Annotated in this window: 82 protein-coding genes, 1 tRNA gene and 1 riboswitch (2 of these 84 running past the window's edge); of the genes, 37 read left to right on the plus strand and 46 right to left on the minus strand. The window is 48.6% G+C overall.

All coding sequences use genetic code 11. The features are described from left to right. The 6 genes from EHT25_RS03455 to EHT25_RS03480 all read left to right on the plus strand — a co-directional run. On the plus strand, positions 1-1,279 hold the 3' portion of the coding sequence (locus EHT25_RS03455) for an AIPR family protein (RefSeq protein ID WP_124870700.1). 1,124 nt of this gene lie to the left of the window's left edge; the window shows 1,279 of its 2,403 coding nt (coding positions 1,125-2,403); its start codon lies beyond the left edge, outside the window; it ends in the stop codon at positions 1,277-1,279. A gap of 214 nt (positions 1,280-1,493) precedes the next feature. Then, entirely contained in the window at positions 1,494-1,628 is a 135-nt protein-coding gene (locus tag EHT25_RS33100; protein WP_229311425.1) for a hypothetical protein, read from the plus strand. Between the two features lie 178 nt (positions 1,629-1,806). Further along, complete coding sequence (locus tag EHT25_RS03465; RefSeq protein ID WP_124870703.1) at positions 1,807-2,061, plus strand: IS3 family transposase; 255 nt, start codon at positions 1,807-1,809, stop codon at positions 2,059-2,061. A 223-nt stretch (positions 2,062-2,284) separates the two neighbouring features. Then, positions 2,285-2,497, plus strand: coding sequence for an integrase core domain-containing protein (locus tag EHT25_RS32570; protein ID WP_185731272.1), 213 nt, complete (start codon positions 2,285-2,287; stop codon positions 2,495-2,497). Between the two features lie 865 nt (positions 2,498-3,362). Next, positions 3,363-5,438 carry a TRM11 family methyltransferase gene (locus EHT25_RS03475; RefSeq protein ID WP_124870709.1) on the plus strand — a complete coding sequence of 692 codons (2,076 nt, stop codon included), beginning with the start codon at positions 3,363-3,365 and terminating at the stop codon, positions 5,436-5,438. Positions 5,439-5,691: 253 nt separating this feature from the next. Beyond that, on the plus strand, positions 5,692-6,564 hold the full coding sequence (locus EHT25_RS03480) for a hypothetical protein (protein ID WP_124870711.1): 873 nt from the start codon (positions 5,692-5,694) through the stop codon (positions 6,562-6,564). Positions 6,565-6,585: 21 nt separating this feature from the next. Here EHT25_RS03480 and EHT25_RS03485 read toward each other — a convergent pair whose 3' ends face one another. From EHT25_RS03485 to EHT25_RS03500, 4 genes are all read right to left on the minus strand, one after another. After that, on the minus strand, positions 6,586-7,830 hold the full coding sequence (locus EHT25_RS03485; RefSeq protein ID WP_124870714.1) for a site-specific integrase: 1,245 nt from the start codon (positions 7,828-7,830) through the stop codon (positions 6,586-6,588). A 258-nt stretch (positions 7,831-8,088) separates the two neighbouring features. Then, a complete protein-coding gene (locus EHT25_RS03490; protein WP_124870717.1) occupies positions 8,089-9,360 on the minus strand; it encodes an MFS transporter in 1,272 nt (423 codons plus the stop codon). 214 nt (positions 9,361-9,574) lie between these two features. Continuing rightward, positions 9,575-10,714: a hypothetical protein gene (locus tag EHT25_RS03495; RefSeq protein WP_124870719.1), complete on the minus strand. Its 1,140-nt coding sequence runs from the start codon at positions 10,712-10,714 to the stop codon at positions 9,575-9,577. Between the two features lie 501 nt (positions 10,715-11,215). After that, complete coding sequence (locus EHT25_RS03500) at positions 11,216-12,562, minus strand: NAD(P)/FAD-dependent oxidoreductase (protein WP_124870722.1); 1,347 nt, start codon at positions 12,560-12,562, stop codon at positions 11,216-11,218. Between the two features lie 517 nt (positions 12,563-13,079). On the opposite strand from EHT25_RS03500, the gene EHT25_RS03505 reads away from it, so the two are divergent. The 9 genes from EHT25_RS03505 to EHT25_RS03545 all read left to right on the plus strand — a co-directional run bounded on the left by EHT25_RS03505 (position 13,080) and on the right by EHT25_RS03545 (position 24,699). Beyond that, positions 13,080-14,495, plus strand: coding sequence for a DegT/DnrJ/EryC1/StrS family aminotransferase (locus tag EHT25_RS03505; protein WP_124870725.1), 1,416 nt, complete (start codon positions 13,080-13,082; stop codon positions 14,493-14,495). Then, positions 14,492-15,853: a neutral/alkaline non-lysosomal ceramidase N-terminal domain-containing protein gene (locus tag EHT25_RS03510; protein WP_124870728.1), complete on the plus strand. Its 1,362-nt coding sequence runs from the start codon at positions 14,492-14,494 to the stop codon at positions 15,851-15,853. Before EHT25_RS03505 ends, EHT25_RS03510 begins: the two co-directional genes overlap by 4 nt. A 468-nt stretch (positions 15,854-16,321) precedes the next feature. After that, positions 16,322-17,950, plus strand: coding sequence for an NADP-dependent glyceraldehyde-3-phosphate dehydrogenase (locus EHT25_RS03515; RefSeq protein WP_124870731.1), 1,629 nt, complete (start codon positions 16,322-16,324; stop codon positions 17,948-17,950). 227 nt (positions 17,951-18,177) lie between these two features. Beyond that, positions 18,178-19,068 carry a cupin-like domain-containing protein gene (locus EHT25_RS03520; RefSeq protein ID WP_124870734.1) on the plus strand — a complete coding sequence of 297 codons (891 nt, stop codon included), beginning with the start codon at positions 18,178-18,180 and terminating at the stop codon, positions 19,066-19,068. 153 nt (positions 19,069-19,221) lie between these two features. Further along, a complete protein-coding gene (locus EHT25_RS03525; RefSeq protein ID WP_124870737.1) occupies positions 19,222-20,589 on the plus strand; it encodes a sulfatase in 1,368 nt (455 codons plus the stop codon). Positions 20,590-20,613: 24 nt separating this feature from the next. Continuing rightward, the gene (locus tag EHT25_RS03530) at positions 20,614-21,141 is read left to right on the plus strand and encodes a GNAT family N-acetyltransferase (protein ID WP_124870740.1); all 528 of its coding nucleotides are present in this window, start codon (positions 20,614-20,616) and stop codon (positions 21,139-21,141) included. A gap of 185 nt (positions 21,142-21,326) precedes the next feature. Beyond that, a complete protein-coding gene (locus tag EHT25_RS03535) occupies positions 21,327-22,310 on the plus strand; it encodes an SPFH domain-containing protein (RefSeq protein ID WP_124870743.1) in 984 nt (327 codons plus the stop codon). A 90-nt stretch (positions 22,311-22,400) separates the two neighbouring features. Continuing rightward, positions 22,401-23,501: a TFIIB-type zinc ribbon-containing protein gene (locus EHT25_RS03540; protein WP_124870746.1), complete on the plus strand. Its 1,101-nt coding sequence runs from the start codon at positions 22,401-22,403 to the stop codon at positions 23,499-23,501. Between the two features lie 193 nt (positions 23,502-23,694). Continuing rightward, positions 23,695-24,699 carry an ABC transporter ATP-binding protein gene (locus EHT25_RS03545; protein ID WP_124870749.1) on the plus strand — a complete coding sequence of 335 codons (1,005 nt, stop codon included), beginning with the start codon at positions 23,695-23,697 and terminating at the stop codon, positions 24,697-24,699. On the opposite strand, the gene EHT25_RS03550 is transcribed toward EHT25_RS03545, so the two are convergent. After that, positions 24,696-25,388: a head GIN domain-containing protein gene (locus tag EHT25_RS03550; protein WP_124870752.1), complete on the minus strand. Its 693-nt coding sequence runs from the start codon at positions 25,386-25,388 to the stop codon at positions 24,696-24,698. The two genes, EHT25_RS03545 and EHT25_RS03550, sit on opposite strands and share 4 nt — an antisense overlap. A gap of 65 nt (positions 25,389-25,453) precedes the next feature. Continuing rightward, positions 25,454-26,836 carry a sulfatase-like hydrolase/transferase gene (locus EHT25_RS03555; RefSeq protein WP_124870755.1) on the minus strand — a complete coding sequence of 461 codons (1,383 nt, stop codon included), beginning with the start codon at positions 26,834-26,836 and terminating at the stop codon, positions 25,454-25,456. 63 nt (positions 26,837-26,899) lie between these two features. Between EHT25_RS03555 and EHT25_RS03560 the strand changes: the two genes are divergently transcribed. Together EHT25_RS03560 and EHT25_RS03565 are read left to right on the plus strand one after the other, a co-directional pair. Then, positions 26,900-27,532, plus strand: a complete 633-nt coding sequence (locus EHT25_RS03560) for a 7-carboxy-7-deazaguanine synthase QueE (RefSeq protein WP_229311426.1) — start codon at positions 26,900-26,902, stop codon at positions 27,530-27,532. Next, positions 27,487-29,466 carry an OmpA family protein gene (locus EHT25_RS03565; protein ID WP_124870757.1) on the plus strand — a complete coding sequence of 660 codons (1,980 nt, stop codon included), beginning with the start codon at positions 27,487-27,489 and terminating at the stop codon, positions 29,464-29,466. The genes EHT25_RS03560 and EHT25_RS03565 overlap by 46 nt, the downstream gene beginning before the upstream one ends. Before the next feature lie 231 nt (positions 29,467-29,697). Here the strand turns inward: EHT25_RS03565 and EHT25_RS03570 are convergent, their stop codons facing one another. Beyond that, a complete protein-coding gene (locus EHT25_RS03570; protein ID WP_124870759.1) occupies positions 29,698-33,243 on the minus strand; it encodes a putative Ig domain-containing protein in 3,546 nt (1,181 codons plus the stop codon). Positions 33,244-33,939: 696 nt separating this feature from the next. Between EHT25_RS03570 and EHT25_RS03575 the strand changes: the two genes are divergently transcribed. Continuing rightward, positions 33,940-34,287 carry a hypothetical protein gene (locus EHT25_RS03575; protein WP_124870762.1) on the plus strand — a complete coding sequence of 116 codons (348 nt, stop codon included), beginning with the start codon at positions 33,940-33,942 and terminating at the stop codon, positions 34,285-34,287. 202 nt (positions 34,288-34,489) lie between these two features. Here EHT25_RS03575 and EHT25_RS03580 read toward each other — a convergent pair whose 3' ends face one another. Continuing rightward, positions 34,490-34,819, minus strand: coding sequence for a hypothetical protein (locus EHT25_RS03580; RefSeq protein WP_124870765.1), 330 nt, complete (start codon positions 34,817-34,819; stop codon positions 34,490-34,492). A gap of 312 nt (positions 34,820-35,131) precedes the next feature. Here EHT25_RS03580 and EHT25_RS03585 point away from each other — a divergent pair, with 312 nt between their 5' ends. Next, positions 35,132-35,800, plus strand: coding sequence for a YdcF family protein (locus EHT25_RS03585; protein WP_124870768.1), 669 nt, complete (start codon positions 35,132-35,134; stop codon positions 35,798-35,800). A gap of 155 nt (positions 35,801-35,955) precedes the next feature. Here the strand turns inward: EHT25_RS03585 and EHT25_RS03590 are convergent. Further along, positions 35,956-36,028, minus strand: a tRNA-Thr gene (locus tag EHT25_RS03590). 150 nt (positions 36,029-36,178) lie between these two features. Beyond that, entirely contained in the window at positions 36,179-38,407 is a 2,229-nt protein-coding gene (locus EHT25_RS03595; RefSeq protein WP_124870772.1) for a DUF349 domain-containing protein, read from the minus strand. Positions 38,408-38,502: 95 nt separating this feature from the next. Here EHT25_RS03595 and pdxH point away from each other — a divergent pair, with 95 nt between their 5' ends. Continuing rightward, positions 38,503-39,144: a pyridoxamine 5'-phosphate oxidase gene (gene pdxH, locus EHT25_RS03600; protein ID WP_124870775.1), complete on the plus strand. Its 642-nt coding sequence runs from the start codon at positions 38,503-38,505 to the stop codon at positions 39,142-39,144. Positions 39,145-39,215: 71 nt separating this feature from the next. Here pdxH and EHT25_RS03605 read toward each other — a convergent pair whose 3' ends face one another. The 5 genes from EHT25_RS03605 to trxB form a co-directional block, all read right to left on the minus strand. After that, on the minus strand, positions 39,216-39,818 hold the full coding sequence (locus EHT25_RS03605) for a rhomboid family intramembrane serine protease (protein WP_185731273.1): 603 nt from the start codon (positions 39,816-39,818) through the stop codon (positions 39,216-39,218). Positions 39,819-39,838: 20 nt separating this feature from the next. Continuing rightward, on the minus strand, positions 39,839-40,783 hold the full coding sequence (locus EHT25_RS03610; RefSeq protein WP_124870781.1) for a DUF2167 domain-containing protein: 945 nt from the start codon (positions 40,781-40,783) through the stop codon (positions 39,839-39,841). Positions 40,784-41,039: 256 nt separating this feature from the next. After that, complete coding sequence (gene bshB1 / locus EHT25_RS03615) at positions 41,040-41,774, minus strand: bacillithiol biosynthesis deacetylase BshB1 (protein ID WP_124870784.1); 735 nt, start codon at positions 41,772-41,774, stop codon at positions 41,040-41,042. Positions 41,775-41,850: 76 nt separating this feature from the next. Beyond that, positions 41,851-42,924 (minus strand): peptidoglycan DD-metalloendopeptidase family protein, encoded by a 1,074-nt coding sequence (locus EHT25_RS03620; protein WP_124870786.1) that lies wholly within the window; start codon positions 42,922-42,924, stop codon positions 41,851-41,853. Positions 42,925-43,038: 114 nt separating this feature from the next. Then, positions 43,039-43,992 (minus strand): thioredoxin-disulfide reductase, encoded by a 954-nt coding sequence (trxB, locus tag EHT25_RS03625; protein ID WP_124870789.1) that lies wholly within the window; start codon positions 43,990-43,992, stop codon positions 43,039-43,041. A gap of 18 nt (positions 43,993-44,010) precedes the next feature. Here trxB and EHT25_RS32575 point away from each other — a divergent pair, with 18 nt between their 5' ends. Further along, positions 44,011-44,247 (plus strand): hypothetical protein, encoded by a 237-nt coding sequence (locus tag EHT25_RS32575; RefSeq protein ID WP_124870792.1) that lies wholly within the window; start codon positions 44,011-44,013, stop codon positions 44,245-44,247. A 71-nt stretch (positions 44,248-44,318) separates the two neighbouring features. Here the strand turns inward: EHT25_RS32575 and EHT25_RS03635 are convergent, their stop codons facing one another. After that, on the minus strand, positions 44,319-45,413 hold the full coding sequence (locus EHT25_RS03635) for a type I restriction endonuclease (protein WP_124870795.1): 1,095 nt from the start codon (positions 45,411-45,413) through the stop codon (positions 44,319-44,321). Between the two features lie 183 nt (positions 45,414-45,596). On the opposite strand from EHT25_RS03635, the gene EHT25_RS03640 reads away from it, so the two are divergent. Then, complete coding sequence (locus EHT25_RS03640) at positions 45,597-46,391, plus strand: NIPSNAP family protein (RefSeq protein ID WP_124870798.1); 795 nt, start codon at positions 45,597-45,599, stop codon at positions 46,389-46,391. A 4-nt stretch (positions 46,392-46,395) separates the two neighbouring features. On the opposite strand, the gene EHT25_RS03645 is transcribed toward EHT25_RS03640, so the two are convergent. Further along, on the minus strand, positions 46,396-46,581 hold the full coding sequence (locus EHT25_RS03645) for a hypothetical protein (RefSeq protein ID WP_124870802.1): 186 nt from the start codon (positions 46,579-46,581) through the stop codon (positions 46,396-46,398). A 217-nt stretch (positions 46,582-46,798) separates the two neighbouring features. On the opposite strand from EHT25_RS03645, the gene EHT25_RS03650 reads away from it, so the two are divergent. Then, a complete protein-coding gene (locus tag EHT25_RS03650) occupies positions 46,799-47,227 on the plus strand; it encodes a YopX family protein (RefSeq protein WP_124870805.1) in 429 nt (142 codons plus the stop codon). A gap of 214 nt (positions 47,228-47,441) precedes the next feature. Here the strand turns inward: EHT25_RS03650 and EHT25_RS03655 are convergent, their stop codons facing one another. Continuing rightward, positions 47,442-49,388 carry a C1 family peptidase gene (locus EHT25_RS03655; protein ID WP_124870808.1) on the minus strand — a complete coding sequence of 649 codons (1,947 nt, stop codon included), beginning with the start codon at positions 49,386-49,388 and terminating at the stop codon, positions 47,442-47,444. A 74-nt stretch (positions 49,389-49,462) separates the two neighbouring features. After that, on the minus strand, positions 49,463-52,123 hold the full coding sequence (locus EHT25_RS03660; protein WP_124870811.1) for a vWA domain-containing protein: 2,661 nt from the start codon (positions 52,121-52,123) through the stop codon (positions 49,463-49,465). A gap of 175 nt (positions 52,124-52,298) precedes the next feature. Between EHT25_RS03660 and EHT25_RS03665 the strand changes: the two genes are divergently transcribed. The 7 genes from EHT25_RS03665 to EHT25_RS03695 all read left to right on the plus strand — a co-directional run bounded on the left by EHT25_RS03665 (position 52,299) and on the right by EHT25_RS03695 (position 61,328). Next, on the plus strand, positions 52,299-54,197 hold the full coding sequence (locus tag EHT25_RS03665) for an AAA domain-containing protein (protein ID WP_124870813.1): 1,899 nt from the start codon (positions 52,299-52,301) through the stop codon (positions 54,195-54,197). Between the two features lie 116 nt (positions 54,198-54,313). Continuing rightward, on the plus strand, positions 54,314-55,696 hold the full coding sequence (locus EHT25_RS03670) for a glycoside hydrolase family 88 protein (protein ID WP_124870816.1): 1,383 nt from the start codon (positions 54,314-54,316) through the stop codon (positions 55,694-55,696). Then, positions 55,693-56,550: a sugar phosphate isomerase/epimerase family protein gene (locus EHT25_RS03675; RefSeq protein ID WP_124870819.1), complete on the plus strand. Its 858-nt coding sequence runs from the start codon at positions 55,693-55,695 to the stop codon at positions 56,548-56,550. Before EHT25_RS03670 ends, EHT25_RS03675 begins: the two co-directional genes overlap by 4 nt. A gap of 60 nt (positions 56,551-56,610) precedes the next feature. Continuing rightward, positions 56,611-57,756 (plus strand): Gfo/Idh/MocA family protein, encoded by a 1,146-nt coding sequence (locus tag EHT25_RS03680; protein ID WP_185731275.1) that lies wholly within the window; start codon positions 56,611-56,613, stop codon positions 57,754-57,756. Between the two features lie 3 nt (positions 57,757-57,759). Continuing rightward, positions 57,760-58,530 carry a 3-ketoacyl-ACP reductase gene (locus EHT25_RS03685; RefSeq protein WP_124870822.1) on the plus strand — a complete coding sequence of 257 codons (771 nt, stop codon included), beginning with the start codon at positions 57,760-57,762 and terminating at the stop codon, positions 58,528-58,530. A gap of 136 nt (positions 58,531-58,666) precedes the next feature. Beyond that, positions 58,667-59,965, plus strand: a complete 1,299-nt coding sequence (locus EHT25_RS03690) for a Gfo/Idh/MocA family oxidoreductase (protein ID WP_124870825.1) — start codon at positions 58,667-58,669, stop codon at positions 59,963-59,965. Between the two features lie 118 nt (positions 59,966-60,083). After that, complete coding sequence (locus EHT25_RS03695) at positions 60,084-61,328, plus strand: MFS transporter (protein WP_124870828.1); 1,245 nt, start codon at positions 60,084-60,086, stop codon at positions 61,326-61,328. Here the strand turns inward: EHT25_RS03695 and EHT25_RS03700 are convergent. From EHT25_RS03700 to EHT25_RS03730, 7 genes are all read right to left on the minus strand, one after another. Then, positions 61,325-62,392, minus strand: a complete 1,068-nt coding sequence (locus EHT25_RS03700; RefSeq protein ID WP_124870831.1) for a sensor histidine kinase — start codon at positions 62,390-62,392, stop codon at positions 61,325-61,327. The genes EHT25_RS03695 and EHT25_RS03700 overlap by 4 nt on opposite strands. Before the next feature lie 189 nt (positions 62,393-62,581). Continuing rightward, positions 62,582-64,873, minus strand: coding sequence for a GH92 family glycosyl hydrolase (locus tag EHT25_RS03705; RefSeq protein ID WP_124870834.1), 2,292 nt, complete (start codon positions 64,871-64,873; stop codon positions 62,582-62,584). A gap of 117 nt (positions 64,874-64,990) precedes the next feature. After that, a complete protein-coding gene (locus tag EHT25_RS03710; RefSeq protein ID WP_124870837.1) occupies positions 64,991-69,070 on the minus strand; it encodes a DUF2278 family protein in 4,080 nt (1,359 codons plus the stop codon). Between the two features lie 18 nt (positions 69,071-69,088). Beyond that, positions 69,089-70,150, minus strand: coding sequence for an AAA family ATPase (locus tag EHT25_RS03715; RefSeq protein WP_124870840.1), 1,062 nt, complete (start codon positions 70,148-70,150; stop codon positions 69,089-69,091). A gap of 12 nt (positions 70,151-70,162) precedes the next feature. Further along, a complete protein-coding gene (locus tag EHT25_RS03720; RefSeq protein ID WP_124870843.1) occupies positions 70,163-71,704 on the minus strand; it encodes a CHAT domain-containing protein in 1,542 nt (513 codons plus the stop codon). Positions 71,705-71,827: 123 nt separating this feature from the next. Then, entirely contained in the window at positions 71,828-74,212 is a 2,385-nt protein-coding gene (locus tag EHT25_RS03725) for an ATP-binding protein (protein WP_185731276.1), read from the minus strand. Between the two features lie 272 nt (positions 74,213-74,484). After that, positions 74,485-74,904, minus strand: coding sequence for a response regulator (locus EHT25_RS03730; RefSeq protein WP_124870849.1), 420 nt, complete (start codon positions 74,902-74,904; stop codon positions 74,485-74,487). A gap of 500 nt (positions 74,905-75,404) precedes the next feature. On the opposite strand from EHT25_RS03730, the gene gyrA reads away from it, so the two are divergent. Next, positions 75,405-77,954: a DNA gyrase subunit A gene (gene gyrA, locus EHT25_RS03735; RefSeq protein WP_124870851.1), complete on the plus strand. Its 2,550-nt coding sequence runs from the start codon at positions 75,405-75,407 to the stop codon at positions 77,952-77,954. A 71-nt stretch (positions 77,955-78,025) separates the two neighbouring features. Then, a complete protein-coding gene (locus EHT25_RS03740) occupies positions 78,026-79,462 on the plus strand; it encodes a tetratricopeptide repeat protein (RefSeq protein WP_124870855.1) in 1,437 nt (478 codons plus the stop codon). A gap of 138 nt (positions 79,463-79,600) precedes the next feature. Here EHT25_RS03740 and EHT25_RS03745 read toward each other — a convergent pair whose 3' ends face one another. Both EHT25_RS03745 and EHT25_RS03750 read right to left on the minus strand, forming a co-directional pair. Beyond that, complete coding sequence (locus EHT25_RS03745) at positions 79,601-80,647, minus strand: response regulator (protein WP_124870858.1); 1,047 nt, start codon at positions 80,645-80,647, stop codon at positions 79,601-79,603. Next, positions 80,625-82,247: a sensor histidine kinase gene (locus EHT25_RS03750; protein ID WP_124870861.1), complete on the minus strand. Its 1,623-nt coding sequence runs from the start codon at positions 82,245-82,247 to the stop codon at positions 80,625-80,627. Before EHT25_RS03750 ends, EHT25_RS03745 begins: the two co-directional genes overlap by 23 nt. Before the next feature lie 82 nt (positions 82,248-82,329). Between EHT25_RS03750 and EHT25_RS03755 the strand changes: the two genes are divergently transcribed. Then, complete coding sequence (locus EHT25_RS03755) at positions 82,330-82,761, plus strand: YbbN family protein (RefSeq protein ID WP_229311427.1); 432 nt, start codon at positions 82,330-82,332, stop codon at positions 82,759-82,761. A 127-nt stretch (positions 82,762-82,888) separates the two neighbouring features. Here EHT25_RS03755 and EHT25_RS03760 read toward each other — a convergent pair whose 3' ends face one another. The 6 genes from EHT25_RS03760 to EHT25_RS03785 form a co-directional block, all read right to left on the minus strand. Further along, positions 82,889-83,992 (minus strand): hybrid sensor histidine kinase/response regulator, encoded by a 1,104-nt coding sequence (locus EHT25_RS03760; RefSeq protein ID WP_124870864.1) that lies wholly within the window; start codon positions 83,990-83,992, stop codon positions 82,889-82,891. Positions 83,993-84,209: 217 nt separating this feature from the next. Then, positions 84,210-87,446, minus strand: a complete 3,237-nt coding sequence (locus EHT25_RS03765) for a sensor histidine kinase (RefSeq protein WP_124870866.1) — start codon at positions 87,444-87,446, stop codon at positions 84,210-84,212. A gap of 53 nt (positions 87,447-87,499) precedes the next feature. Beyond that, on the minus strand, positions 87,500-88,627 hold the full coding sequence (locus EHT25_RS03770) for a hybrid sensor histidine kinase/response regulator (protein WP_229311428.1): 1,128 nt from the start codon (positions 88,625-88,627) through the stop codon (positions 87,500-87,502). A 646-nt stretch (positions 88,628-89,273) separates the two neighbouring features. Continuing rightward, positions 89,274-89,969 (minus strand): Dph6-related ATP pyrophosphatase, encoded by a 696-nt coding sequence (locus tag EHT25_RS03775; RefSeq protein ID WP_124870869.1) that lies wholly within the window; start codon positions 89,967-89,969, stop codon positions 89,274-89,276. A gap of 49 nt (positions 89,970-90,018) precedes the next feature. Then, positions 90,019-91,128: a YncE family protein gene (locus EHT25_RS03780; RefSeq protein WP_124870872.1), complete on the minus strand. Its 1,110-nt coding sequence runs from the start codon at positions 91,126-91,128 to the stop codon at positions 90,019-90,021. Continuing rightward, positions 91,125-93,044, minus strand: a complete 1,920-nt coding sequence (locus tag EHT25_RS03785) for a TonB-dependent receptor plug domain-containing protein (protein WP_124870875.1) — start codon at positions 93,042-93,044, stop codon at positions 91,125-91,127. Before EHT25_RS03785 ends, EHT25_RS03780 begins: the two co-directional genes overlap by 4 nt. Positions 93,045-93,154: 110 nt before the next feature. Then, a riboswitch (cobalamin riboswitch) is annotated at positions 93,155-93,355 on the minus strand. Between the two features lie 160 nt (positions 93,356-93,515). Here EHT25_RS03785 and EHT25_RS03790 point away from each other — a divergent pair. Beyond that, positions 93,516-95,672 (plus strand): xanthine dehydrogenase family protein molybdopterin-binding subunit, encoded by a 2,157-nt coding sequence (locus tag EHT25_RS03790; protein WP_124870879.1) that lies wholly within the window; start codon positions 93,516-93,518, stop codon positions 95,670-95,672. A 13-nt stretch (positions 95,673-95,685) separates the two neighbouring features. Here EHT25_RS03790 and EHT25_RS03795 read toward each other — a convergent pair whose 3' ends face one another. Both EHT25_RS03795 and EHT25_RS03800 read right to left on the minus strand, forming a co-directional pair. Continuing rightward, positions 95,686-96,093 (minus strand): helix-turn-helix transcriptional regulator, encoded by a 408-nt coding sequence (locus tag EHT25_RS03795; protein ID WP_124870882.1) that lies wholly within the window; start codon positions 96,091-96,093, stop codon positions 95,686-95,688. 182 nt (positions 96,094-96,275) lie between these two features. Continuing rightward, positions 96,276-97,094 (minus strand): 2,3,4,5-tetrahydropyridine-2,6-dicarboxylate N-succinyltransferase, encoded by an 819-nt coding sequence (locus tag EHT25_RS03800; protein ID WP_124870885.1) that lies wholly within the window; start codon positions 97,092-97,094, stop codon positions 96,276-96,278. Positions 97,095-98,130: 1,036 nt separating this feature from the next. Between EHT25_RS03800 and gap the strand changes: the two genes are divergently transcribed. Next, positions 98,131-99,120, plus strand: coding sequence for a type I glyceraldehyde-3-phosphate dehydrogenase (gene gap / locus EHT25_RS03805; RefSeq protein WP_124870888.1), 990 nt, complete (start codon positions 98,131-98,133; stop codon positions 99,118-99,120). A gap of 31 nt (positions 99,121-99,151) precedes the next feature. On the opposite strand, the gene trmB is transcribed toward gap, so the two are convergent. The 6 genes from trmB to EHT25_RS03835 form a co-directional block, all read right to left on the minus strand. After that, positions 99,152-99,814: a tRNA (guanosine(46)-N7)-methyltransferase TrmB gene (gene trmB / locus EHT25_RS03810; RefSeq protein WP_124870891.1), complete on the minus strand. Its 663-nt coding sequence runs from the start codon at positions 99,812-99,814 to the stop codon at positions 99,152-99,154. After that, entirely contained in the window at positions 99,811-101,136 is a 1,326-nt protein-coding gene (locus EHT25_RS03815) for a bifunctional folylpolyglutamate synthase/dihydrofolate synthase (protein ID WP_124870894.1), read from the minus strand. The genes trmB and EHT25_RS03815 overlap by 4 nt, the downstream gene beginning before the upstream one ends. A gap of 6 nt (positions 101,137-101,142) precedes the next feature. Then, positions 101,143-102,078, minus strand: a complete 936-nt coding sequence (locus EHT25_RS03820; protein WP_124870897.1) for a hypothetical protein — start codon at positions 102,076-102,078, stop codon at positions 101,143-101,145. Between the two features lie 165 nt (positions 102,079-102,243). After that, positions 102,244-103,353 (minus strand): HU domain-containing protein, encoded by a 1,110-nt coding sequence (locus tag EHT25_RS03825; RefSeq protein WP_124870899.1) that lies wholly within the window; start codon positions 103,351-103,353, stop codon positions 102,244-102,246. Positions 103,354-103,373: 20 nt separating this feature from the next. Further along, positions 103,374-105,077, minus strand: a complete 1,704-nt coding sequence (locus EHT25_RS03830; protein ID WP_229311429.1) for a TonB-dependent receptor — start codon at positions 105,075-105,077, stop codon at positions 103,374-103,376. Positions 105,078-105,150: 73 nt separating this feature from the next. Continuing rightward, positions 105,151-108,186 (minus strand): tetratricopeptide repeat protein, encoded by a 3,036-nt coding sequence (locus EHT25_RS03835; protein ID WP_124870902.1) that lies wholly within the window; start codon positions 108,184-108,186, stop codon positions 105,151-105,153. Between the two features lie 106 nt (positions 108,187-108,292). Between EHT25_RS03835 and EHT25_RS03840 the strand changes: the two genes are divergently transcribed. Further along, the gene (locus EHT25_RS03840) at positions 108,293-110,146 is read left to right on the plus strand and encodes a M61 family metallopeptidase (RefSeq protein WP_124870905.1); all 1,854 of its coding nucleotides are present in this window, start codon (positions 108,293-108,295) and stop codon (positions 110,144-110,146) included. A 1-nt stretch (position 110,147) separates the two neighbouring features. Here EHT25_RS03840 and EHT25_RS03845 read toward each other — a convergent pair whose 3' ends face one another. Continuing rightward, positions 110,148-110,393 (minus strand): hypothetical protein, encoded by a 246-nt coding sequence (locus EHT25_RS03845; protein WP_124870908.1) that lies wholly within the window; start codon positions 110,391-110,393, stop codon positions 110,148-110,150. Between the two features lie 54 nt (positions 110,394-110,447). Between EHT25_RS03845 and EHT25_RS03850 the strand changes: the two genes are divergently transcribed. Next, the gene (locus EHT25_RS03850; RefSeq protein WP_124870911.1) at positions 110,448-111,494 is read left to right on the plus strand and encodes a tetratricopeptide repeat protein; all 1,047 of its coding nucleotides are present in this window, start codon (positions 110,448-110,450) and stop codon (positions 111,492-111,494) included. On the opposite strand, the gene menD is transcribed toward EHT25_RS03850, so the two are convergent. The 3 genes from menD to pnp form a co-directional block, all read right to left on the minus strand. Beyond that, positions 111,491-113,230 (minus strand): 2-succinyl-5-enolpyruvyl-6-hydroxy-3-cyclohexene-1-carboxylic-acid synthase, encoded by a 1,740-nt coding sequence (menD, locus tag EHT25_RS03855; protein ID WP_124870914.1) that lies wholly within the window; start codon positions 113,228-113,230, stop codon positions 111,491-111,493. The genes EHT25_RS03850 and menD overlap by 4 nt on opposite strands. 151 nt (positions 113,231-113,381) lie before the next feature. After that, the gene (locus tag EHT25_RS03860; RefSeq protein WP_038118528.1) at positions 113,382-114,245 is read right to left on the minus strand and encodes a sigma-70 family RNA polymerase sigma factor; all 864 of its coding nucleotides are present in this window, start codon (positions 114,243-114,245) and stop codon (positions 113,382-113,384) included. A gap of 117 nt (positions 114,246-114,362) precedes the next feature. Further along, positions 114,363-115,343: the 3' portion of a polyribonucleotide nucleotidyltransferase gene (gene pnp, locus EHT25_RS03865; RefSeq protein WP_124870917.1), read on the minus strand. It continues 1,161 nt past the right edge of the window; 981 of the gene's 2,142 nt are visible here — the last part of the coding sequence; the start codon falls outside the window, past its right edge; it ends in the stop codon at positions 114,363-114,365.

Genomic DNA, 115,343 nt, shown 5'->3' on the forward strand with positions numbered 1-115,343 from the left:
CAGTAAGTTTTCCAATGCTCAGTCAAAAGTCAGTAATGCAGATCTGCGCTCTCGTAACGAACAGCTGATACGCATCAAGGTCATGTCGGAAAGTACTCTGACTCCATCAGGAAAAAAATGGTTTTTTGAACGCTTCAAAGGAGAGTTTGATACGCTCCAGCGGAAAAATCCCCGCTCCAAGGCTAGGCTCAATAGTGAGTTTCCTAAGAAACGTCGGTTTAGTAAGGAGGGACTCGCTAAATATTATATGTCCTGGGGTGGCCAGCCCTACTTAGTAAAGAAAGGCGGAGACAAGGTTTTTCGAATCTTTATAGAGGAAATTTCCGGCACAGGGGGAGGTAAAGCGCCTGTAATTGATCGGGATTTTTTTGAAGCTATGATTGCCAGGGTAATTCTCTTCAGGGAATTAGAAGACATTTATGGAGATGGTCGTAATGCTATAGGGCAGCTTCGTTCAGCTGTAGTACCTTATACAATTTCAGTATTGCATAATTTTACATCTGAGTCCCGAACTGGCAATGGCTTTGATCTGCAGAAAATCTGGCAACGAGAAGGTCTTGAAAAAGACATCAGGTCAATGCTTACTGATTTGATGAAACTTATGAATGAGCTTATCAAAAAGTACGCAGCCAGCGATGATTATGGTGAATTCTCCAAGAGAAAGGAACTCTGGGACTTAATTATTCAGTCAACTGAGCTGAAAGAATTCATTCGGAGCAATACCTTTCAGGATGCAGTTAAAAAGTATCTGATGACCAAAGAAGATCTTCAGAAGCGACAGCATAGAAAAACAAAATTCAAGCCGGTTGACTTCAGTAATTTATCTGCCAATATTAGAATCTTTTCCCGTAGGGCAGAATTCTATCGGAAACTTCGTTTGTCGCTCATCGAAAGTCTTTCCGCATCTGAGAGTAAAAAGTTTGATCATATTATCTACAGCATTGGCAATTTGACAGACATTTCAGATTCTTACTGTTCTTTTGAGCAGGAGATGACAAATAAAATCCGCTCGGAAAACCCTGAGGTTTTTGACAGGATTGATGTAGATGAAAATAATGCTTGGCTAAAGGCGTTTGATCTTATTACTACCATTTACAATCAGTGCATAGAAAATGGGCAGGATCTTATCTCAGCCTTTCAGAGGCAGCGCGAGATCGCTCGGCAGAAAGGGTTGAAATACGACTCTGTCTATGATGAAATCGGTAAAAGTCTCAAAGAAGGAAAAGCACCTACTATTCGCCACATTCAGAGTGTAGGCAATATATCTTGGAAAAGCTGATTATAAACCCTTCGCGACTGTCTTAACCCCCTGAATGACTGGACAAAATTGCAAAAACAGTTTAGTCCTTTAACATTCAGATATCATGAGCAAAATAAGGAGGAGTTTTACTCCCGAAGACCGTTATTCTATCGTCTAGGAAGCAATCCGTGACGGCCATGCCGAGACTTGTCGCAAGGACAATCTATCCCCTTCGTTACTGCGCAAATGGAGATTGAAATATTTAAGCAAAGGCAAAGAAGACCTGAAAGATTCCTACACACGCGTCGATCCTCAACTACGTGCACTCGAAGAGGAAAATGAACGCCTGAAGCGAATTGTGGCAAAACAGGCTTTGGAATTGAGATAAAAAGTGAACTGTTAAAAAAACGCCTATTCAACCTCGGAGAAACTAGCGCTAATGAAACAGTTCGAATCTCGTGTTAACCGCACTCTATTATGCCATTGGCTGAGCCTACCTTGGAGTGTATAATATTATCAGCACCAGTCCGGTACAACTGGAGCACGACCCAGATAGGAACCATGAAATGGATGGATCGTGGGTAGACAATCAACTGGTAGTGTGCAGTATTCGGCAATTGCTGGATGTTGAGTTCAATGTCATTGGCTACGAATACATCACTTATGAATTGAAAAAAGAGTACTTGATCAACAAGAAAAAAGTGCATCGACTCGTAAAGGAACATAATTTACTCTTAGGTAAAGTAATCCGACCGACGGGCAAACGGGAGTTCGTTAATTTCCGACGAATTGAAGCAACCAAGCCCTTGGAATTTCTGTGATATCAAATACGTCTGGGTACAAGGAAAACGACGAAATTACTATCTGTTGAGTGTCATTGATGTTTAAAGCCGCAAAATTCTGGACTGGCTCTTTCAAAGCAGTATTCGTCAAATCGACTTGATCAACCTTTTTCGACTAATAAACCGAAGTCATGAACTGAAAGGCGTCATTTTGTGCAATAACAATGGTAGTCCATTCATTGCTCATTCAGTACGTAACTTTTTGAAAAGTCCAGAAATCAAGCAGGTATTCACCCACGAAGCCACCGCTGAAGAGAACTCTTACATTGGAGCTTTTCACAGCATTCTAGAGCAAGATGTTATTGAACGAAATGAGTTTGCCAACTACTATGACGCCAAAAAAATGTTAGGGCGTTATTTTTCACATTACAACCATCATCGGTTGCACCGTTCGATTGGTTTTGTAACATCTTAGCAATAATGGGAATAAGCACAGGTAGTTTACGACACAACCTTTTCAGGAAATCTGTCCAGTTAATAAGGAGCTAAGACAGTATAAAATTCTGAAAGATACTATTTGGTAATATTAATTTTTGAGTGTTTGTGCAATTTTGAAATAGCGTTAACTACAATAGTCTTACAGCAAATTTGATCAGTAAGAGTAATTCTATATAATTGGGTCGAAATTTAATTAGATATAGTACCATCGAGGGGATTTTGTAAGCTTTGCAAAAATTGTATACTTCTTGCTGTATAATGGAATAAATACAGAAGTAGGTGTGGATTCGTTTAATGCCGCAAACTTGCTTAAACTACTGGCTAATAGTGACTTTTTAGCCATTTATATTGCAAAGCTAATACATATTTTCTATGATTGTAACTAAATAGTATTGCGTATATGAACTATGGAAATTTACTCAATGCGCATAGTAACTTTTTGCTGATTGTGAGAAAGTCGATATTAAGCAGAATTTCCTATTATGATTTTTGGATGCGCCATCAGGCTGTTATAGCTTGTTTGTCGGGTTCGGTCAACGCGAAACATTTCTTGGACACACTACATTTGAACCGCAGACTCCTTTGAAATAAGAAACGCCCGGTCAAGGACAATTTAAAAGTGAATTTGTGAACTCGCCAACGAAAACTCAACCGAACCTTTGGAAAGAGATTATTCAAAAGTTGGTTAAGCCATTAAGCAGCTTTTCTATGTAATCAAAACATACGGCAACTCGGAATTGCAACAACTCAAAGATGCTTCAGTTCGATGTAATTTAAAATTTAGTTAAAATATTTAAAAGGTTTCTAAATTTCATATCAACAGCAGTTTTTAAAATTTTCAAATGAATACTTTAAAAGATAAACAGATACAGAATCTTCTTGATTGCATTATTAAGTCAATAGAAGGTTCAGATTTTAAATGGGAGATCTTTTTTAAATTATGGTTTAGAGATAGAGGTACACCACTATTTTTTTTATTTAAGAAAAATCTAAGTGTTACTAATTTGCAGTTTGTAGAACTATTCTCACTGATAACAAAATATTCTAATAAATCATTTATTATAGAGAATAGTTCTAAATTATTGTTTTATAATACAGAGCATATAAAAAATACTACTTCAGAGATTTTAAATAGTTTATTGGAGGACTATAAAACTGACGATACAAGTAAATTAAAAAGTTTTTGTGAAACATACGTAGACATTATAAGTTCCTCAGTTGCTGTTGACATGTTTTTTGGATCATGTGCAATTTTTTTGCCCCCTGGAATAAGTACTGATATTGAATCTATTGTTTCTGATTCAGGTTATATTCATTCGGCAGGTAAATCACTTTTAATAAGAAATATTAATAAAGCAAAAAAGAGGGATTTGTTTAATAGTTTGTATGAATATATTAAAAAAGACAAAAAAGTACTGGATATTCCTTTTGTTGTTTATTCTCATGAAGATTTTTCAGATTATGATAAAGAGTCATCTGACTTAATAAATAAAGGAATTGAGCAGTGTAAAATTTATGTTGAAAAAATGAGCATGGGTAGTTTTAAACTTTCCACAATAATTAGTGAGATTCAGAATGATAATAAATTAAAGGGCAGAATATTGATTCCAGGTGCTGGAAATTATCAAAAAGTGCATAATTTTAAACAAGAAAAAACATTATGGCTTATTGCCGATAGATCGCTATCTACCGGTCAGATTAGAAATCCAGGTCAAAGCCGTTATTATATTTGCTATGAACAAACCTATAAAAATGATTCTCCATTCTTCTTTTTTGATGAAAATAAACCAGCCTGGAAATCTCATACAACTATGCCTCATAGTTTGACCGCTTCATTAGTAAATACTGCTTTGCCTGCAAATTTTAATGGAGTGGTATGTGATCCATTTGGGGGTACAGGAACTACTTGGATTGAGATTAAGCGGCTTCAAATACCATGTACAGTTTATTCATCTGATTTGTCTCCATCAGCAAAAAGGTTACTTCTTGATAACATAGAATTTTTTACTATGGGTTATGATGAAATAAATAATATTTTAAAAGATTTAATGTTATTTCATCAACAAAAAGAATATGATGCACAATTCCAAATTAATTTTCTTGATATTAACCTTCCGATAGTTGATCCGCACAATGCGTACAGTGACGCCGTCGGTCTACTAAATCGCTTAAAAAAGTCTCAAAAACATGAAGAACAGGAATTTAATTTATCTAAATCTTTTATTGCTGATTTAGAAAAACAAAGTATAATTGTTAGAATATTGTTTTATGTAGCTCTCAGGGCGCAACTTAGATTTCAAGAAAGTTTTAAAAGAAAATCTTTGAATTTCGAAGAGGCCTTTAATAAGTCTTTAGAAAAACTTATAGATCAAACAAAAATGCTAGTTGAAATTAAACTAGATGTTTTGAAAGAATTTAAAAGTAGTATACCTGTAAATAAATCATATGTTTCTTTTAAAGGGACATACTCCCAAAAGTTAACACCATCTTTTATTTTTAAAGATAAAAATACTTTTATAAATCAGGCTGTAAAAGAGGTTTCATCCGCAAAGGATGCGCGTGATCTTAAGCCAAATTCTATTGATGTAATAATATGTGATCCACCATATAGTTTAAATAAAACTGAGGAAGGGTTGCTAAGTCTGTACTCAGAATTTATTGATAAAGCTATAGCAGCTCTGAAAACTCGTGGACAACTACTTATGTGTCTTCCTGCTGAATCATATACAGGCCATGTCCTTCCTTTCTGTACCCGACAAGATCTTATCTCTAGACAAATTATTACTAAAGCACATGATCAAGGAAGATATGTCTATCAAGCAGCTCAAAGTATCCCAAATCAAGCCTTTCAGCCACCCTATTATTGGGAAGCAGATCGCGCCTTGAGGAGAACGATAATACATTTTCGATTTTTGTAGTAGACATTTGGTAGCCTGTCAGTAATATGATACATGACTCATGTGAGGTTATTCAGCCTAACAAATGGGAAGTTTTAAAGTTCTTAGTTTTGCTTATCAACTAAATTTTTACTCCAATAATTTAATCTAGTAAGTTATTGAGAATTATAACTTTGCGAAGCTGCAATCCTTGCAAAGTTTGCAAAAAATAACAAATTTCCTTTAAGTATTTTTAAACAAGTTATATTTTATTAAGTCTTAACAGGAAATCCTTATGGGAAATACAAGTTTAAAAGATTTCTCTGAAAAGGTTTATATCACAAACGCAAATTACAAGCGAATGCTGAAGAAATTTGATCTAAAAAATCTACCCCAATTACAAGGAGATATTTATAAAAAGCCTATTTATTTCTTCTCGAAATTAGAAAAGAATATTCTACTTGCTATCCAAGATTTATTAAGAGATCCTGAAAATTTTATTGGCATGTATTATACTTCAGTCAAAAGGCCTGATACTTATACATATGTTTACGAAGGGGGAAGACCAGCATATCACAGAGATCTTGTATGTCCCAATCTGCATTCAAATTTCAAAAACTTTGAAATTCCAGTGGAGATAAAAGATAAAGGTATTCAGGAAATTACCCGCTTCCGAAAGTGGTTTCATATACATAAAGAAATTTTTGAGACTGATTTGAAAAGATTTACAGAGCTATTAGAAGCAAGTTTTTTCATTATAATCAATCCAGCAACGATAGAGCAAAAGAATTCCGGTATTGAAAAAATTAGAAATTATGACCTTGAAGAGTTAGAAATAGAAATTGACGATCTTCTTAAAAAAGCTGGTAGGTTCTATTATTTCACTGAGAAAATAACAATTATTCTAAAAAGATTTTCAACGTTAACTTTTCTAGCTTATAAAACTGATCCGATAATAAATAACGATACAGGATATTCAGATGATGAAGTAAGAGAAGTATTAAAACAGTATGATAGAGAATTTAAAAAGCCATTAAAAGAATTATTAATTGAATACTATAAAGTTTCCTTAAATCCTAACTTATCTTTCAGTGGTTTGTTATTAGATAGGTTAGATTTTAAAAGTTGCAGTATTTGTGAAAATGGTTTATCAAATGTTGATATATAAAAAATATTTCTCAAGAATTGGTCAGCCGAATATCGATTCCAACGCCTTATCCGTCGTCTCAGTGTCGAATTCAGAAAGGTACTTTTCGGTAATATTGATTTTCGAGTGTCTCAGAAGCTTTGAAATAGCATAAACATCCTTTATTTTCCTTCGACCCAAGTCAGCAAATGTGTGTCGGGCAGAGTGAAAGGAAACCTCTTTGTTGATTCCAGCTAATGAGCAGATCTTCTTAAGGTACTTATTGATGAGAGCATTCTTCCGACTGATTTCAATCAATAGTTCTGCTTCGGTGGTGTAGGTACGATTTTGATTTAGAATTGGAAGCACATAGGCTTCTGGGTCGATCTTTACTGGTTTGTATTGCTGCATGATTTCCTCTGCTTGAACAGGTATTTGAATCGAATGGCCTTTAGTAACGGTGTTTTTTGTTTTACGCATAACATAAGACAACCGATTACTATCGATATTTTTCCATTGCAAGCAAGCAATGTCACTGAATCGCATTCCGGCTAAATAAAAAGCACACAACCAATAATTTCGAGTATGCCATAGTAGAGAGTCGGAGGGAAGGTCAATTACACAGAACTGTTTGAGTTCCTCTTCAGTGAGCCTAACTCTTTCGGGTTTTCCTTCCTTGATCCTGATTTGAAGAAATGGGTTTTCTTGGATTGGGAGAATGCCCTCCTTTACGGCCTGGTTGAAAATAGTTCGTATTTTGGAAAGCCCTTTTGAAATGGTATTCGTGCTATTGCCCTTCTGTTTACGTAACCAACCTTCATAATCATTTAGTATTTTTACGGAAATATCGGCGAATAGAAGCTTCTCATCATTCATAAATTCCAAGAACTTATTGATTTCAGTTCGAACATTCCTCGCCGTATTGTAAGGCTTGTTATTTAAATAACCGTATGCGTACTGAAAAAAATAGGTCGAAGACTTACCCTTCAAGTTATCGGCAATTACAGCAGAGGAGACGTCTTTGACTTCGGCTTTAAGTTGGGTTGCATCCGCTTTTATAGAATCGATTTTTGCATTAATTACAGCGTGTAAACGGAAAGTACGCCGTACCTCCTTCTTCTTTGGGTTCCAATCTTTGATGGGGATGTCAAAGCCAATATAAACCCGACGGTGTTTTCGGTTCTCTGTTATCCGGAGGAATAAGGGATAGACATCTCCTTTCTTAGGCTTATTGCTGATCTCAACCGTGAAGGAAATAGTGTTTGTTCTCTTTCTGCCTCTGGTTGGCGTAGCTTCGGATTCAGACATATTTTTAAGCTTATTATTGCCTTGCTAAGGTAACCAATTTGGGGATTTTACTGTAACATTACTGAAACATTTCTTACTTTTGATTAATATTGCTTGCCTCCAATTGCTTCTAAATATGCCATTTAGGCCTGTTTAGAGGGTATTTTGCAAAAATCTAAAGCAGCTAAATGCATTTGTTCGAGTCCGGCTCCCGGTACAAAGTCAAACAGGTCACATTTTCATGTGACCTGTTCTTGTTTAAGTTCCATCCCTGTCTTATTAGCGTGATCCGTTATTTACACGGAGTCGTTTAAAATAATTGGCTACCACAAAAGTCAACAGGGCCGAAATCAAAACGGCCATGGCCATTAAAATATAGGATGCGTGGAAGGTGCCGGTAAGCCCATTGAGATAACCGACTAAGTAAGCACCGACAAACGAACCAAGAGCACCCATGCTGTTGATTAAGCCAATTGCCCCACCTGCCACATTTTTAGGGAGCAACTCCGTAATAAGCGCAAAAAACGGGCCGTACGGAGCGTACAAAGCTCCTCCGGCTAGCACTAACAGCCCGTATGAAAGCCAGAAATCTTTTCCTTCCATCAGGTAAGTGCCGAAAAAAGCGGAAGAAGCAATGAGCAGAAACGGCCAGATGAATAGAGTTCGCTTTTGTGATTTGTCGGCGAAATACGAAGCGCCTACCATGCCGCCAATCGCTAATAGATAGGGTACGGCTGACAGCCATCCTGTGGTAACGATGTCCATCTCGGGACTTGCCTTGATGATGGAAGGCAACCACATGACAAAACCGTAGACGCCAAGACTCCACAAAAAATAATGGATGCATAAGAGAATTACGGGGGCAGAACGAAATGCCTGGCTGTAATTTTTAACTGGTTTGATGGAACTCTGTTCCTCCTTTAATCGTCTCTCAAGTTCTGCCTTTTCCTCCACTGTGAGCCAATCAGCCTCTTGGGGTGTCTCGGCAATCATTCTCCACCAAACAAAAGCCCACAGAATTCCCGGAGCGCCCTGGATGATGAACATCCACCGCCAGCCTAGGGAGTTAATCAAATAGCCCGACACCACCGACATCCACAAAACCGTAACCGGATTGCCCAAAATCAGGAACGTATTCGCGCGGGAGCGCTCGTCTTTGGTAAACCATTGACTTAACAGAATGAGCATGGAGGGCATTACCGCACTTTCAACTACCCCGATCAGAAAACGGATTGCAATTAACGCCGTGAGATTACTAACCATCCCGGTGGCGGTGGCTAAACCGGCCCATAAAATCAGGGAGACGAAAATGAGCTTTTTTGCGCTCTTATGAGCGGCATAACGGGCTCCCGGAATTTGAAAAAAGAAATACCCCAGGAAAAATAAGGAACTCAGCAACGAAGAAACGGCCTGCGAAATGTGGAGGTCTTCGTTCATACCTCCGGCAGCGGCAAAGCCAAAATTGGCCCGGTCGAGGTAAGCAAGACTATAGGTTATAAAAACAAGTGGGATAAGGCGATACCAACGCGCCGGAGCGATTGTGTTAGGCATGTAAAACGGGGTTTCTTTTACAAACGAACTGGGTTTCTGGAAGTAGTTGCTCTCTGTAAGCAGGCAATTGGTCAAAGAGGAATGTTCACAGTAGCTACCCATTTCAAAATAGTAAAACGGTGGCTTTACTGAAACAAGCCGCTTAATCGGGTGGCCTGCTTTATTTTGTAAAATCAGATTTGACCGAATGTTTGAATTCCTTCAGCCGGTTTGCTCACTCAGAGCGAACCGTCAAAGGAATTTTCATGAAATGTTTCTCAAAGAACGAGTTGCGACGCATCAGGTATTGCCCGGCGGTCGCGGGATTGTAGTGCCGGACGGCCAGATCCGGAGTCGTCTCGTTCCCCGGCGTAGTAGGTTGGGTAATCAAGGTCGTGGTGGGATGGGGTGGAATAAATGCTGCTACAAATTTTAACGTAGACAACACCGTTACTGCCCAGAACGCCAGGTACCCCCAACGCACCCAATTTCTGGATCCGTTGTAATTGACAAGCCACTGCGCCGAAAAGACGATGATGATCGCATACGCCGGGACGTTGGTGCGCATCTGCCAGTCATTCATAATTCCTAAACGGTAGAGCGGCAATACACATAAGGCAATGAGGGCAACGGTAAACCACTGGTGCAATTGGTGATCATTCGGGGTTAACCACCGGAGCGGCACGTACCAGATTATGAAATTGGATATGATATACAGTAAAAAATACAGTGGCCAGGTTGGCACCCCGATTTGGGTAATGAACATATTGACGGCCGGATCCGAGGTAATCTGGGTGCTGGTAATGTAGGAAATCAACGGAACCAACCCCAGAACGACCAGAAACGATTGAAGCAGATAGACCGGTTTTTTAAAAAACCGCCACCGATCCAGCCAGAACAGGTAGAGTACAAAAGGCATGGCTCCAACCACGGAAAACGGCCCCCAAAACAAGGCTCCTCCCAACAGCAGGGCAGTGGTAGGGAGCCATTCCTGCTTACGTTGCTTATGGAATGATGTTAAGCTAAAGGCCGCCAGCAACGCGGGAAGTACGTGTTGGGGTGCCCAAACCAGGTGATCCGAGAACGGTGACATGATGATGAACGGGAACTTGCCAAAATTGATGTAATTCGGCGGTAAATAGGGGATGGTCGGGAATAGCACGCGTAATAACCAGATGAAAATCCAGGAATCACTAAACAGGACGATGACCAGTAAAACCCGCCACGGCCGCTTGGAAATTAAACTCAGGACCCACCAGCCCACCAGCATAACTCCAAGCCAGGTCCATAGCAAAGCCAGGTACCGGGCATACTCAATACCGATCAGCTTGCTTAAAAAGGCGACGGGCAGGTAATACGCGTTATAGTAGCACATATACGTGTTATACTTTGGATAAAACACGGGCCATGAATTCACTATTAAATCGTGGTATTTGGCATTGTGGAATTGATAATCAAATAGTTGCCAATTGAATTCGCCAAATCCGAACATGATCAGATAGCCGAATGACGAGACGGACAGGATCAGAAAATTCCGCCGATTCCAGGCGGGAGGATGATCGGTTACAGACGACAGCAGGCGAGTGAACGTATAGACGGCAACGCTGCAAAGAAGAATAAAACAAGGTATGCCCATAATCGGTCGCACCCACGTAAGCAAAAAAAGCAGAGCGGGCAGTATTAAATACGATACCGTTAAAATTTGTAAATAGGCAATCGAATTTTGTTTATTCGGGGAAGTCATGAATCAAGTGAAGAGAAGGTAAAAGGGCTGAAACGGTTCAAAAGATCGGCAGAACTTTCTACCGGGGAAAGGTATAAAAAAAGATTTTGAGCTAGTCGCTAAAGTGCCGATTCGGTAGAAATGCCATTGAAATTAACCGCCAATTTTGCCGGAAAGTGAATTGCCTGCCGGAATAAAGGACGTTTGCATGCCCATAACCCGGCAGGCTTCTGCCGACACCCGGATCGCATTATTCACACTTCGCTCGTCGGGATAAATATGGACCATGTTGGCAATCCACATATTTTGAATGGATGATTTAAAGGAATGGACATTCCGGGAAAAATTTAAATCACAGACAGTCGCGGCTGTTTTTGTTCGGAAAACATGAATATCATTTATATTTTCCGGATTAAATGTTTTATAAATTTTCTTTACATAAGGTACCATCGTTGCAATAATCTCCTCGTTACTCTGACTCGAAATCGACTCCTGGTGTGAATAATACCGGGATAAATACGCAATGTATTTGTTATTATAGTCCTGACTCGGAATGAAGTTTGTATGCTCAATAATTCCGCCGAATGGTGAGCCACTATCGGCAACATTTAACCAGTAAGTCTGACTTAGCGGTTTTTTTAAATCCAGAATCACACAGACGGCTCCGAAGTATTCGATTTTGTCAAGTTGCTGGTATAAATGAGAATCAATTCCCTTGACCAGCTCTTTTGCGTAGTTTGTCGGAATGGTAAATAAATAGTCTCCACCAGAGTAAGTAGCTTTTGATGTTTGAAGACCGACGAGCTTTCCTTCCGAAACCTGAAGGTTGGTTACAACGGAATGATTAATGAGTTCAACCGAAAGGCATTTCAATTTTTCCATCAGTGCATTCAGCAGCGTATCCAGGCTTCCCTGCAAGTAACCGAGTTTTTCTTCCCCGCGATTTCGCGAATTCATCCGCTGCCTCAAACGACCAATTAACCAAGCGAGCGGCACATCATTGGCGTAAGGTCCGAACTTTATATCCAGCAGCGGTTTCCACAACGAATTTGTGGTGTTGACTCCCGCATAGCGGTAAAGCCACTCCAAGCAGGAAATGCTTTCGTAATCTTCCCAGCGGGCTAATTTTCCCAAATACAGGCTTGTGGCCGCAAATCGGCCTTTGTCAAGCAAGGTCAAAGGAGAAAAATGGAGCAGATCAGACGGCGAATTGAACGGGTAAACCGTGCCGTCGCGGAAGACACCCATTGTCGTTTTTTTATAAACCAGCTTGTTATCAATTCCCAATTCTTTGATTAACCAGTTTAATTCGACATCATGCGTAAAAAAATGGTGGTAAAAATACTCCAGTCGATTGCCACCAATGGGAAATGTATTGAGTAACCCCCCAAAGTGTGGGCTGGCTTCCAATACGCGGACTTTGTAGCCATTCCTGGCTGCAATATACGCGCTGGCCAGGCCGGTAATGCCTCCACCAACTATCGTTAGTTGTTTGTTCATTCGTATAAAATGCAGTTTGCCCCGAAGCAGGAAATAAAAAAGAGTTGACGATGTCGGGTTGGTCGAGCGTGTGATTGGCAAGTTAAATACTTTCGCCGGGAATCGTTAATCGCGGTGGCGGTATGTCGACAAAATTGCCAAATTGAAGCACGAAAGGTAGTTTTTATCGACTAAAATACGGGCGTTATCGTTAAAAAATTGCGTGAATGGTAAGTCCGGATAAAGCGGTCTTTGCGGAAGGATTTTACCCGAAAAGCAAGCTGATCGCCAAAATTACAGGGATGACATCGAATCAATTCATTAAGGTAAAATAGTCAGGAATAATAAATTTACTAATTGGGTGAACAAGCAATTAAAAATGCATTTATTTCTCCAGTTATTACTACATGATAGCCCCAGGTAGGAGAGAGAACGGTTAACTTTTAGAATCATCTGCTCCAAAAATTCCCGGGATTTCCTACATTGCTTTTCAATTGTGGCATCCAATTGCCAGGCCTTTATCCTAAATCCAAACCACATGTCGAACCCGAATGTCTCCCGACGCGAGTTTCTACGGCGAAACTCATTGACCGGTCTTGGGGCGGTTTTGTCGCCTTCTTTACTTTCCGCCAGTTCGATCGAACAACCCACTATACCCGCTCCCAACCCAGAAATTCCAACTTCATCTTCCCGCACGGAAGCCCCGGCTTTGCTGGGTGGAAAACCGGTCCGGAGCAAAGAATGGCCGACCTGGCCGATGTGGCAACCCGAAACGGATGAAAAACAACTGCTCGAGGTCATTCGCAGTGGCATCTGGTCACGGGCAAACGTGGTGACCGAGTTTGAAGCGAAATGGGCGGCCACGCTCGGCGTCAAGCGTTCGCTGGCCGTGGTGAATGGTACGAATGCAATCATGGCTGCTTTGGCCCAGTTTGACATTCGGGGCGGAGACGAGGTGCTGGTGACTCCCTATACGTTCATCGGAACCGTTGCGCCCATCCTGATGGTGGGCGCGATGCCGGTTTTTGTGGATGTCGATCCCGAAACCTTCCAGATTGATCCGGCCCAAATTGAAGCCAGAATTACTCCCCGAACACGGGCGATTATTCCTGTACACATTCTCGGATTACCCGCCAACATGACCCTGATCATGCCGATTGCCAAAAAACACAACCTGGTGGTGATTGAAGATGCCTGTCAGGCGCATATGGCCGAAATCAACCACCGCAAAGTAGGTACGCTTGGGGATGCGGGCTGTTTCAGTTTCCAGAACTCCAAAAACCTGGCCATTGGCGAAGGGGGCGCCATCGTGAGCAATGACGACGCGTTTATGGATCGGTGTTTTTCGTACCAGAACTACGGAAATCCGTACGGCCAGGTTTCCGGAGTCATTGGCGCCGGAACCCTGAGGCAGGGTACCAAACTGCGCTTAACCGAGTACCAAGCCGCCATTGGGCTGGCTCAACTCACCCGTCTCGACGCGCAAACCACCGTTCGCAACGAAAATGCGGCTTACCTGAAATCGAAGATCAAGGACATTCCCGGAATCGTTCCGTATAAATTGTATGACGACGTGACGCGCGCAGCTTTTCACCTGTTTCCGTTTCGATTTAAAAAAGAGCAATTCAAAGGACTGTCGCGGGATGTGTTTGTAAAGGCGTTATCGGCGGAAGGTATTCCGTGCTCGAAAGGCTATGCCACACTGAATACCATGCCGTACCTGAACGATACCTTTCAAACCAAAAATTACCGGAAAATGTACCCCAAATCGATGCTGGATTTTAACAGTTATCTTGAACGAAACCACTGCCCACAAAACGACCGGCTTTGCCGGGAAGAAGCCGTATGGTTTACCCAGAACATGTTATTGGGCTCCCGTTCGGACATGGACGAAATTGCCAATGCCATCGAAAAGATCTACGAAAACGCTGATAAACTGCTGACCCAGAAATGAAAAAGTGGCTTTCCGTATTCGGATACGGTTTTTTGTGGATGTTCGCACTGTCGTCCGGTTTTGCCAAAGGCTGGAAAGCGGGCGTTGCCAGCGTTATAATTACGCCCAAAGAGCCCCAATGGATGGCCGGGTATGCGGCCCGTACGCACATATCCGATGGTAAACTCCACGATTTATGGGCGAAGGCGCTGGCGTTGGAAGACGAATCGGGCAAACAGGCTATTCTGGTAACCAGCGATTTACTCGGATTTCCAAAGTTGCTTTCGGACCGAATCCGGGATCGGCTGAAGACCCGGTTCGGGCTGTCGAAAGACCAGATCATTCTGAACAGCTCACACACGCATTCTGGTCCGGTTTTGGCCCACGCCCTGTTCGATATTTATCCGCTTGATGCCAATGAACTCACCAAAATCGATCGGTATACCCAGCAACTCGAAGACCAGATTGTGACGCTGGTTGGCCGGGCCCTGAAACAACTGGAACCCGCTGAACTGTTTGCGCAAAATGGCGTAACTCGGTTTCAGGTCAACCGACGCAATAACAAGGAAGGGGCCGTGCGGGAGCAATCCGAACTCCGGGGCCCGAACGATTATGCCGTACCCGTGATTAAAGTGGTCGATGCCCGCGGAAAATTGAAAGCCATTGCGTTCGGTTACGCTTGTCACCCGACGGTTTTAGACCAGTATCAGTGGTCGGGCGATTACGTCGGGTTTGCCCAACTGGAGCTGGAAAAAGAACATCCCGGCGTCACGGCGCTGTTTTTTCAGGGGGCCGCCGGCGATCAGAATCCGATTCCCCGCCGGACGATTCCGCTGGCCCGGCAATACGGTCGGGAACTGGCCGCAGCGGTCGACCGGGTGCTCGATGAACCAATGCGAAACCTGCCCGCGCAATTGCGGACGGCATATTCGGAAATTGATTTGCCGCTTGCCCCTTCGCCTTCGGAAGCCGAATTGACGAAAACCGCTCAGGAAAATGACGGGTATATCCAACGGTGGGCTAAACGAATGCTGGTCGAAAAGAAACAGGGAAAAACATTCCGGACGAGCTATCCGTATCCGATGCAAGTCTGGCAATTGGGCGGTCAGCCGCTGTTCAGTTTTGGCGGAGAACTGCTGATCGAATACGCCATTGAATGTAAAAAACGCTTTGGTCCCGACGTCTTTGTCCTGGGTTATTCCAACGATGTCATGGGCTACATTCCGTCGGCAACCGTTCTGAAAGAGGGGGGCTACGAGGGCGCATCGTCGCAAATGGTTTACGGTTTGCCCGGCCTTTGGGCACCATCTGCGCCCGACCTCATCATTCAGGAAATGACTCGCTTAGCCGAACAGCTTGGGATTTCAAGGGTAAAATAACCGAAAGCTTAATTCGATACGGCACCCGTTGAGGGAATTTGATTGAACACTTTTCCCCGAAAACCGCCGGAGCCGTAGAACGTCAGCAATTTAGACGCGGAAACGAAGTAACCGGATTATTCATTTTATGGGTAACCGACAGTCAGCAATCCGTACCATTGAAAGTAGTGAAACAGTAGGAGTTTTGCCGAAAGCCGTTCAAATGAAAACATTCGGACGGCTTTTTTGTGTTTTTCTGAAAAATCAATAAAAAATAGAGCGGTTTTAAGCCAGCCAGGCCGGTTTTGGCTACTTTTCGTCGCAAGTAGTTGCTTCCTTTAGACTCCGTTCAGTACTTTTGCAATTCTGAAACGATCTACCAATTCGATTTCAGCCTTCATCGACTTCTCTTTCTTCGACCTCCCAACCTGAATTGGGACGGTTTTTTTACGTCACTTGTCTGGCAATTACCATTTCTTATTTCATAGTATGACTAATTTATCGCAACAGCTGGAAATTCTGTTTCCGGCAGAAGATCAGATTCCGGAGGAATTTCGGATCGAAGCCTTGCACCAGCGGGAGTACCTTGTCGATGGCGAAATCCGGGTATGGGACGGCCCGACGCAGGAAGTTTTGTCACCGGTTTATGTCCAGACTCCCACTGGTCTGGTTCGGAAAGTGATCGGCAGTTACCCGCTTCCGATGGACGACAACGAAGCCCTGGACGCACTCAACGCAGCCGTTCGGGCGTTCGACAACGGACGGGGTGAGTGGCCAACCATGTCAGTTACCGACCGCATTCAGTGCATGGAGCGTTTTGTCGGCAAAATGATGGAACAGAAAAAGGCCGTCGTAAACCTGCTGATGTGGGAAATCGGCAAAACCCTGGCTGATTCAACGAAAGAGTTTGACCGTACCGTACAATACATTTACGATACCATCGATGCCTTCAAGGACATCGACCGCGCCGGTTCCCGGTTTCGCATTGAGGAAGGAATTATCGGGCAAATCCGGCGCTCGCCCCTGGGCGTTGTGTTGTGTATGGGGCCGTTCAATTACCCGCTCAACGAAACCTACACCACGCTGATTCCGGCGATTCTGATGGGAAATACGGTTTTGTTTAAACCCCCGAAACACGGAACCTTATTGCACCATCCGCTGCTGGATGCCTTCCGGACGTCGTTCCCGAAAGGCGTTGTCAATACGGTGTACGGCCGGGGCGCGACGGTGGTACCAACGTTGATGAAATCAGGTAAAATCAACGTTCTGGCGCTGATCGGATCGAGCCGGGTGGCGGATAGCCTAAAAAAAATGCACCCTAAAAGCAACCGGCTCCGGGCGGTTTTGAGCCTGGATGCGAAAAATGCGGCCATTATTTTGCCGGATGCGGACATCGAACTGACGGTGAAGGAGTGTATGCTGGGTTCAATGTCGTTCAATGGGCAACGGTGTACGGCCCTGAAAATTCTGTGGGTTCACCGGTCCATTGCCGACGCCTTTCTGAAACGGTTTGGCGAAGAGCTGAACAAGCTGAACCCCGGCATGCCCTGGAGCAAAGGAGCGCAGGTAACCCCACTGCCCGAACCCGGGAAACCGGCGTACCTCGATGAGTGTCTGCGGGATGCGGAAGCGCAGGGTGCCAAAATTCTGAACGAAGGCGGAGGAACCACCGTGGAATCATTCGTCTTTCCGGCACTGGTTTATCCGGTGAAAGAGGGTATGAAACTCTACCGCGAGGAGCAATTCGGGCCGGTCGTTCCGGTGGTTCCGTTCGACGACATCGAAGAGCCGATCGAATACGTCATCAATTCCGACCATGGCCAGCAGGTCAGCATTTTCGGGAGCGAAACCGGGCAGATTGCCCAGCTCATCGATCCGCTCGTGAATCAGGTAAGTCGGGTGAACATCAACGCCCAATGCCAGCGCGGACCGGATACATTTCCGTTTACGGGCCGGAAAGACTCGGCGGAAGGAACGCTGTCGGTTGAGGACGCGCTCCGGTCGTTTTCCATTCGTACGGTAGTGGCTACGAAAGATACCGAGCAGAACAAAAGCATTTTGAACGAGATTGTCGAACAGCATAAGTCCGAGTTTTTGTCGACAAAATTCATTTTCTGATCGTTTCGCAACAGCCAATTGGTGGTGCCCGGTATTTTGCGGTTCTGACTTAGTTCGGAAACCAGCGGATACCGGGTACTGTATTTTTGGTAAGGTATGTTTTAGGATAATATTAATCCGATTTTAATTCCTCGGCCGCTCAATTTCCCACCTGAAATGTAACTTCATGGGTGTAAATCGTGTTACAACCAGTAGATTTTTGGTTGTACTTTGACTTCATCACCCGTATGGCACTTGAACTATTACCGATCGACCGCATCAGCAAAGAAGATAAGGCACTTTTTCAGCAATCATACTTCAAAAAACACCAGCCAGCCATTATTCAGGATTTCTGCCACGACTGGCCGGCTTACAAAAATTGGTCGTTCGAAAAACTAAAAGAAAGAGCAGGACATCTAACCGTCGATTTGTACAATAACAAGCCAGCCGATCCGGACAAGAGCACGATGTTCGTTGATGAACGGATGAATTTTGGCGAGTATCTGGACAAAATTTCTTCCAACGAACAGATCGAACTGCGGATTTTTCTCTTCAATATTTTCAAGCATATTCCGGCGTTGAAGAAGGATATTCTGAAGCCGGATATCGTCGACGGTTTTGCCATGAGTCTGCCGTTTATGTTCTACGGCGGGGCCGGTTCAGTGGTTCACATGCATTACGACATTGACCTTTCGCACGTCTTTCTGACGCAGTTTGTGGGTCGAAAGCGGGTCGTTTTGTTCTCGCCTGAGAATACGCCCCTGCTGTACCGGCTGCCGTTTTCGGTCATTTCGTACATGAACGTCAACAATCCCGATTACGAAAAATACCCCGGTTTGCAGCACGTAAAAGGCTATGAATGTACACTGGATTATGGCGAAACCATCTATATACCAGCTGGTTACTGGCACTACATTGAATACATTGATGGCGGATATGCTCTGGCGCTTCGCGTGTTGAATGAATCGTGGCTGAAACGGATCGAAGGTGCCTGGAACTTGATTGGCGAAATGCGGATCGATAATTTCATGAAGAAATACTTCACGAAGCCGTGGTTTGAGTATAAAAACCGGAAAGCATTCGAGAATGCCAATGAAGCCATGAAAAACATCCGGAGTCCGGAGAAAATGGCAGCCTGATAAGGTTGCTTCGTTTTCGGTCCAGTCTTAGCGAATCGGAACTTCTCCGATTCCGATCAAAGAGAAAAACCAGCGCTTTTTTGCCGGGCGATCCCCAAAAAGCGCTGGTTTTTCTCTTTTGGATTTTTAAGGCAAATGCGTTAGGTTCGTCGCATGACAAAAACCATCTGGATTGCCGCCATAGCCGGTTTTTTGGGGTGCCTGAGTGCCGTATCGGGTTTTTCCCGGAAACCAAAACCGGTAGGCCCGCCCAACATCATTATAATATTGGCCGATGATCTGGGCTGGAGCGAACTCGGATGCTACGGCAATCGCTTCAACGAAACTCCCAACCTGGACCGCCTGGCGGCCGGAGGGATGCGGTTTACGCAGGCCTACGCCACTGCTCCGGTTTGCACGCCAACCCGCATTGCACTGATGACGGGCCAGCATCCGGCCCGTGTCGGAATAACGGATTATCTGGACGCGCGCGATGATAAGTTTTTGCCGCCAAGCTATTTGACAATTAACGAGCAACTGAAAACGAAGGGTTACCATACCGGTTTAATTGGCAAATGGCACCTGACCGGCGATTACGGCCGGAAGCGGGGAGAACCGGCCAAACACGGCTGGGATGAAGTGATTTGCTCGGAAACCGGTTACATCGCCAACGGCGATTATTTCCACCCGTATTTCTTTATGCCCGGAGTCTCGGCCAAAACCGAAGGCGAATACCTGACCGACCGCTTAAATCAGGAAGCAGTAGATTTCATCAAACGAAGTGCCGCCCAACCGTTTTTCCTGTATCTGTCGCATTACGCGGTGCATACGAAACTGGCCGGAAAACCGGAACTGGTTGCGAAATACCAGCAAAAAACCGGCGCCGGCACGAATCAGAATAACCCGCAACTGGCCGCCATGCTCGAAAGTATCGACGACGGCGTGGGCCGGATCGTACAGACACTGAACGAACTGGGGCTGCGGGAAAATACACTGATCCTTTTCACGTCGGACAACGGCGGTGAACTAAATGTTACCACGAATGCACCATTGCGGGGTGGTAAATCGCAGCTGTACGAGGGCGGCATTCGGGAAGCCTTTATTGCGAACTGGCCCGCCAAAATCAAGGAAGCAACGGTTTCAAATCAGGTGATCAATACCCTGGATGTGTACCCGACTTTACTGGACGTTGCTTTCCTGAAACCGCCTAAGCATCAGCTGCTCGATGGCGTCAGTTTTGCTTCGGTTTGGAAAGGAACCGCCCAACCGAAAGCCCGAACCCTTTACTGGCATTATCCGCTTCCCAAACCGCATTTTCTGGGTGGTCGCTCCGCCGGAGCCATTCGAAGCGGGAATTTTAAATTGATCGAATACTTCGATACCGGCCAGATTGAGCTTTTTAACCTTTCCGAAGATCTGAGTGAAAAAAAAGATTTATCGGAAACCGAACCGGCTAAACGCGGTGAACTGCTGGCTCAATTGCGGGCGTGGCGAAAAAAAACGGTAGCTGATTCGGCGCAGGTTCGGGAACGATTTAAATAACCGGGAAGTCAAAACCGCATTTTAATGCTATATAAAACGAGATTTGCGCAGGTAAGCGACGAAACGGCGATCTATTCACTCTATCGGGAAGTTGCCGGAACGCCGGGGGGAATTGCGCGGGAAGCCGATGAGATATCACCCAATTACATTGCCGCTAATCTGCAAAAATCCCTTAAAAACGGGGTTTCGCTGGTCATCGAAGATCCGAACGAGCCAGCGGTTTTGGTTGCAGAAGTGCATTGTTATCAGCTGGAACCCCGGGTTTTTAAACACATTTTGTCGGAATTGACGATTGTAGTTCACCCCGGTTTTCAGGGCCTGGGTTTGGGAAAGCTGTTATTTGTCAATCTGTTACAACACGTTGAGGAGCATAGGCACGATATTTTGCGGATTGAATTGATCGCCCGGGAAAGCAATAAAAAAGCCATCGAATTTTACCAGAAAATCGGTTTTACGATCGAAGGGCGATTTGAAAAGCGGATCGATACAAAAACCGGAACGTTTGAAGCGGACATTCCAATGGCCTGGTTTAATAGGCATTATGAATCCTGAAAATCTGAGAACGACTCGTTTTTAGAAAGGATGGCGACCGCCGTAACCGGAAAAAGTGCTTCTGCACTCATTTTTCAACCGTTTAAAAATACGAATCCGCACTGGTTCGTATTTTTTGTGTAGAATTGGGCGTGTAAATCTTCACTACACCGAAACCAGACGGCATAGGCTGTCGACAACAACATATGGGACTTTTTGACTTCATCCGAAATGAATTTATCGAGGTCATCGACTGGGTCGACAACTCGAACGATACGATTATCTGGAAATTTCCGGACAACGGCAACAACATCAAGTACGGAGCGCAACTGACCGTGCGCGAATCGCAGGTAGCGGTTTTTATCAACGAAGGCCGGATTGCCGACGTTTATCAGCCGGGCCGCTACGAACTGACGACGCAGAACATGCCGATCATGACCACATTGCGGTCGTGGAAAATGGGGTTCGAGTCGCCCTTCAAAGTTGATATTTATTTTGTTTCGACCAAGCAGTTTACCAACCTGAAATGGGGAACGCAAAACCCGTTCATCGTCCGCGACCCGGAACTGAAACAGGTGCGCGTTCGGGCGTTCGGGGTGTTTGCCCTGCGTGTGGCCGATGCTGGAAAATTCATCAAGGAATTTGCCGGAACCACGCCCATCGTCCGCATCAGCGATGTCGAAGATCAGCTTCGGTCGGCGATTGTCACCAATTTTACGGATACGATAGGCGAAGCTGGTATTTCGGTTTATGATTTATCCCGGAATTATAAGGAAATCGGTGACAAGTTACTGCCGCTGCTCCAATCTGATTTTACGGGTTATGGGTTGGAACTGACGAAGTTCTACGTCGAAAATACGAGTCTGCCCCCCGAAGTGGAAGCCTTTCTGGACAAAACGACACAGATGAACATGGTGGGTGATATGGCTCGTTTTCAGCAGTTTCAGGCCGGTGTGGCGCTGGAAGATGCTGCCGAAAATGGCGGGGCCGGGGGAGCTGCCGTGTTACTGGGCGGTTTGGGTAATTTCATGCAGAATACCAGTGCCGCCAATGCTCCGCAGCAGGCACCGAAAGAGGATAAAACCGAGGTGATGAATTTGCTCAAGCAACTGGGTGAATTGAAAGCCGCCGGCATTCTGACCGATGAGGAATTCAATGCTAAAAAAGCCGATTTATTAGCTCGTTTATAACCAGGAAGGGAGGGAGAATGCAGTCGCGGGGGAAAACCGCTTGCCTGTTCTTTCTCCTTCCATTTCCGATCATTCTTCCTTTTTCTCCCAATGCAGTCACCCTCCGAACTTTCCGATGTGGTCCGGGCGCCGTGTAAAACCTGTGGTGCGCAGTTAAAATTTTCGGCTGAGAAACAGAAACTGAGTTGTGATTATTGCGGTAATACCGAGGATATCGCGTTCACGAAGAGTAACTTACACGAAAATCCGCTTTCCTTTCGCGTAGAAGACCGCCAGTTGCCAAACGCGCCAACGGAAGAAAAACGACTGTTTACCTGCCAGAATTGCGGAGCCAAAACGACCGTTAATTACGACACGCCAACCATAACCTGCGCGTTTTGTAATTCCAAAAACGTCAATCCGGATGCGCAGAAAACGCGCTTGATCGAACCGGCCGGTTTGCTGCCGTTCCGGATTTCGAAGGAACAGGCGTTGCAGCGGTTTAAAAGCTGGGTGGGCGATAGCTGGCTGGCTCCGTCGGATTTATCGGCCGGGGCCATGCTGGACAATCTCCACGGGATTTACATTCCGTTCTGGACGTTCGACGCACAGGCTCATTCGGAGTATTCGGGCGAAGCGGGCTACTATTATTATGTGCCGGTTCAGGTGCGGGATTCGAGCGGGAAGATGGTCACGCAGCAGCAGCAACGGGTTCGGTGGGAATACCGCAGCGGTTCGCACCAGGCTTTCTACGACGATATGCTCGAAATGGCGTCCCGTAAATTGTCGCAGCAGGAAAGTCAGGTGCAGGAAGCCAGCCGGTTTAATTTGCAGGAAGTGGTCGATTACGATCCCCGGATTCTGCTGGGCTGGGAAGCCGAGGTTTATAGCATTGATTTACAGGAAAGCGCGCGAAAAGCCGAAGAACAGATTCGGAACCGTGAAGAAAACGCCTGTGCGTCACAAATGGGGGGCGATACGCAGCGCAACCTGAACGTCGATACCACGCTGACCAACCAGACGTTCAAGCATATTTTGTTACCGCTCTGGATTTGTATGTATCTCTACAACGGAAAGCAGTACCGGTTCCTGGTCAATGGACAAACGGGCCAGATTGCTGGAGAACGACCCAAATCGGCCTGGAAGATCGCGTTGGTGGTTTTTGCCTTCCTGCTCCTGGTTCTCTTCTTTTTCTGGCTTGGGAAGCGGTAGGATTAATCAACTGATGGCCGTTTTTTCATGTAAGTTTTGTTCCTATTTTTATTAACAAAAGGAATCACTTTATCGGTGGGTTGTTGCTGTAAATCGTTAATTTTACAGGTCGGAGGAGGAGCGTATTGGTTTAAAATGTACGTAACTGCTTGTCGATAAGTTAATTGCACGCACAGTAAAAGGTCAATTTCAATTGCTTGAATCTATCCAACTTGTAAAATCTTTCGGGGACGTTACGGCGGTTCGTGGCGTATCGCTGGTTATCAAACCGGGTGAGATTGTGGGGTTGGTTGGAGCGAGTGGCTCCGGAAAAAGTACGATGCTAAATCTGCTAGCGGGCTTGGTCGATGCCACGGAAGGCACCGTAAAATTGAATGGTGAACGGGTAAAAGGGCCATCGGAACAACTGGTGCCGGGGCATCCGCACATCAAACTCGTCCATCAGGAATACCAGTTGATGCCCAATGTCAGCATTCGCGAAAATATAGCCTATTCCCTGCGGTTTTACGAAAAACGCTATCAGGATTACCGAATCGATCAGCTAATCGGGCTGTGTCGGCTGGAAGCGGTGCAACATCGATTGCCGCGTCAGGTGTCGGGTGGGGAAAAGCAGCGGACGGCCATCGCCCGTGCCATCGCCGAAAAACCGGCCGTTTTGTTACTCGACGAACCATTCAGTCACCTCGATCTGCCAAACCGGGAATTGATTCGCGGGATGTTGCTGGATCTGGTGCGGCATGAAAAAACCGCCTGCCTGTTTGTTACCCACGATTCGACCGACGCCCTTTCGATTCCCAGCCGCATCGGTATTTTACAGGACGGCCACCTGGTTCAGCTGGGTGCGCCGATGGACGTTTACCGCCGTCCGTACAACGCATATGTGGCCCAGATGACCGGCCCCGCCAATTTGATCCGGGCTAAACACCTGCCGTTGATGGGGATCATTCACGCGTATCAACCGAACGCCCTGGCCTGTGTGCGCCCCGAGCAGATCCGTTTGTCCGACCGGGGCCGTTTTGGCGGTACTGTCCGAAACGTATTTTTCAAAGGGGCTTTTATTGAAGTGGAAGTTGAAATGAACCGGTTTGTTAACCTGACTTTTCTGGCGCCGTCCAGCGAAAAAATCAAAGTGGGTCAGCTGGTTGGGCTTGAAATGTCGCCCGAAGCCGTTCACTGGATGCGGGGTTCAGCTTCTTAGTCATCCTTTTTCTGATTGGAAATAACCGTCTGTGGGTTGCCCCGGTGCGTTACGTCCGCCCCTCCGCGCGTGTTTTTTTCCAGCCGTTTCGTCACAGTTACGGCCGCATCACTCGCCCCGGATGCCCGAATAACCGCTTCGGCCGCCGTGAGGTCATACGCTTTTAAATCCGATGCTCCCGAAATGTCTACATCGAGGAGTTTGGTTCGCCCGCTTAGCCGGGTGTCCGATGCCCCCGACGCTTTCAGCCGGATGCGGTTAGCGGTGATGTCTTTCATCGACAGGTCGGCGGCTCCCGACAAGGCAATTTCGAGTTCCTCCGTGTCGAATGAATCATTGACATCGCCGTCCGATGCACCGGAAAGCGTGATGCCCCGCAAAGCGGGCATGGTAACGATCAGCCGGGGTGACTTGCGGTTTTTGCCCGCAATCCAATTTCCCGCCGGTCGGTTAAAACGGGCAAGGAGTACACCGTTTTCGCTTTTGACCGACAGGTATTCGGTTTCGCCGGGAGCCAAGTCGGCGACAATATCGAAGCTGCCTTTCCGGATTTCGATGTCGATGGCATTGGCCACATCGATGCGATCGAATGATTTGATTCGGAATTGCTTCGTAACGGACTGTGCTTCGGATCTCCCGAAAACCGTACTGAAAACCAGAAAGGTTAAATAAATGGATTTGAGTTGCATGGTGGATGAAAGTTGCGGTTGCTGGTAACAAGATGCCAGGAAAAGCCGGAAAGTTGCACGGGTCTTTATTTTCCGCTCTGCCACGGCACCGACCCGCTTTGCTGGATGTGGTTCATCAATAATAGTGTCAGCTCGTTCGCTTTGGCTTTTTCCTGACCGGCCAGATTCGTCGCTTCTTTCGGATCATCTTTCAGGTTGTACAGTTCGTAAGGCGAAAACGGGTTAGCTTGCAGCAATTTCCAGTCGCCCAGCCGAACCGCCTGCGTCGTCAATCCTTTAAAAGTGTCGGTTCCTTCCCGTCGGATAAAAAAGAGAGGTCTTTGTCTGAAAACAGCAACCTCTTCGTTCCTCGAATTGTGAGTTAACAGTGTTAAGAAAGATTTTCCGTCGATGGGTGTAGTGATTTTTTGTCCGGTTATTTCCAAAAAGGTCGGCATCCAGTCGCTCAACTGCAGGGGTTCATCGGAAATTCGACCCGGCTGAATGTGCCCCGCCCAGGCCACCCCGGCCGGAATCAGAATTCCGCCTTCGTACATGGTTCCTTTGAACGCCCGGTGCGGACCGTTGTTGGCTTTGCCGGGTCCCCAGCCGCCGTTGTCGCTCGTGAAAACGATCAAGGTGTTTTCCAGTTGCCGATTGGCCTTCAATGTCGCCAGCAATCTTCCGATGTTAGCGTCCATGTGCTCGATCAGTGCCACGAGTTTGGCCCGTGTCGGATCGATGTTCGGTTCCCTTTTTTGAACCCATTCGAGCCACTCGGCGGGAGGTTGCAGCGGATTGTGGGGCGCGTTGTAGGCAAGATACAGGAAGAACGGTTTGGCGTTTCCTTTGCGCGAATTCAAATAGGTAACTGCTCCATCGGTAAACACATCGGTTGCGTGACCGGGTGGATCAATGGTTTGCCGGTTATGTCGCATGAAATGATGGTTGTTCCGAAGCTTGGTGTAATAATCATCCATCATATCGCCCAGAAAACCGTAAAATTCCTGAAAACCGCGTTCGTTCGGCGTATTTGGCGTTTCCAGCCCCAAATGCCATTTCCCCATCAAAGCCGTATGATAGCCGGCCTTTTGCAAATAGGTGGGCAGCAGTGGACCGGGTGCCAGATACCCCCAACTGTCGCTCGCAACATCCCGGATAACGCCTGGAACGCCCATGCGCTCCGGCCATTGACCCGATAGCAGGGCCGCCCGACTGGGTGAACAAACCGGACTATTGGCGTAGAAATGCGTAAACCGCAAACCGGCCCGCATCAAACTGTCAATATGGGGCGTTTTGAGATCCGTTGCCCCGTAGCTCGAAAGATCTCCCCACCCCAGGTCGTCGGCAATGATGAAGACAATGTTGGGCTTTGCTGGCGGGGCAGGGGGAGTATGACTGAAGAATAAAACACTGACGCCAGTCAGCATCAGGACCAAAACAACGGGCAGGAACAGGCGGTATTTCATAAAGGCTGACGAAAGCCGTGGGAATAAATAAACCATCGCCCGCAAATTCCGTAACTTTGGGCCATGAATCAAGTACGAACGCAACAAACCGACACAATTGAACGGCTTCCGGTCATGGAGTCGTTTTATACCTTGCAGGGGGAGGGTGCACACACCGGAAAAGCGGCCTATTTTATTCGGCTGGGGGGCTGCGATGTGGGGTGTCACTGGTGTGATGTCAAGGAATCCTGGGATGTGACTGCGCATCCGAGCTATTCGATTGACGATCTGGTAGAAGGCGCTTTGCAATATCCCGGACGAATGGCTGTCATTACGGGCGGAGAACCCCTGATGCACGACCTGAGCGGGCTGACGGCTGCACTAAAAAAAGCCGGTTTTAACACGAATATCGAAACTTCCGGCGTTTATCCCGTAAGTGGTAGCTGGGACTGGATCTGTTTTTCGCCGAAGAAATTCAAGGAGCCGCACCCGGACATTTTTCGGAAGGCCGATGAATTGAAAGCAATCATTTACCATAAAAGCGATTTTGCCTTTGCCGAATCGTTTGTGGCGTCGCTCCGTTCGGATTGCAAACTGTTTTTGCAACCGGAATGGAGTCGTTCCAATGAAATGTTACCTCTTATCGTTGAGTATGTAAAACAGCATCCGCAATGGCAGGTTTCGTTGCAAACGCACAAGTTTATGGACATTCCCTGAGGGAAAAAGGGTTGGCGGGACTCAAAACCGCCATCCTGCTTTTGCTTCTTTTCATTTTTCCTCCGTTTCATTTTTCGGCTTCGGCTCAAAATAAAAAAGCCGTCGAGCTCTACAAAAAAGCCGTCGAAGCCCTTGCGCAGCGCCAGATGCCCCTTTCGCTGGAGTTGTTTCATCAGGCGGTGGAACGCGATACCGGATACACGGAAGCGTATCTGAAACTGGGGCAGGTTTATGAATTCATGCGTCAGCCCGATCAGGCGTTTCAGGTATACCAGCGGGCCATCCGACAGCAGCCTGCAAACCCGTCGACGGGTTTAGCCTATCAGTTTGTCAGCTCCTATCTGCTTAAAAAAGGCAATTACCTTGGCGCGATTCCGAACATCGAGCGGTTGCAGAAACTTTTCACACCTCAGTCGATTCAGTGGAAGAAAATTGACCGGATGCTGCAAACCGCTCGTTTTGGCGAGCAGGCCATTCAGAATCCGTTGCCGGTAAAACCGCAACCCTTGTCGGCAACGGTTCAGGCATTCCCGTCGCAGTATTTTCCGGTTCTGACCGCCGATGAACAAACGCTGGTGTACACGGTTTTGAAGCCGGAAGGAGATGAAGATCTGATGGTTGCGACCCAAAAAGGCGAAACCTGGAGCCCCCCCGAATCCATTTCGCCCCACATCAATACGCCCAACAACGAAGGAACGCCGTCGCTTTCGGCCGATGGTCGGACGCTGGTGTTTACGGCCTGTCAGGGACGCACGGGATACGGAAGTTGCGATCTCTATATTTCCCGCAAAACCGGTAACACCTGGTCGGAGCCGCAGAACCTCGGCCCCATGATCAACACCCGTTCGTGGGAATCGCAGCCCGCATTGTCGGCCGACGGTCGGCGGTTGTATTTTGTATCGGATCGAAACGGCGGGCTTGGCCGACGCGACATCTGGTGCAGTGACCTGGGCGAAGACGGCGAGTGGAAGACGCCCTATAACCTGAAAAGCATCAACACCCCATTCGACGAAGCTTCGCCGTTTATTCACGCCAACGGCCTGAGCCTGTTTTTTGCGTCGGAAGGACATATGGGAATGGGCGGTTACGACCTTTTTGTGGCCGACAGCACGGCCACCGGCTGGTCGAACCCGCAGAATCTGGGTTACCCCATCAATACCTCCGATGATCAGGCGGCTTTGTTTGTATCGGCTAACGGGGCACACGCGTATTACTCGCAGGAACAAGCCACGACGGACGGAAAGCAACGCTCCAAACTTTATAAGTTCGATTTGCCGGATGCGTTGCGGCAGAAGGTGCGCCCGGTTAGTTACCTGAAAGGGCTGGTAGCCGACGCCCGCACCAAAAAACCGCTGAATGCCACCATCGAACTGATCGATCTGGCAACCAATCAACTCGTTACCCGCGTGCAGTCTGACCCACAAACCGGTCAGTATACCGCCATTTTGCCGACGGGCGGAGAATACGCGCTCTATGTTCTTGGGGCCGGGTATTTGTTCAAGAGTTTGTCGTTTGATTTTACGGGAAAACGGGAAGGAGAGGGGCTGACGATGCGTGTGCCGCTGGAACCGATCAGGCCAGCTGACGGGGGCGCACCGGCCAAAGAGACGCTGAACAATATTTTCTTTGAAACGAGCCGCTACGATCTGGCCGAAAAATCGCGCACGGAACTCGACCGGCTGGTGAAGTTTCTGGAAGTAAATCCCTCGGTTCAGATTGAGGTTTCCGGTCATACCGATAATCAGGGCGGAACGGCTAATAACCTGGAATTGTCGAAAAAACGGGCGCAGTCCGTGGTGAACTACCTGACCAAAGCCGGTATTGCCACCACCCGTATCCGATCGGCCGGATACGGCGAAACCCGGCCTGTGGCTCCCAATACCACCGACGAAAACCGCAAACTCAACCGGCGGATCGAGTGGCGGATTTTGTAAATTTCAGGGAAATAATGACCAGAAATTGTCCGAAATCGAAACTGGCAATGGTCAAATTTCCTGGAAGTCGACCACAGCGGGAGAGGTTTTTTCGCCCTAAATAATTAAGCGGGAAAACCTAATTGGTCGCATTAACCTACCAATGCCGATTTAAAAAATCGGGCATTGGTAGGATTTTCAATCCAGTGATAAACTATACAATAACCCGTGTTCAGAGCTTTGTTTGTTGAGTTACGGTTTTATGATCTTCACTATCACGCTGGTCAAACCCCTTTGAACCCGTACCAGTAGCAGTCCTGCCGGTGCTTTACCTACTGGTAGCGTTTGCTTTTCAATTTGACCGGCTTTTTCTACCACGCGCTCATGGACTAATCGCCCGTTCACGTCCGTCACCATCAACCGCATCGACTGACCGTTTGCTCCGGTGATTTCCAGATCGATAGCGTCATGGGTGATCGGGTTGCCCAACACATTTACGACAAGATTTTGATCGGGTTCAGCCGATAACCGACTTCCTGGCTGGCAGACTAAAGTTTTCCCCGACTCCTTCAGGATGTAGCTGCTATTTTTAACACGCGCATTAATTACCCGCGAAATTCCGTCTTTCAAAATCGTTGGCACATCAAAACTATACGCGTGAACGCCGTTTCCTTTCCCAGCGGTTTTCAAGTCTACCCGATATATATTAGCTTCCGCGCTACCCCAAATGGTATTTCCAGTATAGAATTCCAAGGTTACCACTGAGTTAGGTTGATTGCGGTCCCAGACCCAACCCCGGATCGTCCCGCACTCTACTTTATCGAGATAGCCTTCGAAATTCCCTGTCACGGTAACGGTTTCTGGTAAACTTATCGTCAAACTGAAACTCACACTAGTCGTAGCTCCGGCTGGATCAGTTCCTGAGCATACCAATGCAAATTTACCTGCTGTGGTAGGCGTTCCCGAAATTGTACGATTGTTTGGAGTATAATTCAATCCGGTCGGTAATCCGGAAACCGCCACGACGACTGTATTTCCTTCGGGATCGGCAAAGAGATTGGACGGTAGCTGATAACTGAATGGTTGCCCAACCTGCGCCGTCTGATTTGTCGGCGCCGTCACCACCACCGGTGGCCGGTTGGCCGGAGCCGCCGTCACCACCACCGTCACCAGCGTGGGCGTGTACCCGCCAATGCCGTCCGACACAATCAGGCTCATCGTGTAGGTCCCGATCGTGCTCGGTGTCCCGTTGAAGGTCCGCGTCGCCTGGTTGTAATTCAACCCCAGCACCCCGCCCGTCAGCGCATACACCAGCGTCTGCCCTTCTTCGTGCGGAAAGTCCGGAATCGTGTACGTGTAGGGCACATTTACATACGCATATTGAATCGGGATCGGTACCGCCACCGGTGGCTGGTTGGCCGGGTCGTTGACCTGCGCCGTGCTCGAGGGACAGGTGATCGTCGTCGGCGATCCCTTGAGGTAATAATCCGAATTCTCGATCCGCATCGAGATCACGTGCGGTCTGTCGTCCTTGATGCTTCCCGGAATGATAAACTGGTAGCCGTGCGCTCCGTTGCCTTTCTTGGCCGCCACCAGGTCCGGCCGGTTAACATCGGCCACAAACGTGCCGATTAGTTTGTTCCCGTCGAATACCTCGATCGGCATCGGCGTATTGGGCAGATTGCGATCCCACACCCAGCCAAAAATATCCCCCTCGCAGTTGAATTTATCCAGATAGCCCTCAAAGTTACCCGTCCGTTTGACCGGCGGGGTGGCTTCCCGGATCGTCACCTGAAACAGCGTCGAGGAAATCGCTTCGGCCGGGTCGGTTGCCGTGTAGGTCAGCGAATACACCCCCGCATTCGTCGGCGTGCCGCTGAGTACGTAAGTCGCCGGCACGAACGTCAAACCTGGTACTTCGCCCACCAGACGGTGGCGCAGCGGTTGACCTTCGGGGTCACTAAACTGCGGCAGTGTGTAGGTCAATGCCACACCCACCTGCCCCATGGGGTTGGTTAAAATCGGGGCGATCGGCGGGCGATTGGTGGAGGTGGGGTCAGTAACGGTAATGCGAAAACTACCACTCGCCGTGGCTCCCACGTTGTCGCGGGCCAGCAGCGTTACCAGGGACGATTCCTGCCGGGTGGGCGTGCCACTCACTTTCCCCGTGGTGCTGTTCCACTGCAAGCCCAGGGGCAGCCCACTGACTTCCACGCTGGCAATTGAGCCATCGGAGTCAGTGAAAGCCGATCCGATCGAATAACTGAAAGGCTTCCCCACCGTCGCCGATTGATCCACGAGCGTCTGGCTCAGCACCGGCAGGGCATTGATGATCGGCGGCTCGTTCCGCAACAGGTCTTCATCGAGTTCAATCCGCACCGGTTTGTTGCCATTCTGGTTGTAAAAGGAACTCCAGCGTTCCTGGGCGATCGTGTAGTTGCGCAGGATTTCCGAAAGTTTGTAGCCTACATTCTTGCCGTTGACCATGGCAGTTTGTACCGTAGGCACGGGTTGATTCAACAAGCCATTGTTGACCACCATCGCGATGAGTTCGGCCAGTTTGGGCCGGGCATCCTTGCCCCCGAAGTTGGCCAGGGTGATCATCTTGGCCCCGTGTTCGAAACACTGGGCCACCTGCTGGTAATATTTATCGAGGGAAACCGAGTTATGGAACATGCCATCGATGGCGTTAATCAGGAACGCCCCCGGCCGCAGGTTGCTGCGGACAATGTCCATTGAAAAGCGGTGGTTGTAGTCGGGGCCATCGTTGAACTTGAGCCCGTCGACGGCCTGCCCCAGGTTCTTGAAGGCAAAGGTGGCCCGCAGCCCCGAGATGCGGTCCCAGACACAGCCGTGCTGGTTGACAACGATGATGTTGGGATCGACGCCCTTGACGGTGGTGTTGATTCGGTCGATGAAGGCCTTCAGTTGGCGGTGTCGAAACACGTACCAGTCCTCGCCCCGGGTACCGACGGTGGAGGCATAGGGGTTGGCCGGTTCATTGGCGGGGGGCATCACGCGGCTCCATTGGCTGAAGTCGGTTCCCCAGCGCTGGTTGAGCTGGGACAAGCTGAAACGGGCTTGCAGGTACTGGCGGAAGGCATCGAGTTCGTAGCGGCTGTAGTCGAAAGGCACCACGTATTTGCTGCCAGTGTAGGGGTCGTAGACGGGCGAATATTCCGACTCCAGCGCGGGGGAGGAAACCACCGATAAAAACAGGAGCTGTCCCTGCTGCTGGAGGTAGTGATAGCGGGTGGTGGTTTCGAGCACGAAGGCATTGACGCGATCGATGACGGGTTTACTGGAGAAAGTAAACTGAATGTTGCCCTGGTCGGTAACGCGCCGGGCGCTGTCGGCGGCCTGCATGGTTTCGTGGAGGTTCCAGAAACCGCCGAGTCGGGAGGCTTCGCGGCCCACGAAGACGCGCAGGGCGATCTTGAGTCCGAGTCGCTGAGCGGTCTGGACGTGGGAGTCGACGACGCTCCAGTTGGGCGCGCTGTTGATGGAAGGATAGACCTGGTCCCAGTTGATGGTGATTTCGACGGCATTACAGCCGCTGTCGGCCGAATGCTCGATGCGTTCGTCGTCGACGCGCGGGTCGGTTTCGAAGTTGAAGATGGTAACGCCGATGTAGCGCTGGGCATCAATGGTGGGGGGGGCGGAGAGTCGGCTGTAGGGGGCGTTATTCGCCAATTGGCCATCGCCCCGCCCCGCCTGGGCATGCTGAAAACCGGAAACCAGCAGCAGGGCGGAGACCAGCACCGACTGCAAAACGGATAAAGGTAAATTAGTAAACATGTAATAGTGACTATTTTTAGTTTGCCTCAACAATTGTTTTTCGAAATCCCAATCCTGCACATTGTCTTGTCTCCTATTTTTCGCGAATCGTAAGAACAACTGGCGTTTTTTGCGACCTTTTTGTTACCGTAGATCGCGTTTTAGATATTGTATGTGTCCAATAATTGATATTGGATAAATACAATATGGAGATATGTGACGGTAAACGTGTAGAATGAAACATTGCGGTTTTAACTAAGCTAAAACCGACTATCGAAACACGTTGGGATTGCGTAAGGTGAGACGTGAAAAGGTTAACTAAGTCACTGAAATAGAGGTGAAAATTTGATTTTCTTTTTACATTAATTCAAGCACTATACATATGAATCATGCAAGTTGTTGCTCGATTGATACCTCATTAAAATCAGAATAGAAAGTGGAAAAGTAGAGGCTGATTAGTTTGGTAAATGGAAAAAATCCTAAAATTGAAAAAATGAAGCTGACTGATTATTGTATCTGTCTGTATATCAGGGTTTGGCAGAATCAAGACATTCATTTCTTCCGGCAAAACAGGAGTATTTGGCGCTTTTAAAAGTTGTTAAAAGGCAATTTTAGATTAAATAGAGGTGACTTTTCCCGGCATCAACGTCCAAGTAAACAGTAAAAGAGCGGTCCGATTTGCGCCGTTTTTTGCCTCTTACTAACCGTAAAATACGTATGGACAGCCCGACCTGGCGAAATCTTCAGATCAATAAAGTACGGGGATCGTATATTCCCCGAATGAATAAATTTACCTGGTTCCCGGTTTTTGAGCAGGATTTGATTACCCGGAAGCTCTGCCAGCGAGCCGGTTTATGGACTGAAAAAAACCAGTTGAAAATTTCAAAACGACAATGTGTTCTAGCCCGAAATGTGATGTATTACCGGCTCAATTCCTGCCAGTTAGAAATAACGGAAAACACATTTCCAGTGCTGCAGGTAACGATGAAGAAGGTAGGAGTCTGGAAAGCGACTGACCTTCCCGAAACGTATGCGTTTGATTGTGCTCTATTTTTGGCTAACTAATTGGCTATCAGTTAGAAATAGTATAGATTAGATAGTGACAATCAGTTGATTTACGGTAAGTGGATTACACCCGGTTTTTAAATCATGTGACTTTCTTCCCCGTGCTCCGTCTAATTAGCTCTGGCAATCAGAGAGGCTGCTGCAAGCCAGAACCCGGACAGGTCGTCTGGGTTTTTTTTTGGGTCTGGCTCCAGGCAGCATTTTAAGTCTGCATTTTTCGCTGTTTTAGCTTGAGTACGGCTTTCTCAAGCCGGTTTTTTTGTTTCATAAGCCATTCCATTTCCCGTCGAAGCTCGGTAATAGTCGTGAATAGTTGCGACTGATTGGTGCTTTCTTCCCATATATAATCAAATGGATCAATGACTTGACCGCATTGTTCGCATTCAAGCATGCGGTTTTTTTCATCGACCAGAATGGAAGAGTGCTTGCAGAAACCGGTGTGGTGATGTTTAGGGATAATGGTTGGTTTAATGCGTCCGAGTGGAATGATCTTCGTACTATCTGCCGATTCTTCAACGTTGAAGCTATCCATCTTTACAGTTATTAAGAGAGTTGCCTGATTCGATCATTGCCTGAAATCGACCCGGTTTTTATTAGAATAGGACCCTCTTTCAAATCATATGCCAGTGTATCAAGAAAGGTACCTGAAACAGAGTAATAAAAATTGGAGAGGAGTTTTGTCTTACCTGGGAAAGTTGTATCAGGCACTTTTCAGTGGCCGTTTTGTAATCTGTCGGATTAGCATTCACTAACAGCCGAACCCGATTTTCTTGGTAATCCGGGAAAAAGTCGCAACATTCGAAAAATCTTTAAAAATCATAGTCGCAGATTCGTTGCAGTATATATGCACAAAATTCCCCCATCCATTCACAATCTGGCTAAAAAACTCTGGAACTACCACCAGCTTCATCAACCACTTGAACCCGCCGACGCCATTTTCGTCCTTTGCAGTTACGATAAACGGGTGGCCGAGCGCGGGGCGCAGCTCTGGCTCGACGGATGGGCGCCCTGGCTCATTTTTTCCGGCGGTCTGGGCGTGATTACCCGTACGATGTGGAGCGAACCCGAAGCCGATCAGTTTGCCCAAATTGCGATGGATATGGGCGTTCCGGCCCCGAACATCATCATCGAAAACCGATCGACCAATACCGGCGAAAATGTGCTTTTTACCCGGCAACTGCTGGCTGAGCGGCAGCTGGATCCCGGGAGTTTTCTGCTGGTGCAAAAACCGTATATGGAACGCCGGAGTTATGCAACGTTCCGGAAAGTCTGGCCCCAGAAAATGGCGCGGGTTACCTCACCTCAAACTACGTATGAGGAATATCTGGATCACTATTCAAATCCGGAATTATCTGCGGACCAGGTGATTCATATAATGGTGGGTGACCTGCAACGGATAAAAGAGTATCCCAAAAAAGGTTTTCAGATCCCGCAGGAAATCCCGCCGGATGTTTGGGAGGCTTATGAAGAATTGGTTGACGCGGGATATAATCACCACTTGATTAAGGATTAGGAAAAAGAAAGGCGTTTTGTGCGAAGGAAAACCGGATTGCCCCTCAATCTCCCGACTGATCCCAACTTTTGCCGGTATGATAATCCTGGTGGGATTTGAATAGGGTAGACACAAAAAAAGCACTTACGATTTCTCATAAGTGCTTGATTTTGAAGAGCCCCCAGTCGGGATCGAACCAACGACCTACTGATTACAAGTCAGTTGCTCTACCAGCTGAGCTATGGAGGCAAGCAGATTTGTTCTTTGCCAAACCGGGCTTTGAACCGAAAACCGTACCTGCTGGCGGGCTTTCGTTAAATCTGGTGCAAAAATAGCAATTTTGCCTTTACGGTCAAATAGTTCTTTCGTTATTTTCCGGATAAAACCGCTTATTTCATTTTATTGCGCTTCCCGAATGACTTTCAGCTGATGCTTCAGATCCTCCAGTTGCTTTTGTGCTACCTGGATTTTCTTGTCGATATCAGCCCGCAGTTTTTCGGCGCCTTTTGAGCGGCCAAAGAATTCGATGTTGTTGTTATACACCGCAATGTCGTTCTCCAGCGTCGTCATTTTCCGGCGAATATCACCTTCTTTCTTGTATAAATCGCGCGACGAACCGGATTCACGGACCATTTCGGCTTCATTCTGTAATGTTAACAGTTCTTTTTCCTTGGGAGAAATTTTACCATTAGCGCCAACGAACGAATTAACCGCATTGATGTACCGCTTCTGAATCGATTGCATGTCTTTCTTCGGCACGTAGCCGATTTGGGACCATTCCTTTTTGAACGCGTTCAACTGCGACAGGTCGGCGTTTCCGCTGACGGCCACGGTTTCGATGCGTTCACAAAGAGCGATTTTCTTCGCCAGATTTTCTTCAAATTCTTTTTCAACTTCCTGATTCCGCGACCGTTTCTTGTTGAAAAAACCGTCACAGGCCGCCTTGAACCGTTCGAAAATCGTGTCTTTGAATTTCTCCGGAACCTGACCGATGGTTTTCCACTGGCGTTGCAACTCAATGACTTTCTGCGTGGTCTCGGCGGATTCTTCGCCCGATTCCAGAATGGCTTCCACGGCTTCGCAGAGCTGGGTTTTCGCCTTCAGGTTTTGCTCACGCTTTCCTTCCAGTTGCTTGAAAAATTCACCCTTGTGGTGGAAAAACTGCTTGAGGGCAGCCCAGAATTTTTTACTCAGTTCCTTGCCTTCATCACGCGGCATGGGTCCCCGAATAGCATTCCAGCGATCCTGCAGCACCATCACCTCACGGGTCTTTTCGTTCCAGTCATTGATGCTGTTCGACGTAAAGGAGGTAAACGGAACCAGTTCTTCGTATAATTTCGATTTCTCGTCGTACAACTGCGCCCCTTCTTTCCGAATTTCCTCATTCTGGCCCCGGCGACGGTCGTAAAGCGTGTCCAGCGCCTTTTTGAAACGCTGCCACAACACTTCCTGTTCGGCTTTGGGGGCCGGACCAATGTGTTTATATTCCTCGAAAAGACCGTTGGCTTCATCAATAATGGCTTTCGTTATGGGATTGCCTTCGTTTGACTGCACCAGCGCTTCCACCTTCTCACAGAGTTCGGTTTTCTGGGTCTGGTTTTTCTTCCGATCGAGTTCTTTTAATTCAAAATAAATATTGCGGTTGCTATAATACCGGTCGACCAGGGCGTGATAGGTCGCCCAAAGCGTGGCATTATGGGGCGACGAAACGTTACCGGCCGCTTTCCACTCATCCTGCACGTGTTTGAAGCCGTTCCAGCTGGCTTTCGGATCACCGGCGTTATTTTCATCGGCTTCAACCAGTTCGCGCAACCGCCGGAGCAGTTCCGTCTTGAGGTTGAAGTTGTTATCTTTTGCTTTTTCGAGTTGCTGGAAGTAGTGATTTTTCTGGTCTTTGATCTGTTTATACAGGCTATCGAACCGCCCAATCACTTCGTCCTGCTTGAATTCGAACCCTTCGTCTGCACCGGTTTCCTGAATATAGCGCTGGAGCGCTTCGGCCCGATCGGCAGCTTTGGATTGATCAAACAACGGACGTAATTCCTTCAGAACCTCGTCAGACCGGCGATAATCAGACGCAGAAACCGTATCGGTCTTCAGCGAAGCCAGTGTTTTTTCCAGTAAACCGACCATTTCAGACTTGGAAAGCTGGCTGTAATCCGCTGCCGGGGCCACCTCTTCAAGCTCCAGATCGGCCGCATCCGTCGGATCGGCATGCAGTTCTGTTGACGCAGAAGGCTCTAATACGGTTTCTTCAACCGCCGTCGGAGACTCGGGTTCCGGCTCTGTTCCGGCAGCTGGCGTTGGTTCAGACTCAGGGATTTCGGCCAGGGCTGCGGTCGATTCGACTTCCGTTTTGTCAGACACCTCCGACGCTGACTCGACCTCGCTTACCGGTTCTGAAGGCAACCCGGCGGCCTCTTCCTCTTCCGGTGCTGCCGTCGCCGACGGTTCCAGTTCGGGTTCAGCTACGCCAGCTGGCTCTTCCTGCGATTCCAGTTCCACGTTGTCCGTGGGGCCTTCGGTTGATTCTACCGCATCAGTCGGATCAGTCTCCGGTTTTTTCTCCTGAGATAATTCCGGGTTCAGTTCCTTGCGTTCAGTTATTTCTTGCTCTTCGCTCGCCATACGATTTTGAGAATCGTTACTTTTGCAAAAGTACGAAAAAAAGCGGATTATTAATTTTTGCTAAACTGCATCAACGGTTCGAATCGCGTATACCTATGTTATCTCATCTGGCCGACCTCCGAAAAGAGTACACCCTTAACGGTTTGGACCCTTCGGATGTTTCAATAAATCCGTTCGATCAATTCCGTCGCTGGTTCACCGAAGCGTTGACGGCCGGGGTTCCGGAACCCAATGCGATGCACCTGGCTACAGTTGGCCCGGAAAACCGCCCCTCCGGCCGAATTGTCCTTCTGAAAGGATTTGATGAAAGCGGTTTTTCATTTTTTACCAATTACCAAAGCCGAAAAGGAACAGAACTGGCCGCCGACCCATTTGCCGCGCTGACTTTTTTCTATCCGGAACTGGAACGTCAGATTCGGATTGAAGGCGTCATTCAAAAAGTGTCCTCCGAAGAATCCGACGCCTATTTTCAAGTTCGTCCGCGCGGCAGCCAGATTGGTGCCTGGGTATCGCATCAGAGTCAGGCCATCGAAAACCGGGCGGTTCTGGAAAGCCGCCAGCGGGACCTGGAAAATGAATACGAAAACCGACCGATTCCCCGGCCACCCAACTGGGGCGGTTATTTACTCATTCCCGACCGCATTGAGTTCTGGCAGGGGCGACCTAGCCGCTTGCACGACCGGGTACTTTACCGAAAAACAGGGGAGAACTGGGTCGTTGAGCGGCTGGCACCGTAATTAGGTGAATGAACAATTAACAATGAATAATCAGATTCATCAGCTTCATAATTCTTACAGGCTGACGTTTATTAAAAGAACGGGGCGTCTGTCACTCTATTAATAAAGGTTCGCAAACTGGCTGGGTGTAAAAGAAACATATAGGCAATTCCAAACAACATGCCCCACAAATGAACATCATGTGCAACATTGTCTTCTCCATAGTTGCTTTGGTACGATGAATAGATCAGGTAGCCAGTTGCAAACAGGATAAAGTAGACGGGAATAATAAACTTTAAATAGATTACTGACCAAGGTGCGTACAGAACTAAAACAAACATGACGGCAGAAACGGCTCCACTGGCTCCTACGGCTTTATAATCTGGATTATTTTTTTGTTTCTGATAGGCGGGCAAACAGGAAAATACAATCGCCAGCAGGTAAAATAGAATAAATTCGAATGACGGCAGAATACCGCCTTCAACTTCTCTGCCAAAAAAATAAAGGGTGATCATGTTAAATAGCAAATGACCTGCATCGGCATGGATAAATCCGTGGGTAATGAAGCGATAGTTCTGTGAATGATCTCCCTTTATTTTATTCGGCACAAAAAACAGTTTCTCAAACCCCTCGATATTTGAAAAACAGTATAACGATAAAATAATGTTTGTAGCAATAAGCCCTAACGTTATCAACTTAATGGGATTAAGGCGGTTTAACTAACTGCGTTTTCCGATGCTGTATCGGTTTCAGCTTGTGGTTCATCGGTTTTATCCCTCGAGAAAAATCCAATTATTTTTCTTCCGAATTTGCCGAATACTGCAATTAAACCAAGCGCAATTAATTTGATGTTTTTTAACAGTAGCGCCAGTATTCCGGCTTTTGCCAATAATTTGCCAGCCACCAGTCCGCCGATGGAATAAGCAGCCACTTGATCGATATCTGGGTTAAAATCAGTGTATTTACTACCATCTTTGAATTTGGCAATATGTATAATATCAGACACGTGTTCGGTTATATCTTTCAATTGGTCAATTGTACCAACCGCATTTAAACTTAACACGCCTTTTCGTCCCAAAATTCTTACATCGTAGTTGAGCGTCGTATCGGCTGATCCGCCGAATGCCAGCGATTTAGCCCAGTGAAGGATATTATTTTTTTTATCATAGTAAGGTTTGGCGGCCCATCCTATAACATGAACGGTAGAATACCCCTGCTTGGCTCGGGCTTCGTTTTCATCAGCCTCACTTGAATGCATTTCTTTCATCATTTCGTCGTAATCGATCTCGTCTGCGTCTTCGTCCTTGACATATCCCGATTTTTCATACGTAATGATAAAAGCCCAGGCTGCCGGATTTACGATCGAGTAGTCATCTTTTACTAACATACCCATTAACCCTTCCTGGCGAGGATTCCCCCATAAATCATAGACGACATATTCGGCGTCTTTCTGGGGCATTAACTTGTACCCTTTGGGAATTGAGAGTTTTATTTCAGAATTTAAATCGACACTCCCAGTTTGATATGGAATTTGTTTATCCTTTTCCAGTACCTCCTTAAGCTTATTAAATTGCTCTGAAGATGTAGTATCGATTTTTTGAGAAAAAGAGGAGACCGCGAAAAATAGCAACAGAAAAATACTAAGGATAGGTTTCTTCATAATTGAAATTTAATTAATTGGTAAGATATCTACTAAAAGCAGTTAATTCGGTAAAACGCGTATAAAAATGATTTGCGAAATTAATCAGAATGTTTTTTATAATAGGTTGAATTATTGAAATATTTTTTGAAAAAATTTAAGTATTCGAACCGCTAAAGACAGTAACATTATTAAGTGTCAAAAAGGTAACATAGGAACGAAAAACCCCGGCAACGAGCCAGGGTTAACGAGTATTTTAAAATGGATGTTGGAGAGCTTATTTCAAAGCAAATAAATCCGTCACGCCAATCGTCCGGTCCACGGTGAATCCTTCGCCGTATTTGACGCCGATGACGTGGCCGAACTCTTCGGCGCGGGCGCGCAGAAACTCCATAAATTCCTGGCTGGCAATGTAACTCATGGGTTCATTGCTTTTTGGATCATAAAATTGACTCTTGTATGCCAGCAATGATTCCTGTTTTTTATCGTAAAAATCGGTGATGTCGACGATAAAATCCGGTTTGATATAGCGATCCTGAATCAAGTGGTAAACGATTTTGGGCCGCCAGGCTGCCTGGTCGTTTCGGGTAGCGTCGACGCCCAGGTTGTCGACGGTTTTGATTTGCCGTAATCCAGAGTAAAAACACGCGTCAACGACCAGCTCCGACGCCCGTCCGTGATCGGGATGGCGGTCGTAAATTGCGTTGGTAATTACAATTTCGGGCTGGTATTTTCGGATGGCCACAATCAGGGCCTTTTGATGTTCTTCGTCGTTGCGGAAAAAACCGTCCCGGAAATTCATGTTTTCGCGGGCCGACAAACCCAGAATCCGGGCCGCGTCTTCGGCTTCCTGCAAGCGGATTTCGGGGGTTCCCCGGGTGCCTAACTCGCCACGCGTCAGGTCGACAATACCGACTTTTTTACCCTGCGCAACCAGTGAAAGAATCGTTCCGGCACAGCCTAGTTCGGCATCGTCGGGATGGACGGCAATTACGAGCAGATCAAGTTTCATTTCGAAGAAATCAGTAAACCTAAAGTGAACGTTTGCTAAACGCCGATTCACTTCAACCCTTAATTTTTAAACGGCATTAATGGACTCTCAACTTCTGTCCCGGTCGAATCCGCGAGCGGGTTGACAGGTGGTTTTTCCGGGCGAGCGTCGAGGCCGATAAACCGTAGCGCCGGGCAATGCTCGTCAGGGTTTCGCCCGAACGAACGCGGTGCAGAACGGTTCGTTTGAAACGGGGTTTAAAACCGGACAGATTGACATTTTTTCCCCGCAAATAATCCCAGACGGATGCCGTCAGAATAAAATGGTCGGAGATCAGCGAATTGGTCGGGAAATCGTAGACGAATGTTGGGCTAAACGGATTGCCTTCATACCGGGTTTCGAAGTGGAGGTGTGAGCCTGAACTGCGGCCGGTGCTGCCACCCAACCCAATCTGGTCACCGGCTTTGATGAGCTGACCGGATTCGACCAGCGCTTTGGATAAGTGGCCGTATACGGTTTCCAGACCGTTGTAATGACGAAGAAGAATGTAGCGTCCAAAACCGCCACCGTCCCAGCCCGAAACCCGCACAATGCCGTCGAAGGCGGCATAAACCGGGTCGCCGGTTTCGAGGTCAAGGTCCATTCCCTTGTGCCACCGTCCCCAGCGGGGGCCGAACATGGAGGTTATTTTACCATCGACCGTAGGAGCTGACCAGAACCGGTTTTGGGTTGGATCGTATAATTTGAGGTCAATGACTTCGTCGAATTGGAGCGGGTCGATGCCGTAGGGATCGACGTTGTGAGGGTCCCAGATGGCAAAATAGTCCGCAATTTTTACCCAGTCGTCCCCAACCTGAACGGAGTCAATGTATTCGACAACGGCGGGTTCACCTTCATCGATGGTGGAAGTATCCTCCGCGACGACGGGATTTACTTCTTTTTTGGGTTCAAACTGATTGTTAAAACGCAGATTGGAAGGCTCCTGCTCAAATTCCTCATCCGGTTCCTGGGTCGGGGTCTGCGTTGGGAAGTTTGGATTCTCTTTCTCTGATTTCTTTGGCTTGATGCTCAGGTTTTTCTTGAATTTACCTCGTTCCTGCGCTTCTACGGTCGATACGCTTGCCAAACAGCAAACGCTGGCGAACAGCCACCAGACTGCCAGTTTTCTCATCCTTGGGGATAAAGTTTGACAAAGGGAGTTGTGACGATTGACGATTGACCATTGTCGATGGTCAATCGTCAATCGTCACAACTCCCTTTGTGGTGGTTACAAATTGTATATCATTTACGCTTCCGCGTGCATTTCAACTTCTTTCATGGCTAGATACCGCTCGGCATCCAGTGCAGCCATACAACCCGTACCGGCCGCCGTAATGGCCTGGCGGTAAATGTTATCCTGGGCATCTCCGCAGGCAAAAACACCCGGAACATTGGTCCGGCTGCTGCCTTTTTCGGTAATGATATACCCGGTTTCATCCATTTCAACGTACGGTTTGAAAATAGCCGTATTGGGCTCGTGACCAATGGCAACAAAAAAGCCGGAAACATCAATAACGCGTTTTTCGCCCGTTACCGTATTTTTGATCAGCGCTCCGGTTACTTCGTCTTCACCCAGCACCTCTTCCGTTTCGCTGTTCCACAGGATTTCAATGTTTGGCAGCGATTTTACGCGGTTCTGCATAAATTTCGACGCCCGCATTTCGCCCCGGCGAACAATCATGTACACTTTCCGGCACAGGTTGGCGAGGTAACTGGCTTCTTCAGCCGCGGTATCACCTGCTCCAACGATAGCAACATCCTTGCCACGAAAGAAAAAACCGTCACAAACCGCGCAGGCCGAAACGCCCAGACCGTTAAGACGCATTTCCGACGGCAGCCCCAGCCATTTGGCCGATGCCCCGGTTGAGATGATGACGACATTCGCACTGATCTCCTGCTGTTCGTCAACGGTTGCTTTGTGAATGGAACCGGAAAAATCGACGGCGGTTACCACACCGTAGCGAATATCGGTACCAAACCGGCGGGCCTGTTGTTCCAAATCCACCATCAGTTGTTGACCGTGGACGCCTTCCGGATAGCCGGGGAAATTATCTACTTCGTTGGTAATCGTGAGTTGACCGCCCGGTTGCATTCCCTGGTAAAGAACGGGCTTCATCCCCGCCCGGGAAGCATAAATAGCGGCTGTATATCCGGCCGGACCGGAACCAATAATAAGGCAATTAACGTGTTCAGTGGTCATTAGCTGACAAAAAATAGAGTGTTTAATCGGGGTGGCTCTGAAGGAAAAACCGGGCCAGACACTGAAAAAACAAGCGCAAAGGTGCAAAAAATTCCCGGCGAAACCAAGTTGGGAGATAATGAACAATTTACATTGAATAATGAAAATTCGACACAGAAATTAGCAGTAAATTGGTCTGGAATTGCCTTTTCTTCGTTCGTTTTACCGGAAACCCATCAGCCAGATTGGGCGGTTTTTAATGGAAAATTAAGTTGATGGTGAAAAAATCAATAAGCCCACGGTTTTAGTCGTGGGCTAGTATTTTCTTCGAGAAAATCAGTGGTTCTTTAATCCTTTCCCGGTTTTCCGCCTTCAATTAAAGTTAAAGACTTGAGGAGATGATCACTGTAATCGTAAATGTTATTCAGAGACTGAATTTCATATTTTACCTCCTTCCGGGATTCATCCAGAAAGGCTATGTATTTCTTCTGGCTATTCATGTACATTCGACACAGCGGTTTTCTATTATTATCGTCCAGCAGAATCGCAAAATACGATTGAGCATCACGATGGAAAATTCGCTCACCATCGATCGTTGATCGTAATATGGCCCGAACAATATAGTAGGATTCCATTTCCTCTGCCGTGGTTACTATGTTTGGTTCCTTCTTCGTTTCGATTGCCGGCTCAGGAGCACTGGTTGGCGCAGTGGATGGCAAATCCTGCTGCTCTTCAATAGTAAGTGCAGATTTTAGACGGTCGGTTATCTGATCGGAAATGATTTGTTGAAAGCCCTTCTTAATCAATGCTTTAAAGTAATCGAACATTTTAGCGTGGAGCAATCCCGGGTAAACCTGCTTTGCAATGTAACGAACCAATGCGTCGGATGGGTCGGCCATTTCCTGCGCAATTAGCGGTTTTAGTTCACCCATGTATTTTAGCTCACTTGCGGTCGAGAGAATGGACTCTACATCAAAATATGATTTATGAAATTTCTTCAGTTCCTCAATTTGAGCATCTTTCGGATCGGTCAAATTGATTTCCAGAAATGGCTTTTGGTCCATTTTATTCGTTTCTATCAAATCAGTATAGAACCGATAGATTACTCCATTGGTCAGAATGCCAAACCGGGCTTTTGTGACGTGGAAATATCGAAGGAGTTGATTGTCGTGTAAGGTTAGGCTCTGGTTATGGTGCTTGCATTCAATCAGAATTATCGGTTGCCCGTCCTTCATTATAGCGTAGTCAACTTTTTCCCCTTTTTTAGTACCAATGTCACTAATAAACTCGGGAGAAACTTCATGTGGGTCGAATACATCGTAGCCCAATGCATTGAGAAAGGGAAGAATCAAAGCGGTTTTGGTGGCTTCCTCAGTTTGAATCGAATCCTTTAACCGACTGATGCGTTCACCAATTTTTTTGATGGTGTCTTTAAAATCCATAGAGTTTAAAAGATAGGTTTATTGGACGAGTCTAATTATAAATTTAATAAGTACAATATTAATATGTTTTTTGGTAATCGGTAATAAATAATGAAAGGGGAGACCTTAAGAGGATTGGGGTAGAATGGAATAGAACCTTCCTTTGGTCAAATTGAAAACCTAATTGGATCGAAATCAACTCTTATGAAAAGACGCAAATTTGTTCAGGCTTCCCTGCTTGCTGGTACAGCTACCGGTTTTCTGCCTTCCGTAAACCCGTCGGAAAGTGGACAGCAAAGCGGGCCATCCGAATTTTATGAATTGCGGATTTATACGTTAAAGAATGGCAAACAGCAGAAACTGGTTGAGAACTATTTTCAAAACGCCCTGATTCCGGCACTCAATCGGTTGGGTAGCAAAACGATTGGTGTTTTTACCGAGTATCTTGCGCAAGGCTTCACCAAACTGGTTGCCGTTATTCCGTTTCAATCGCTCGACGATTATTTTAAACTGCCGGACACTTTAGCCCGGGATTCGGCTTACCAGCAAGCGGCCGCGGATTATTTGAATGCTCCGGCGACGGAACCGGCCTATGAGCGCATTGAAAGCTCGCTGTTGAAGTCATTTGCGTATATGCCAAAGCTGGAAGCGCCGGAGAAAAAACCGCGTATTTTTGAACTGCGTCGCTACGAAAGCCACAACGAAACCGCCGGAAAAAAGAAAATCGAGATGTTTAACGAGGGGGGGGAAATCGCCATTTTCAAGCGGGTCGGCCTCACCCCGGTTTTTTTCGGCGAAACGCTGATCGGTCCCCAGCGCCCGAATCTGACGTACATGCTGACATTCGACAACATGGAGGAGCACGACCTGAACTGGAAAGCATTTGGCAGTGATCCCGAATGGAAAAAAATCAGTGCCATTCCCGAATACACCAACGCCCGGATCGTCTCCAACATCGTCCGTACGTTCCTGATTCCCACCGCTTTTTCCCAAATTTAACCCGCTATAGCTGGGTGCTCAAATACATCAGTAAAGCCGAGAAAAGTAAAGCGGCCGTGAAAAACATAGCTGATTGAATGTAGGTGTATACCCGATAGGCGGTTTTGCCTTTTTCCTGACGGGCTTTATAAAAAAGAATGCTCCCGATAACGACATACGATACGGTCAGGAAGGTAAGTAAGTAAATCATCGGCCGGATTCGATTCGTGAATTGCACCTAACTAAGTCACTTCTGTCTTTTAGCGCATTTTTGTGGTATATTTTCAGTATAATCTTACTGATCTGCAAAAACCGTTAACTAAAAGTCTTAAAAGTGATACAAGTAAGTCATTTTTGGTTTCATAATTTCGTTTTTATGACATATATTTGCTAGTAAATATAGCATAACTAAATTATAACGACGGACGATGCAACCCATCCAATCTCGCATTTGGGACGGCCAGAAAATGCTTTACATGGCCGGGCTGCCCATGGCCCCAGAACCCTATTTGACCATCTGGCTTCAAGAGGCCATTGCGCTTGTTAGTCAGGTACCGCCTTGTTACGAGGAGATGCAGCAAACCAGCTTTGCCTGGCGGCTGATGCGCACCATCGGGCAGTCAGATCGGCAGGGCATTTTACTATACGAAAACGATCTGGTGGAGTGGGATGGGCGAATTTTCGAAATTGGCTGGTCGAATCACCGCTGCGGATACGCATTGTTTCAACCGCTGGGAACCGGTGAGTTTCCGGCTTTTTCCCTCAGTGCGCTGCACGCCCGTCAGTTGCGGGTGTTGGGAAACCGGTTTGAACACCCCCAATTGCTCGAGCAGCGGTTTTTGTCGCAGGCAGCCTGACTACAATAGAATTTTTTAAGGGCGTTTTGTTATCCACACCATTTTTTGTCCTTTTCCGGCATGTTGATTATGCCAACAGGATACCATTTATACTTCCGACGCCTTTCTGGCGCGGGAGTATAAATGGTATCTCGTGTGAAAACCGTCCGGTTTTTAGTCCGTAGAGGTATCGTTACGCTCTTTTCTACATCAAAACCGGCACAGCTAAGCGGTTTTACTTCATCAATTGCTGCCGTTTTTCAAGGTTCGATGACGCAGAGCGGGTGAAGATCAGTTCCGCATTGACGTCCGGTTTGGTGGTGTCGAGGATGCGGGCCAGCGTAGATTCGACGGTCGATCGGTCATCGTCAAAATCCCCGTGGTGACGTGAAGTCGACTTGCTTTTCGGATCTTTTGATTCGTTGTTGGGCGACTGAACCCAATCCGCATTTTTCGACTTGAAGAGTTTGACTAATTCGGGGTCTTTGGCAATGAATTTGGCCATGCCCAGGATTGGCTCTCCATCGCGGAACAACGGGATCCGGGGTTTATTTTCAAACGCATTCGATACCAGATACAGTAGGGATTTGTTGTAAACTTTCGAGCAATTGTCGTCCTGCTCCGCTTCATCGGTGAGGGTATACAAGGCAAACCGGTTGATCTTCTTGCTGTTAATGGCCGGTAAGTAGGCTTCCTTGAAGAGCTTGACGGTGCAGGCCGGGGCCCACAATGTGCAGGATTCGATCTTCAATTTCAGCTCGGAGGTGATGGCCTGGATGAGTGGCGCGTGAAAAATGCTACCGGCGCTATGTCCGACCACGTGGATTTCGACCTTCGGATCATTGGCCAGTTCGGCAATGTATTTCAACGCAATCCGTGCCCCACCGTTCGCTTTATGGGTCGCCATGAGTCCATTTTCCTTCATTTCGTCCCACTGCATTTTTCCCATCAGCAGTCGGGCGACCGGTTCCAGGGCGTCATCGAGCCGGTCCAGCATGAAATCCTTGCTGGCGTCCAGAATGCCCTCCGGCCGTCGGCGTTTCAGTGCATCCTGTAGAATATTGGTCGTGGTTGTCCAGAAATCGGTATGCCAGATGAACGAAACCGGATAAACCTGCGCATCCAGCAAAGCCGGACGGTAATCGGCCAGGCGCTGAACGGCGGCATCTTCACCCACTAAACCACCGTGCGCGTACAGCAACAGCCGTTTTCGGGACCAGTTAGCGGTTTTCTCGCGAAAATCTTCCATGAAAATGGTTTCAACCTCTTCGGCCGACGTGCCAAAGCTGCCGCCACCGTTTAGTTTCCCATCGTTACCGATGCTGATGAGGTGCGGACGAAGCTCGGAAAACGCGTACGCATTCGACTTTCCGGAAGTTGCCGAATTGCTAATGGCAATGGATTGCGGTTTCGACAGCATAACCGGGGCTCCCAGCCGGGCTACCCAAACGTCCGTTCCGTTCACCAGCCAGTCGTCGTACGAAATCAACCCAAAACCGTCTTTGCCCCAGGTTTCGCTCCAGGAATTCTGAATCCAGAAACCGTTCTCATCATACGCGACAATTGCGAATGCGTGGCCCCCCAATACTTCTTCGTTAAATTCGATAACGCCGTCTTCTTTCACAGTCTGCCAGCCAGCGTGAACGGTCGCCGTTGCGTACAAGATTCCTACTTCTGCCATGGCCGTGTGCATGGCAACCAGGTCCTTGTGATTCACGCGGTAATACGCTCCCAAAGGCCGTTTTCGTGCATCGCTGGTTCGTTTTTCGGTCAGACGTTCATTTTTTGCCGACGGTTCATAAGGCCAGCAATCGTCTCCGCATATGCCGTGTTTGTGCCAGCCTTTCATCGCGCCCCGCGCGCTCGAACCGCTGTACTCTTCGCCCGGCCATTCGTCGTACCGCCGGGCCATTTCGTAGAGCATTCGCGGACTTACTTTATTCGGATCGGACACCACTTTCCGACGACGGAGGAGGTAATTAGCCACCGTAGCCAGCCCAAAACCGGTACAGGCTCCTTCCTGACCCTGATCCAGAATTGGAACTTTCCAATATTTGTATTCCTCCAGATCGATCCGGGTGGGGACCTCATAGAGGTTGGGTACGTATATCTTATCGCGGAAATCAAGCGAATCGGGTCGTGCGTTGAATTCACGCGGAGTTGTGGTTGGGGAGGTAGCCATCGGTCGTTACGAGTTAGGAATATGGTTTGAAAATAGGGTGACTCGGGTGATTAAATGGGCCGGGAAATGCGGTTTTACGGTTTCTTTTTCGCCTGCGCTTCCAGAATCATTTGTAACTGAGCTTTTGATTCAGTAACATGCTCGTAACTCCCTTCCCCTAAGGTGGCTAGCCTTCGTAAATTCGCCGAATTAATCTCATTACGGCTGAAGGTTAACACTGTAAGATTGATCTCTTTACGGGCGGCTTGTCCGACAAGTTCATAGACCGAATCACTGATTGGAAATTCACCGTCGGTGGCCAGAATGATGCGGTTATTTCCCGACGGAATGAAGTGTTTGTCGGCCAGTTTGTAAGCCGTTCGTATCCCGTCATTCCCGTCGGTTTCGCCCGTTGAGCGAAGTTGATCGATGGCCTGGGTAATCTCGGCGGTCTTTGAACCGGAAGTCGGCGGCAATACCACTTTGGCTTTTCCCGAATACACGACAATCGAAACCTGATCTTCGGTCCGCAGCAAGGGGAGTAACGATTTGATGGATTTTTTCAATAACGGCATCTTGTAGGGCGAATCCATCGAAGCGGATACATCCAGCAATAAAACCAGGTGGTTGGTGGCAAAACCGTCCAGCGTCGGAGCGGCTTCTTTGGGTGCTGGATTGGCCGGTATGGAGCGAATCGGTTCGGTTTTCTCCGGAACCGAAACCACCGATTCCGGAGCGTGTGGTTCCGGTTTTTCAACCACCAGACGTCCCGGTTTGGGCCTGTTGAGTCGCTGAAAAGCGAACAGGTTGGGTTCCATGATCGTTTTCAGAACCCCGGCTTTGGCCAGCTCACTGAATTTATTGTACTGATAAACCAATTCGTTGTTGTAGAAAAAATAGAACGATTCGTACGGATGCGACCCGTAGGGCGTGGCCGGTTTTAGATTCTGCGCTTTTACGGCAAACCGCCCGGTATTTTCGGCCAGATCTTCGTAGGGTGAATACGGACAAAGGCCGTTGCTGCGACCGTAGCGCGTCAATCCTTTCAGGTTTTTGTATTCATCCGTAATGAGCGATCGCCGGTTCGCTTCGAGTTTTTCGGTTTCTGGTAATTGCGTGGTTTCTTCTTTGTAAAACGACCGAACGGCGAACAAAACCGCTTTGCTATTGTCGATGGCTTTGATCAGTTCCTGCCCGGAAACAATCCAGGAACTCGTGGGATTGACCGGTTTGTAACTTTCGTGAATCCGACGGATATCTGCGTACAGATTCTCCTTTTTCTGGTCGAATAGGTCAAACAAGCGCGCGTAACGGTCCAGGATTTCGTCGGATCGTTGCAAACCATCCTGTTCGTAGTGTTTTTCCTGCGTGTAATTAATCAACTCAATACTCAGCCCGTCCATTTCCCTGAGGATGTTCATTAATACCTCCGCCTGGGAATTAATGGCTGTCCGATAAATATCCGGGATCGACTTACTTCCACTGAGCAAAAGCGGGTAGTCGGCCGCCGGGATTTTGTAGTCAGAATGGAAATACGTCAATGGACCGCGCCGACGGTTAGGGTCTGGATTTCGGTAATATTCCGCCGACGATTGGTAGTTGCGAACCTGAATCTGGAGGTGATTCATCTGCCGCAGCGATTCGTTGATGAAGTCGATATAAGCATTCAGGGCGTGGAAGGTAGCGTCAGAAGCCGGTGTCGCCGACGGTTTTATTTGAAATTCAATTCGAGGAATGTCCTTAAACGGTTGGGTACGAGCGGTTTTCGGCGGGCTGACTGCCGTTGATTCCAAAACAAAAACCGGGCAAAACCGGGGGAAATCCAGTAACTGTTTCGCCGACTTGCTGTAGTTGACAAATTCATGGTAAAACGCCAGTAAGTCATTGTTATAATGATTGATCAGGTTCAGATAAACCGCATTGCCGTGTTTCGCCGATTGCCGGGCCGCAAATGTGTCGTCATTGACGGCGTTCTGTTTCAAATCCATAATGGATTGCAGGGCATTTTTGAACGAACCCACCATACTCGAAGCGGGATAGTCGATTCCGGTAGCCGCAGCATTAAATCCGGCCAGCAGTTCGGCATCTTTCAACATGCTTTCCCGAATGCTGTCCACCGGCCAGTCCGACCGGTTTTCTTCGTTGAGCGTATACGGCCAGGACGCCAGCGTCTGTTTTTCCCGGTTCAGAATCTGCACCATGTCGCGCTCCATGCGCAGGTACGGATTAGTGGCGTCATAAGGCTGGTGCTGTCGGTAAATCCGTTGAATCTGGCGGTAAAAAGCATCCCGTTTTCGGCTGATCTGACCCAGCTGCTTCTGCATCTCGGCCAGCAGTGCGTCTGATTTTTTCAATCCGTCGCGCTGGTAATCGTTCAGCCGAACGTAAGTTTCCAGTGATTTTCCCGATTGGTCGAAGGTTTCCAGCAATTGCCAGAGCGCCTGGGTTTCTTCGTTCAATTGCTGGATTTCCTTCGAACTCAGACCCGAGTGGGCAGTTGCCAGGGCTTTTTTGTAATAATATTCCTCCAGCGGTCCCGATGAGGGAAGCCGTAGCAAAACCGTTGCGTTACTGCGAAACTGCCTGGTGGAGGCATAATACGACTGCAACACCTGAAACCGGTCAAAAACCACATCGACCGACTGGTTCAGAAAGGCAACGTATTGATTGAGTGATTGTTGGGGCGGTTCCTGCTGGGAATACGCCGAACTGTAAGCTGCGACAAAAAGGATGGCTAAAAGGAAAGTAGTGTTCATAGGGGTTTGTTGTACGAACGGATCATGTTCCGTCAAAATCTGCAATCAGTTCCTGAAAGTGTGGATAAGGACTTCTATACGAATGAATTAAGCTGCAAGTTCGAACCTTTCGTGGAAGGTAACGATACCGTTTACGAAAAACCGCCCATCCCGTTTCAATCCATTACCTTTGTCCATGGATTATTTCAAAAACCTGCTCGATTTACTCAAAATTGAACGTGAAGAAGACCGGAATCAGTACCGCAGACTCACCGAAACCACTTCCATTGCCGAACGCCGGGCCAACGGTCTGACCTGGTACCCGATCGCCATTCGAGGTTCGGAAATGAGCCGGGGCGATTACCTGACCGTCGAGGTGGAGCGCACGACGCATCACGATCTGTCTCACCAACTCCGGGCGGGTATGCCTGCTTTGTTTTTCAGTAACCACGATCCGCAAAAAGATCGGGTGGAAGGCACGATCACGCACCAGAGCGGAAACCGCCTGAAAATCACGCTGCTGACCGACGAACTGCCCGACTGGTCGCGGGATGGCAAGCTGGGCGTGGAAATGCTTTTTGATGACAAAAGTTATGACGAGATGCAGGATGCGGTGAAACAGGCTAACGCGCTTGCCGAAAATCCGCAAAACCGTCTGGTCGGCATTTTAACGGGGCAGAGATCACCGACTTTTCACCCCAACCTGCCCCCAATCCATAATCCGCGACTGAACGACAGCCAAAACCGGGCGGTGGAAAAAATCCGGGCTGCCAATGAACTTGCCATTGTGCATGGTCCGCCCGGAACCGGTAAAACCACGACGCTGGTCCAGGCCATCAAAACGCTGATCAAGCAGGAGCATCAGAAGATACTGGTGGTTGCGCCCAGCAATACTGCCGTCGATCTGTTGAGCGAAAAACTGCACGAGGAGGGACTAAATGTGCTGCGGGTGGGCAATCCGGCCCGCGTTTCAGAGCGGCTGACGGCATTGACGCTGGATCAGAAAATGGCCGATCACCACCTGATGAAAGAAGCCAAAAAGCTGAAAAAACAGGCCAACGAATTCCGAAACATGGCGCACAAGTACAAACGGAACTTTGGCAAAGCCGAACGCGACCAGCGAAAAGCCCTGTTTGACGAAGCGCACCGGATTCTGAAAGACGTAGGCAATACCGAACAATACATCATCGACGACCTGGTGGCGAAAGCGCAGGTAATCACGGCCACGCTGGTAGGGTCCAACCAGTACATGATTCGGAACCTGACGTTTCACACGGTGGTGATCGACGAAGCCGGGCAGGCGCTGGAACCGGCCTGCTGGATTCCGATCCTGAAAGCGCAGAAATTGGTTCTGGCGGGTGATCATTGCCAGCTTGCGCCCACCATCAAGTCGGCCGAAGCCGCCCGGAAAGGTCTGAGTACGACCTTGCTGGAAAAATGTGTTTTGCTTCATCCGGAAGCCGTAAGTCTGCTGGACGAACAATACCGCATGCACGAGCGGATCATGGGCTATTCGTCGAAGGTCTTTTACGGAAGCCAGCTCAAAGCCCATGCATCGGTGGCCACGCATGAGTTGTTTCCGGGCGATCGTGCGTTGCATTTCATCGACACGGCGGGCTGCGGTTTTGAGGAAAAGCTGGAAGGCACCAGTTCCACCAATCCGGAAGAAGCCAGCCTGTTAATCAAACACTTAACCCAGGTTGTGACCGAACTCAGGCCGTATTATTCACCTTCGGATTTTCCGACCATTGCGGTTATTTCGCCTTACAAACAGCAACTGGCGGTTTTGAATGAACAACTGCTCCATGCGCCGGACTTGCAGCCATATCTTCCCAAAATCTCGGTCAACACCATCGATAGTTTTCAGGGGCAGGAGCGCGACATCGTCTATATTTCCATGACGCGGAGCAATGATCAACAGGAGATCGGTTTTCTGGCCGACATTCGCCGGATGAACGTGGCCATGACCCGCGCCCGCAAGAAACTCGTCGTGGTCGGGGATAGCGCGACGCTGGCCAGTCTGCCATTCTACGCCGATTTTATTACGTATGCCGAGCAACACAACGCCTATCAAAGTGCCTGGGAATGGCTTTGATGCACCTTATCAACCAACCGTCAGCAACTTATTTTTTGGCAAAAACCGGTATGTAAACACCGGTTTTGTCTTTTACCGGTAATTCAACCGACTTCCTTCGTTTTTGTATCCGAACAATGATTCAAATTAACAACGCCCTTCAACCGGCTGACTTTTCCACCCGACTTAACCAGTTCTGGGATTTATCCGCCCAAAAAATCAACCAGATCGACGCCCAATACGATGCCGCCAAAGGCTCACCGGTTTTTACGGCGCAGGGCCAGTACACCACCCGCGGCTGGACCGAATGGACTCAGGGCTTTCAATATGGCTCAGCCATCCTGCAATTCGACGCCACCGGCGATTCGACGTTTCTCGAAATGGGCCGGGAAAAAACGCTGCACGCGATGGCTCCTCACATCAGCCACATTGGCGTTCACGACCACGGTTTCAACAACGTCAGTACCTACGGTAATTTGCTGCGACTCATGCGCGAAGGCAAAGTGGCGTTTGATGAGTGGGAGAAGAATTTCTACGAACTCGCTCTCAAAATTTCGGGAGCCGTGCAGGCCAGCCGCTGGACGTCCGTTAAGACCGGCGGCTTTATTCATTCGTTCAATGGGCCGCATTCGCTCTTTGTGGATACGATCCGTTCGTGCCGGGCGGTGGTACTGAGCCACAGCCTCGGTCACGTTTTTCAGGGCGAAGGTGATCTGAAAATCAACCTGCTGGATCGAGCGTTGCAGCATATGAAAGCCACCGCCGACTACTCGGTTTTTTACGGCGAAGGGCGCGACATCTACGACATCTGGGGCCGGACGGCGCACGAAAGCGTTTTCAATACCAAAGACGGCAATTTCCGTTGTCCCAACTCGCAGCAGGGCTACACCGGTTTCACGACCTGGACGCGCGGACTGGCCTGGGCGATGTGCGGTTTTGCCGAACAACTGGAGTACCTGACCGTTCTGGATGACGTGGATTTGCAACCGTATGGCGGGCGCGAAGCGGTGGAAGCGTTTATGCTGAAAGCCGGAAAAGCCACCTGCGATTTCTACATTGAACACACACCGATCGACGGCATTCCGTATTGGGACACCGGCGCTCCGGGTCTGGCGCACATGGGCAATTACCTCGACCGACCTGCCGATCCGTACAATGATTTCGAGCCGGTTGACAGTTCGGCGGCCGCCATTGGCGCGCAGGGACTGCTTCGACTGGGTAACTATCTGAACGAAAAAGGCGAAACCGAAACCGGTCAGAAATACTGGCAAGCGGGATTAACGGTGTTAGATTCCCTGTTTAAAGAACCGTATCTGAGCACCGACCCCAACCACCAGGGATTGATTCTGCATTCGATCTATCACCGGCCGAACGGCTGGGATTATGTGCCGGAAGGCAGCAAAATTCCCTACGGTGAATCGAGCATGTGGGGCGATTACCACGCCCGCGAAGTGGCGCTGTATCTCCAGCGGACGCTGAACAACGAAACGTATTACACCTTCTTCGGAGCGCTGTCATGATCGAAAACCCGCAATCCGAAGCGCCGGAACCGTCGTTCCGGGACTTTTCCAAATTGTGCGTTCATACGATTACGACCAAACCCTGGTCGGTGGAGGAAGCCGCTGAGCATTTTGCCCGGAGCGGTATTGGCGGCATTACGGTCTGGCGCGATGCGCTCACCAATCGCAACATCCACCAAACCGGTCAGTTGCTGCGCGATCATAACCTGAGTATTGTGTCCCTGTGTCGGGGTGGTTTTTTTCCGCATCTGGAAGCTGCCGGACGACAGGCCGCGATTGACGATAACCGACGGGCCATCGATGAAGCTGCCGAGCTCGGAGCGCCCCACGTGGTGCTGGTTTGCGGAGCCGCCCCGGGGCAACCGCTGGTCGAATCGCGCAAACAAATCCGCGATGGCATTGCCGAATTACTGCCGCACGCCGAAGCCAGTGGCGTCCGGCTAGCCATTGAACCTTTACATCCGATGTACGCCGATAACCGCTCGGCTGTCAATACGTTAGGTCAGGCGAATGACATGGCGGAGGAACTGAATTCGCCGTTTGTGGGCATTGCTGTCGATGTCTACCATTTGTGGTGGGATCCCGATCTGGAAAAGGAAATCGCGCGCTGCGGTAAAAATGGTCATTTGTATGCTTTTCACATTTGTGACTGGAAAACGCCAACGCTCGATCTGCTCAACGACCGCGGACTGATGGGCGAAGGCTGCATCAACGTCCGCCAGATTCGGAGCTGGGTTGAAGCCGCCGGTTTTAGCGGTTTTAACGAAGTCGAAATTTTTTCGAATCGCTATTGGGCTGAAGATCAGGCGGAGTTTCTGGAAAAAATCAAACACGGTTATTTATACCATTCGTAAAACAACCCTTTAATCATCCGGCCATTTTTAACCATCAAAACCATCTAACCATTCAGTATAGTGAAAGAACACAAAATCGGTATCATCATGAACGGCGTAACCGGCCGGATGGGTACCAATCAACACCTGCTGCGTTCCATTGCTGCCATTATCAAACAGGGGGGCGTGCGGGTCGGAGCCGACGAAGTGATCATGCCGGATCCGATTCTGGTGGGCCGCGATGTCAATAAACTGGAAAAACTGTGTCAGCTTTCGGGCGTTCAGAAAATGACGACCAACGTCGACGAAGCCCTCGCTGATCCCCATAACATCATTTATTTCGACGCCCAGACGACGGGTCGCCGGGCCGAAGGTGTCCGGAAAGCCGTTGCCGCCGGCAAACACGTGTACTGCGAAAAACCGACGGCTGTGAGTACGGAAGTCGCACTGGAACTGTACGAACTTTGCAAAGCGGCCGGTTTGAAAAACGGCGTTGTACAGGATAAACTCTGGCTACCCGGTTTGCTGAAACTGAAACGCCTGATTCAGAACGATTTCTTTGGTAAAATTCTGTCGGTCCGGGGTGAATTTGGCTATTGGGTGTTTGAAGGGCATTCCATTCCGGCACAGCGGCCCTCGTGGAATTACCGCAAGGAAGACGACGGCGGAATTATCGTGGACATGCTATGCCACTGGCGGTATGTGCTTGACAATGTGTTTGGTAAAGTAAAATCCGTATCTTGTCTGGGCGCGACGCACATTCCCGAACGCATCGACGAGCAGGGAAAACCGTACGTTGCAACCGCCGATGATGCGGCCTACGCGACCTTCGAATTGGAAGGTGGAGTCGTGGCTCAGTTCAACTCGTCGTGGACCACGCGCGTTCGGCGGGACGACCTGCTGACGTTGCACGTGGACGGCACGAAAGGCTCGGCAGTGGCGGGTTTGCGGGAGTGTTACATTCAGCACTACGGCAACACGCCCAAACCGGTCTGGAACCCCGACATCGAGCAGCCGATCAAGTTTTTTGAAGGCTGGGCAAAAGTGCCGGAGCAGGAATTGGCCGAGAACGCGTTCAAGGTTCAGTGGGAATTGTTTTTGAAGCATGTCGTGAAGGATGAGCCGTTTCCGTGGGATTTGCGGGAAGGTGCCAAAGGTGTTCAACTGGCCGAATTAGGAATTGAAAGCTGGGAAAAACGCTGCTGGGTCGATGTTCCTGAATTGTAAAAAATGAGAAAAGTAGCGTTTATAACCGGCGGTAGTCGGGGAATTGGATACGGAATTGCGGAACACCTGGCCAAGGCCGGTTTTGATCTGGCCATCAACGGCGTGCGTCCGAAGGAAGCCGTCGAAGATGCATTGGCCGGTTTGCGGGAAGGGGGCGCTGACGTGATCTATTGCCAGGGCGATATTGCCTCGCGCGACGATCGTGCCCGAATGATGGAGCAAATCAAGGCCCATTTTGGTCGGTTGAACGTATTAGTAAATAACGCGGGGGTCGCGCCGAAAGAAAGACGTGATATTCTGGAAGCCACGGAGGAAAGTTTTGAACACGTAGTGGGCACCAACTTGCAGGGCGCTTACTTTCTGACACAGGCAGCCGCGAACTGGATGGTTCAGCAAAAGACGGATTCGCCCGAGTTTACGGGCTCGATTATCAATGTGTCGTCCATTTCGGCCACGGTTATTTCGGTCAATCGGGGTGAATATTGCGTGGCAAAAGCCGGTTTGAGCATGGCAACGCAGTTGTTTGCCGCCCGGCTGGGTGAATTCGACATACCGGTGTTTGAAGTTCGTCCGGGTATCATCCGCACCGATATGACGTCGGGGGTGATCGGAAAATACGATAAACTGATCGAGGAAGGGCTGACCGTCCAGAAACGCTGGGGTTTTCCCGACGATGTGGGCCGGGCGGTTGCCGCGCTCGCGCGGGGCGATTTTCCATATTCAACCGGACAAGTCATCATGGTCGACGGCGGCTTGACATTGCCTAGATTGTAAAAAAGAGTTGTTTCGCAGAGTTAAGCGGGGAAAAAAGGAGTTAAGCAGAGGTTTTTTCTCTCTTACTCTGCTTAACTCCCTTATTCTCCGCTCAACTCCGCGAAATAACTCTTTAATCTTCCTAAACCCCCTAAAAATGCAAAACGATTCCCGAAGGACCTTCCTCAAAACCGCAGCCACCGGTTCGCTCGCCGTGCTGGGCTTGCCCACCATCATTCCCGCCCACGCTTTTGGTGCCAACGACCGCATCCGGGTCGCCGTCATCGGGGTCAACGGTCGCGGAAAAGACCACATTTCCGGCTTCTCCAAACTACCGAACGTGGAAGTGGTGACTTTATGCGATGTCGACAACGTCGTTTCCGCCCAGCGGGCCGCCGATTTCGAGAAAACCTATTCCCGCAAAGTGAAAACCGAGCAGGATTTGCGGAAAGTGTACGAAGACAAAAACGTCGATGCCGTCAGCATAGCAACGCCGAACCACTGGCACGCACTCGCGGCCATCTGGGCGTGTCAGGCCGGGAAAGATGTGTACGTCGAAAAGCCGGGCACGCACAACCTGCGCGAAGGCCGGAAGCTGATCGAAGCGGCTTCGAAATACAATCGGATTGTGCAGCACGGCGTCCAGTTACGCAGCTCAACCGCCATTCAGGAAGCCATCAAACACCTGCGCGACGGTGTGATTGGGAAAGTGTATATGGCGCGGGGGCTGGTCTATAAATGGCGCCCCGACATTGGCAATCAGGGCAATAGTGCGGTTCCGGCCGGTTTAAACTGGGATCTGTGGCAGGGCCCCGCCAAAGCGCGTGAATTCAGCAAAAATTATGTCCACTACAACTGGCACTGGTTCTGGGATTACGGCAACGGTGATATTGGCAATCAGGGCATCCACGAAACGGACCTGGCCATGTGGGGGCTGGACGTCGGTTTACCGGAAGAAATTACTTCGACGGGTGGCAAATACCTCTGGAAAGACTGCAAGGAAACGCCGGAAGTGCTGACCTCGACCTACAATTACCCGAAAGAAGGCAAGGTAATTCAGTTCGAGGTGCGTCCGTGGATGACCAACAAAGAAGATGGCGTGGAAGTGGGCAACCTCTTTTACGGTGACAAAGGCTACATGGTTATCAATGGTTACAACGACTACAAAACGTTCCTGGGCAAAGAACGCACGCCGGGACCAGCGGGCCACGCCGGGGGCGATCACTACCTGAACTTCATCGAGGGCGTTCGTTCGCGGGACAAATCAAAGCTGAACGGGCCGGTCGAAACCGCTCATCTGGCAGCGGGTCTGGCCCACGTCGGCAACATCGCCTACCGCCTGGGACGTACGCTGAAATTTGATCCGAAAAAAGAAGAATTCATCGGCGACGCAGAAGCTAATGCGCACCTGAGCCGCCAATACCGAGCGCCCTACGCGCTGCCGAAGCAAGTATAGTTACGGTTTTCAGTTTACGGTTTTCGGTTTTCGGTGGCTGACGCAGGAAGTACAATGCGTCAGCCACCGAAAACCGAAAACCGTAAACTGAAAACCGTAAACCTTAAACTGTAAAATAATGTTCGAGCAACCGAAAACCGAGAAAAGCCTGAGTAGCCAGTTACTTCAATTGCCGGTCGTTGTAGCCGCATTGGGGTATTTAGTGGACATGTACGATTTGTTTTTATTCAGTGTCGTTCGCGTGCCAAGCCTGAAAGCCCTGGGCGTCGATGGTGACCAGCTCTTGCCCGAAGGAATTGCCCTGCTAAACTGGCAAATGGCCGGAATGCTCATCGGCGGTATTTTCTGGGGCGTTCTGGGCGACAAACGGGGGCGACTTTCCGTCCTTTTCGGTTCTATTTTGATTTATTCTTTAGCCAACATCGGCAACGGGTTTGTAACCAGTTTGGACCAGTATGCCGCCCTGCGGTTTGTGGCCGGATTGGGTCTGGCGGGCGAATTGGGGGCTGGAGTAACGCTGGTGACCGAAGTGCTCCCGAAGCAAATCCGGGGTTACGGCACCACGATTGTCGCCACAATGGGCGTGTTGGGGGCTATCATGGCCTATTTTGTGGCCGATATCTTTGCCTGGCGCATCTCGTATTTTGTCGGGGGCGGTTTGGGCTTGGTGCTGCTGGTCATGCGCGTCAATATTTTCGAATCGAAGATTTTTGAAACGGTAAAAGAGCGGCAGGTGAAACGGGGCGATCTGATGATGTTGTTTAGTAACCGGGAACGGCTGGTCAAATACCTCCAGTGTATCCTGGTCGGTTTGCCGATCTGGTTTGTCGTCGGTATTCTGATTACGTTTTCGCCCGAATTTGCGCAGGCAATTGGCGTTTCGGAGCCGGTTGTGGCCGGAAAAGCCGTGATGCTGACCTTTGCCGGTCAGGTTTTTGGGGATATTGGCAGCGGTTTACTGAGTCAGTATTTCCAGAGTCGGAAAAAAGTAATCGGCGGTTTTATTGTCGTTTCGCTGGGCATCGTATTGGTTTATCTGCTGGTTCCGATCAAAGATCTCAATGTTTTTTACGTGATCTGTATGCTGCTCGGAGCTTTCAACGGCTACTGGGCCTTGTTCGTGACAATTGCTGCGGAACTATTCGGGACTAACCTGCGGGCGACAGTGGCCACCACCGTTCCGAATTTTGTCCGGGGAGCGGTTATTCCGCTGACATCTCTCTTTGTTTACGGAAAAGGGCACGTAGGAACCTTGAACAGCGCCCTCATCGTTGGCGTACTGACGATCACCGTATCCCTGATCTCCCTGTATTTCCTGGAAGAGACGTTCAAAAAAGACCTGAATTACCTGGAAACGGATTAAGCACTTACCGGATTCAGCAGGGGTAAGGTTACGGTGAAAAAACCGCCCTGATCGGAAACGATGGGTTCCGGTTCGCCCAGCAGGCGGTATTTGGCGTTGATGTTTGACAGGCCAACTTTGTTTGACAACACCCGTATGTTTTTGGCCTGCAGGTTGTTACGAACCTGTAGCCAACCGTCGGGCGTCATACCGATCTGGATATGGAGCGGTTTATTCGCCTGAACGCGGTTGTGCTTAACGGCGTTTTCAACCAGCAATTGCAAGGTTAACGGCGGTAATTGCCGCGGGTAATCATGCTCCGAAACCGCAATGTCGAGCGAAACGCCAGCCTGGTAGCGCATCTTCAGCAAGTGATAATACGATTTGATAAAATCAACTTCCTTTTCAAGGGTCGTCAGGTTGTTTTCGTTGGTTTGCAGCAAATACCGGTACACCCGCGCCATTTCGTCTACGTATTTTTCGGCCAGGCGGGGTTCCTCGCTGATCAATGAAGAAAGCGCGTTCAGGCTGTTGAACAGAAAATGCGGATTGATCTGATTCTTCAGCACATCCAGTTGATTCAGAAGAACTTCGCGTTTGTAAACTTCGGCCTGTATGCTGTTTTCATTCCATTTGGTGATGGTATAGTAGCACTCGTAAAATCCAATAAAGAGCAGAATGGAACAGGCCGCCAGCCAGAAGTTCGTGGAGGGCATGTAATAAATTGCGCTGAATTCAAAAAACGGAATCGTTCGAAACGCGAGAAAGAGGCTGCTGGTGGTGAGCCCGATCGTTCCCGTAAACAGCAGTAATTCCAGTAAAATGCGGGTGAGCGTTTGCCGGATTTCGGGAAATCGCTTCATGATTATTCCGAGTAGATTCTGCTGAACCAGCAGTAATAGCGCGCACACCGCATAAGCCAGGGTGGTTGAGACTACTGCGATGCGCCAATCGGAAAAAAGCCGGGGGCCAAACCAATTGTAAACGCCGAGGGGAACTGTCCACGAAATGACGGTGAAATAAATCCAGATGCTTTGCGTCGAATACCCGGAAAAGGGTAGTTTGAAGAACTGCAGAAACCGCATTAGTTTAAAATGAGAAATCCTTCGTTCAGCCGATTCATGAACGGGAAGAATTGATCCGACTGTCTAATATCTGAAAAAATGTTGATGCTGTCAACTTCGTAACGGATTTATCGACCATACTGATCTGCCATTTCCTGTTCGTGTTTTTGGGTTCTGAAAATGGGAAGGTTTGAAGGAGGCCAGGATTGATTACCGCTTTTCATTCGAAAACGAATACGGAAAGTCGGCCGGTTTCGTGCCGCGTTGCTGGTTGGGCGTGGCTTTCATCGTAAAATCAATTACGGCACCCTTGCTCAGGGTCTGATGACTCAGCCAATTGGTGGCATGCGGTTTTCCGTTTAGTTTCACGGCATCGACATAGCGGTTTTTCTCGCTGTTGGTGGATGCATGGATCACCAGTTGTTTGCCGTTTTCCAGTTGCAGCGTTGCTTTTTTGAACAGCGGAGCACCCAGAACGTATTGATCGGTTCCGGGGCAAACCGGGTAAAAACCGAGGGCCGAGAAAACGTACCAGGCCGAAGTCTGGCCGTTGTCTTCATCGCCACAATAACCGTCGGGCGTGGGCAGGTAAAGTCGATTCATGGCTTCCCGGACCCAATACTGCGTTTTCCAGGGAGCTCCGGCGTAATTATACAGGTAAATCATGTGCTGGATCGGCTGGTTGCCATGGGCGTACTGACCCATGTCGGCGATCTGCATTTCCCGGATTTCGTGGATCACGCTGCCGTAATAACTTTCGTCGTAAACCGGTGGTAGCGTAAACACCGAATCCAGTTTGGCGACAAAGTTTTTCGGTCCGCCCATCAGGCCAATTAGTCCCTGGACGTCGTGGAAAACCGACCAGGTATAGTGCCAGCTGTTGCCTTCCGTAAACGCATCGCCCCATTTGAACGGATTGAACGGTTTTTGAAACGAGCCGTCCTTGTTTTTGCCCCGCATCAAACCGGTTGCCGGATCGAACAGATTGCGGTAATTCTGGCTGCGTTTGGCAAACCGGTCGATCTCGGCCTGCGGCCGTTTCAGGGCTTTTGCGAGTTGATAAATCGTGAAATCGGCGTAAGCGTATTCCAGCGTTCGGGCCGCATTTTCGTTGATGTTGACATCAGATGGAACATACCCTAACTCGTTGTAATACTGAACGCCCCGGCGACCAACGGCATCCATCGGCCCTTCGTTTTCGGAGTTTTTCAAAACCGCATCATACAACGCATTGATGTCATAGCCGCGCAATCCCTTCAGGTAGGCATCGGTGACAATCGACGCCGAATTGGAGCCAATCATCGTGTTTCGCAAACCCGGACTGGCCCATTCCGGCAACCAGCCACCTTCTTTGTAAGCGTTTGCCAACCCTTCCTGCATTTGAGCATTGAGCGACGGATACATCAGGTTCAGGAACGGGAACATCGACCGGAAGGTGTCCCAAAAACCGGTATCGGTAAACAGGTAACCCGGCAACGTTTTGCCGTTGTACGGGCTGTAATGAACCACTTTTTTACTGGCGTCGATTTCGTAGAATTTCCGGGGGAAAAGCAGTGAACGGTACAGGCAGGAATAAAACGTCCGGGTCTGATCGACGGAACCGCCTTCAATGTTGATTCGGCCCAGTTCCCGGTTCCAGGCGGTTTTGGCTTTCTGTTTGACGGTTTCAAATGCATCGGAACCGATTTCCCGGAGATTCAATTCGGCCTGTTCGGGACTGATGAACGACGAAGCCACGCGCATGTTGACCGATTCGCCCTTCGCGGTTTTGAAACCGATGACCGCACCTACGTGATCGGCCTGTAATTCAAGTAACTGATTATTCGATTGTTTTCCGTTGAAAACCGTGCGGTAAGTAAACGGTTTATCGAAAATCAGCACGAAATAATTTTTGAAATTAGCTGGCACCCCCCCGCTGTTTTTGGTCGTGTAGCCGATGATTTTGTTTTCGCCGGGAACGATTTTGATGAACGAACCTTTGTCCAGCGCATCGATGACCACCGAAGCACTGTCGGTTTTGGGAAAGGTAAACCGGAAGCGGGCCGCCCGTTCGGTCGGGGCGATTTCGGTTGTGACGTTATGATCGGCCAGATAAACCTTGTAGTAATATGGTTTGGCGATTTCGGATTTATGTGAAAACCAGCTTGCGCGTTCGTTCTCGTCGAAGCGGATTTTTCCGGTTACCGGCATGATCGCAAACTGGCCGTAGTCGTTCATCCAGGGCGAAGGCTGGTGGGTCTGCTTGAAGCCCCGGATTCGGTCGGCCGCGTACGTATAGGCCCAACCGTCGCCCATGCGTCCGGTTTGCGGCATCCAGAAATTCATACCCCAGGGCAGCGCAATGGCCGGGTAGGTATTGCCGTTGGAAAGGCTTGGTTTCGAGTCGGTTCCCATCAGCACATTGACAAATTCAACAGGATCGGTAACCTGATTGACGGTTTGGGCCGGAGCGGTTTTGAGGCCAACGAGTCCGAAAAAAAGCACAAGTAGAGAGGTGCGCATGAGGTACGGTTTTGCGGATAAATCGGGGATGGGTTGCAAAGGTAAAACAGGAAGAAACGCAACGAACATCGGCAGCCGGTTTTTCGAAAAATAGATCAAAAGGATTCAACAACCACCTTATTTTGCGGACGGTTTAGTAGGATCACCGTTGCTGTCAACAGTTCGCGACTGGGATGAAAAACGAATGGCAATGGCTCGCAAATCACTCGATTCCAGCATCAAACCGCCATCCTGCCAGGGAGCATTTACGTTATCATTGGGTGAGAAATAACCCTGGTTCATGTGCACATACCGAATTTCATTGAACCCGGTTTTTAACTTAAAATTGCTCTCGTTCGAAACGGGCTGCCAACGACTGCCCCAGACGTAGATCCGCGTTTGAGATTTGATCAGACTTTGCAGATCGGCGGTTGCCGTTTCCCGGTTCGTGTTGAAATTGGTATAGCCTATTTCCTTGAAAACGAATGCCTTAATGAGCTTATAAATCTCCCAATCGAAAAAGTTCAGTTGCCGGAAAACCATCATGAATTTGGTCAGAGCGGGGAGGGAAAGCCCTTCACTTACCTTGAAATCCGTATAGGAGCCGCCCGTACGGAGGTAATCCAGCGCACCGGAACGGCTGTTTTTCTCCAGTTTGTAAAAACCGGGTTTCTGGGAATAAAACTTTTGATACGCCGGAATTTTGCGAACCTCCTCATTGGTCGCCATCGCAATAACCGGTGCATCGGCCGATGGGGCGTATGCGGTGGTGTTTTCATTGCCGATCCGAACCTGATAATCTTCGTTATTGGCCGTAACGAGCAGGAAAAGCGTATTATTAACCATTCGGGTCTGTTTGACCACCCCGATCAACACCCCGTATTCGCCCGGAATGCTTCGGGTTAGTTGCTGGATTGAGTATTGCGTTGGTTGCTGAATCGGGCGATTCGCAGCAGTATCCGTCTGGGTGACGTTCAGAGTAGGTTGCTTGTCGGGCGTTGCAGTTGCCGGCGTATTCTCCGATGCCGATTTTGCGGGTGCCGGGTACGAATCGGTTTTGGTCGGCGTCGGGCGCTGAACGGGAGTACGGTTTTTCTTTCGGGCCGGGCTTTTTGACGTTGTTCTCCCGGAGGTTACCGGTTTGATCGTTGTCGTTGCTCTCCCGGGAGCGTTCGAAACCGAATTTGCCGGTACGGATTCCGGAATTACGGCTGCCCGGTCATAGGCACTGAAATACAGTTTAATCCGGGCTGCTTCAATCCGGGCGAGCGAATCGAGTTTCGATTTTGGCAGATAAAGACCGGGGAATCGAAGGCGGGTTGTATTGCTGGAAATGGGCGCATCGGGAAGAAATAAATGAATATGATCGAATCGAGCGGCTTGTCTTGCTTTAGCAATGGCACCCGGATCGGGTTGCGGAAGGTTGCCATACTTTCTCATGTTAGCACCGTAACTATCCAGTCGACCGATCTGCCGGATGGTCGAGTCGACCGAAAGATTTTGATTCAGCAGGTTCAGGTAGGCGATTAAAGCAGAATCTTTCGGAATAAAACCGGGGGCTGAAAACCAGGAAGTTGGTGCAACGATCCGGGGAACTTCGATCATTGGGCTGACCGCCTGAACCACCGCAACGAAATTCCGCCCCGGAATGGAATCCTGATAACGACCGTATGAATACCGCAACGCGTGGAGGTTGTAGAGGGCTTCAAACGTTAGCCGGTGGCGAAGGGAAGCCGTCAGGAAAGCCAGTTTTAATGTATACATTTCCTTCTCCGAAGACGGTGCAAAAGAAGCGGTACCATATGGTTCTGAAATGGGAAACGGATGGCCAATTAATTTGCTATTTTTCTGTATTTCATTGACATACACTGTATCCTGCAACCGTTGACTTGTGATCGAAACGGCCAGATTATTATAAATCGTTGCGCTATCGGTTTTCAGGGAATCGGTTTTGGAATAGAGCGATTGAATCAATCCGGCGTCTGGCAAGGGGTCGTTGGTTTGTAATGGCAGAATTCTGTAGATCCAAGAAAAGATAAAAACCGCAATGAACGTCATCCCCAATAGGTAGGCTACCCGTGTGCGACGGCTTTGAGCGACCACTTCCCGAACGACCCGTTTGTCGGTAATGAGTCCGGCTTGCTGGAACGGCGCCAGTTTCCATAAGCCTTCCCGACGACGGTTTTCGTCCGTCAGCATCACCTCGTACGTGTGCAATTCGCGCTCTTCCTCGGCCAGACTTCCGGGCGCCGTTTGAACCGATTCGAGCAATTCCAGCACGTCCCGGTGAATGGCAGCTTTTAGATCCGATGGAAAACCGGCAAACCCATTCAGCAACTCCTGCCGCAATTGGGACGGAATCCGGTTTTGCCGGAGCCAGGGCAAAGTGGTTATTTTCAGGAGGTTGGTTGTCGTTACCAGGCTGTCGGTCTGGTAATGCTGTTCAATTGCTTTTCCGATCGCCAGCGTCATTTCCCAGGTGGGCGTGGGGTACACCGCTGTGGCATGGGCCCATTGTTTCAGAATGGTTTTTTCCTGCTCCGTCGGATTTTCGTTCGCAAACGGCTGATCCAGAAACCGGTCGATGTCGGCCACCGATAATTGGTCCGCCGACTTGTTGAAGAATCCCCGGTTCCCGGCTTCATCGTTATCAACCTGAAACCGTCGGCGTAATTCCGTAAACGTCGGCGGTTCGTCGGCCTGAAAAAACTCCCGCAGCAACAGCTGGCCGTCGGGCGTGGCCGGAAGCACGATAAAAAACCGGGCCAGAATGGCTTCGATATACGTCCAGTTTTCGGGATAAACCGGCGTCAGAATCGCCCGCTTTTCCCAGTCGCACAACAAATTGGAAACCCAGGCAGTCACGGTTCCTTTGTCGTAATCGATTAGCCGGATTCCTTCCGAAAGCACCACCAGATACGCGTTGCGGTATTGACGGTACAGGTCAGTGATGGCAATTCCTTTCGGGTATTTCTCGCTCCAGCAGGTTCGTGGATCGGCGTTGAAAAACAGGGTTTCAAGCTCTACTTCGCTATCCATCAAGACATTACCCAAATAGGCGTATAGCCGGGCCTGCTGATGAAACGTCGAGCGATTGTCGATAAGCACCAGATAGCGGGGGCGGAGCTTGATTTGCTGGTAAAAGATGGACGGATAACCGCCCAGCCGGGCCGTCGCCCGAATGGTTCGCGAGATGTCCATCACCCGTCGTTGTCCTTCGTCGCGCTGGTTGAGTTGACGCGCCCAGACGTTCATCGATTCCGAGACCTTAATGGTTTTATCCTGATCCGGAAAAGTCAGAAAGTAGGGCGGTTTTTCGCTTGATTCGAGTATTCGTTTGGGGAATAAAAACCGGTAGGCCAGCAGGGCAATAATCCCGGTGCCCGTCAGCAAAATCAGCAGCAGGAGACCCCAGTTCAAGGTGTAAGTGCTTTGTAAATAGGGAGGTGCATTGATCAGCGGAAAAGCCGGTAGCGCCGGTCGATTGTCCCGGTAGATATTCGTGATTTGAATGGTTTGGTTACACCCGGCATTCGTTACCGAAATCGTTGCAAGGGTAGCCGCGTTTAATTCCACGAATCGATGAACCACCTCATTGGCATTGGTCTGGGTTAATCGTGTTCCATCGTTAAAACTCCAGTCGTATGTGTAGCCGAGTTGTACTCCCGGACTTTGATTCGAAAATGTAACTGTATTTCCCTCAATGGATTTGACACGTACCTTAAGGACGCAATTGGGATTAATGGCAGTGGTAACTGAACCCGGTGAAGCTGGCGGAATAACCTTTTCAGTTTCTTTTTTTTTCTTTTGATGATTGTAATAATACAGGCTGAAAATCAATACAATAAAGGCAAATAGCGATCCGGCAAACCACGTTAAAAGGTGATCCGGTTTCTCCGGAACTGTCGGCTGGCGATCAATCCGTTGATGATTAATTGATAAAGAAGATCGGGCAACCAGTTGCTCAAAAAACACTCCGAATTTTTCCTGCTCGCTGTCCGATCGGGCCACCACCGGTCCGAGCAGTTCTTTCAATTCCTGCAGCTGGCGCGCTTGCCGAATTTCATCCCCCGAGGTGACAAATCCGCTGGGGAAACACGCATCGGCGACGCGAAAACAGCGGTCGTAGACATCCGGCGTAACGGCAAAACCTTCCAGACGAAGTTGCTCGAGCAATTCGCCGAGGGGCAGCGGTCGGGAAAGCGTTTCGGGAGTCATGACTGCCTGAAGGGTCGGTTACAACGTTTTCAACAACGCAAGATCTTCGGCATGTTTGGCCAGAATGCTGTAACTGGCCCACTTTTTCGGTTCATCCACTTCGGCCGGACTCCGGTTGTTGAGAATGTCTTCCCGCAGGTAATAAATCCAGCTGATCAGTTCGGCCGTGGCCGGTTTTTTCTTCAGGTTCAGGTTTTTCACGTCCACAAAAAACGTGATGTATTTCATAATCGTTTCTTCAACAGCTTTCCGTTTTGCCTCATTCGCTTTTAACTCCTCGAGCTTGTTAAAGATTTGACTCAGCACGATTTTCTGCAGTTGATCTTCCTGCGGAAAGTCGATGTGGTAAAAAATGCAGCGCCGTAAAAAGGCATCCGGGAGGTTTTTCTCCGAATTACTGGTCAAAATCACAAAGATGTTTTTCGGGCCAACCTGGTATTCCGCGTTGCCATCCTCCCGAACCTGAAACGTAAACCGGTCGAGTTCATTGAGTAAGTCGTTCGTGAAATCGCGCGGAGCTTTGTCGACTTCGTCGATCAGCACCACTGAACTGCGGGGTTTCGAGCCGTCGACGCCCAGCATGGGCAGATACGGGCACTTGTCGAGCATCGCCTGGCTGCTCAGCACAATGGCCTGCCCCAGCGCCTGAAGGCGGATGTGCCGGGCCACCCCGGGCACCTGCGGTTTTTCAGAAACGGACAAAACCGCACCGGTTGCTGGCGAACCGGTTTCGCCTTCCGGTTTGATCGAGTCGAAATGGGTCGCGTGAAAATGCCCGAGGGCATCGTAGAGGTAAAATAGATCCGTCGACGTCGAAATGGTTTTGGTGTTGAAAACCAGCGGTTTATCCAGGTATTCGTCGGGGTACTCCGCACAAAGATCGGCGGCTAATTTTTCGGCCAGCCGGGTTTTTCCGGTTCCGGGTTCGCCGGTGAGCAACAGCGGTTGTTTGAGCAGAATTGCTACCCGAACGGCGTTATAAAGCCCGGAGTCGAGGATATAATCGGACGGATTTTTTTCCATCCGCGGGACATTCAGCTCGGTCTCCCGGTTGAATTGAAATTTATCGACAAGTGACATGCGGGCGGGCGTTTAGGGCGTATTAAGTCGTTCGATGAGCGTCAGCAGTTTATCTTCCAGATCCGGAACGTCGATCTTTTTCGGATTATCCGTTTGAAAAATGCCGTTAATCAGTTTTTCCTTATCCGTTTCCGGCGCATTCCGAAGGTATTTTCGAAACCATTCGTCGAGGTATTTTTTATGATCCGGTATGGCCAGTAATTCGTCATTCTGGTTCAAAATAATCAGCGGGCTATTGGCCGGATCGTCAGGCTTAAACAAACCGGAATTCTTGAACGGACGCAGAATTTTTCGGACGGAATTTCCCGGAATCATAAACGAATACCAGGCCTCTTTGGGCGTATAAATGATGTTCCAGAAAAACAGCAGATACGGTTTTCCACCTGCGTTCGACGCCGGATCCGACGGTTTAAACTCGTTCATAAACTGCTGAATGGAACGCACCACATTTTCCAGCAGATCGTCAGCGTTGATTTCAATGGCGACGAGCGTATACTGACTGTTTTTTACCTCCGAAATACTAATAAAATCCTCGTAGGAAAGATTGGTCGAATTGTCCTGTCCTTTGACAACGCGGTAGAGTTCCCGGCGGATTTTCGTGGCATTATCATACGCCCGGTTGAGTTTAACCAACATGTCATCGGCATCCCGACGGCGGTCGTTCGGGTCAAAGGGATAATTATAAATCCGGTCGGGATTCTTCGTGATTTTTTCATAAACCAGCTTGCGCGCCAATCCGAGCGGTGACTGGTAATCTTCCCCAACCATGAGGTAATGCTGCACCGGGCGGTACAGCACATCCAGACCGAGATTTAAATTAAAACTTGGATCGAACACATTTCGGTACTGATCGCGGTCACACAGAAAAGCCTTCTGACGATCAATCAGGGGGCGTTTTTCGGTATAATTTCGCTTTTCTACCAGGACCCATTTCAGTATCTCAGGATGGCTATAATACAGGCCCCAGGAACAGGGCGCATCGGGAACTTCCGTTGGAAAACCGCCCCGCAAAAAGACCGACGGTTTGCCTGACAAAACCGCTGAGGTAGAAACCGCTTCGTCGAACGATTCTTTCAGGGTTTTGAGGGGGCGGGTGAACGAAAAATAGAATTGTTTGGCAAATTCGCTGGCCTGTCCATCGGGAATCGAAGTCGAGGTTGCAATCACGGCTTCAACACCAACGGTGAGCAGGGCATCGACGTAGCCATACGTTGAACAACCGTTTAAAAAAACCAGTTTGGGCTTCTTTCCACTCAGCAGTTTCAATAAGCGATCCTGATTATAACTGCCATCGGTCAGCGTAAAATTTGTTTGACTCGCGTGACCGCAATAATGAAAAATCGTCAGGTTCTGGCTGATTTTAACGAAGGCATTATGGAGGATATTCGCGTCGGTTTCGGTCGAGGGAGTGGGATAGATGATTTCCTCTTTTAATTCCAGTTCCGTCAGCAATTCGTCGATGTACTTAATTTCATCCTTTATCTCCCTGAGATAAGGTCCATCGTCCAGGTTCGCTGGATTGGCACTCGCAAGAAAGACAACGGGTTTGCCCATATAACCTTCCGGATCGAACTGATTTTGAAAAGGTAAGGTAAATAAATAGTCAGAAGCAACGGAGAGGTTATTATTTAACGGCAGTATTGCAATTGATTTCTGAACGATAACCGTGGAATGGAATTAATCCTGATCCTGAAGCTTCAGATGGCGCACAATGACCTGCATCAGACTTCCCGGATTATACGGTTTTACCAGTATTTCGTTGAGCCCGGCCTGTTTCGCGTCTTCATCAACTTCCTGGGCCAGACTGGCTGTGAGGGCGATAATCGGCAGGGTTTCTTTCCGTTGACGGATCAACCGCGTCGCTTCGTAGCCGTCCATTACCGGCATTTGCAGGTCCATCAGAATCAGCCGATGCCGGGACGAATCGAGCATATCGACCGCTTCCCGGCCGTTGTTGGCCACCTCGACCGAAGCGCCCAACCGGTCGAGAACGCTTTTCGCCAGCAAAACATTCATGGCATTGTCTTCGACGAGCAGGATGCAGATGTCCTGGAGGGGTTTGTCTTTGGACAGCGGTTTTCGCACCGGTTTAATTTCCGGCTTGTCCGGTGGGGGAGCCATCACCGGAAATACCTGCGTAAAATAAAACCGGGAGCCTTTTCCCGGTTCACTTTGCAGGTACAGATCGACGTGCTGGAGTTCTAAAATCCGCCGGGAAATGGTCAGGCCAAGCCCGGTTCCACCATACATCCGGGACATCGACGAGTCGACCTGCGTAAACCGGTTGAAGATCATTTCCTGTTTTTCAAGGGGTATTCCAATTCCGGTATCTTCAACGGCAATGTGGAGGGAACAGTCCTGGGTGGTTTGGGATTCGACGTGCAGGCTCATCTTCACCTGTCCCCGTTCCGTAAATTTGATGGCGTTGTGCACCAGATTGGATACGACCTGAGCGAATCGGGCTGGATCTCCACCAACGGTGGATCGGAATGCGGGATCGATTGACAAACTCAGCTGAAGGGATTTCTCACGCGCAGCGGGTTCAAAATCAGAAACGATCTGCTGCAAAATTCGGGCCGGGTCCATCGGAACGACCTGTAAAATGAACTGGTTCGACTCAATCCGATTAAAATCGAGAATATCATTGACGATGTGAAGCAGGTTTCGGGCCGAAGAAAGCATCACGTCGAGGGGTTGTTTCTGATCGTCGCGCGGTTTATCCTGTATCAGTAAATGCGTCATCCCGATCACTGCATTCAGGGGTGTCCGGATTTCGTGGCTCATCGTGTTCAGAAACTCATTCTTGGCCCGCAGCCCCTCTTCGGCCTGTTCCTTGGCCTGTTTGAGGGTATTGGCAAAGCGGAAGGAAAGGACGAGTGACTGGAAAAAAAAGAAGCCGAGGTAACCCAGAAACAACACTAGATTTTCGGGAAAGGCAACCTGAAAATATTGCAGTAAAATGATCACGAATATGATCAGCAGCACACCCGTGCTCATCAATGCATAGCTTGCGCCGGGGCGTTTGCGTCGGGTTGCCAGCCAGTAAACGTAAAAAGCGTAGCCGATGTAAACCGGCATCAGGCCCAGAAATGGCGTAATCAGCCGGGTGAAAACAGAGGGAGGAAACAGAACGGTTGCGATGGCAAAAGCAAAACAGATTCCCGCTAATCCCCGAATAATGGATTTGTTGGTATCTTCGGGATAGAGCGAACCGGTGTATAATGCAAAAACGGCTATGCTCAGAAACAGCGATAGGTATTCGAGATGAAGCGTTATCGACCAACCGGTGTAAAATAACGAGTGCAGGGCATACGCATTGGAGCCGACAATCCGGTAACTATACAGCAGACAGAATAGGGAAAAATAAAGGATGGATTTCTCATGGCGTCCAAACCAGAATAACCCGAGAAAAAACAGGCCGCCCATAAAGAGGCAGCCCGTGAGTATAAAATTCAGGGCATATTCGCGGTTTAGTTTCCCCAGCAGGAGGTCGGCCCGACCCAGCCGAATCGATTTATAAATACCGCCTTTCGAATGGTGAAAATTGGCAACCTGGATCACCAGGTGAAGCGTATCCAGGTTTTGCGGCAGGGTTTTTACCTGCGATGCCCAGAATGGCGTCGTGGTTTCTTTCGAAACACCGGGCGAGCCGTTGTGGGCGAGTTCGATTCCATTAACGAATAACCGGTAGGAAGTATACGTGTCGGGTAAGCGCAACCCCAGCGGGAGCGGTGTGGGTGGTACTAAAACGGTTAGGGTATACGTTGCATAGCCGAAGGAGGAAAGCGGTTGTCCTTTCCAGGTTTTTTTGTTCCAGATTTCCGGAAATGATGTGTATTCAAACCCGGTTTCGGGATCACCTGGATTTAGTAAGGCCTGCCAGTGCCATTTCCAGTTCCCGTCTAAATCGACAAACTGATGATCAAACGGGTACGAACGGAGGTCAAGAAGGCCCTGCCGGGCAAGCGGGGCCGGAACGTTTTTCGTTGACGACCCCGACATCGAGCAGCCTGCCAACAGAATGACGAGCAAACCGATGAGCCCCCGGAGAATGGGCGTCATTCTGTTTGGAAAAAAATACCCTTTCATGCGACTGAACTGCCTTCCACGTTGAGTGAATTTACCTGTTTATTAACAGACAAAAATTTCTGCGGTAATCAGGTATAAAAACCCCCTCAATTTTAAGTCCAAAAATGATCGTTTCTTGTATATGAACGGAAAGTTGTCAGGATTTTTACCGTATGAAAGAAATCCGCTGGTTATCCGGTTTCGCACGGGGAACCAACAAATGTTACCGTATTTAAAATAAGATAAAAGTTTGTAGGGAGACAATTTTAGGTATTGGCCGGGATGCGGGCGGTATTAAACCAGAAGGTTCTGATTTGGTCAATAAGATTAGTAAGCTGTTGATAGCCAGGTGGTTTTATGAGGTACGAATTTGCCCCCAGTTCGTAGCAACGGGAGATGTGTTCCGGCAGAGACGAGGTGGTAAAAATGATAACCGGGATGGATCGGTAGGCCGGATTGGCCCGCAGTTCATCGAGCGTCGTAAACCCGTCCATTCGCGGCATATTCAGGTCCAGAAAAATCAAGGCGGGTAATCGGCGGGTATCGGTCAGCTGATCGAGCAATTCAACCCCATCACCCGCAAACGCAACCTCGCAATCTGACCATTTTGTATCCAACACAGATTTGAACAATAGCCGATCGTCGTCGTCGTCGTCTGTAATGATAATGCGGTATTTGCTGGCCATTGAAACGGGTTGTAAACAGCTTCCTTCAGCTTGTCTTTTCAAATATAGCTAATATATATCAAATACAATTTTATCCCCTGACAAACTTTTTGAATCCACAAACGCGCTTTCTTTTGTTATATTAACTCACTTTTTGGTAAGATATGTGTGAAATGGGAATTGCCGCCGTATTTTTTGATGTAAAGCGCGTGTGTGTTTCGGGCGCTACCCATAACGCTCCGGAAAGTAACCGGCACCATTTCATTTCGGATCCCGAATAAAAGGGCGGTTGGATGGGACAGGAGGAACGATCCGGAAAACCGGAAAACCGGATGGCGGTTCCCGGGGAACGAAATTGCACTTCACGCGGCAAATGCTTTTATTTGTGGCGATTTTTTTGCATATTTGTATGATTAGGCGACCGTTGAACAAGCCTGAACCCGTCTGATAGCTACCAACCGGGCGGTTCCACTTTTTAACCATCGATTCGTCCGGATTGTCGGACAGAGAATTGACTTCTTATGGCAGAAGAGACAGAAGAACAGAACAACTCCAGTAACATTATTCCAATTAACATTGAAGACGAAATGCGCGGGGCCTACATCGATTATTCGATGTCGGTTATTATTTCCCGGGCTTTACCCGATGTCCGTGACGGTTTGAAACCGGTTCACCGCCGGGTGCTTTTCGGGATGGCTGAATTGGGCGTGAATTATAACAAACCATTTAAAAAATCAGCCCGGATCGTCGGGGAGGTTTTGGGGAAGTACCACCCGCACGGCGACTCGTCCGTTTACGGAACGATGGTGCGGATGGCCCAGGACTGGTCACTGCGGTACCCGCTGGTGGATGGCCAGGGGAATTTCGGGTCGATCGACGGTGACTTTCCGGCCGCCATGCGGTATACGGAAGCTCGTCTGAAGCGAATTGCCGAAGAATTGCTGGTCGATATTTACAAAGAAACGGTCGATTTCCAGTCGAACTTTGATGACTCGCTGGAAGAGCCGACCGTTATGCCGGCAAAACTGCCGAACCTGTTGCTGAACGGTTCGTCGGGAATTGCCGTTGGGATGGCCACGAACATGGCACCCCACAACCTGACGGAGGTGGTAAACGGGATTGTCGCTTACATCGATAACCATGAGATTACCATCGATGAACTGATGGAGCACATCACCGCACCGGATTTTCCGACGGGAGCTACTATATATGGTATGGAAGGGGTGCGCAATGCGTTTCGTACCGGACAGGGCCGGGTGGTGCTGCGGGCTCACGCAACCATCGAAGAAAATAAGGGTAAAACCCAGATCATCGTGACTGACGTTCCCTACATGGTTAACAAAGCCATGATGCTGGAGAAGACGGCGGATTTGATCAACGATAAAAAGATTGAAGGAATTTCTGCCTTTCGGGATGAGTCGGACCGCGACGGTCTGCGCGTTGTGTATGATTTGAAGCGTGACGCCGTTCCGAATGTCGTATTGAATAACCTCTATAAGTTTACGCAGTTACAGTCCGCTTTCAACATCAACAACGTCGCGCTGGTGAAAGGCCGACCGGTTTTGCTGAACCTGAAGGACATGATCCGGTACTACGTGGAACACCGCCAGGAGGTGATTACCCGCCGGACTCAGTATGAACTGCGCGAAGCCGAAAAACGGGCGCATATTTTGGAAGGGTTGCTCATCGCGTTGGATAACCTGGATGCAGTGATTGAACTGATCCGGAGTTCGCGCGATCCGGAAGTGGCTAAAAATGGTTTGATCGAACGGTTTCAGCTGTCAGAAATTCAGGCCAAAGCCATTCTGGAACTTCGTTTGCAGCGGTTGACCGGACTTGAACGCGATAAGATTATCGCCGAATACGAAGAACTGGCCCGTCTGATTGCCGATTTGCGCGACATTCTGGCGAGTGAAGAACGGAAATTGCAAATTATCCGGGATGAACTCCTGGAGCTGAAAGCCCGCTACGGTGATCCGCGCCGGACGGAAATCAACATGCTCGGCGATGGTAATATCAGCGATTTGTCATTGATTGCCGACGAAGAAATGCTGATTACCATTTCGCACGAAGGCTATATCAAACGGACGCCGTTGACCGAATACCGGACCCAAAGCAGGGGAGGAGTCGGCTCGCGGGCGGCCAAAACCAAGGAAGACGATTTTACGGAGCATCTGTTCATGGCAACGATGCACAACACCCTGCTCATTTTCACCCAGAAAGGGCGGTTGTACTGGTTGCCGGTGTATGAATTGCCCGAAGGGGCGCGCGATTCGAAAGGTCGTCCGCTGGCCAATTTCATCAACATCGAATCCGACGACAAGGTACGGGCGGTGATCAATGTAAAGGATCTGAAAAACACGGACTACATCAACAACAATTATATTGTGATGTGTACGGAGCAGGGAACGATCAAGAAAACCCTGCTGGAAGCGTATTCGCGGCCACGGCAGAATGGCATCATCGCCATTACGATTAACGAAGAGGAGGGAGACCGACTGTTGAATGTCTGTATGACCAACGGTCAGAACGACATTGTCATCGCGTCGAGCGAAGGCAAAGCGGTGCGGTTTAACGAAATCCGGGTTCGCCCGATGGGCCGTACAGCCGCCGGTGTTCGGGGAATCGACCTGGATGCGGGTGTTAAAGCCGTCGGCATGGTTTGCATCGGTCGCGAAGATGCCCAGTTGCTGGTCGTTTCGGAAAAAGGGTTCGGCAAGCGTTCACCGCTGGATGAATACCGGGTGACCAACCGGGGTGCGAAAGGGGTTGGTACCCTGAAGGTAACGGACAAAGTCGGTAATCTGGTTGGCATTCTGGAGGTAACCGATTCGGACGATATGATGATCATAACGAAATCGGGAACGGCCATTCGGATGCACGTGGATGAGGTTCGGGTCATTGGCCGGAACACCCAGGGCGTGAGGCTGATCAACCTGCGTGATGGGGACGAAATTGCGTCCGTAACCCGGATTGCCCGTGAGGAAGATGTTGAAATTGAGGGAAATGAGGCATTGCCGGAAGCGCCGGTTGACAGTTCGGATGAATCAGCGTCCGATCAAATGGCTTGATAATCCCATAAATTATTCAGTACTTTCCAAAATTAATTCAGAAATAAATTTTAACCACAAATTTTAGTCATATGAAACGTCTCTCGTTCTTTCTACTGGCGGGATTATTATCAGTAGGAGCATCGTATGCACAGATTGATGCTCTGACGGAAAAAGCTTTCCAAAGTGAGAAGGAAAAAAGCGACAAGGCAATCACCGACGAGAAAGCCAATGTCAAGCCCAAAACCTGGATGGATCGCGCTAAAACGTATGAGAATATTGCGACACAGGCCATAAAACTGGATTCGAATGCTGCAACGGTTGCTTACGACGCTTACAAGAAAGTCGTTGAATTAGATAAGGATAAGAAATCCGGTGGCCCGGGTAAACTGGCTAAAGAAGCCGAGGAAGCCATGAAAGGACAGACCATGTTCCAGGCCTTCATGAACTCGGGTATCTACAAATACCAGGCGAAAAATTTCAAAGACGCAGCCCGGCTGATGTCCATGGCCGGTGAAATCAATCCGAAGGATACGACGGCGGCTCTGTATGCCGGGATCTTCACCCAGAATACCGACAAACCGAGCGATGCAAAAGCCCAGTTTGAACGGTATATCGCCAATGGGGGGAAAGACGTATCGGTTTATACAACGCTGGTCAGTTTGTATTATCAGGATAAGGAAATCGAGAAAGCCCTGGCTACAATCGATAAAGGAATCGCTACTTTACCAAACACCAAAGACCTGAGCACCCAGAAAACGAGCATTCTGGTTACGTCGGGAAAAGTAGACGAAGCGATTGCCGATTTGAAAACCGCTTTGGGTAAAGAACCGAACAACCTGAATAACTTGTTGACGATCGCCAGCCTGTATGACAACCGGAAGGACAAAATGGCGGATGAATTAGCAAAGCTCAGCGGAAGTGCCCGGAAAGGTCCGAGTGCGGCCAAACAGCTGGAAGAAGAGAAGGTCGTGCTGAAGGAGTCGCAGACTGAGTTGACCCGTCTGTCGGCCCGCGCCAAAAAAGAACCGAAGAATGCCGATGTGAAGAATCAGATTGCGCGGGTTACCCAAATGATCAATGATTCCAAAACGAAGGTTGCGAACCTGGAGAAGGATGTGCAGACTCAGGCTGCAGAAGCACAGGCTGCCGGAAATCAGGCCGGTAAAATTGCCGAACTGACCAAAAGCGTGGCCGATGATCGGGCGGCTGCCCGCGAATACTACACCAAGGCGCTGGCTGTTGATCCCAACAATTTCGATGCAAACTTCAACCTGGGCGCGGCTTATTTTAACGAAGCCATTCTGATCCGGAAACAGCTCGAAGCCATGGATATGAAAGAATACCAGGCAAAGGGCAAAGAAATCGAAGGTCAGGTTTGTGGTAAATTCAAACAGGCTTTACCGTATTTCGAGAAAGCTAAATCGGTAAAAGATACCGATACGGACCTGAACGAAAACCTGACGAACCTGCAGAACATTCTGAAGCAGTTTGAAGAAAAGAAAGTTCCCTGTATCGAAAGCAAGTAAACGATTCTGAATTTTACGATTGAAGCCCCGGTCTGCCAACCGGGGCTTTTTCGTTCTCCAGTGGTTGAGAAGAGGATTGGCTGGAAGCCTGGAATAATCAGGTTAACAGGAGGTGACTTTACAGCAGTGTTCCCTGGATTACCAGGTGTTTTTTCGAAGTTTTTCCGGTAAAATTACACGAATACCACCCGAAGGTAAAATTTCAATGTAGCCTTCCTGCCGAAACTCGGTAAGCGAACGAATCATTGTTTCGGTGGCAGTGCCAATAACAGCGGCCAGATTGTCTCGCGAGAGTTGAATAATCCCATCGGGCTCTTGCACGGCAAGACGTAACAACGTATCAGCTACCCGTCGCCGGATGGAATTGTAAGCCATGCTCAGCAGTTGTTGTTCCCGCTCACCCACATAACTCGCCAGCATTTTAATGAATTGACTGCTAATCTCCGGGTTGACCGATACCAGCGCCTGAAAATCACCTTTAGGAATATAAACGAGTTGGGAGTCTTCCAGTGTAACGGCAGAATCCGTATAGTCAACTCCTTCGAGAAGGGCCAGATAACCGAAAAAGTCGCCCGAATTATAAATTCCGGTGATAAACTCTTTCCCTTCGGTATTGATCCGAATGGTTTTAACCTTGCCGGATTTCAGGAAAAACAGCCGCGTGGGTTCATCACCTTCAGAATAGACAAACTGTTTTTTACGTACGGTGTTTACCTTTCTGTCAATCGAAAGACTATGTAAATTATCAATTTTCCCGGCCTCGTTCAGGAACTGATTAAAACCGTCCTGCTGGAGGGGATCGACGGGCATTAGGTTCACAAACCGGTTGAGCCGTCCTTCAATTGCACTGAGCAGTTCCGACTCTTCAAACGGTTTGGTCAGGTAGTCGTCGGCCCCCAGTTCCATGCCTTTTCGAAATTCACTTCGTTCGGTTTTCGCCGTCAGAAAAATAAACGGAATACCGGCCAGTTCGGGGTTTTTATTGAAAATGAGGAGTACGCCGTAGCCATCCAGGACTGGCATCATAATATCACAAATAACCAGGTCCGGTTTGTGGGCAAGGGCTTTTTCAACACCTATTTTACCATTTTCGGCGGTAAAGACCCGGTAACCGGTTAACTCCAGAATTTCGGCGGTATTCTCCCGAATCCCTTCATTGTCTTCAATTAGGAGAATGGTTTTCATAGGGGAGGGTTAAGGTAACGGTGGTACCCTGATTCAATTCGCTTTGTAACGTCAATTCACCGCCCATCAATTCGACGTATCGGCCTACGATGTGCAGGCCCAGACCCGTACCGGATATATCGGTCACATTGGCTGCGCGGAAAAACCGCTCGAACAGATGTTCCTGATCTTCTTTGGAAATCCCCATGCCCTGATCCTTAATCGATAACCGCAGTTGCCTTTCGTTTTCCTCACAATGGACCCTTACAAAAACCGTTGAACCGGGTCCGGAATACTTCACTGCGTTTGAAAGCAAATTGACCAGGATTTTACGCAACAGCGACGAATCGATCCTGATCAGATCCGGACATGACAGGCTGCTTTCGATTACCTGACCCGGTTTCAATGTGGCCTGCAGATCGGCCACAATTTCGTTCATTAACTGCCTGAAATCGACCTCGACGGCATGGGCGGTTACCTTTCCTTCTTCGAGCTTGCCCAACGATAAAAATTCTTCAAGTATATCATTCAGATGGTTGACGGATACCTTTATACGATCCAGGTGTTTCTGTCGATGTGCATTTTGTTCACTTGTCGTATAGCGCTCAATTAAAGTGGCCGAACTCATAACAACCGTTAAAGGTGTGCGAAACTCGTGGGAAGCCATCGAGACGAAGCGGGATTTTAAATCTCCCAGTTCCCGCTCGATGGCCAGCGCCTTGGCCAATTCATCTTTCGAATTCTCCAGCTGCTCCAGCGTACTCAAAAGTGCCTGCGTACGATCGGTCACTTTTTGTTCCAAATCGGCGTTTAGCTGCTCGATATGATTCTGATGGGTGAGCAGTTGCCGTTCCGTTTCTTTTTTAATCGTGATATCAATGATGTAAGCGACGGCATACAATTCTTCATCCAACCGGAAATAACTCAGACTAACTTCCACCGGAAAAACGGAACCATCTTTTCGACGGGCATTGAGGTCGCGGTTGTGACCCATTGCCCTCACTTGGGGATCGAGATTGAAGGAATGCCGTAGCTTTTCGTGATATTGCCCGATCTGGCGCGGAACCAACTGCTCGATGGTGAGAGCGGACCACTCAGTGGTCGTGTAACCAAAAATCGTCTCGGCCATTTGGTTGGCCGAGACGATCCGGCCTTGTTGGTCGCAAACGATAATACCGATAGTGGCATTGGAGAAAATGGCCTTATTCCGTTGAATGCTGTGCTCGAGTTCGTGCTCCGCCTGGTGCAACCGCTCCTGATCAATCACCCGGATGAGCGAAAAGGGGCGGTTCCGGTTTGTAAAGGTGGTGGTCTTTAACCGTCCCCAAAACAGGCTGCCGTCCTGACGTTTAATTTGAATGGTCTCTTCATAACTGCCTTCCTCAACGAGTTGGTCAATCAGAGAGCTCCGGTATTCTTTGTCCAGCTCATTATTTCGAAGGGATCGGGACCGGATTGGATCATCCAGCAAGGCCTGTTCTGAAGCAAATCCCAGCATACGAACACCAGCCTGATTTACCCGAATATATTTTGATTCACTCAGATCGAAAATGGCAATGAAATCGTCACTTTTCTCGAAAAGCAAATCAACTAATGATTCAGCAAATAAGCTTTTTAACATACCCGTAGGTCGTTAGTTTATCTCGCGTTGACTCCTGGTAAAATCAGTCTTTTACCAAAAATACTTATAATCTATTTACAAATTGAAATATATCATAATTATAATTGATAAAAGTCAGTTTATTGCACCGGCTAAATCCAGATTTTTACGTCTATTTTGGAAAAAAATCGATTATGGATTAAACGGCTTGATTATGAAATACAGCGATTCACGCCCACATCCAGCTCCGATTGCTAAAGCGGTCTTGCTGATCTTTATGCCGCCGGAACGAACTGCCCGCTCACAACGGGCGTCTGTGCGCTCACTGGCAAATTCATTGCAACAGCATTTGGGCAATCAGGCGCGGGTTCTGAAGATTGATGAAGCCACTCAACCAGACGTTTTCCGAAGTTTTGAAATAACTCAAACTCCTTCTTTCGTGCTCGTCAGGCAGGGTGTTGAACTGTGGCGGCAGGTCGGAATGACCGACGAAGAATTGCTAACGCTCCTGTCTAAACGCTTGCAAACCAGTTGATTAAATTGAATAAAACAGATGGTGAAGGAAGCTGTAGTGTTGAAGATTTTTATGGGCAGATTTTCACTATAAAACCACTGAAATCTGATTTATTTAATCGGTTGAATCAGGATATGCGGGTTCTGCTTCAGCTAAAATCCCCCGCGAGGGGCAAACAGACTTTCACCCGGGTCCAGTTATCGGCATAACTTCCAATCGATATAGAACCCTTATTTAATTCAACCAGTTTTTTTACGATAGATAGCCCAAGACCAAACCCCTGTTGTTCATAGTTTTTTCGATTGAACTGGGTGTAAGGTGCAATCTGTGCAATATTTTCGGGTTTAAATTCCTGACCCTGATTTGAAATGATAAGCTGATAGCCGTGCGGTGCGCAGTACCCGCACACGGTCAGTCCCAGGTTGGCCGAAAACTTGACGGCATTGTCAAGTAACTCGTCCAGAATCGTGGACAGGTTTTCCTGTGAAATCAACAGGGATGCCGTTGCTACCTCGATCTTCGAATCGATTTTCAGTTCCTGACGCTTTTGCACCCATTCAAACTGTTTTTTTACAATTTCTGGATCAATGGTTGTCTGGCCACTGGTAAAAAAAAGGTATGCCGTATGGGAAGGATGCAAATGGTAGAGGGTATCCATGTGATGAACGTTATCCAGCGATCGCTTTAGCCGTAAACCACAAATCCGAATCGACTCCAGCATCGATTCGGTTTCTTTCCCGTCGAACTCGCTCAGGTTGTTAACCAAAAGTGTTGAAAAGCCGATTATACCATTGAGGGGCGTATTGTATTCATGAGTGGCCATTATGGAAATCTGAAGGTGTTGTTCGGCCAATTGAGCCTGAAGGTTTTCTTTCCGCTGGGCTTCACGTTCCAATCGGCTGTTGATGGCCTGCAACAGACTTTCACCCGTAAATGGCTTGGTTAGGTAGTCATCCGCACCCAAAGCCATGCCCTGGCGCAAATCTTTCATATCGGTTTTGGCTGTCAGGAACAGGAAAGGTATACTGGCCAGCGAGCGATTGGCGCGAAGGGTTTGCAAAACCTGATAACCGTCCATGTTTGGCATCATGATATCGCAGACAATCAGGTCCGGCCGGGCCAGGACGGCCTGTGTTATTCCCTGCTTTCCGTCAGAAGCTGTTTCAACGGTAAAGCCATTCAGGCACAGCCATTCGGCAATATTTTCACGAATTTGTGCTTCATCTTCAATAACTAAAATCTGAGTCGACATGCCAGGCAAGTAGTTTGGAAAATAGAGATATTTCTTAAATGTTCACCATCGAACGTTAAACGCTGAAGCAGCTAAGGAAAACTGAATCGGTATTATTGCGTTATAAATGATTATTTATCAGGCAAATTTTGACTGGTGAATGGATAAAAATTAACCTTTGGGCTGGCAAAAAACAAGGAATTTGAATTGACCGGCTATACCCGAAAGGCGGTATTTTTCAAGTGGAAAGCTCATTCGGTAGGATAACCCGTGCGGTAGTGCCCTGGCCTTCCTGACTTTCGATCGTCAGACTTCCTCTATGCAATTCTACAAACTGACGGGCAATGACGAGTCCCAGACCCGTGCCATGGATGCCGGTTGTGTTTCGAGCCCGGAAAAATGCCTGAAACAAAGACGGAAGATCGGCCTCCGGTATTCCGATTCCATCGTCAATGACTTGAATCGTGACCTGGCTTTTCTGGAAAGTCAGAAAAAGTTTTACGCCATCGATCGAGAATTTAACGGCGTTCGAAAGGAGGTTGACGAGGACATGGCCGATTAATTTAGCATCGGCAAATACCTTGCCGGGTGTTCCGAAAACCCGTATCTGGATCGTTCGGCCCTGCTGGCTGAAGTGGGTGGCAATTACCTGACGGCATACTTCCAGCATATCCATCCAGTAGGGTTGGAAAACCGTTTTTCCGGCATCGATCTTGCCAATTGTCAGCATGTCGGACAACAGATCGCCAAAATTTTGAATTTCTTTCTGAATAATATTCAGATGGGACAGAATGGACGAATGAGTGGTTGCTGCGGGATGGTTTATGTACCAGCGGATCAAGTCGACGCTGGATTGGATGGTCATCAGCGGTGTTCGAAATTCGTGGGAAGCGGTCGAAACAAACTGGGATTTCAGTTTATTCAGCTCCAGTTCCCGATCCAAAGTCTGTTGTAAAACGATTTCTTTCTCTTTTTGACTGGTAATATCGTTGGCAATTCCGATGTACCGCAAGGGTTTTCCGTTGTCATCCCATTTAATAAAACTCCGGACCGATACCCAGCGGTGGCCGGGCTGGGAACCGGTTATTCGGTACTGCACTTCCACTTCCTGACCGGATTGCATCCGCTGCAGAAAGGCTACCGCCAGCGGGCGGTCTTCTGCCAGAACCGCATCGAGGAAGCTGGCCGGATTCTCATACAATGCCTGACTTGAGCAGCCCCAGATGCGTTCATAAGCCGGATTGACATACAAAAGCTGGTAGGGATCCGCCGAATAAATCCAGAACACTTCGTCGACGTTTTCCGCGATCTGGCGGAATCGCTGTTCGCTTTCCCGCAACGCGATCTCGGCTTCAATTCGTTCGGTAACATCCCAGGCTACGCCCAGACCCTGAACCGGATTCCCCCGGGCATCCCGAATCAGCAATCCTTTGCTTTCCACGTAACGGATGACGCCATCCGGCCGGAAGATCCGGGCCACGTTCGAAATCACATTGCCTTCCACCCGCAGGTGGGAGTTATTTAGGAAAGAAGGCAGGTCATCCGGGTGAATGATTTCCATGTATTTCGTCAGGCTCCAGTCGGGCTGCTCATGCTCAAACCCGTGAATCGCCCAAAGGCGTTGATCCCAAAACAGGCGATTGTTAGCCAGATCATCCTCCCAGATTCCTTGCCCAACAGCCTGGGTAGCCAGTTGCAGCCGCTGATTCAGTTTCTGAAGCTGCGTCATCGCTTCCTGCCGTTCGGTGATGTCACGGGCGGAGGCATAAATGATTTTATTGACTCCGACAGCGTTCCATTCCACCACCCGGTAAGTACCGTCTTTTTTTCGGAACTGATTGATTTGGCAGCGAATCGGATGGTGGGGGATAATATCGCGGAGATTGCGGGCGACGGATGCCTGCTCGGCAGGATGCACTAAATCAATCAATGAAACCGAAACCAGTTCTTCCGCCGAATAACCCAGTGTCATTTCCCAGGCCTGATTGACTTTTTGAATTGAGCCATCGGAACGGATGATGCAGTGCATATCCAGTGCCCCTTCAAAAAACGTCTTCAGCTCTTGGTCCTTTTCGGCCAGATTGGTCCGGGCCGCTTTTAATGCGGAAATGTCCGTTGCGATCCCTACATACCCGATCAGATTATGCTCGTTGTCTTGTAATATACTGGTTGCCAGAAGGATGGGAATGGCGTTGCCGGTTTTGTCGATCGCCAGGCATTCACTGTAGAAATAGCCCTGTGAAGCCAAAGCAAGCTGAAAAAAATCCGATGCGGGGCCGGACGACTCGGTTTGCCGGTAGGAAATGAGCGGAATCGGATCGTCTGCTGAGGTAAATTCAATGTGAGAAACGCGGCCAATCAGTTCTTCGGCTGTGTAGCCCAATAATTTTTCGCAGGCCTGGTTCGCCGTCTGGATGACCCCATGAATATCCGTCGACAGAATAGCCTGACCGGCGTGTTCCAGGATCGCCTGTTGCATTGCCGACAACTGAGTGATTTCCCGGGTGCGTTCGGCCACTCGCAGTTCCAATTGTTCAGTGTAGTGGTTAATCTGCTCATCCAGGTGCTGCTGGGACAAAACAATGGCTAGCTGACTGGCTACTTCCTGCGCAATCTCCAAGTGTTCGTTTGCAAAGAAATTAGGAACTACGGATAGGAGGGTAAACGCACCGATGCACTTTTGCCTGAGGAAGAGTGGCAGGACGACCAGTGACCGGAAGCCCCTGCCATACAGGCCCAGTTCGGGAGGAATTCCGGCCGTGTCGGGTCGCATGACCGGAAAATACGTTGCCTGGCCCATGGGTTGGGCCAGGTCCAGCAGGTAGTGGGTCGAAAAACTGACGCCGGGATTCGCTTCCAAGACCCCTTCCGCCAATCGACATTCGGCGGTTGCAATCCCCTTGGATTCGTCAATCCAGAAAACCGTCAGGCGTTCGCAGGGCACCATGGCGTTGATATGTCGCATGGCCATCAAGAGGGGAGATTGATCCGTTGATCGAGGGCTTAACAGGGCTTGGTCGATCGCCCGAAGTCCTTCCAATCGTTGGTTGATTCGCCGGAGCATGCCTTTCTGTTCCAGAATGTGCTGGCGGTGCTTCGAGTCGGTGATGTCCAAGGCCGTAATCAACAGCCCATCGTATTTTTTACTGACCGAAACTTCGACCCAGCGAAGCTGTGTCCCAATCGGGTATTCCCGCTCAAAGCGCTGGGATTCGCCGGTTTGGTAGACCTGAACATACCGGTCGAAAATGCCATTCGTTACTAAAGCGGGATAAAGCCGTAACATGGTCATTTCCTGAACTTGGGCCGGATTTAACGTCAACAACTCATGGGCCATGTTATTGCCCCAGATGTATCGAAAATCCGTAACCTTCTCGTGGTCTAAAAAGGGTTCACAATACAGAACCGCAACCGGAACACTGTCCAGAATACTTTCCAACTGCTGGATGTGGCCTTTATTATCGGATTGCCGCATGAACGTAGGATAAAATGGCTATTGGATGCCATTGAAGCTGATTAATTCCGTTACTACCTGGAGGGTAGCCAAACCATTGCTTTGGTGGAACCATCCGGATACCCTGCGATAGAGATGGATCCCTGGTTCAGTTCAACCAGCTTTTTTACAATGATCAGACCCAGACCGCAACCCGCGCGATCATATCCAAGTTGGCGGCTCGTCTTTAGTACAGTATCTTCAACCAGCCGGAACATCGGTCCTTTATTGGAAATAATCAACCGGTAGCCTTCTCCCTCCGGATAGCCGTCAATGGTGATCCCTGAAGGGTCCGAATACTTGGCCGCATTGTCAAGCAGTTCCTGCAAAATAGTGATCAGATTCTCCTCAGAAATGCCCAGTTTTGTTTCCTTCACATTGACCCGGCAGCTTATTTTCAGGTCTTGACGGTTTTCTACTAACCGGAATTGCTCTTTAATCAGGTTCGCGGAAATGAATGTCGAGCCATTCGTATAAAACCGGTAGTCTGGGTGAGATGGATTCAAAAGCTGAAGAGTCTCCACGAGTGTTAGATTTTGTACGGATCGTTTCAGCCGCAATCCGCAGACCCGGATCATCTCCAGCATCGAAACCATATCTTCACTTTCAAATTCGTCGAGATGGTTTATCAGAAAAGTTGACATCCCAATAACCCCATCCAGCGAAGTATTATATTCGTTTCCGGAAATTTGGGCAATCTTCAGATGTTGTTCCGTTAGTTGAGCCTGTAAGCTTGCTTTTCTTAATTCTTCCCGCGTAATGCGGCTTTCGACGGCTTGTAACAGACTTTCGCCAGTAAACGGTTTGGTCAGGTAGTCATCTGCCCCCATAGCCATGCCAAACCGCAGATCCTTCAAGTCGCTCTTGGCCGTCAGAAACATAAAGGGCGTATTGGCCAGAGATCGATTGGTACGAATGGTTTCCAGAACCTGAAGTCCATCCATATTGGGCATCATGATGTCACAGAGAATTAAATCCGGTCGCGCCAGAATAGCCTGGGTAATTCCCTGTTTGCCATCGGGTGCTGTTTCAACCGAAAATCCATTCAGGCGTAACCATTCGGCCACATTTTCACGTACTTGTTCTTCGTCTTCAATAATAAGAATCTGGGATGACATACTGAATAAAACAATTAAGATGAATAGAGATATATTATAGGCCATTAACCATTGACTACCAGACAATTAAAAACAAGTTCCTGGAAGGTTCAATCTGAAAAGGATGCGTACTTATCGGACAAAATTATGTAAAAAGGGGAGGGGTCTTTCTGATCTAAAAGAGAAATTATATTGATAAAAATCAATAATTTGGATGGCCCAGATCAGGAACTATTATATAACTAATTGACAGGTCAAAATGTAATGGATTAGTTAAGAAGTAATAAACTTAGTCGGCAATCGTGTAAAATAAGCTTCAACTGAAAACATTTTTCTAGCTCGCTGAAGGAGTACTTACACCAAAAAAGCGACGTAGCTGAACGAAAGGAATTGCATTGGTCTGACGAAACCTTACTAATTATTTGGAAAAACCTGATTTAGCAAAACGGACCTTACAGGGAGACACTCTTGGATACCAAAAAATCTGAAACCGCAATTTTGAAGTTGGATTTCTTAGTAATGCAAGGGAGGATATAATAAAGCTAGTTAACATAATATAAATTATACAACAATTAAATATGGCTATAGTAAAGCTTTAAATAACCTTGTAATATTCTGATAGATAGGTAATTATGTAATATAGTGTTAATGAACGATTTATGGATTCACGTGGAACAGTTAGTGTTGTTTCGCAGAGTCAAGCAAAGGAATTTTAGCGTTTAGCAGAGATTAAATCCTGAAAGATAAAATCCGTATCCCATTGGCCGGTTTTCGGATACGAGCGCCGAACGGTTTCACCCAGCTGAAATGCCACCGGTTTTGTAAATAAAGGACCGTCGTAAACAAACGAATGATACTCGCCATTTTCGCCACACGGATCGACGCTCGCGGGCAGATCATTTAAAATCGTGTCATCGAGTTCGCGACCCACCCAGGTTTTTGGTAAGTAATTTTCGTTGACACAAACCAGCACAGCTTTAAACCCCGATTGAACAAATTTCGCCAGCAATACCACCGTATTTTGATTCCACAACGGAAAAACCGCCTGCAAGCCAATCGCGTTCAGCTGTTGTTCGCGATAGTGACGCAAGTCTTCCAGAAAAATGTCGCCGTAAATCACGTGCGTGATTCCCTGATTTTTGAATTCCGTCAATCGCTGAGCTACCAGTGAATGATAAATTTCTATCGAGACATCGCCCGGAAATTCCAGCGTGTACAACGGCAATCCAAGGGCTTCGGCCTGCATTTCGATCAGTTCCGTGCGAACACCGTGCATACTCACCCGGCCAAACTCTTTATTGACATTGGTGAGGAGTCCGACGATTTCGTATTGGGCAGACTGACGGCAAAAAAAGAGAGCGAGGGCCGAATCCTTGCCCCCGCTCCAACTAAGAATGGCTTTCTTCATACAGGTAAATTCGGTGTAGAGACGCGATTAATCGCGTCTCTACAGTGTTTTATTTAAAATAAAATGCGGAAGGTGCAATCTCAGCTTTGACTGAATCGATCAAGGTTCCGCTGGATTGGTAGCGCAACACGTAACCGGCCTGTTTGTATGACGGGGTCACCCCACCGTAAATAATGCCGGTTTTGGTATCAATGTCCAAACCGCTGAATAATCGCTTAATAAAAGGTGTCGTGGTCGGCACACTCGTATCGTTTACAGAAAACCGGTACAAATCGCCAAATTCCTTGTAATTCGCATCGTAATAACTACCGACGAAATAAAAATACTGCTTGTCGGCACTCAGCCGGAATTTCGATGGCGATTTCGATTTGTCCGTTCCAATTTTCAGGCGGTTTTCGACAACCTTGTTTTGGGTATTGACACGGACCAGTTCCCCCGCCGAATAGACCCACAACTTGCCGTTCGCATCGACAGCCACCGGATTGGGATTGGCCCCAATTTCAATACCGGATTTGAGTTGATCGGTGGTTATGTCGATCACCGACAATTGGGTGACACCGCCCGTTGAACCGGCAAATACCTCGCTGCCCGCCAGGATGAGGGTCTCCACTCCTTTCACCGCCGGAATTTTCTTCGTTACCGTATTGGTCGTTAAATCCACCACGGCTATATAACCTGGATCTTTGTAAAATGTGCCGTTGGAATAATCGCCGGAAACATCCCAGCAACTGACGTATACCTTGTTGGCACTCACCCGAACCGCCGAACGCGGGTTTTCAATTTCCGGCGATTTCAGCGTTGCCAGCGATTTAAAGGTATTCGCATCCACAATTTCAACTTTATCCTGACGCGCCGTCGTGTTATCCACCAAAATCAGCCCCTTGCCATCCGCTTCGGTATAGCCTTGTACTCCGCCGGTTAACGATCGCTGGTTCACCTGGTTAAAAATATCGTAGGAAGCGGTTGCACCTGAAGGCGGCAAATACGTGATCGTACCGTTGTTGTCAGTGAAATTACCGGAATTGACAACCAGCACACCGGAACCGTACGGCACAGCAGCTGGATCATCGGAATTGTTGGTACAGGACCCGTTCAGAATTACCAGCAGACCCAGCGCTAGTTTCAATTGGACCGATGATGCGGTTTTTGTTTTCTTCATTGTTTTGTGGTATTCAGATTACAGATTAATTGAATGGAAAAATGGCGCCCCGGCATCGCGTTGCGCTTGACGTTGAGGTAGACGGTATCAAACAGATTATTGATTTGTCCCTGAATGCGCGTCTCGACCGGTCCGAGTTTTACCTCCGTTTCCAGCAAGACGTTTGTAAGCAGGTAACCGCGCAAAAACTGAATGTTGTCGAAGGTGATGTATTGCCGGGAATTAACCTGATTCTGGATAGTCAGGCGGTTTTTACCGTGGGCAACATAGGCCGAAAACCGTCCGGTGTGTTTGGGAACATAGACAAGTTGTTTCCCAATGATATCCTGCGCGTAGACGTTGTAAACCCGTTCCTGGCTCGAGCGGTTCAGGGCGTACCCAAGCGTCAGGCCCGATTGCCAGCGGGGTGTCATGTAATTCAGCGAACCATTCCACTCCAGGCCACGGGAGACCACCAGTTGAAGGTTTTCAACGCGATACCCATAGTCCGGATTCCAGTACGACCAATCGTCGATGCGGTTTCGGAAAACTGTTGTTTCGGTTGAAAGCGAAAACCGCTCGTTCGGCCGCCATTGTTCCGCGATACCGGCTTCCAGATTGAATCCATTTTCCGGCCGAATGTCCGGATTGCCCAATACTTTCCAATACCGTTCGTTCAGGGTCGGAACGCGGTAACTTCGGGCGATGGATCCTTTCGCAGTCAGGCTACTTTGAGCGGTTTTTATAATCAGGTATTCGGCTCCGACGGATGGCGTAATCGGTGGATCGTAGCGCGTGACAAAGGCCTGCCGGAGGTTGGCAGAAAACAACCAGCGACTCAGTTCCAGTCGCGCCAGGGCAAACAGATCGGCGCGATTTTCCTGAATCGGCTGGTCGCCATACCCATCCACCCGGGTTCGGTAGTGCGACCATTCTCCCCCTACCCGTAGCGAAATCCGTCCGGTTTTTACCGGTATCGTAAATTCCCGTTCTATTCGACTGATTAGTCGATCGGTTTCGGAATGACTGGGATTGGTAAAGTTTCCGCGCGCATAATCAATGATGTCCCGAATCCAGCCGAGCCGTAGCGTGAGTTTGTTCGTCTCATAGGTTGTTAAAAACCGGTAGGATTGCGAGCGGGTTCGCTCCCGGACAGTCGTGTCGAAGGGGGTTACCGTCAGGTCATTGTCGGTGAGCCAGATATTGACCGACAATTGCTGATTTTTCCGATTGCGAATATACAGGTCCTGGATAAAGCCCTTCTGTTTCGTGATCGACTGCTCGACAAAGTAGTTCCCGCGTTCGCGATAGGGATAATCATTGTGGGCATCGGTCGTATAAAAGAAGGTTTTCCCGGCGATCTGACTGTTTTTTCCGGCCGGACTGACAAACTTGGCACCCACCTGAGTCGTATAATTTCGGAAGCTGGCGACTTTTTGTCCCGCCGAAATCAGAAAACCGGGCTGTTTCCATTTTGGATTACTCATCAACAGGATACTGCCACCGACTGCATCGGAACCTACGCAACTGGCCGATGAGCCGTATTGAACCGCCAACTGATCGAAACCGGCAACGGGAAGCGTTGAAAAATCGGTCTGCCCGAGCGTGGGCTGGTTGATATTGATTCCGTTCCAGAGAACGGCCGTGTGATTGGACGAGGTTCCGCGGAAGGAGGCCGTTGCCAGTTGGCCGGTGCCGTATATTTTGAACGCAATGGGTGTGGTATAGGTCAAAACATCCGTCAGATTTTGAAAACGGAATTGTTCCAGCGTTACCGAGTCGATCCGCTGCGTTTTTTGACCCGCCGAAAACCGTTCGGGCGTGGATCCGCGAATCGTTACCGTGGGCAACGTTTGGTCTGTACCGCTGGTTTGTCCGTTTGCAACAGAAAACGAACCGACCAGCAAGGACAGGAAAACCCCGTCTCTAAACCGCATAGTGTGTCAACAATTTAAAATCGATTGCCTGATTCCCGTAGAGACGCGATTAATCGCGTCTCTACGGGAATTCCAATGCCATTTCCTTTACACCCGAAAGAAACGGCGCAAAATTAGCATGTATCAAGGCAGGTCTCCTGGCTTACCTCCTGATTTCGGCCTTCCCATCCAACACAAACGGACAGTGGCAAGTAGAAGAAATCAGCTTCAAGGGGTTTACAGTTGCGGGGACAGCGTCGGTTTTGCACCGACTTCCCTATTAAGCCATCGCTGAAAACATCAGGCGGCACCTCTTGACGCAAAGGTAACAGCTGGAAGAGGATTATCCAATTCCGGTTTGTGGGGTTATCAATCAAAAACCGCTGTTGACCCATTCGTTGGTACCGGTGGTCAATCTTTTTTTCGTTCCAATCGGCCATTTGCTTCTTTCGATGAGTGAACCTCGAATGGATTGAAAAAAGAAACTGTGTAATGAGAAAAACCGCCAGCGTAACCCGTCGAGATTTTTTAAAATCCGGAGCATTAGCCGGTAGCGGACTTTTCATTTCGTTTACCATTCCGTCAAGACTTGATTCAGCCCGTTGGCCCGAGCCCTACACCCCAGCGGGAACGCAGTTAAATGCCTTCCTGCGCATTGATAGTGATGATACAATCCATATTATTCTTTCCAAAGTGGAAATGGGCCAGGGCATCTGGACGACGATTCCGATGTTAATTGCCGAGGAACTTGATTGCGACTGGAAGAAAATAAAAGTAGAATCGAGTCAATCCGGGAAGGGAAAGGATTTTCAGCAGGATATTCTGATTCAGTCGACTGGAGGATCGGATACGACGCGGACGGAGTTCGACCGTTGTCGACAAGCGGGTGCGACGGCACGAACCTTGTTGGTGAATGCCGCAGCACATCGCCTGGGAGTGTCACCCGATGCTTGCCGAACAGAAAATGGGTTTGTGATTACGGGTAGTCAGCGAATGAGTTACGGCGAATTGGCGGCCGAAGCGGCAAAGCTCCCGGTCCCGAACGTTCAGCTCCGCGAGCCACCAGAATGGAAGTTGATTGGTAAATCGCAAAAGCGGCTGGATTGTTACGAGAAAATAAACGGTAAAGCGCAATACGGATTGGATATTCAATTTCCCGGGTTGTTAACGGCACTCGTTGCGCACGCACCGGTTTTTGGTGGAAACGTTAAAGCCGTTGATGCGACAAGAACCAAAGCCGTTCCGGGCGTTCGGGCGGTGGTCCGTATTCCGTCGGGTGTTGCAGTGTTGGGCGACAATTTTTGGGCAGCCAAACGGGGTCGGGATCTGTTAAAAATTGAATGGGATTTCGGAGGAAATGACCACTTGAACAGCCGGGAACAGCTGGAAAAATACCGGAATCTGGCAAAAACCACAGGTATTGTCAGTCAACAGAAAGGCGATTTGGCTGCGGGTTTTGAGAAAGCAGCCCATTCGATCGATGTGGATTTTACCTTTCCGTATCTAGCTCACGCGCCATTAGAGCCCTTGAATTGTACGGTTAAAATGGAAAACAATCATTGTGAAATCTGGACGGGAACGCAATCGCCCTTGTTGCATCAGTCCGAAGTTGCGGCTTTTCTGGGCATTCAACCCGAGCAGGTGACATTTCATACTCCGTATATAGGCGGAAGTTTTGGCCGACGCGGTTCATTCAGTTCCGACTGGGTGATGGAAGCCGTGCACATTGCTAAAAACAGTGGCCGACCCATAAAATTGGTCTGGACCCGGGAGGATGATATAAAAGGCGGTTTTTACCGGCCGTTTTATGTGCATCAGGTGCAGATTGGGGTTGATTCGAATGGATTTCCGACGGCCTGGCAACATCGGATTGTGGGCCAATCCCTTTTTACGAATACGCCCCTGGCGGAGATGATCGTTCAGAAAGGAATTGATTACAGCACGGTGGGCGGTGTTCATGGTTCTCCCTATTTGAATGCGGTTCCGAATCATTCCGTCGAATTGCATACCACGGTCGAAAGCGTTCCGGTATTGCCCTGGCGATCGGTGGGAAATACGCATACCGCTTTTGTGATGGAAACGCTGATCGACGAACTGGCGTCACTGGCTTCGACCGATCCCGTCAACTACCGGCGGGTGCTGCTGAAAAACCACCCCCGCCATCTGGGAGCGCTAAACCGGGCCGTTGAAATATCTGACTGGGACAAACCGTTGCCGGTCGGAAAATTTCGGGGAATTGCGGTACATGCGGCAATGGGAAGCTACGTTGCTCAGGTCGTTGAGATTTCCATCGAGCGCCAAAAAATTAGGATCCATCGTGTCGTGTGTGTCATTGACTGCGGACTGGCGGTGAATCCCGATGGCGTGCGGGCCCAGATGGAAAGTTGCATTGTTTACGGATTGACGGCTGCGTTGTATGGCGAGATCACGCTTGGGAAAGGTCAGGTCAAACAAAGCAATTTCCACGACTACCCGTTGCTGCGCATGAATGAAATGCCAACAATCGAAGTCCACATTGTGAAAAGTTCGGAAAGCATGGGTGGCGCCGGTGAACCGGGCGTTCCACCAATTGCGCCGGCGCTGGCCAATGCGGTTTTTGCGGCAACTGGAAAACGGGTTCGAAGCTTGCCTATCAGGCTTGATTCTTAACGAATTAGCGATTTCAAGAGGGTGAATATTCCCGAAAAGTACCATCCGTGTAGAACACGAGAATACGTTCTATGATCTTTTCTTCTTTATTTTTTGCTACAGCCGATTGTACCGGAGGTAGATAAGGCGGTTTTTCGTCGTAAGTCTCCGGCTGAGCCACCGGTTTTCGAAAACTGGGCTGTGAATCAGTGGGCCGCTGATTTACATTTGTCGACAACGGTTGATCTTCTTCCAATATCCAATCATAACCCAGTTCCGGAAACCGGCGGATTATCTTTTGAATGATGTCGAAGCTCGGGCGATTCCGGCCCGAAAGAATGTGCGATATACTGGATCGCTGAACGCCAATCTCATCCGCGAAGTACGACGGTGTCAGATTCTTATCAATTAAGACCTGTTTAATTTTGTCATTTACATTCATACCCTAAATGTTTTTTACAAATGTAATCAATATTACAAAAGGCAATTAATTATAAATGTAAATTATTTTTAACAATGTAAATTAATGACAATTGTAAATAGGTCAGAAATAAAAAGAGCCAGATTACAAATGTAAAATGGCTCAGTATATACGGAAGAATGGGTATTGGTGATTTTTACAATCTACACGGTTACGTTATTGGTGCGCAATGCTTCGTTTAGTGAGGTTTTCAAATCCGTGGATTCTTTTCGCTGGCCAATGATCAGCGCACACGGAACCTGATAAACACCCGCTGCAAATTCTTTAGCAATGCTACCCGGAATTACCACTGAATTAGCAGGAACAAAACCACGGTGTTCGACCGGTTCCGAGCCGGTTACGTCGATGATTTTAGAGCTGCCGGTGATCGTTACACCCGCACCCAGAACCGCACGTTTGCCGATGTGCGCCCCTTCAACCACGATGCAACGGGAGCCGATAAACGCACCATCTTCGACGATTACCGGTGATGCCTGGGGCGGTTCCAGAACTCCACCGATGCCAACTCCCCCACTCAGGTGAACGTCTTTGCCGATCTGAGCGCAGCTGCCCACCGTGGCCCAAGTATCGACCATCGTTCGCTCATCGACATAAGCACCCACATTGACGTACGATGGCATTAAAATCGCCCCGGCTGCAATGTAGGAACCGTAGCGGGCAACGGCCGGTGGTACCACTCGCACTCCCCTTTTCTGGTAATCTTTCTTCAGCGGAATCTTATCGTGAAATTCAAAAATTCCGACTTCTTCGGTCCGCATTGTCTGGGAAACAAAATACAATAGGATTGCTTTTTTCACCCATTCGTTGACAGTCCACTTCTCCCCTACAGCACCGGGTTCGGCCACGCGTAACCGGCCTCCGTCGAGTTCACTAATAATTTCTTTAATGGCTTGAATCGTTGTCGAATCTGCCAATAATGAGCGATCTGTCCAGCACTCTTCAATTACTTTTTTGTACTCCATAGTTCAAAAATTTGTTTATAGGAAAAGTTTATTTCAATCGTTATAACTATCTGATTATTACTGGTATTATAAGTATTGATCTGAAATTATTTTTATATATATAGTACTATTTATTATCAAATTTTTAACTGCCATTTTATGAGCTGTCTGTCTTTTAATATATAAATACTTTCGGGTAGACTAGCAACCAGGAGTCCGTTGAAAAACCGTATGTTGCTAAATAAATATAATACAAATCCATTATAAAAAATAAACCCGGTTTTTGGGAGTTTCAGGCTATTTAAGGCCTTACGAATTTCAGTGATCATACCGCCTGAAGGTATGGTAAAGAAGCGCTGACGAGCTAGGGAAATGATGCGGAGTCCTCCTGAAATTTCAATCAACAGCCTACGTGAAAAGCCCGAAGATTGCTGAAAAGGCACAGGTAATGCAGAAGAAAAAAAAAGGTCAGATTGCGCGTCGTATAGAGTAATTTGAAGGCGAGATACGGCATCAATTCTGAGAAGATCAGAGCTGTATTTTAGCAGAGCTGACGGGACGACCGAGGATATCAAAGCCTAATTTTGGGTTAAAATCTCCCTTTCAGTTCGTGGTTAAAAGCGAAGGCAGATTCAAGAACAGAATATAAAAATAATCATTTTATACGGTGGATAATAGAAAAACCGATAGTTTTTATGATGAATAGATCCCGCTATTTACTTGCTAGCGGCGGAATAAAATCGGATTGCTTCGGGTCAGTTAGATATTCATGTGTTAAGATAAGCGAGAGGTAAAAGGTTAGTAAAACGCAAATGATATACTATTTAATTTAGTAATTTTCAAGCCATAATTTAGTATTTTGCTAAAATAAATACTAATTCATGTCATCTGCTTTAGCTAAATAGTCCTGTATTACTAAATATTATATCCCTATTAGTCGAGCGCTTTTTCGGCTTGTAATCCAGCGGCTACCATTTTACAATGAAAGTTGTCTTTACCTTTTAAATTGTAATAGTATCTTTGCAGTGTTCTTGCTAACTATATTTTTAAACACACAATGGGTAAAATCAAAGTTGCCATTAACGGATTCGGGCGCATTGGTCGCTTGTCTTTCCGGAGACTCCTCGAAAAAGAAAATGTGGAAATTGTTGCGATCAACGATTTGACAGATAATGCAACACTCGCACATTTGTTAAAATATGATTCTATTCACGGTAAATTTCAGGGTGAAATTTCATCCGATAGTGAAAGTCTAACCATCAATGGGGTTCGTATTCACGCTTACGCGGAACGTGATCCCAAACAATTACCCTGGGCTACTTTAGGCGTTGACGTTGTTCTGGAATCAACGGGTCGGTTTGTTGACGAAGCCGGTGCCGGCCAGCATTTGACCGCCGGAGCTAAAAAAGTAGTTATCTCCGCTCCTGCCAAAGGGAATATTCCCACCGTCGTTTTAGGCGTTAATGAAGATACCCTAACGGGCAACGAAACCATTGTTTCAAACGCTTCCTGTACGACAAACTGCCTGGCTCCAATGGCCAAAGTTCTGGACGATGTGTTCGGAATCGAGAAAGGTTATATGACGACCATTCACGCTTACACGGCCGATCAGAACCTGCAGGATGCTCCCCACTCCGATCTGCGCCGGGCCCGCGCTGCCGCATTATCGATCGTTCCTACTTCTACCGGTGCTGCTAAAGCCGTTGGTCTGGTATTGCCGCAATTGAAAGGAAAGCTGGATGGCTATGCTCTTCGTGTACCCATTCCGGATGGTTCTGTCACTGATTTGACAGCAATCCTGAAACGCCCGGCAACTGCCGAAGAAATCAACAGCGCCATGAAAGCTGCCGCAGAAGGTCCGCTGAAAGGAATTCTGGAATACTGCGTTGACGAAATCGTTTCGACTGATATCGTTGGCAACTCAAGCTCCTGTATCTTCGATTCGAAATTAACCTCGGCAAATGGTACACTGGTGAAGATCGTAGGCTGGTACGATAACGAATTCGGCTACTCCAGCCGGATCGCTGATCTGATTGAAAAATTGTAATATTTAAGGAAGTATCAACAAAAAAGACGGCTTAATACGCCGTCTTTTTGCATTTTAAGTATTTTATCGAAAATCCTTTTCGGGTAAAAATCTCTTCATACTTTGTCTTGATTCCCAGGTGCAGGTTATTCATTTCGGAGGCATACAAGTCGCGGGTAGTAATTAAATCATGAAATCCATTCGCAGATAACGTCTCGATACTAAAATCAAAAAAGATGTCATGATCAGTTTTCAAATGCAATACACCCTCATCCGCTAACATTTCCCGGTATAAGCGTAGAAACCGGGGGTCGGTCAGGCGGTTTTTCGACTGACTGATCCGTAGTTGCGGATCCGGGAACGTAATCCATAATTCGTTCACCTCGTTTTTGCCAAAAAAATCCAGAAGACGGAACGCATCGGTTCGTAAAAATGCCACATTGGTTAAACCCGATTCCTGAGCAGCCAAACTCCCCTGCGCAATGCGGTCACCTTTCCGGTCGATGCCGATGAAATTGACGTGCGGGTAATGCCGGGCGAGTCCGACGGTATATTCTCCTCTCCCACAACCCACCTCAACCACAATCGGCTGATCATTCCTAAAATACAGTTTCCGCCAATTGCCTTTAACCGATTCGTATAACTCCTTACCCGGTTCTAATACATTCTCACTAAGCCGGTTGTGTTCAAAACGAACCAGTTTTTTTCTGCTCACGCTCCTAATTGATTTAATTCCGCTACGACATAGGTACTCCCTGTCACCAGTATACAGTCCTCCGGTTTCGCAAGCGCTAGGGCGGCTTCCAGTGCCTGATTCACATCGTTAAAAACGTCACCCTCCAAGCCATAGGTATGAAATTCTTCGGCGAGTATTTCGGCATCCAACGCCCTGGGAATAGTGGGTTCGCAAAAATAATACCTGGCTTGTTTTGGAAACAACCGAATGACTTTCGACAAATCCTTGTCTTTCACAAAACCCACAACCAGGTGAAGCTGGGCATACGCCACCGTTTGCAACGACTCCATGACATTACGAATCCCGGGCTCATTATGTCCCGTATCACAAATAACCGTCGGATTGTGCTGCAAAATCTGCCATCGCCCCTGTAAACCCGTTAACGTGACAACATGTGCCAGCCCCGTTAAAACATCCGTTTCGGAAATCCAAAACGCCGGGCTATCGGGACGATCGGAGTAAAAACCGGGTCTGGCAAGAATTTTTAACACCGCCAGAACACCGGCAATATTTTTCAATTGGTAACTACCCAGCAAACCAAGAGTGACCCGGAAATCGGCTCCATTTTTAGAAGTCAATACAATTTTTCGACCCTCTCCCTCAACTCCGAGGTCAGTGGCCGAGTACCATTCCGAACCCACAATAAGCTCACTCCCGCATTCCACCGCCCGGTCGCTGAAAACCGGATACGTCTCCGCGTCGAATTCACTGATCACCACCGGGACACCCGGTTTAATAATACCCGCTTTTTCAAAGGCGATTTTCTGAAGCGTTTCGCCCAAAACATCGCTGTGATCCCAGCCAATGTTCGTAATTAGCGACACCAACGGCGTAATGATGTTCGTTGAATCCAGCCGCCCCCCTAAACCCACCTCAATAACCGCAATATCGACGTTCTGACGCGCAAAGTAGTCGAAAGCCATACCAACGGTTACTTCAAAGAAAGAAGGCTTTAAATCCTCTATAAACGCTTTGTGACGGACGACAAACTCGGCGACCTCGTCATCAGGCATGGGAGAACCGTTTATCCGGATGCGTTCCGTAAAAGATTTCAGATGGGGTGAGGTATACAAACCGGTTTTGTAACCGGCCGACTGCAACACAGCCGCCAGCAAATGCGACGAGCTGCCCTTGCCGTTGGTTCCGCCAACGTGAATGGTTTTAAATTGCTGCTGCGGATTTCCTAAATACGCGCAGAGTTTGATGACATTGTCCAAACCCGGTTTAATCGCCTTCGCCCCGATGCGGTGAAAAACCGGTAACTGCGCATAGAGGTAATCAATGGCTTCCGAATACGTCATTCGGTACTAGTTTGAGCGGATATTGATGGTGTAAATACCGGTCGAGATGGGCGGAGCAACTGACGCTTTCTGAACCAGCTGGAGTTTATAAACCTGTTGTTTATAAAATTCGGTTACGGTTGGACTCAACCGGGTTTCTTTAACCTTCACAAAGGTCACATCCCCTTTATCGTCTACCTTGATTTCAAAAACGATTTTACCGCTTTCTCCGGAATTATCCGTGGCCAGTCGAGTACTTCCCAATCGCCAGCCAGAAATGTTCAGCGAAACGCCGGAACCCGTCCCACCCGGTGTGCCATAAAATTGCTTGGCATTGATGTTTCCATCCGGATTTCCTTTATCCCCCACACCCGACGCGTCATCGCCATTGTTGTTCCCTCCTATTCCGGACGCTTTGCCCACCGTGCCATTCGAGCCTCCCGAAGAACCTTTCTTATACAACGCATTGGCATCCACTTTCTTAGGTTCCGGAACGGGCTCGGCTTTGGGCGGAGCCGGCGTCGGCTTTGGCGTGGTAGCTTCCACTTTTTTCGGTTCGGCTTTTTCCGGAACCGTCACCGGACTTTCAATTTTACTGGCGATATCCGGTTTTTCGGTAACTACTTTACTGACCTTGGCATCCACTATTTTCGGAACCGGCGAAACAGGTGTCTTTTCAACCCGCGAGGTCGTCGTAACTTTCGGATTCGGTTTATCCTCCTCCTTCTTCACGTCTTCCTTGTTTTTCGAATCGTTGGCTTTATTGTACGTCTGAATCGATCCGCTGCCAATCAAATCGGTACCGAAATTGACTTCAACCAGTTGTATCGGCGGAGGATCGGGAACCGACTGCCACAACCGAATGTAGAGCAGCAGAAAGAACAATAGGGCGCAAACAGCGAAGGATCCGGCAAACGCCGTTACCCGGTATTCATTCTCATTTTCCAGTGTGACGCGACTCATGCTAAAGCTGTTTAGCCAATTAACGGAATAACCGGTAGAATGTATTGTTCTACAACGGCAAAAATAGAACGAATTCGCGAATTGTTCGGTTCACAAAATCAAAAAGGCAGCCTCAAGGCTGCCTTTTCATCTTCCATATCATCGAAATCAATCAAATCACCGTCATCATTGTCCGATTTTATGCACCCAGGCATGAGCACCGGACAACTTACTCACCGCATCAAGCGACGCCAGCACCTCGTTTCGATCAGGTGATCCAATCGCTGCCACTTTAATCAATTCTTTCGTTTTAGCCTGCGGTAACACATAGGCCGTTTCAAAACCGCCTTTCCGCAACCGACGCATCAACCGACGGGCATTGGCTTTACTGGCAAAACTACCGGCAATGGCGAGGAAATAGGTTTCCGTTTTTTTGGTTTCAACATTTGCCGCAACGGGTTCCGAAACCACTTTCGGCGTGATCGGTTCCACATCCGGAGCGGTCGCTGCCGTTTCGATCGTTGTCGGAACCGATCCGATTGCCGGTTCTACTGGTGCAGGCTCGGCAACTACCACCGGTTTTTCAACAACCGCTTCCGGTGACGTTGTCGCTGGCTCGGCTTTCTCACGAACGAATAATTCGAATGGATTTAAACTACTTAATACCTGCGAGGGTGATTTTTTTACGGTAACAATTCCCAGCGAACAAACCAGCAACACGGCAGCGGCCCAGCCCAGGTATTGGCGGTAACTGCGCTGAACGGGCATTCCGATCTCTTTGGCTTCGGAGTGAACCTCTTCCGCTTCGACCAGGATCGGGCTTTCCGACCGAACCGGGACCAAAGACACCGGTTTCTCAACCAACACCGGGCTTACATTCACTAAACGGGCTGTAACAGGCTGAAAACCGTAGGATTCACCCTGAAAATTATGACGGATTTCCGGATCAAACTGCAGCTTACCTTCCTCATTTTCCGAGAATAAGCCCAAGCCATCTATTGTAAAGATTCGTTCCTGACGCACTTCGACCTTCAGTTCATCCACAAACTGACGAATCACCTGCAACGCTTCATCGCGCGTCAGACCATCGTGGAGCATCATGAAATTGATGAGCAGGCCATCGTCCAGCTTCAAGGCTTCGTTGAAGGCAATTTTCTTCCGGGGAGGCAGATACAGACCAGATGCTTCAACAAATGTTGCCGGAACGTAGTGCAAAATGAACCCTCCCAGGTCGGGAATGACGATGCAATCGTATTGAAACAACAGTTTTTTGAGGTAATCCGAAACGTGTACCATGGCTTTCAGTTAAGGTGGTGTCAGAAGCTGTATGACAATCCTCCGAGAAAGTTAAGCCCTTGTTGCGGATAATACAAATAGCGCTGATAATTACTACCAGTAATGTTATTTAACGAAACAAACGCTGAAACCTGTTTTCCCAGGAAATAGTCAATTTTCAGGTTGACATCCCAGATCGGTTTGAGCGTGACAATCTGATTGGTAACGAAATTTTTACCCTTCATTCCCTGATAATGGTACAAATCGGCCGTGATAAATAATTTTTTATTCACGATAAAAGAATTTGACCAGTTACCTGAAAGCGTCGGACGGTGCCAGGCTTCCTCCAGCCGGCTCAGGGTGTAGTCGTAAAAATCGGCCCGCAGCGTTGAGCGGAAAATTTCCTTGTACGTGTAACCTACCTGTCCCGACACCGTCAGGACGTGTGAGCGGTTACCGTCGTAGACCACAAAGAACTGCGAAGTATCCGGCCAGGTGTTGTTGAAACCGTAGAAATTCCGGTAGCGTGCGTACGACACTTTCCCTTCGTAGGAAATTCCCCCACCTAGTTCGCCTTTGCTTCCGCCGTAGATATCCCAGGTTTTTTCGGTATTCGCCAGCACCACTTTAGGAGCCAGCCACCGGTTTTCGCTCAACAAACTGCGCAGCGTGTTACGGTTTATATCACCATCGACGCCCGCAAAAAAGTGAATATTCCCAGCCGGAACCACATCAATGTCCAAAACCGGAAAAGCACGCGTCCGGTTGATACTCTGGCGTTTATCGGATTCGTTAACAGCGTTAACCCCGAACGTGGCAGTCAGAAATGAATTAGAATATTTGAAGGTGGGCTTTACCCGGAACAAATTCCGGTTATCGACGGGACCGTCTGTCCGCTGGGTCACGAACGCATCAGCGGCAAAGAGCGCGTTGAAATTATCCGTAATGCCCACCGAGCCTTTCAGGTTCGTTCCCCACTCAAATTCGGTGGCTTCGTAATTATCCGTCAGATTGAAAATTCCGGTTTTCAGCGAGTAGTCGATGTTCTTATCCGGATCGACGTTTTCAATTCCGACACGAAACTGCGTCGTCGTCAACTTCTGCCGGATCGTCGCCCGATCGATCTCCTGCGGACGCCGGTAGCCGTAGAAATAGAACGCTTCCCGGTCGTAGCCCAGGTTGGCCGAGAGTTTGAACGCATCGGTCTGGTAATTTCCATTCAGCTTCAGGCGGTTTTCGCTCGTTGCCGAATTCTTCCCATCAACCGGCCCGACCGAGGAGGACAAATGTTTGAACGATCCATCGACCGAAACATTATCCATCACCTGACCGCTGCCGAACGCTTCTCCGAAAAATGAGCCGTAATTACCGGCCCCCACCTTCACGTAATTGTTGAACAGTTCCTGCTGCTCCGCCTGTGCGGCCGGAATGGGCAAAGCCGACGGATTCAGTTTCGGGTCACCCACCGACAACGAGCGGTCGTTGAACTCGTAGGTCAGTTTGCGTTGTTCGTTCGAGGGTTTAATCGACGGTATTTTATTGAAGAGCCGGTTGGCCGCCGGCATTTCGATCTTTCTGTTTTTTTCAATCGTCACTTCCTGGTTGTCAACTTCACCCTCCCGAACCGGGGGGGTGGTAGGGCGCTGGGGTTGCTGAGCCCTTACATCAACCGTTTGGAGCAAAAGGCTGCCCGATACAATCGCAATCAGCGCGAGGTGGTCGATGGATGATTTTGGTAAGAACATGCAGGTATTCGAGTTGACCGATGTGGTTCTGGATGAATGATTTGAGTTTCTTATTCCGATGCGCTGAACGGCGTCAGTTTTTGCTTTCGATCGAAGCCAGCTTCTGCTTCGCTTCGGCAACAATCTCCTGATTTTCAGCATTCTCGATGATTGAGTTCAGTACGGCCTTGGCCTGGGCAACCTCGTTCTGAGCTACGTTATTATCGGCAACCAGAATAAAACCCTTGCCTTTCCAATAGTCATACTGGGCAAAATCGGAGTTAAATCGCAACAGAGCGTCGATGGATTCCTTGTATTTTTTGTTCCGGAACAGGATGTCAGCAATCCAGTAATTGGCCTCGGCACCCTGCTCATCTTTCGCCAGTGCAATGGTTTTTTCGAAATCAGTCGTAGCCTGTTTAAAATCACCTTTAGCGTAAGCGACTTTCCCGAGCATCAGCTGCGCCCGGTTTTGCGCACCCGGAACCACATTGCCCATCGACAAGGCCTCGCGGGCCGTTACCTGGGTCGAATCGTAATTACCGGTGGCGTAATAGGTGTCCATCAGACCCAAAACCGCCTGCGACTGTTCGTTTTTGCTTTTCGACTGCGCCAAAACCGTGCGGTAATTCCGAATTGCCCGCGGGTAATTCTTCTGCTGACGTTCCACATCAGCCGCCCGGGCCGCAGCCCGCGTCACGAAATCCGACTTGTTGTCGCTGATCACCATATAATAATACCGCAGGGCATTGGGCAAATCGCCCGACCGGAAATAGGAATCGGCCAGGTAATACCGGGCTTCATACACCAGCGGACTGCCCGGATTGTCGTTGATGAACTCCTGTAAAGTCGTTACAGCCTGAGCATATTTTTCGTTGAAATATAGACCTTTAGCATTTTCATACTCAACCTTTTGTACATCTGTACTTCCGGGATTATTTTTCTTGTAGCTCGATAAGGTGCTACTAAATTCTTCCGACCGACCGGCGTCGCTCAGAGCATTCTGCAAACCGAGTAAAGCCCCCGGCGCCGACGGACTGCCGCCATACTGATCCAGAATCCGCTTGTAGTCCTGAATGGCCGGTTCGTAAACCTGAAGATTGGTATTGGCCGTTGCCCGTTTCAGCAAAGCCGCCGGAATCAGGTAACTTTTCGGTTTATCATTGATCAGGCGGCTAAAACCGCGAATCGAAGCCTGGTAGGCTCCCTTTTCAAAATCCACATTCGCGGACTGAAACAGGGCGTCATCGGCATAGCGCGAGTTCGGGAATTGGGTCAGCACTTTATCGAACTGGGCTTTGGCCTCCACATCCCGTTCCATGAACGCCAGAATAACGCCTTTCTGGAAAGAAGCATAATCCCGATCGATGCGGCCCTGGGCAATCGCGTTGTCGTAATACCGCATCGCTTCGTTGTAATTCTTGTTCGCGAAATAACTATCCGCTACCCGGACCGTCGCATCTTCCAGGGCCTGCTTATCCGCACTGCCCGACTTGGAAATGAAATCGCGGAAATAGGTAATAGCCTGCGGGTAATTTTTCTTGTTATAGGAAGCGTAGCCAAGAGCGTACAAACTTTTGCCCTGTAAATCGGGCGAAATGTTACCGGAGCGCATCACCTGCTGATACAATGGAATTGCTTCGTCGTATTTCCGCATCGCTGAATAGGATTCCGCTTTCCAGAACAGCGCATTGTTGCGAAGATCGGTATCGACCGGGTATTTCAGTGACTTATCCAGGTTGTCGATGGCCTGTTCGTAGCGCTCGGCATTGAAATCAATTACCGCCTGATTATACGTAATGCGCTGGTACGACGCGTTGATCCGTGGCGTCCTTCGTTTTAATCCTTCGATGTAGGCAATCGCTGCGGAGGTGTTGTTGGACGAAAAATACGCTTCGCTCAGCAGTTCGTTCGATTCATTTTCAAATTTGCTGTTCGGATATTTTTTCTGAAAGTCGGTAAACTCTTTTACGGCTTCGCCCCCGTTGTTGAGATCGAGCTGGAGTTTGGCGTGATTAAAGGCCGATTCTTCCTGAATGGGTTTATTGAAGTTCAGTCGAGCCGATTGATCGAAAGCATTCAGGGCAAAACCGGGGTTCGAGGTTTGGAGGTAACTGATCCCGAGCCGATACGCCGAATATTGGGCAATCGTATCCTTTCCGGCCGAAACGTTTTTCAGGGCTGCAATTGCTCCGGTGTAATCGCCGGTTTTGAAGAGCGAATCGCCGTACCGGAATTGTATCGCGGGTGCAACACTCCGGCCCTTGATGTTACTATATTGCTTATAATAAGGTATGGCTTTCGCGTAATCCCCTTTTTTGTAGTAGACCTCAGCCGCAAAAAGGGCGACTTCGGCCAGTTGAGCAGCATTCCCCCGGTTTCGCTGTAACAGGGGTTGAGCGTAAGCCAGCAGTTCATCGTAGCGACCGCCTTTGTACATCGATTGCACAATCCAGTTCGGCACCTCATTCTGATAGGTCGGATTTTGCTCGATGCGTTTAAAGTCCGCAATCGCTTCTTTATAATTACCTTGTCGGAAATTGATCACACCGGCGTAATACGATGCCGACGCAGCCTGTTCCAAACCGGGATCCTGCTTGATCTGGTTCAGCAGCGGCAAAGCCTGGCGTAAATCCTGTTTCGAATAGTAGGCCATCGCCAACAGGTATTTGCTCTCGGCCTGACCATACGCATTCTGATTATTTTTGATGGCTTTCTCCAGAAACGTAATCGCCCGGTCGTAATCGCCCTTATCGAAGTAATATTTACCCAAATCCCCGTACAATAATCCGGCTTTGGGATGTTCGCGGTGGTTTTTCACAAACCGGTCAACCTGCACCTCCGCTTCCGGGATGTCCAGGTACAGGCCCGTGAGGGCAATATAGTATTCTGCCGAAACCGCGTTTTGATCGCTGATGTTCGTGATCGGTTTTTTTCGCTCCAGGTATTGCTGGAATTCCTGGCGAGCGGCCGCGTAATTATTTTTTTCGAACCACTCCAACCCGTTCCGGAACAGAACATCGGGTTCGGTATAACTCAGGGTTCGTTGGGCCGTCGCCGGAAGCGACAATACCGAGCAGGTTAATAAAACCGATAATTGGAGTGCCTTACCAAACTGGGTCGGACGCATACGTTGGGGTTAAAACAGATTTTATTTATCGTAGTTACGTTATTACTTTTGTAAGTCGTAAAAACGGGTTTCTACCATGTGAAAACGAAAGTACACGCATTTCCGTATGAAAAAAAATCATTGGCTTTTCTTTTTACTATATATAACTGCAATTGCTGCGAGCGGTTTTTCTTCCTCCAAATCCACTGAAACACCTGCGCCCGCGCCCGCCCCTGCCATTACCTATTTTCTGTCGATGCCCCAACCGCAGACCCATTATTTTGAAGTGGAAATGCGAATCCGTGGTGCTTCGGCGAATTTCAATCAATCGCAAAATGGCTACGTTGATGTTAAAATGCCGGTTTGGACGCCCGGTTCGTACCTGATTCGGGAATATGCCAAAAATGTGGAAGGTTTTCGGGCACTCCAGGGAAATCAGCCCGTTCGGTCCGAGAAGATCCGAAAAAATACCTGGCGCGTGTATGCCACGGCTGATCCTATTACAATCCGCTATAAAGTGTACGCGTACGAACTTAGCGTACGGACCAGTTTCGTCGATGCATCGCACGGGTATCTGAACGGCGCCAGTATTTTTCTGTACGTCGATCAGTTGCGCAATCGGCCGCATCAATTGGTGATTCAGCCTTTTATGAACTGGCACAAAATCACGACAGGTTTGCCCCCCGTTTCCAATCAACCCAACACGTACGAATCTCCCGACTATGATGTGCTGGTGGATAGCCCCATCGAAATCGGAAATCACCACACATTCACCTTTATTGCTGCGGGCGTTCCGCACACGGTGGCGATGTATGGCGACAAACTCTACAACGAAAACCGGCTGTCCGAGGACATGAAACGGGTTTGCGAGGAAGCTGCCAAAATCATCGGCGAACATCCCTGCAAAGATTACACCTTCATCATTCATCAAACGCCAACGGGTGGGGGCGGTCTGGAACACGCCAATTCTTCGACGCTGCAAATCACGCGAAACGCTTTTTTGAATGCGCAACTGTATCAGAATCTGCTGAGTCTGGTCGCTCATGAATATTTTCACCTCTGGAATGTCAAACGAATCCGGCCCAAAGCGCTCGGGCCTTTCGATTACGAAAATGAAAATTACACGCACCTGCTGTGGGTGTCGGAAGGCATCACAAGTTTTTACCAGTCGATGATTCTCAAACGAAGTGGTTTTCTGACGTCGGAATCCTACCTGCGTTCGTTCGCCAGCGAAATAAGCGGGATTGAGAATGCACCGGGTAACGAGGTGCAATCGGTGGCCGAATCGAGTTTCGACGCCTGGATCAAGTACTACCGTCCGACTGAGAACTCGATCAACAGCACGGTTTCGTATTACAGCAAAGGCAGTGTGCTCGGCAGTTTGCTGAATCTGGCAATTGTTTCGAATACGGACGGACAGAAAAACCTCGACGACGTGATGCGGCTATTATATAGTACGTATTACAGGAAACTGAAACGCGGTTTTACCGATGACGAATTTCAGCAGGCCGTCGAAACAGTTGCCGGTCAAAAGCTGGACGACTTCTTTCGAGATTACGTATTCGGAACCGCCAGGATTGATTACAATACGTTCCTGAATCCGGTGGGTCTGAAGCTGGTGGACGCCAGCGCCAGTAAGGAAGATGCATATCTGGGGGCCATGACCAAATCCGGTAACGGTAAATTAATTGTTTCGGCCGTTCGGCGCGACTCCCCGGCCTGGATTGGTGGCTTAAACGTCAACGACGAAATTCTCTCGATCGATAGTTTGAAGACCGGAGCCAATCTGGATAAAATACTGGAAACCTTCAAGCCCGACGATACCGTCACAATTCTGGTGAACCGGAGTGGACAGATTTTGTCCCTGCCCATTACACTTACCGGAAATCCATTGGCGGCCTATCGCATCGAGCCTGTCGAGAATCCGTCCGTCGAACAACGGGCGTTGTATCGAAAATGGCTTTCCATTAAAAGTACGTAAGCTAAAATTCGTGACGCCCGATCGTATGCATAAAATCGTCGTGCATCTGGCCAAACCGTTCGTTGACCCGCAGCATGAAGGGTTCGTCGAGCAGCTGAATCACTTCGTCCTCGGACGCGACATCCATTTCACTGACTTTATAGGTCTGCTCATACATACCTGCTTCAATTTTGATCAGGTATTTGTTATTCCAGTAATACAGACCAACCCGGAAAGCCGGATGCGAAATTTCTTTTAAAAACCGCATTTTGTTACCATTTAACAGTGTTAGGTTACTTAAAAAGTACCAAAATCATCAATCATGCCACCAATCGCCCGCCACATATTCTTTCGTTGTTCATTCTTCGTTGTTCATTGTGCCTTATTTTTCTCCTGCTCAAACTCGGACAAGGACGAAGCCGCGCTTTTTTTTCAACGGGCCAATGTGGCTTTCCAGTCGGGCGAATACCGGCAGGCCATCCGATTTTACAACGAAGCTATCGAAAAAAATCCTGATTTGGCTGATGCTTATAACAATCGGGGTTTGGCTAATGTACGGATTGGAAACGTGGAAGCGGCCCTGGATGATTACAACCGGGCCATCGAAAAAGACGCCGAGTTCTGGCAAGCTTACTTCAACCGCGCTGAAGTTCGGGCGGACCTGAATGATCTCCAGGGCAGTTCCGAGGATCTGGCGAAAATAAAACCAGTTTATAAAGACTCATCCTATTTTTACGTTCGACTGGGCAACATCGAGGTGAAACAAAACCGGATGTCGGCGGCCCAGTCCAATTTCGAAAAAGCGCTGGCGATCGATCCGAAAAATGCCGAAGCCCTGACCAACCGGGGCGTTTTGTATTTCAATCAGAAACAATTCGATTTGGCCAAAGCTGATTTCCTGCGGGCCACCCAGCTCAATCCCAAACAGCATTTTGCCTTCAACAATTTAGGGTTGATTTTGGGTCGTGAAGGGAAATATGCCGAAGCTTTGCAACTGACGGACAAGGCTTTAGCGCTGGAACCCGCACAACCTTATTACCTCAACAACAAAGGGTTCTTACTTTTACAGTCGCACCGCCCGGACGACGCCTTCAAATTGATTCAGCAATCGATCAAACTCGATGATCAAAACGGCTGGGCACACCGCAACCTGGGCATCTACTACCTGTCGAAAAACCAGTCGGCCCAGGCCATTGCATCGCTGAAAACCGCCGAACAGCTCGATCCGTCCGTTGAAAATGTGTATGGCTACCTGGGAAAATCCTATCAGCAGGCGGGTGATCCGACCCAGGCCTGTCAAAGCTGGAAACGGGGCGTAACTGCCGGTGATGAACTGGCCAGACAGGAAGCAGCCCGTTTTTGCCGCTAACGGGGGCTGAATGCATTCTGAATCAATGCTTTATAAGCCTGAAATTGTTCCGCATTGGTTACCTTATCCGTTTCGATTTCCAGTAATCCGGATTTACCTTCCGCAAAGAAATCGGGCAGCGCGGTATTTAATTCCGGATAGGACGTCACTTTCCAGTAGGACAGTCCAGCGTCTTTGGCGGTGTTTTCGGCCGTAAGCGGCTGTTCCGTTTCAAAATACGAATCGAGTTCCGGTTGCCGGGAAGGTCCGTCGATGATCCGAAAGATATTCCCGCTGTGGTTGTTCAGGACAATAATTCGTAAGTTGCTCGGGATCAGGTTATTCCACAGCGCGTTTCGGTCGTAGAAAAAAGCTACGTCGCCAATCAGGACCGTGACCGGTTTTTCTGTGGTCAGCGCGGCACCAACTGCCGTGCTTAAACAACCGTCAATTCCGCTCGTTCCCCGGTTGGCAAATACCTCAATTCGCTGATTCCCTTCCAGCCCGGAGAGGTTTACATACCGAACGGGCATACTGTTCGCGACATGGAGCTGGCTACCGACCGGCAAGGAATCCAATATTCGCTGAATAACCGCCCATTCGTGAAAAACCGCATCGTCTTTCAGAAATTGCCGCACCAGCCGCGTTGCCTGGCGATCCAGTTTCTGCCAGACTCCCTGAAAACCGGTGTCAGCGTCGTCCTCATCGTTGCTCACAAACCGCTGGTAGTCAATATCCGAAAACAGCTTTTCGAAAAAAGCCGCCGGTTCGTACGGTATCAAGCGGGTGAGTGACTGAAACGGATCGGCCAGCCGGTTGTGCGGCTGAATCTGCCAGTGAGCTTCCGGCGGTTGGGATCGTAAAAACAACTTGAACTGCTTGGAGATAAAGGATTGGCCGCAGGTAATCAGCAAATCCGGTTTTAGCTCTTTTTTGATCGACTCGTCTGACAGACTCAGAAAAACATCCTGCCGGGTGATAAATTCATTGTTCCGCGGCACATTGGAAATCACATCGCCGACAATCGGAATGCACCATTCTTCACTCATCTTTTTCAAAACCGCCAGCAAGGCCGGATCGTGCGGTCCCTGCCCTATGGCAATCAGCTTCCGTTCGGCGGTTTCCCACTCGTCCTGCAACTGGTGCCAGGTTTCTACCGGTAATACCCACGAGGATTTCAGTTGCTCGATGACCCGCACCGGACCATATTCAAACCGCTCGTCGGCCATTGGGTAGAGTGGTTCGCGCAGGGGAATATTGATGTGAACCGGCCCGAACGGTTCCGTCCGCGCCAGATCGATGGCTTCGTTGGTCGACCGTTCGGCAAACCAGTGGGCGTCGGCGTGTTCAAAATCAGCGGGCAGTTCAAACGAGCGCTTGACGTGCTTGCCAAAAATATCGGTTTGGTAAATGGTTTGTCCATCCTGCTGATGCGTCCAGTCCTTCGGTCGATCGGCGGTTAGAATCAACAGCGGTATTTCCTGAAAATACGCTTCGGCCACCGCCGGAGCCAGGTTATAGACAGCGCTGCCGGACGTACAAACCAGAATCACCGGTTGGTGAAGTTGCTGGGCCATTCCGAGAGCAATAAATCCGGCGGAACGCTCGTCGGCCACCGCCCGGGTCGTCATTTTTGGGTGCCGGGCAAGGGCCAGCGTAAGGGGCGCGCTTCGTGACCCCGGCGAGATAATCGCTTGCCGAATCCCTTTTCGGGCACACAATTCAACTAAATTCAGAACGTGTTGATGAATAGCCACACCAAATGCTGTTTAAAATCTTCTGGACAAAGAAAAGCCGGAAACGCTTGCTTGCTGCGCTCCCGGCTTTCTTTATTTCAGGTTTGAGTTTTCGGTTTGAAGTTTTTAGTCCTTAAAAACACCAAACCAGATACCATACACTTTATACCTTTTAACCCAAATAGGTTTTCAGCGCTTTCGAACGCGAGGTGTGACGCAGCCGACGGATGGCTTTCTCCTTAATTTGCCGAACACGTTCACGCGTCAGGTTGAATTTCTCGCCAATTTCTTCCAGCGTCATGGCGTGCTCGCCGTTCAGACCAAAGTAGAGCGTGATGACATCCGCTTCCCGTTGGGTCAGCGTCGACAAAGCGCGTTGTACTTCTTTCCGCAGTGAATCGTTGATCAGGCCCGAATCCGGTTTGTCTTCGCCGTCGTTTTCCAGTACGTCGAGCAAACTGTTTTCTTCGCCCTGCACAAACGGCGCGTCCATCGAAACGTGACGACCGGAAATTTTCAGGGTATCGACCACTTCAGCGGCCGAAATCTCCAGGACGGCAGCCAATTCTTCGGGCGACGGTTCGCGCTCGAATTTCTGCTCCAGATCCGAAAACGTTTTGGAAATCTTGTTCAGTGATCCTACCCGGTTCAGCGGCAGGCGAACAATCCGCGACTGTTCGGCCAATGCCTGCAGAATCGACTGGCGAATCCACCAAACGGCGTACGAAATAAATTTGAACCCCCGGGTTTCGTCAAACCGCTGCGCGGCTTTGATCAGACCCAGGTTTCCTTCGTTAATTAAATCGCCCAGAGACAAGCCCTGGTTCTGGTACTGTTTTGCTACCGAGACGACGAAGCGCAGGTTGGCTTTGGTCAAACGCTCCAGCGACAACTGGTCGCCTTCCCGAATTTTTTGCGCCAACTGTACTTCTTCGTCGGGCGTGAGCAAATCCACTTTACCAATCTCCTGCAAATACTTGTCAAGCGACTGGCTTTCGCGGTTGGTAATCTGTTTTGAAATCTTTAGCTGTCTCATGTACGGAATACTGCCTTCCGGCGGTCCGGTTTATTACTATTTCATCGGCTTATCGCCTACGCAAGTCCAATTGGTAACGAAATCGTGTACGGAATCCATACACTAAAAAGTAACAAATCAGGCTGGATTTTTGTTCGCGGGCCGGGGTAGCAATACTTTCCGTGAAAGCCGGTATTTTCCGGTTTTTTTGTCGACTTCAATCAACTTCACGCGAACTTCTTCACCCACTTCAAGTACCCCATCCATGGTTTCCAGCCGATCCCACTTGATCTCGGAAATATGCAATAAACCGTCTTTTCCAGGCAGGAATTCGACAAAAGCTCCGAACGGCATAATGGTCTTCACTTTTCCGTCGTAGATCTCGCCCACTTCCGGAACGGTAACGATTCCTTTAATCCGCGAAACCGCTTTGTCCATTCCGGTTTGGTTGGTCGAGAAGATGTTGACATAACCCGCGTTATCTTTTTCTTCGATAACAATCGTTGTGCCCGATTCTTTCTGAATTTCCTGAACCACCTTACCACCTGGCCCGATAACAGCGCCGATAAATTCGCGGTCGATCTTGATCGTGATCGCGCGGGGAGCGTGCGGTTTCAACTCCGGGCGGGGAGCCGTCAGCGACTTGTTCATTTCGCCCAGAATGTGCAGACGACCGGCTTTGGCCTGGTGCAACGCTTCCGTCAATACGTCGTACGATAACCCGTCGACCTTGATGTCCATCTGGCAAGCCGTAATACCGGCTTCGGTACCCGTCACTTTAAAGTCCATGTCACCGAGGTGATCTTCATCGCCCAGGATATCGGAGAGAACGGCGTATTTACCCGCGTTATCCGTAATCAGACCCATGGCAATACCGGCAACCGGTGCCTTGATTTTAACCCCGGCATCCATCAGCGCCAGCGTCCCGGCACAAACCGTCGCCATCGACGATGATCCGTTGGATTCCAGAATGTCGGAAACGATCCGAATGGTGTACGGATTGTCGGCTTCGGGCGGCAACACTTTTTTCAACGCGCGGTGGGCCAGGTTTCCGTGACCGATTTCCCGGCGACCCGCTCCCCGGTTTGGTTTCACTTCACCCGTTGAAAAACCGGGGAA

This window comes from Larkinella rosea (genome assembly GCF_003858635.1).
GTDB lineage: Bacteria > Bacteroidota > Bacteroidia > Cytophagales > Spirosomataceae > Larkinella > Larkinella rosea.

Excerpts from the sequence above, each read along its gene's own strand:
- EHT25_RS03730 (WP_124870849.1), bottom strand. The coding sequence starts at position 74,904 with ATGGCCAGCAAATACCGCATTATCATTACAGACGACGACGACGACGAT.
- EHT25_RS03700 (WP_124870831.1), bottom strand. The coding sequence starts at position 62,392 with ATGCGGTTTCTGCAGTTCTTCAAACTACCCTTTTCCGGGTATTCGACG.
- EHT25_RS03515 (WP_124870731.1), top strand. The coding sequence starts at position 16,322 with ATGACTAATTTATCGCAACAGCTGGAAATTCTGTTTCCGGCAGAAGAT.
- EHT25_RS03510 (WP_124870728.1), top strand. The coding sequence starts at position 14,492 with ATGAAAAAGTGGCTTTCCGTATTCGGATACGGTTTTTTGTGGATGTTC.
- EHT25_RS03670 (WP_124870816.1), top strand. The coding sequence starts at position 54,314 with ATGATTCAAATTAACAACGCCCTTCAACCGGCTGACTTTTCCACCCGA.
- EHT25_RS03610 (WP_124870781.1), bottom strand. The coding sequence starts at position 40,783 with ATGAAGAAACCTATCCTTAGTATTTTTCTGTTGCTATTTTTCGCGGTC.
- EHT25_RS03475 (WP_124870709.1), top strand. The coding sequence starts at position 3,363 with ATGAATACTTTAAAAGATAAACAGATACAGAATCTTCTTGATTGCATT.
- EHT25_RS03585 (WP_124870768.1), top strand. The coding sequence starts at position 35,132 with ATGCACAAAATTCCCCCATCCATTCACAATCTGGCTAAAAAACTCTGG.
- EHT25_RS03655 (WP_124870808.1), bottom strand. The coding sequence starts at position 49,388 with ATGGCTACCTCCCCAACCACAACTCCGCGTGAATTCAACGCACGACCC.
- EHT25_RS03720 (WP_124870843.1), bottom strand. The coding sequence starts at position 71,704 with ATGGGCAAACCCGTTGTCTTTCTTGCGAGTGCCAATCCAGCGAACCTG.
- EHT25_RS03485 (WP_124870714.1), bottom strand. The coding sequence starts at position 7,830 with ATGTCTGAATCCGAAGCTACGCCAACCAGAGGCAGAAAGAGAACAAAC.
- EHT25_RS03540 (WP_124870746.1), top strand. The coding sequence starts at position 22,401 with ATGCAGTCACCCTCCGAACTTTCCGATGTGGTCCGGGCGCCGTGTAAA.
- pdxH (WP_124870775.1), top strand. The coding sequence starts at position 38,503 with ATGTTATCTCATCTGGCCGACCTCCGAAAAGAGTACACCCTTAACGGT.
- EHT25_RS03480 (WP_124870711.1), top strand. The coding sequence starts at position 5,692 with ATGGGAAATACAAGTTTAAAAGATTTCTCTGAAAAGGTTTATATCACA.
- EHT25_RS03685 (WP_124870822.1), top strand. The coding sequence starts at position 57,760 with ATGAGAAAAGTAGCGTTTATAACCGGCGGTAGTCGGGGAATTGGATAC.
- EHT25_RS03560 (WP_229311426.1), top strand. The coding sequence starts at position 26,900 with ATGAATCAAGTACGAACGCAACAAACCGACACAATTGAACGGCTTCCG.
- EHT25_RS03790 (WP_124870879.1), top strand. The coding sequence starts at position 93,516 with ATGAGAAAAACCGCCAGCGTAACCCGTCGAGATTTTTTAAAATCCGGA.
- EHT25_RS03500 (WP_124870722.1), bottom strand. The coding sequence starts at position 12,562 with ATGAACAAACAACTAACGATAGTTGGTGGAGGCATTACCGGCCTGGCC.
- EHT25_RS03820 (WP_124870897.1), bottom strand. The coding sequence starts at position 102,078 with ATGAGTCGCGTCACACTGGAAAATGAGAATGAATACCGGGTAACGGCG.
- EHT25_RS03465 (WP_124870703.1), top strand. The coding sequence starts at position 1,807 with ATGGATGGATCGTGGGTAGACAATCAACTGGTAGTGTGCAGTATTCGG.
- EHT25_RS03770 (WP_229311428.1), bottom strand. The coding sequence starts at position 88,627 with ATGGCCTATAATATATCTCTATTCATCTTAATTGTTTTATTCAGTATG.
- EHT25_RS03505 (WP_124870725.1), top strand. The coding sequence starts at position 13,080 with ATGTCGAACCCGAATGTCTCCCGACGCGAGTTTCTACGGCGAAACTCA.
- EHT25_RS03785 (WP_124870875.1), bottom strand. The coding sequence starts at position 93,044 with ATGCGGTTTAGAGACGGGGTTTTCCTGTCCTTGCTGGTCGGTTCGTTT.
- EHT25_RS03740 (WP_124870855.1), top strand. The coding sequence starts at position 78,026 with ATGAAACGTCTCTCGTTCTTTCTACTGGCGGGATTATTATCAGTAGGA.
- EHT25_RS03725 (WP_185731276.1), bottom strand. The coding sequence starts at position 74,212 with ATGACGCCCATTCTCCGGGGGCTCATCGGTTTGCTCGTCATTCTGTTG.
- EHT25_RS03705 (WP_124870834.1), bottom strand. The coding sequence starts at position 64,873 with ATGCGCACCTCTCTACTTGTGCTTTTTTTCGGACTCGTTGGCCTCAAA.
- EHT25_RS03830 (WP_229311429.1), bottom strand. The coding sequence starts at position 105,077 with ATGTTCTTACCAAAATCATCCATCGACCACCTCGCGCTGATTGCGATT.
- EHT25_RS03650 (WP_124870805.1), top strand. The coding sequence starts at position 46,799 with ATGCAACCCATCCAATCTCGCATTTGGGACGGCCAGAAAATGCTTTAC.
- bshB1 (WP_124870784.1), bottom strand. The coding sequence starts at position 41,774 with ATGAAACTTGATCTGCTCGTAATTGCCGTCCATCCCGACGATGCCGAA.
- EHT25_RS03565 (WP_124870757.1), top strand. The coding sequence starts at position 27,487 with ATGGCAGGTTTCGTTGCAAACGCACAAGTTTATGGACATTCCCTGAGG.
- EHT25_RS03860 (WP_038118528.1), bottom strand. The coding sequence starts at position 114,245 with ATGAGACAGCTAAAGATTTCAAAACAGATTACCAACCGCGAAAGCCAG.
- EHT25_RS03765 (WP_124870866.1), bottom strand. The coding sequence starts at position 87,446 with ATGCGGCAATCCGATAATAAAGGCCACATCCAGCAGTTGGAAAGTATT.
- EHT25_RS03550 (WP_124870752.1), bottom strand. The coding sequence starts at position 25,388 with ATGCAACTCAAATCCATTTATTTAACCTTTCTGGTTTTCAGTACGGTT.
- EHT25_RS03575 (WP_124870762.1), top strand. The coding sequence starts at position 33,940 with ATGGACAGCCCGACCTGGCGAAATCTTCAGATCAATAAAGTACGGGGA.
- EHT25_RS03535 (WP_124870743.1), top strand. The coding sequence starts at position 21,327 with ATGGGACTTTTTGACTTCATCCGAAATGAATTTATCGAGGTCATCGAC.
- EHT25_RS03835 (WP_124870902.1), bottom strand. The coding sequence starts at position 108,186 with ATGCGTCCGACCCAGTTTGGTAAGGCACTCCAATTATCGGTTTTATTA.
- EHT25_RS03520 (WP_124870734.1), top strand. The coding sequence starts at position 18,178 with ATGGCACTTGAACTATTACCGATCGACCGCATCAGCAAAGAAGATAAG.
- EHT25_RS03845 (WP_124870908.1), bottom strand. The coding sequence starts at position 110,393 with ATGCGGTTTTTAAAAGAAATTTCGCATCCGGCTTTCCGGGTTGGTCTG.
- EHT25_RS03665 (WP_124870813.1), top strand. The coding sequence starts at position 52,299 with ATGGATTATTTCAAAAACCTGCTCGATTTACTCAAAATTGAACGTGAA.
- EHT25_RS03570 (WP_124870759.1), bottom strand. The coding sequence starts at position 33,243 with ATGTTTACTAATTTACCTTTATCCGTTTTGCAGTCGGTGCTGGTCTCC.
- EHT25_RS03640 (WP_124870798.1), top strand. The coding sequence starts at position 45,597 with ATGAAAAGACGCAAATTTGTTCAGGCTTCCCTGCTTGCTGGTACAGCT.
- trxB (WP_124870789.1), bottom strand. The coding sequence starts at position 43,992 with ATGACCACTGAACACGTTAATTGCCTTATTATTGGTTCCGGTCCGGCC.
- EHT25_RS03645 (WP_124870802.1), bottom strand. The coding sequence starts at position 46,581 with ATGATTTACTTACTTACCTTCCTGACCGTATCGTATGTCGTTATCGGG.
- EHT25_RS03690 (WP_124870825.1), top strand. The coding sequence starts at position 58,667 with ATGCAAAACGATTCCCGAAGGACCTTCCTCAAAACCGCAGCCACCGGT.
- EHT25_RS03660 (WP_124870811.1), bottom strand. The coding sequence starts at position 52,123 with ATGAACACTACTTTCCTTTTAGCCATCCTTTTTGTCGCAGCTTACAGT.
- EHT25_RS03800 (WP_124870885.1), bottom strand. The coding sequence starts at position 97,094 with ATGGAGTACAAAAAAGTAATTGAAGAGTGCTGGACAGATCGCTCATTA.
- EHT25_RS03815 (WP_124870894.1), bottom strand. The coding sequence starts at position 101,136 with ATGACGTATTCGGAAGCCATTGATTACCTCTATGCGCAGTTACCGGTT.
- EHT25_RS03780 (WP_124870872.1), bottom strand. The coding sequence starts at position 91,128 with ATGAAGAAAACAAAAACCGCATCATCGGTCCAATTGAAACTAGCGCTG.
- EHT25_RS03620 (WP_124870786.1), bottom strand. The coding sequence starts at position 42,924 with ATGAGAAAACTGGCAGTCTGGTGGCTGTTCGCCAGCGTTTGCTGTTTG.
- EHT25_RS03760 (WP_124870864.1), bottom strand. The coding sequence starts at position 83,992 with ATGTCGACTCAGATTTTAGTTATTGAAGATGAAGCACAAATTCGTGAA.
- EHT25_RS03795 (WP_124870882.1), bottom strand. The coding sequence starts at position 96,093 with ATGAATGTAAATGACAAAATTAAACAGGTCTTAATTGATAAGAATCTG.
- gyrA (WP_124870851.1), top strand. The coding sequence starts at position 75,405 with ATGGCAGAAGAGACAGAAGAACAGAACAACTCCAGTAACATTATTCCA.
- EHT25_RS03715 (WP_124870840.1), bottom strand. The coding sequence starts at position 70,150 with ATGTCACTTGTCGATAAATTTCAATTCAACCGGGAGACCGAGCTGAAT.
- EHT25_RS03840 (WP_124870905.1), top strand. The coding sequence starts at position 108,293 with ATGAAAAAAAATCATTGGCTTTTCTTTTTACTATATATAACTGCAATT.
- EHT25_RS03675 (WP_124870819.1), top strand. The coding sequence starts at position 55,693 with ATGATCGAAAACCCGCAATCCGAAGCGCCGGAACCGTCGTTCCGGGAC.
- EHT25_RS03635 (WP_124870795.1), bottom strand. The coding sequence starts at position 45,413 with ATGGATTTTAAAGACACCATCAAAAAAATTGGTGAACGCATCAGTCGG.
- EHT25_RS03495 (WP_124870719.1), bottom strand. The coding sequence starts at position 10,714 with ATGTGCTACTATAACGCGTATTACCTGCCCGTCGCCTTTTTAAGCAAG.
- EHT25_RS03580 (WP_124870765.1), bottom strand. The coding sequence starts at position 34,819 with ATGGATAGCTTCAACGTTGAAGAATCGGCAGATAGTACGAAGATCATT.
- EHT25_RS03710 (WP_124870837.1), bottom strand. The coding sequence starts at position 69,070 with ATGACTCCCGAAACGCTTTCCCGACCGCTGCCCCTCGGCGAATTGCTC.
- EHT25_RS03825 (WP_124870899.1), bottom strand. The coding sequence starts at position 103,353 with ATGGTACACGTTTCGGATTACCTCAAAAAACTGTTGTTTCAATACGAT.
- gap (WP_124870888.1), top strand. The coding sequence starts at position 98,131 with ATGGGTAAAATCAAAGTTGCCATTAACGGATTCGGGCGCATTGGTCGC.
- EHT25_RS03595 (WP_124870772.1), bottom strand. The coding sequence starts at position 38,407 with ATGGCGAGCGAAGAGCAAGAAATAACTGAACGCAAGGAACTGAACCCG.
- EHT25_RS03775 (WP_124870869.1), bottom strand. The coding sequence starts at position 89,969 with ATGAAGAAAGCCATTCTTAGTTGGAGCGGGGGCAAGGATTCGGCCCTC.
- EHT25_RS03850 (WP_124870911.1), top strand. The coding sequence starts at position 110,448 with ATGCCACCAATCGCCCGCCACATATTCTTTCGTTGTTCATTCTTCGTT.
- EHT25_RS03750 (WP_124870861.1), bottom strand. The coding sequence starts at position 82,247 with ATGTTAAAAAGCTTATTTGCTGAATCATTAGTTGATTTGCTTTTCGAG.
- EHT25_RS03530 (WP_124870740.1), top strand. The coding sequence starts at position 20,614 with ATGCTATATAAAACGAGATTTGCGCAGGTAAGCGACGAAACGGCGATC.
- EHT25_RS03745 (WP_124870858.1), bottom strand. The coding sequence starts at position 80,647 with ATGAAAACCATTCTCCTAATTGAAGACAATGAAGGGATTCGGGAGAAT.
- EHT25_RS03525 (WP_124870737.1), top strand. The coding sequence starts at position 19,222 with ATGACAAAAACCATCTGGATTGCCGCCATAGCCGGTTTTTTGGGGTGC.
- EHT25_RS03490 (WP_124870717.1), bottom strand. The coding sequence starts at position 9,360 with ATGCCTAACACAATCGCTCCGGCGCGTTGGTATCGCCTTATCCCACTT.
- EHT25_RS03555 (WP_124870755.1), bottom strand. The coding sequence starts at position 26,836 with ATGAAATACCGCCTGTTCCTGCCCGTTGTTTTGGTCCTGATGCTGACT.
- EHT25_RS03695 (WP_124870828.1), top strand. The coding sequence starts at position 60,084 with ATGTTCGAGCAACCGAAAACCGAGAAAAGCCTGAGTAGCCAGTTACTT.